Consider the following 115,343-nt stretch of genomic DNA (forward strand, 5'->3'; position numbering starts at 1 on the left):
GTTTACTGCCTAAAGCAGAATCGTTCACATATACCGTGATCAGTGACCGCTTAAAATCCAAGTTTTTAGCATAACGAAAATGAAGTCGAATCTTTGAACCATCGGCATTAGTTCGGTCCACAGGTAGGTTGACAAAGTACGTGCTTGACTGATGCTTGGCCCCAGTCAAATAATCATCGCTGGTCGTCAATTGCGTCTTACCACCATACTGTAGCTCAGAGGTGAATGTCTGGGTACTGTTGCTAATATATTTCGTATCTGCCGTCGTTTCCTGCATTAATTCTTGATTAGCAATAAATCGACTGGCCTTTTGCAATAATTTTGTATTTAACGCGCTCACAATCAAATAATATTTGCCACCATGCGTGTATGTCTTGATAACGCCATGTTCTTGTAATCGTTGACGATTAAGTTGTTGTCGAAACACTTTAGGTAGATGTTGGTACGTTGCCATTACTAGATGATAATCAGCCTGCTTAGCCGCTGTTGTATGCGTGGTCGTCACTGGGATTTGAGTATTCTCCGTGGTGATCGTTCTGGCTTCACCCGTTAATGCATACATCCCCGCCGTTAACTCTGCATTCGATGCTTGTTGTGGTAGTGTAATGACTGAATTCGCATTAGCGATAGTATCTGTCCCAGAAAAATGCGCATAAAATGATTTAATGGCTGGTGTTGGCGGTTGCAGCCGGTATTCAAAGTTAGCATTAGCACCACTATAAATTGTCAACCAATTTGCTGGTGTTTGGGCCAACTGGTAACTCTGATTCCCCTTTTCATTCAAAATTTGGCCGCTAATTTTCAGCTGATTTTCACCTTGAATTAGCCGCAGTGGGACCTCAATTGACTTAGTTTGCAAGCCGGTCTGATTTTTAGGCCGAAACGAATAAAACTTAATTCCATTAAGTGACAACGTGATATCCGATGTCGCTCGATTAGCTAATTGTGATACTTGAAAATTCAGATTGATCGTCACCTTTTTGACTCGCCAATAATCCATTTTAATAAAATACATATTAGCTTCAACTGAACCACCAGATAGCGTCGTTGTTGAATTTTGAAAAGGCTGTGTATAAGTTTGAAGTTTACTTGTAGCCTGACCAGTGACCGGGCAACCGGCATTAATGCCGATTCCACCTAATAATGCCAATACAGCTAATCCCCAGAATAACCAATTACTGATACCGTTTGGTTTTATACCATTTTGCTTGTTGATGAAAAACTTGTTCACGAACATACCCCACCATTCCATGTGCAGCCACTGCTAGCCACATCTGACTATAGACTAAATACATAAAAATAATAATCATTAGGTTAGCAACCGTCATTTCACCCTTTTCGGTTGTGATCGTCACAAACGTACTAATCACAAACGTCACGATGGCCATCACCCAGAGTGTATTGCTAAATCCCACTAGATTAGAGTGGGCGATTCCAGCCACTGAAAGGACAAACATACTATCTGACAAAATCAGTGAAGTCATTAATAAAAAATAAATCGATAGAAAATATAACAAATCAAATCGAATTGGTCGCCCGGTTTTAGTAAATAACAACCGCGCATTTTTTAAAATGACATAAATATTACCTTTGACCCAGCGCGTCCGTTGATGAAACCAAACATCCAAAGTTTGTGGTTCTTGCTCCCAAGTAATAGCTAACGGTTGAAAACGAATCCGATACCCCATTCGGTATACCCGAAAGCTAATTTCTGTATCCTCGGCTAATGCCTTAACATCCCAGCCACCAATTTTTTCAAGCATATCACGCCGAATAACATAATTAGTACCGGGAATCGTACATAATTTAAACAACTTTTCCCGTCCTGCCTGAGCCATCCATTGAAAGGATAAGGTCTCAATGTTAATAAAGCGCGTCAATAATGAAGCATCCTTATTTCGTGTACGGAACTTACCAATGACCGCCGCCAACCGTTGATCACTCATCAACTCGGCCACTAAGTATCGTAATGCCGTTCGTTGAGGCGTATTGTCTGCATCATAAATCGAAATCAATGAACCACGGGCCCGTTTAAGCCCAATGTTAAGTGCATTAGACTTACCCTTGCCACCATTCGTCTTATCAGTGTTGATCACCTTCAAGTTACGGTGTGGATATAATGCCTGAACCTCTGCTAACAACTCAGCAGAATTATCATCTGAATTATCGTTAATGATGATGATTTCATAACGGTCTTTAGGATAATCAAAGTTTAACAATGACTGTAACGTTTTTACAATCACAATTCCTTCATTGTGTGCCGGAACCATAATTGAAACAAAGGGAACTTTTTCAGGTAATTGTGGTGCTGGCCGCCGAACTTTTTGTAAATAATTCACATAGCCCGCAATTGTTAAGACAACGTTAACGACCAAAATACCCCAAATCGACAGTACGGCTAAAAACAAAAAATAATCTAAAACACTAATATCAATTCCTCCCTAATAAGATTTTTCAACCACAACTACTTAGGTTTAAACATATTCAAATAAACCCAACGACCGATAATAATAAATAGGACAAAAATTCCCAATGTCACTGAAAAAAAGACCAGTAGAACAACACCTTGGGTTTTAAAGAAACGATTCATCCAGCTCTCTTCCGGTTTAACAGCAGCCAAGGTCTGTGTCGTTGGCGTGCTAGCCGTTACTTGGGTAGCGGCACCATTAAGCAAATATGTTCCTCGCCGATAGCTAATCGTTGCCGTGCCACTTTTAATCATGGTCGTTGCCATTTGTTGTGCCGGATCAAACCATTGATAATTCATACGCCGAATTCGTCTAGTCAAATCATGTAAGCTAGTCTGACTATTAGGCATCGTCACCGTTAACGCGGTCGGAATGGCAAAATTTAGTGCCAATTTACTGAGCTGGTCGCCAGCTTTCATAGTTTCAAAGGAATCAGCACTTACCCCATAGAAAGCTTGGCCAAACACCGTTGCCTGATTGTCCTGATGAGCGTAGGTCGTTGTTTTCGGATTGGGTAACAAGAGAACCTGATTAGCCTTGACTAGTGCATTTTGTCGATAAACCCGATCTTGATTCCAATAAGCGGAAGTGCTGATACCAACTGGATAAACTTGATTTTGTGCAAACTGAATCACATAGCTATCCATCAATTTACTCAGTCCAGGACCACTACTAGCTGTAGCACCGCCAACAACAGGTGTTTTTAAGAAAACGACTCCGCCACGGTTCTCGATTAACCGTAATACCTTGGCAAAACGTTGATATGCTTTAAACTTCCCGTTCGTCCCAACAGTTGTTGTACTAATTGCAAACGGAATACCTTGCTGGTACAAAGTCTGACTAAGCTTATTCAGCAAATTAAGATCAGAATACGGGGTCACTTTAGTTATCGTTAACAGAGGTTGATAGTGACCACTAGTACCAAATAAAGTCGCAATCGTCTGCGTGGCTAACACTAAACTATACCCTCCAGTGGATAGGTAAGGTAAGTATCCATAGCGGCCAACAATTGTGCCATAGGGATATTCGTTTGTTAACAATGATTGTGCCTTCAAGTAACCAATTACCTTAGCCTTAGCGGGTAAATTCGTGAGTACCGTCATACTACTCGTAAATGGTAATAATTGCTGAATCTGGCGGTCACCACTCTGAAGGAATAACTGTTGCTGGTAGATTTTGAGACGCTGTACTTGCAACTGATGCGCTTCAGCGGCCGTCAAATTAGTTCCAATATGAAGTTGCACGCCCTTGAACTGATCACGATCCCTGATAAAAGCTGGGTTGTTAAGCCCGGTTTGTGGCCAATTAATCAATGTAATGACCCCTTGATAGTGTTTTAATTCACCAGCATGATAATCTTCAGCTGCTAATGTTCGCACCTTTATGTGTAGTCCAGTCATCATTCGTTGAACCGCAGCAATTTTTGCTTGATCATTATTAGCCACATTTTGTGAATCGTAAACTAGCATGACGCGCGTTGATTTCGTTGCCGCTTGGCCTTCTGTTGGCAGTAGCCAACCACCAATCATAACGGCACCCACGATTGCAAGCCACCATAGCCGCTTATGCATCTTGGTCCTCCTCTCGATAGGCATGCCACAAACGGTGGTTTAAAATATCTGAAATGAATAGTAAGAAGATCAGGTCAATACTAACCGGCACCATGAATAAATGTTTGGCTAAGTCAGCATCACCATCACCAATTAATGAAACAATGGGAACAAAAATGAAAATTGTTAAGAATCCCAGTACCAAGAAGAATCGTAAAACACCCTCAATTTGTCGCTGACGTAAATCATTGTAAAAACCAACCAAATAAACCATGGCTAACGCAACTACTAGTAAACAATTAAAAGCAAACTTTTGTGGAAAGAAGGCGCCAGCAAGCTGACTATATGTCGTAAAGAATGTCAATTGCTTTCCTGCTGGTGCTCCTGACGCTTTAGTATAATCACCAACGGCTTTAACCTGAGTAATCATGACATCCGCGGCTGCTAGATCCATCAGTTTGCCAAACTGCCTGAGGTGCGTTGCATAATACTTCAATACCCAGCCGACACCTAATTTCGAAACCAAATTCTTCTTCACGTATGAACCAGAGGCTTGAATGGTAGCAAATTGTTTTGCATAGTAATCCTGTGACTGCATTAAAGCATACTGCTCATCAATCCCATTCTTGGCTAAGGTCTTACTAGGATCATTAGTTTGTGTCAATACGCCATGCGAAAAAGTCTGGTAAGTATTAATATCCACAAAATCTTGACCAATCAACTTATACGTCAATCCACCCGTTATTAAAATAACGACCATTCCTGCAAGTAAATATACTCGCATTGCACTAAACCGCGGCAGGAACAGTAACCCAATCGTCACTACGACAAAACTTAAAGCTAATGGTGCATTTTGTGACTTACTCGTAATCAAGAGTAAAGTACTAATTAAATACAACCCAATTAGAGGCCATCGACGTCGGTAGCGTTGCCGTGCCAACAATAGAATTGCCGAAAATGAGATCAAAGTTAAGCTCAGCATTTGTGGTTCGGCAAAAAAAGAATTGAAATATAACGTGAACGAAGAATCACCAAAAAATATGACAACTAGTCCAGCAATCAGATAATTACGAAAGCGCTTAGCCGGATATGTCAAAGCATCCGTTAATAGATATATTCCACCCAAATAAGGAATGACGTTCACAATACCCATGAACCGAATGTCGAATACCGTTTTACTATAAAATAATTTATTAAGCCCGATAGCTAATTTTACAAATAAGGGCTGCGATGAAAAATTGACTGACTGGTAGTCATTGTAATATTTCATCAAGCCAAATTTCTGCGTCACAAAATCAAAATAATTATAGTGGGTTCCTAGTAGCTTGTAGATTCCATTGGTATACATAGCCCGATAAAAATCACCATTGTCGGCTAACCCATTAATTGGTGGTATAAATGCTACGTACAAGGCCAAACCAGCGCAAATTAACGTGGCTAGCAGTGGTGGCGGCATCAGTCGTTGACACAGCTGGCCCATGTGCTCAAATTGTTGCTTTAACTTAGTCACAAAGATTACCTCAATCTCTAATTAAACGCTGCGTTTAGAGCCGTCAAGTTGCTATACGAATACACCTGTCTCGTTTTAGCGTCACCAATACTGCCATTAATAACAGAATTCTTTTGCTGGACCTGTAATCGCCACACATTATTCATCGCTATTCGATAATGTCTTTGATCACGTAATGTCGCAAAAATCGATGCTACCAGTGCATAATTAGCAGCAGATTCACCACCAACACTCACCGTACCAGTCGTGGTGTAGCCATTTTCCAAGTCATGGTTGCTTACTCGCTGGACTAACCACCGCCGACTGGTCGCTTTTAATTGGCCAACTTCTGCCAAATGTAATAATGTTTCCAAGGCCTCTGAGGTATTTAAAGTGCCGTCACTATACTGTCCAGTCGTCCATTGATAGCTCTTAGCATATAGAGGAAAAACATCACCCAAATAACCCCCTCTAAGGACAACCAACTGCTTATGATACGCACTCCTTCCCTTTTTCGTGTCCTGTTCAAAATACTTGAGCGTTCGCAAGTCAAAATAAGCTAAGCTGCCAGTTGTCGTTGCTTTACGAGATCGGACATCATAATAATCAACTAAGTGTCCATCCTTGATCGCCGTATTGACCAAATTCTGGTAACGTTGAGTGGCTTCCTTGCGATAATGGTTTGTATGATGGGCTTGATCATAAGCAATCAACGCGCGAATAATCCGTAAATCATCCAACGTGGCATTAACTGCATACCGTTTCTGCGTACGCGGATCATATCGATAACTAAACAATCCCTTTTCATTAAAGGTCGTCTTCGTCTGGTGGTAAAACTGCCGAAACTTGGACCACTGTCGCGTCGTAACCAAATATTGTAACCACATTCCGGATGATTCACTGAGCATTTCGTGACCAGTAGCTTTTGCGCTTGTCCGCTTATGCGTGTCCAAATAGTTCGTGTAAAGGCCTTGCTTAGTCAAAAGACCACGCTTAATAAACGCGACCAGACTTGTCCGTCGCTTCTTGGACTCAGTAGTTGCATAATTCGTGGTAGTAACAAAACCAGTCGGTGCTTGTTGTGGAATTTTAACCGTAACTTGTTTCTGACAGCCACCCACAATCATCACCACTAATAGTGCGATCAGCCATTCCAGATAGCGAAGACACCCGGTGTACCTACTGCAAATCCTTGTCATTTTGCTTTGCCCAATCACCATAGGCCGTTATTCGTGGTTGATTACGACCCGCTTGACGTTCCTGTTCAATCGCCTGTTGCGCAACGATATTCAAATAATTGAATGGTTCATCAAAATTAGGTGAGAATAACATGTCAACAAATGCCAGGTCATCAATCGTATTACCATTTTGAATCGCAATAGATAACGCGTTAGCTGACTGTGCCACTTCATGCGCACTTAAGAACTGCGCACCCAAAATTTTACGATTTTCTGGATTATAAATTAATTCAATCGTGAGTTTAGCCGTACTTGGCATATAGGCAGGACGCCAATTGCCCTCATAGGTCACCCGTTCAGCTGGAATATGACTCAGTTTAGCCATGGACAGCGTCAACCCCGTCGTTGCTAGCGTATGGTCAAAGAGTTGCATCGCTGACGTTGCCTGTGTCCCCATATATCGTTGTTGATTACCAAACACATTGACCCCGGCTAATGCACCTTGCCGAACTGCATTGGTTGCTAGTGGTGTATAAGCAGACCGTCCAGTGGGATTAAAATTAACAACGCATGAATCACCTGCAGCGTAAATATCTGGATCAGAAGTTTGAACATAGTCGTTGATAATGATGGCACCGTGTTTATCCATTTCAACTTGACCGCGCAATAATTCCGTATTAGGCACAAAACCAGTCCCCACAATCGCTAAGTCAGCGGTGAAATCACCATGATTGGTCTCCATTACAAGTTCCCCATCATCATTACCCGTAAAAGCGGTAACTTGATGATTTAGAAGAACTTTAACACCATGTTCCTTCAGTAATTTTACTGCTCGGTCTGACATATCCTTACTAATATAATTATTCAAAATTTGATCATGTGATTGGAAAAGCGTTACCTCGTGGTTAGTATTGGCATAACTTTCAGATAATTCCGTTCCGATATATCCCGCACCAATAATCGCAATTCGCTGATTGTCTTGAGCCGTCTTATAGATTTCTTGAGCTTGACTGTATGTCTTGCACAACAAGACTTTCGATTCATCGATACCAAAAATTGGTGGAACCGCGACATTCGAACCAGTCGTCATTATCAATTTGTCATAAGTATCACCAAACACTTTTCCGGTTGCCATATCAACCACTTGTAAAGTTTTTGTCTGAACGTCAATTTTTAATACGTTATGCTTAGTTTTAACTTCTGCCCCTAACTTCGCCAAGGTTTCTGGTGATGAGTAGAACATATCCTCTAGATGATTGACTTTCCCTCCGAGGTAGAGATAGATCCCGCATGACAAGAATGAGATATTATCATCCCGTTCATAAATTGTGACCGTTGCTTCTGGATGATCCTTTAAAATTTGGGCAGCCGCAGCCGTACCAGCATGTGTACATCCGACAATGACAATCTTCATTTTATTTTTCTCCTAGTTATAATTTTATTTATTTAAACATAGGTTCATTATAACCGCTTTACGTCATAATATACATAACTGTAGTCAATATAAATACCAGTCACAGTAAATCAATTATAAAAAGCTGACGTCGATCCCCAGCCTACACAGTATGACAGCCACCAATCAGCTGTAATTTCATATAAGTCCCATCACCGTGTGACTTATACAGTTGCATCGTACTCTAAATAGTTTATTACAATTATTATTAACTTAATTAATAATAACTTTACTGCAAAAAAGGTGGTGTCAAACAGTTTCACTTAACCATTTTTTGGTATAGTATGTATTGGTGAGCATTGTTTGTGTTAATTCAAGTTAAGGAGTCCGTTTATGTATCGCTACTTTATTCAGCCCCAGTTAAATAAATTCAATAATTCTTTGATTGGCTACGAAATGTTAATTCGTTATCGTGAGACTGATCAAGATAGGTGGACATTGCCAGAGAGCTTCGATAATATTCCCATCGATGTACAAGTCAGCTTACTAAAGGCTTCGGCAAGTGAATTAGCATTAAAAATTGGATCGGTATCAATTAACTTTAACCGCAAACAATTTCTAAATGACGATATTGCGGCTGCGGTCATCGATGCCCAAAAGAAACTATTCCCGATAAACGTCATCGTTGAAGTCACCGAGGAACCAGGCGAAGAGTCATTCACGCTGGCAGCCATGCAACAACAAATTGATAAGTACAAGGCCAACGGATTACAATTCAGTATCGATGATGTTGGCACGGGTATTAATGTTTACGACCACATCAAGCCCTTACTCGAATCTGCTGAAGAAATCAAATTCGCTATGCAAAACTTTCGCGCCGAAGATCGAGAAAATGAAATTCCCATTCAATTAAAGTTTTGGCGTGATGTAGCCGTACAGCATGATATTCGATTAATTCTAGAGGGTGTTGAAAACGATACTGAAGATCAAATGGCCGACGATTTAAATATTTCGCTACGACAAGGCTATTATTACGGTAAACCCCATTTATTCAAGTTAAAAGTCGACCATCAATGAGGCACTCTGCTTGTTATTGAAAAGTCATTATTTACGCTCTAATTAAAATCAGCCGTGAAATCCTGATAGATTTCACGGCTGATTTATTTAATCATTATTATTTAGTTGTTTTTTTGGTTGCTTTAGGTGTTGCGTTATCTTCCTTAGACAACTTAACACCCAGGTCCTTAATGTAAGTCCGTAAATCGTCCTTAACATCCGGATGAGTTAACCCATATTCGATCGTTGTCTTCAAGTAACCAAACTTGTAGCCAACATCGTGCCGGGTTCCCTTAAATTCATGAGCAAAGACGCGTTGAGTCTTGTTTAACGTATCAATAGCATCCGTCAATTGAATCTCATCGCCCTTACCAGGTTTTTGATTTTCCAGGACATCAAAAATTTCTGGTGTTAACAAGTAACGACCAATGATGGCAAGATCACTAGGTGCATCTTCAGGGGATGGCTTTTCAACGAAGTTATTAACGTTATATAAGCCAGGTTCCTTTTCGCTTTCAGGATTAATGACACCATACTTAGAAACTTCCTCGTGAGGCACCTTCATCACAGCTAGCGTCGACGCATGCGTCTTATCATAGCTATTCATTAGTTGTTTCGTTAACGGAACTTTGTCCTCCATCAAATCATCACCAAGCATTACGACGAAAGGTTCATCGCCAACGAAAGCTTTAGCCGTTAACACGGCATCCCCTAAACCACGCGGATGTGATTGCCGAATAAAGTACAAGTTAATGTCCGTAGTTTCTTGAACCAACTTGAGCATTTCTTCCTTGTGCTTAGCCCGTAAGTTATCCTCTAATTCTGGGTTAGAATCATAGTAATCTTCAATACTACGCTTGCTCTTACCCGTTACAATAACAATGTCTTCGATGCCCGATTTACGAGCTTCGTCAACTATGAACTGAATCGTTGGTTTATCAACGATTGGTAACATTTCCTTAGGCATCGCCTTAGTAGCAGGCAAGAACCGTGTTCCTAATCCGGCCGCTGGGATAACGGCTTTTCTAACTTTTGACATGTGATAAATCCTCCTAAAAATAGTGAAATTAGTTTGGAAATTCCTACTGAATCTCAGGTTTCCCCTCGCGCTTCATTAATTGTGGAATGACTTCCTTAATATCAGCACTCTTATATAATACATCATAAATTGCTTCGGTGATGGGCATTTCGATATTTTGTTGCTGCGCTAATTCATAAGCCGCTTTAGTTGACGGAATACCTTCAATAACCATGCCCATCGTCTTAATGACCGTCTTGAGGTCCTGACCAGCACCTAACTCGTTACCAGCCCGCCAGTTACGAGAATGGACACTCGTAGCCGTGACAATCAAATCACCAACACCGGACAACCCAATAAACGTCAAGGGATTCGCGCCTAGCGCCACTCCGAGTCGACTAATTTCAGCCAATCCACGGGTCATTAACGCGGCCTTCGCATCATCACCATAACCCAGACCATGTAACGCACCAGCGCCCAAGGCAATAATATTTTTAAGTGCCGCTCCTAATTCAACGCCCACCACGTCGGTATTTGTATAAATGCGGAAATAATCATTCATAAAAAGCTGCTGCACTAACTCAGCCGCAGTTTCATCAGCACTGGCTGCCGTGATTAACGTAATATCTCGACGAGCCACTTCTTCAGCATGGCTAGGACCTGACAGGACCACGATTGCTTGCCGTAATTCAGCGGGGATTTCCTCCGCTAAAACTTGTGACAACCGCTTGTGAGTATCTTGTTCTAACCCCTTGCTAGCATGTACGATAATTGGTTGATCGTGCGTCTTTGCAAGCACGGCAGTCACTTGTTGAGCCACCTCACGAATCGCTTTAGTGGGAACGACAAACAAGATGACATCGGCACCAGTAATTGCCTGCGATAGGTCGGAATAGGCCGTCAATGTCTCTGAATAATGAAAATCAGGAACATAACGCTGATTCGTATGTTGTTCATTTAATTCCGTGACCTGGGCCGGCGAATACGACCACAAACGCACTGACTGACCATTTTCATCTAACAAATTTGCCAGTATACTACCCCATGAGCCAGCACCTAGAACGGCAACTTTTTTTATCATTCAAAAACCCTCTAATCTACTTATTTTCGGTGACAACTTTTTGACCAGAACCTGCTAAATACCAGCGATTATCCGGATTATGATACCGGCGCCACATTATTAAACCAATGCTACCAAAGAACAATACCACTGACAACGCTTGTGAGACCCGAATAACGTTAAATAGCATGAGAGAATCAGTACGCATGCCCTCCGTAAAGAAGCGACCAAAGGCGTACCAAGCAACATAAGTTAAGAAAACATCACCTTGCTTATACCAATGTGTACGGTGTCGCGTAACCATCAGTAAAACAAATCCTAATAAGTCCCAAACCGACTCATACAAGAATGTCGGTTGCCGATATGCACCGCGAATATACATCTGATTAATTAGCCATTCCGGCAAGTGCAACCCTTGCAAAAAACTCAAACTAGTCACCCGCCCAAAGGCTTCCTGGTTCATAAAGTTCCCCCAACGACCAATACCTTGACCCATAATCACTGTGGGCGCCGCAATATCAAGCATTAGCCAAGTGGGAATGAATCGTGACCGGCAGAACAAGATGACCACAATGCCCGCACCAATTAGCCCACCATAGATGGCAATCCCCCCATCCCAAATCCGGATGATTTCGCCAGGATTCTGACTATAGTACGACCACTGAAAAATCACATAATAAGCACGGGCAGCAATCAAAGTAAACGGAAGCGCCCATAAAATCATATCGTAAATGTCATCGGGCCGAACTCCTCGTTGCTGGCCTTCACGTACAGCTAGGGCCACCGCAATGACGACGGCACTTGCAATAATGACGCCGTACCAATGGACCTGAATAGGTCCTAACCGTAGTGCAATTGGGTTGAGTGCCCCTAAAACGGTATTCACGCTACTGCCATCTCCTTATTACTTGTGAGAATCGTGCACGGAATTAGACTTGATCAACTTATTCAAGTTATCGTCAAAGACCTTCGTCGCGTCGTACCCCATACTTTCAGCACGGAAGTTCATCGCCGCTGCTTCAATAATAATTGCTAGGTTACGCCCAGTTTTAACTGGAATCGAGATTTCAGGCACTTCAACATCAAAGAATTTCCGATTCTGTTCTCCATTTCCTAGTCTATCAAATTGCTTATCAGGCGTCCAATTCTCAAGGTGAACAATTAAATCAATATCCGTATCCTGTCGAACTGCACCAGCACCGAAGAGATTCATCACGTCAATAATACCGATACCACGAATCTCTAAGAGGTGATTTAAAATTGCAGGTGCTTCACCGACAAGGGTTTGTTCATCTTGTTGATAAACATCGACTCGGTCATCCGCAATCAGGCGGTGGCCCCGTTTAACTAATTCCAACGCCGTTTCACTCTTCCCAACACCAGAATCACCGGTAATTAGAACACCCAAGCCATAAATATCAACTAACACGCCATGAACAGACTGTCGTTCAGCCAACTTGCCTTCCAAGTAATTCGTCATATTACTTAGTATCCGAGATGACGTCATTTTCGTGCCCAAAATCGGCACGCTATTTTCCTCACCAGCCTGCACCAATTCTTCTGGAACGGGTAATCCGGTTGAGATGACAAACGCTGGTGTCGTCAGCTGACACATTTTTCGAAAAATCATCAACCGTTCGTCATGACTCATGTTTTTCGAATAAGCGGTTTCAGTTTTACCTAACAATTGCACCCGTTCACGTGGATAATAGTTGAAGTAACCGGTCAGTGCCAGCCCCGGACGTGAAATATCGCTAGTTGTAATATCCTTTTTCTCTAACAAGTCAGCGCCATGATAAACTTCCAGACGCGTATTTTTCACCAAATCGGCAACGGTTACACTTCCTGCCAAAAGAATCCCTCCTAATAATAAAAAAGTGTGGCCCGCGTTGTCCAGTCGCGCCATTACGCTACCCTTTCAAGCGGCCACACTTTTATGACTGAAAACGGATTATTTCTATCCTCTAATCTTAGCACTTTAAAGCGCTTTATTCACCATCAACGCCGTCTTTTGCGAAAAAGTTAGAGACAATCACGTTGGCAAGCGACATCAATATTGAAACGACCATCGCCATTCCAAAACTGGAAAAACCAAAATTGCCCTTACCAACAACGTAAGATGTCATTTGTAGCATAAAGCCATTAATGACAATACTAAACAACCCCAATGTTAGTAGCGTGATTGGCAACGACAATAACAGTAAGAACGGCTTAATCGCCGCATTAAGAATTGCAAGGACAAAACTGGCAATTAATGCCATCCAGACACTCGCAACGTGAAAGCTACTCTGAAAGAAGCCCGCAATCGCAATAAACAAGATCGTGTTAATTAAAATTCGTTTCCAAAAGCCCACTTTATAATCACTCCATTAATCTTAGTGCTGCGGATCATCCTCTTCATGAACATTATGAATTTCTTTACGTCCATGCGCTTGCGGCTTAGTTTGCTCACCCGTACTTTGCCGCATTTGTTCGAAGAAGCCCGTATTGTCTGGTTTACTTGGGATAATTGTCATTAATACTAAGTATACCAAAACACCAAAGCCATGGGTAATTAGAGTTAAAATGACGTAGAGTACACGTAATACCGTTGCATTCCAATTTAAATATTCAGCGATGCCACCAAGGACGCCGGCAAAAACTCGATTATTAGATTTGGTTAACTTTTGTTTTGTATTTGATTTCATAGTTAGACGCTCCTTATAAGTATTGTCTAACCATATCTTACTAATTGTAAAAGCCGGTTGCAAACTAGACGACCGGCTTTTAGTAATTATTTATGATTTGTTATACTAAATTGGAGCTTTCCGGATTCAATTCAATGATCTCACCGGTATTCAAATAAACGATCCATTCACCAATGTTAGTCACCAACGCCCCGATACGCATCAAATAGGTCGCGACATTGAGATAGTCGGTAGATCCAATGACAGTCTCAGGATGGCGTTCCATCTTGGAAATTCCCTTCTCATTGATTTGGTCGTACATTTCGCCAACTTTAGCATCCTTAGCAGCGACCCGGCGTGCTTCCTGATCATCACTCTTAACGTAAGCGGCCAGCATTTCCTCAACCATCTTACGGACGCGGTTCCCCATTTCTGATAAAGCCGCTTCAATTTCTGGCACGCGCACATTGCCTTTGACCCGAATCGTTGCGTGGGCAATGTTACGTGCGTAATCCGCCATACGTTCCAATTCAGAAACCGCCTTTAAAATGGTGACAATCTCCCGTAAGTCTGAAGTAACGGGTTGGTATAACGCAATCATTTCAAATGACTTTTGTTCTAGTTCAACTTCACGTTGGTTGATTTTAGCATCATTATCGATGATTTCTTGGGCTAAGTCGCGGTCATGATCAATAAATGCTTTGACCGCCTTTTCAATCGTTTCGCTGACCATCATTCCCATTTCAGTGAAGTTCGCATCAATATCGTTTAGTTCATCATCAAAAAGTCGTCGCATGGTTTTTTCCTCCTAACCAAATCGTCCCGAAATATAGTCATTGGTTTCTTGTTTAACCGGATTCATGAAAATCTGCTTCGTGTCGTTAACCTCAATCAGTTCACCATTCAAGAAAAACGCCGTTCGATCAGAAATTCGTGAAGCCTGCTGCATGTTATGCGTAACAGTTATGATAGTGTAATCTTGGCGCAAATTCAATAGGGTCTCTTCAATCATTCGACTTGAAATTGGATCTAACGCGCTGGTAGCCTCGTCTAAAAGAATAATATCAGGTTCCACGGCCAGTACCCGCGCGATACAAACCCGTTGTTGCTGCCCACCAGATAAGGACAACGCATTGGCGTGTAAGCGGTCCTTGACTTCATCCCAAATTGCCGCTTGTTTTAGACTTTTTTCAACCGCCGCATCTAACCGTTCTTTATCATGAACGCCGGCCAATCGTAGACCATAGACTACATTTTCATAAATTGAAAATGGAAACGGATTAGGCTGTTGGAACACCATGCCGATTTCTTTACGCAACTGCACGGTATCCGTCGTTGGCGCATAAATATTATGCCCGTTGAAATTAACTTCACCGGTAATCGTGACATTGGGAATCAAATCATTCATCCGATTCAAACAACGTAAAAATGTTGATTTGCCACAGCCGGAGGGACCAATCAAAGCTGTAATGCCTTTGTCATCAAAATCAATATTAATTCCTTTGAGGGCCTCTTTTTTACCATAAAATAATGATAAATTCTCAGTGGTTAAAATTGTACTCATGAACGGTCCTCCTATCCAAAATTCCCAGAAATATAGTCATTTGTCAGATCCACTTGCGGATTCGTAAAGATCTCACCAGTCTCTGAATATTCTAAAACTTTTCCGAGATTAAAGAACGCTGTATAATCACTTATCCGCGATGCTTGTTGCATATTATGGGTCACAATAATAATGGTATAATTTTGCTTTAATTCTAATAACGTGTCCTCAATTTGGCTTGTAGACACCGGATCTAGCGCACTAGCTGGTTCGTCAAGCAACAAAATATCTGGTTTAACTGCAATCGCTCGGGCAATACAGAGTCGTTGTTGCTGACCACCAGACAAGGCTAGGGCGCTCTTGTTTAAATCATCTTTAACTTGATCCCACATGGCGGCTTGTCGCAAAGATCGTTCAACAATTTCATCCAAGTCTTGTTTTTTATTCATCCCACGTTGACGAAGGGCGAAGGCAATATTTTCATAAATCGACTTTGCAAACGGATTAGGTCGTTGAAAAACCATGCCAATGTGGCGACGCATTTCATAAACATCGATATCATTACTATTGATATCCAAATCCCGATACATAATCTTACCCTTAACAGTCGCAATCCGATCGTTCATCCGGTTTAGCGAGCGTAAGTAAGTTGACTTACCTGAACCGGAGGGACCAATCAACGCACTGATCTTATACCGTTCAAACTGCAAATCCCCCTCTGAAATCGCCTCGGAATTACCGTAAAACACGTGCAAATCCTCGGTCGAAAGCGCAATTTCATGGTCTTTTGGATCAAACGTCATAATGTTACGTTGTGTCGTTGTCATTGTATTATCTGCCATCAAAACGGCCTCCTTTATTCAGCGGTTAAATGTTTGTACAAGCGTTTGCCAAGCCAACGAGCTAAGAAGTTAAAGAGTAGTACCGCAATAATTAAGACGGCTGAAGCACCCGCGGAGACAGCCTTGGCATCTGGCATAATCCCCTCCGAATTAATTTTCCAAATATGAACAGCTAGCGTTTCAGCGGGCCGTAACGGACTAAGTGGACTGCTAATATCAAATGGATTCCAATTAGTAAAATCTAAGGCCGGTGCGCTTTGACCTGCAGTATAAATTAAGGCGGCCGCTTCACCGAAAATTCGACCAGCACTCAAAACAACCCCCGTAATAATACTTGGTAATGCGGCCGGGACAACAATTTTCGTAACTGTCTCCCAACGCGATAATCCCAAGGCATAGCCGGCCTCTCGCTGATTGTCTGAAATGTTCGCTAGTGCTTCTTCAATACTTCGAGTCAAAATTGGCAAGTTAAAGACGGTGAGTGCAAACGCCCCTGACAGAATTGAGAACCCTAGTTTAAACTGAACAACAAAGAACAAATAACCAAATAAGCCGACGACCACGGACGGTAATGAACTCAAGATTTCAATAGTTGTTCGAATAAGCCCAGTCAATGTATTTTGTGGCGCATACTCATTGAGATAAATACCCGCACCAAGTGAAATAGGTAGCGAGATCAATAGTGCCAAAAATAATAAGTAGAAGGAATTGAACAATTGAATGCCAATCCCACCACCCGCCTCAAATGCTAGCGCTGGTGACGTTAAAAAATGCCACGAAATCTTAGGAACGCCTTGAATCAGAATATATCCCAACAGGGCAATTAAAATAATGACCACAAAGGCCGCGACACCATACAGAATTCCAGTCGCAAGTTTATCAATGCGTTTAGCGTTCATTGTTTAATTTCCCCTTTCGACCAATATAGCGAATAACTAAGTTAAAGACTAACGACATCAGTAACAGGATCATCGCTAACGACCACAGTGCATTGTTTTGTAATGAACCCATGACGGTATTTCCAATTCCCATCGTCAAGATACTAGTCAAAGTCGCCGCTGGTGAGACTAAGTTATGTGGTAATAACGTTGCGTTCCCAATCACCATTTGTACCGCGAGCGCTTCCCCAAAGGCGCGGGCCATCCCGAAAACCACGGCCGTCAGCATACCGGGAATTGCCGCCCGTAAGACCACTTTATAAATCGTTTGCCAGCGCGTAGCCCCTAATGCTAACGAGGCTTCCCGATAATATCGAGGAACTGCATTCAGCGCATCCGCGGTCATTGATGTCACAGTTGGTAAAATCATGACGAACAGAACAAAAGTCCCGGATAAGATCCCATAACCACTACCACCGAACGTATTCCGAACAAATGGTACAACCACTTGTAACCCGATAAACCCATATACAACCGAAGGAATGCCGACTAATAATTCGGTTACCGGCCGAAGAATTTTAGCCCCCCGGCGCGGCGAAATCTCAGTCATAAAAACGGCCGTCCCAATGGCAAACGGTGTTGCAATCAGGGCTGAAAGAATCGTAATTAAAAATGAACCAACAATCATTGGCAATGCGCCAACAGCGGGTTGTCCATTCGTGCCAACCGTGCCAGGATTCCACTGGGTGCCACTCAGAAATTGCCATAAATTAATATGATTCTGAAAGAAGGTTGCTAACCCCCGTGATGCAACAAAATAGAAAATTAAAAAGACTATGCCGACAATCAGCGCTAAACAAATTAGACTGATGGCCTTACCACGTCGCTCGATTTTACTGGCAACTGATTTTTTTAATAAACTTTCTCGAATTTTATCCATGCGCTCTCCCTCATTTCACGACAGAAACTTTACCGGCCGCATTCCGCTGTACTTGCATATCATGGACCGAAATATAACCTAACTGCTTGACTAATTTTTGCTGAACAGCGGTTGATAAAATATAATCAATAAATTTTTTAGTTAACTGGTTGGGGTGTTTACCCGTGTATAAATGTTCATAAGACCAGATATACCACCGATTATTGCGGACATTTTGCTCTGTTGGTCGCACCCCATCCACTTTAACTGTCTGTACCGACTGGTCTAAATAGGAGAATGCCACGTAGCTGATTGCACCAGGCGTACTAGCAACAATTGACCGTGCTAGTCCAGATGAATCTTGTTCCTGAGAATCCGTACTCTTATTCCCCTTTAAAGCATATCGCTCAAATGTTTTCCGGGTTCCAGAGCCTTGTGCCCGATTAATTAACGTAATCGGCAAATTGCGCCCACCGACCTCACGCCAGTTCGTCACCTTACCCGTAAAAATTTGAATGAGTTGACGTTGCGTTAAATTAGTAACACCGGCTTTTTTGTTAACGATGGGGGCGATGCCGACTACGGCGACCCGGTGATCAATTAACTTGCTAGCCGTAATACCACTTTGCTCTTCGGCAAAAATATCAGAATTACCGATGGCAACGGCGCCAGCCTGGATTTGACTAAGTCCCGTTCCAGAACCACCACCCTGAACATTAATGAACACACCGGTATGATTACTGCTGTACTGCTCACCGGCCGCTTCAACTAGTGGTTGTAAGGCCGTTGATCCAACTGCAGTAATTGATTCACTGGCACTAGTACGATCACGATGTGTGTATCCCAATCCAACTAGTCCAATAATCACGATCAACACGATTAATTGGATGACCCGACTTTTTTTCATAACTAATATACCTCCTACCCATTGCTCATAATCAATAATACAAAGTTTGTGTAAATGCTTGATATGAGTTTTGTAAAGATTGTGTAAACGTCGATATATTTTTAACTATTTTGCGTCTTAGCAACCACAGAATGAAAGAATCATTAGAATATTATACAAAAAAACGATTTTCACAGGTTACATTCACCGCAAAAATCGTTATAACTACGAATTATATCAGTTAGTTTGATCTAACATCTGTTTATAAGCCAGCTTTACAAGTCACCACAATACTTTCCTGTCACATTCTAGAAACCTCACCCGGCAGTCATTAACTGACTGTACTTAAAATCAGTCTGAAACAATTCAGCCAGCACTATCAGTCGCTATCATGTTCAACCACTGTTATCGGTAATGTGACCGTCATCGTTGTCCCCACACCCCGTTGACTAGCAACTTCGATCGTACCGTGCATCGCATTTACCAATTCCTGAACAATTGCCAGTCCCAGCCCAGTCCCACTCACTAGCTGTTGTGAGCGAGATGGACTTGCACGGTAAAATCGTTCAAAAATGCGCTGTTGATCATCCACACTGATGCCGATTCCCGTATCCTTAACAATTAACGACCAAGTCTGTTGACTGACCAGTGATGCAATCGTTACACTCCCACGGGGTCGGTTATACTTGATTGCATTTGTAAGCAAATTTTTGACAATCTGGTTCAACTTTTGTGGATCACTAGTTACCGTTAAATCTGCGTCAACTTGATTATTGATCGTTAAATGTTGTCGTTCAATCGCCTGTTGGACCACTACGAGTTCTTGTTCAATCAACGGTCGAACAGCTACTGGCACCAATGTTAACAGCGTCGTATTCTGCGCCCGGATTCGCGATAATGATAAAACATCTTGAATTAAATCAATTAACCGTTGACTCTCATCAGCAATAATATGCAAAAATTGATCTAAAGTTGCCGGATCGTCCTTAGCCCCACTTAGCAAGGTTTCGGTAAAACCAGAAATTGCCGTGATTGGCGTCTTCAACTCGTGACTCGCATTACTGACAAAATCATCCTGCATCTGTTCAATCATGTACACTTCAGTAATATCGTACAACATCAAGACGATTTGAAATTGCGACCGATTTCCTTGAATGTAAACAGTTGAAGCCTCAACCACCTGCGTATTCGGCGCCGGTGTCAAGGTAATCGTTGCCCGCTGATTATGGCTACTAGCAATCGTATCCTCAATTAATTTAGTCAACGCATATAATTGAATATCTTTCGTATAAACATGAGCCACCGTGTTAACAGAGACTTGTAACAGTTCACTCATTGCCGGATTTGATAGTTGAACTTGCCGTCGATGATCAATGACCATCACGCCCACGGGCAAGTATCGCATAATCATCATTAATTCTTTTTCTTGTAATTCCGCACGCCGTGTCTGGTGTTTCTGATAACTTTCTAACCGATTAACGGCCTGCGCCAAACTATACAATGGATCTGATTGTGGTAATAAAATATGCGGTGGAAACTGTTGGCTACTCATTTGACGGAGTTTAGCCTCCATGCGATCAATGGTCTTTTGACGTTCACTTTGTTGCCGCCAAACAATGATTCCTTCAATAACTGCCAGAACCAACCAGGCGCACCCTAAACTACCCGCTAATTGCCAAGTCCACTTAATTGGCGAAAAATGCTGCAACATAACCAACACGATCAAGATAGTCAATACATTTTCCATGAGCAATAATCGGGTGGTCTGTTGCCAGCGATTATGCATGGTCGTCACCAACAAATTCATAGCCAAACCCTCGTACTGTCCGAATTAATTGCGGCTGTTTGGGATCAACTTCAATTTTTTCACGTAAATGTGAAATGTGGATATCAACAATCCGAGTCTCACTAGCATAGTCGTATCCCCAAACATGATTTAAAATCGCATCACGGCTAAGTACTCGGCCTTCTCGTTCCACAAAATACACAAGTAACTCAAATTCCTTAGGCGTCAAACTAATATTGTGACCATTACGGGCAACCCGATACTTATTTTGATCAATTTGTAGATCCCCAACTATCATTACCGAACGATTGACAGGTATCCCCGGCGTCGGTGGTATCACTGATTCGTCTGGCGTTGCTCGCCGAATGACAGCTTTAATTCGAGCAAGCACCTCACGTGGTGAGAATGGCTTCGTAATATAGTCATCTGCACCTAATTCTAGGCCAAACACTTTATCAAATTCATCATTCTTAGCCGTCACAATAATGATTGGCGTCTGAACCTTCTCTTGCCGTAACTTTTTAGTAACTTCCATTCCATCAAGCTCAGGCAACATTAAATCTAATAAAATACAAGTAAATGATTGAGCTAAACCTAATGACAACGCGTCCGCACCATTCGTCGCTGTCACAACTTCATACCCCGCCTGCTTCAAGTTATATGATAATAACGTCACGATAGCCGGCTCATCGTCTACCACTAAAATCTTATCCATGGTCATTAATCCTCCAGATCAGTGAATAACACAATTCCTAACTCGTGTGGGGCGCCATTATAGATCGCCGTTTCGGTAATAATCAATTCCTGTTGCCGATTACGCACTTTTAAATGAACATATGTCGGACTTTTGAGTAAAGCCGCATAAAATTGGGCCTCCGTATTAACTGGTTGCCGATTACACTCCAAGATAATATCCCCTAAATCGAGGTTTAATTTATCAGCCGGTGTGTGTGGTCTCAAACCAATTACTCGCACCCCTTGCTCCGTATCCGCGTATCGAAACTGCTGATGACGATCATGATACCGGTGCTGTGCTAAGATTCCCCAAGTTAGCACCACAACCAACCCCATCAGTGCCAGGAGCCACTGCGGACTGAGTGCCGCAAAACGTGCAATAATTGCAACCAATACACTAACCACTGCAACCCAACTAAAGCGACTTGCTAATTGACGCCACGCAATTTGTGGCAACTGTTTATAAACTCGAACGCTTGTCCCAATTAACAAAGGTAACAATAAAATACTGAAGGACCGTTCACCAACCATAAAAACTGGCCACCAACTAAACACTGCGTGCAACCAATCGCCAGGAATCAATACCCCAACTGGTAAAACCACCAATTGCTGCCACCGATAGCGAACAAGCCGTTTACCACGTTGATCCGGTTGTAACTGTGGCGAACGACCATCCTGATCATGCCAACGTAACAATATCGCCGTAGTAGCTAAAACCATTGCCAGTAATATCAACCCGTTCACGACCAAGTTACCGCTCATGCTCGTTGTGGCAAGACCGTGTCGTTGTAAGGCACCACCAACCGTGGTTAGTTCCGGACTCATGGCCCAATAAATTAGCCAACTCAAACCAAAAGCCGTCACTGGTACCAATGCTCCTGGAATAATAATTAAACTGATTGCTGCCACCGCTTCGTAAATTACGACCCAGATGGGAGCCACCACTAATCCCAATGCCAAGCTAATAGCGGTCATTAGAATTCCTAACAAACAACCATCCATTAAAAAGTGACGGACTTCAACTAATTGTGGGTTGATGGCACTATGAAAATACTGACGCTCATTCTTGACTCGTCGTTTAGCGGTTAAATAGCTACGTAACAACCCTAACCAGACTAACGGTTGTAAAAGAAACAATTCAAAAATCTTTAATACCTGCATGTGCGTGACCCCTAACGTTAAACTCTGAAGTTAGTATAGCATTTTTGCCGAAGGAGACCAACGACGTTTCAATTCCGTTAGTCGTGCTATTACCACGTTAATATCTCTATATTATAAGACTAGTGGCTAAAAAAATACTAAGATGACCTACGCAACGATAGGTCACCTTAGTATATGTGCAAATCTATTGCGGATTGCGCTGGGCTAATTTCCATTGTAAATATGCATCCATAAACGGATCAAGGTCCCCGTCCATCACAGCCTGACCATCATGTGACTCATAATTAGTCCGATGATCTTTAACCATCGTGTACGGATGGAAGACGTAGGATCGAATTTGTGACCCCCAGCCAATATCCATCTGTTCACCTTGAATTGCAGCCCGTTCCTTGGCCTTTTTCTCTTCTTCGCGCTCGTATAGCTTCGCTCGTAACATATTCAACGCCGTTTGCCGGTTTTGTAATTGTGACCGCTGTGCCTGACTGGCAACCACAATTCCCGTTGGCACATGGGTAATGCGCACTGCTGAAGAAGTTTTATTGACATGTTGACCACCGGCACCACTGGCCCGATAAACATCAATTTTTAAATCTTCAGGCCGAATGTCAACATCAACCGTATCATCTAGTTCGGGCATCACATCAACACTAGCAAATGATGTATGCCGCCGTCCAGCTGCATCAAATGGTGAAATCCGAACTAACCGGTGGACACCTTTTTCAGAGCGCAAATATCCGTACGCATTGTGACCACTAATTAGTAAGGTTACGCTCTTAATACCAGCCTCATCACCAGCTTGATAGTCCACCGTTTCAACCTTAAAGTTATGGCTGGCCGCCCATCGAGTATACATCCGTAGTAACATGGCACCCCAGTCTTGAGATTCAGTCCCACCAGCTCCTGGATGAATTTCCAAAATGGCATTGTTGCGATCATAGGGCCCATCTAAAAGCAGATTGAGCCGGTACTGTTGTAAATCGTGTTCGGCGTGCTGGAAATCCGTTTCAAACTCAGCCTGCATCTCAGCATCTGGTTCCTCGTTTAATAATTCGTACGCGACCGCCAAATCCCCAACTTCATCAGCTAACTGTTTAAACGTCTCATACTTGCCTTTCAAGACATTATTATCATCAATAACCTTCTGTGCAGCTGCTTGATCGTCCCAAAAACCGGGCTCGGCCATGCGGGCTTCATTTTCTTGAATGCTTTCGTTCAAAGCATCTAAGTCAAAGCGACCCCCTAAAGTCGTCGACAGCACTTTGCATTTCTTCGATCAGGTGTTTATATTCACTTAATTCCACAAAGAACCCTTCTTTCAACTTATTTATTAATTATTTAATATCAATTAAAATTGTAAAACGAGCCTAAGACCTTGGTCTCAGACTCGCTAGCACTAACGTTAAATTTTAACGTTGAATATTTTGGCGAATTTCGGACTTCATGAAGAGACGGGTCGTATCGTAATCAATATCTGCAACCATTTCTTCAAACATCTGATAACCATCACGTTGGTATTCAACTAATGGATTCAACTGACCATAGCCCCGCAAACCGATCGATTGTCGTAATTGATCCATCGCATCAATATGGTCCGTCCAATGTGAATCGACCACTCGTAAAATAACGACTTTTTCAAATTCTAGCATCTGACCAGCATCATAAAGCTGTTTAGCCTTATCCGCATAAATCTTATCAACGCGGTCCATCAAGTAAGTCTCAACCTCCGCTGGTGACTTGCCCTTTAAATCAGCCACACTAATCGAGTCTTCCTTGACCATTGCTGCTTGAGCAAAATCAACGACCGCATCCAAATCCCAATCCTTGGAATCACCCTGCATGTGAAGTTGTACCGTCCGTTCGACAGTCCGCTTGATCATTGGCATAATGACCGGCTTCAAGGATTTTTCTTCCATAATGACTTGTTGGCGCTCACCGTAAATCACTTCACGTTGTGCCCGCATGACATCATCATATTGTAAAACGTTCTTCCGGGAATCATAGTTATTCCCTTCAACCCGTTTTTGAGCTGATTCAACTTGGCGAGTAATCATTCGTGATTGAATGACCGCATCATCATCTTCAACGTTCATCCGTTGTAAGAAGTTCTTGATCCGTTCTGAACCGAACCGTAGCATCAAATCATCTTCAAGTGAGAGGTAGAATTGTGACATACCAGGATCACCTTGACGACCAGCACGGCCCCGCAATTGGTTATCGATCCGTCGGGACTCATGCCGTTCAGTCCCAATGACAGCTAACCCGCCGACCTCTTTAACACCCGGTCCCAATTTAATATCAGTCCCACGACCAGCCATGTTGGTGGCAATTGTAACTGCACCGCGTTGACCAGCGTTCGCCACAATATCGGCTTCCTTCGCATGGTTCTTAGCGTTCAGAACCACGTGCGGAATATTTTCCTCATCCAAACGATGCGATAAGTACTCTGATGTTTCCACGGCAACGGTCCCAATTAACATTGGTTGCCCCTTTTCGTGGAGTTGTTTAATTTCTTTAACCACGGCGTTAAACTTACTTTGTAACGTTGGGTAAAGCAAATCTGAACGATCATCACGAATCATGGGCCGGTTGGTTGGAATCGTAATAACTTCCATGTTATAGATTTCGCGGAATTCTTCTTGTTCCGTCTTAGCCGTCCCAGTCATCCCAGATAACTTTTTGTACATCCGGAATAAGTTTTGGTACGTGATATTCGCCATTGTCTTGGTTTCTTCTTGAATCTCAACATGTTCTTTAGCTTCGATTGCTTGATGCAAACCATCAGAGAAACGCCGACCATCCATGATCCGTCCCGTAAAGGAATCAACAATCAATGCTTGACCATCGGAAATCACGTAGTCTTTATCCTTCAGCATGATGTAATTAGCACGTAAGGCTTCATCCAAGTAATGGTTCAGCGCCGTATTATCAGTATCATAAAGATTTTCCAAGCCAAAGTACTTTTCAGCCTTCCGAATTCCTTCGTCTAATAATGCAACAGTCTTAGATTCCAAGTCAACCTTGTAATCTTCATCCTTGGTTAACGTCTTGGCAAACCGATCAGCCCGCTTATACATCCCGGTCGTTCCTTCCGACTGACCAGAAATGATTAATGGTGTCCGCGCCTCATCGATTAAAATGGAGTCCACTTCATCAATAATTGCGAAATTCAGTGGCCGTTGGACCATATCTTCACGATAAACCACCATGTTATCACGTAAATAATCAAACCCAATTTCACCGTTCGTTGAGTAAGTAATATCGGCATTATAAGCTGCGCGCTTTTCTTCTGGTGACTTTTCAGCCCCATTAATACCGACACTCATTCCTAACCAGTTGTAAAGTTCGCCCATCTCAGTCGCGTCACGCGCTGATAAGTATTCATTAACCGTTACAACGTGGACACCCTTACCAGAGATCGCATTCAAATAAACTGGCATGGTGGCCGTTAAGGTCTTCCCTTCACCAGTCTTCATTTCAGCGATATCACCCTCGTGTAACACGATACCACCAAGAATTTGAACGTGGAATGGATATAATCCAAGTACCCGTTTTGCACCTTCACGCGCCGTTGCAAATGCTTCTGGCAACAAATCGTCTAACGATTCGCCCTCCTTGTACCGTTCACGAAATTCTGGGGTTTTCGCTTGCAAGTCAGCATCACTTAACTTGGCGTATTCGTCAGCATAAGCTTCAACTTTATTAGCAATCTTATCCAGACGCCGAATAATCCGCTTGTCGCTTTCAACCCAGCGTTTTAAAATGTTGGCCATTTACGTATCCTCTCCAAATAATTAATCTTAATTTTAATTTCAATTGTCCATTTCAAAATAAAATACCATCTGTCATTTTACCATTATTTACTAGTAATGAAAACCACAGGCCCCTATGTAACCGATACCGTTCAACGCTTTATTTACATCCTTAACTAAATATTAGTCTTTAACAACGTCGTCACAAGCACTAACCCCCTCTTTTTAATTCTGACGAGCCACGTTGGGCTGAATGACTCTCATGCATAATCACTGAACCGGGCTTACTCATCAAAAATAAAGAACTGGCCAACTGACCAGTTCTCATAAGTTGCACTTTTAAAATTAGTGATTATCGTCGGTTTCAATCAAACCATAACGACCATCGTTACGCCGATAGACGATGTTAATGGCATCCGTTTCCGCATCTTCGTAGATAAAGAAGTCATGGCCGAGCATATCCATTTGTAGAATCGCTTCTTCATTATCCATTGGCTTTAACGCCACTCGTTTGGTGCGTACAACGTCTAACTTATCGTCCTGATCATTGTCGACAGCGGCAACTGTTTCATCAGTCGCTGCAAAGTCAATCGCTTTATAACCCTTTTCACGGGATTTGCGGTTAACCTTAGTTTTATACTTGCGGATTTGGCGTTCCAACTTGTCAGTCACCAAATCAACACTCGCATACATATCAGGAGAAGTTTCTTCTGCCCGGAGAACTAAATAGGGAAGTGGAATAGTGACTTCGACTTTAGCCGTCTTGTCTGGGTGAACTTTTAAGTTGACATGGGCAATTGCGTCAACCTGTTTGTCAAAGTACTTCTGTAACTTACCCACCCGTTTTTGAACGTAGTCCCGAATTGCTTGGGTCACTTCGATATTTTCACCGCGAATATTAAAATTTAGCATAGATCTTCTCTCCCTTCACACACATTGCTGTGTACCCAAAGTAATTAAAGGACCACTCTTTAATTACTTTGCTTAAACTTATTATAATAGAAAGCGCTACAATAAACAATCCAAATGCCACTTTCCATTCAAATTAGCGGGCAAGGGTTAGCCCTGTCACGCTCTTGGCACCGTTTTCCAAAAGTAGTGCGGCCGCGTGGCGAATCGTCCGACCAGTCGTATAAATATCATCCACTAATAAAATATGCTGATTAGTCAGCGTGGTCTTCCCTACTATGCTGAATGGCTGAGAGGTCTGCAATCGTGCTTGCCGGCCCTTTTTCGACTGGGGGACCGATTTAGCGGTCGCTCGTGTCGTTATCACTGAGTCCGGTTCAGCAGCTAACCAGCCCGCAACTTGATTGAATCCCCGCGTTTGCATTGTGGTTGGTGTGACAGGAATTGCTAGACAAATATCAGCATCCCGCTCAGCTACGGCCTGCTGTACCACCGTTGCAAATACTCGGCGTAATTGATAATCCCCTTGAAACTTATAGCGCTGAAAATAGTCATGCATTGCGTCATTATAAGTGAAAAGTGCTTCGTTGTGGAACGATGCTAATTCAGGCCAACGTTGACAATCCAGACACCGCTGTAATTGTTTTTGAGCACGTCCACAACTTGGACACGCCGTTAACCGGTCAATAGGCACAAATCGCTGCCAGCAGTCTGAACAGACGACTGGAAACGATACCGGCTGCCAACTAAGTATCCATGGCAACGTGACCTTAGTTGACATATTGTTATGGCACAGTAGGCATTGTAGCACGTAATCGCCGTCCCTTTTGATTGATTGTTTGAATCTGACGCTGTGCGCGTTTGACATTCCGGCCGTGACTATGGCAAATAAACCAAACAAGACCAGTCGGCCGCTCACGACTTCGTCCCACTCGGCCCGCGATTTGAACGAGTGCTGCCGTGGAAAACATGTCATCATCCGCACCAAGAACAATCACATCAATGCCCGGAAAGGTCACTCCGCGTTCTAAAATCGTTGTCGTAATTAAGTATTGCAACTGTTGCGCCCGCATTTGTTGGACCTTGGTCAACCGTTCTGGATCTGCCGAATAAACTGTCTGCCCAACCATTTGTGGACAATAATGACGTAGTGCTGCATATACCGAAGCTAACTGTTGAATCCGGGGAACAAAGAGCAAAAAGCGCTGATGATTGTACTGATATTTTTGTAATTGTTGCACGAGACAACGTGGCAATTTCCCCTGAAGTAATAATTGGTGCCAGTTAGGTTGCAAACGGACCTTAATTGGTGGTAACAAGTGTTGATGAAACCGCAATGGCAAATAGCTGATGGCTAACTCTCCTCGTCGAACTTGCTTTAATAAAGCCCGACTCGGCGTCGCAGTTAAATAAAGAATGGCACCCTCCACCTTAGCAGCCTGATTCACCGCAAATGCTAAGCGTGGATTGGCTGCAAATGGAAACGCATCAACTTCATCAATAATCAAAACATCAAATGCTTGGCGAAAGCGCAGCAATTGATGCGTCGTACAAATCGTCAGTTGCGCATACCGATACGGCTCTGGATTATGCCCATGTAGAACGGCAATTTGAACATCGGCAAAGGCCGCTTGTAACCGCGGCGCTAACTCTAAACAAACATCCACTCGTGGTGACGCAATGGCAACGCGCCATCGATGCGCTAATGCCCATGCAATACCGGGAAATAACATTTCAGTTTTACCAGCACCCGTTACTGCCCATAACAATTGTCGCTTGTGAGCAATAAAATTAGCTTGAATCGACTGGGCACAGGCCGCTTGTTGAGTTGTCAGCGTTCCTTGCCATGTGCAGACCGGGAGCGTTGCAAAATCATTTGGTTCTGGCATATGATAGAGTTTAACAAGTGTACTCACCCGACCTAAATTCAAACATTGGTAGCAATAATATTGCTGCTTAGGCAACTGGGCCCGTAGTCGATCTAAATAACTGCCACAACGCCGACAAATAACGTTATGCTCATCAATTTGCATGGCCGGTAATACCTGAACACCAGCAGGTAATGTGGTTGCTTCAAGCGCAGATAACGCTAACTGACGGCCATATAATGCTTGTGCTTCCATCAAGTTCCCCCCTCTCAGCTATCAAATACGCGCTTTAGCGACTTATTCACGAAAGGAACCGATTAATTTGACTAATCCTTACTACACCATTACTCAAGACACAGTATTTGAACAAACTATCAAAAAATCCCGTTTTATTGCCCATCTATATCGCATTAGTGACGAAGCAGATGCTCAAACGAAAATTGCAGCCATCCGCACAGCTAATCCTAAAGCTAACCACAATTGCTTCGCTTACATGCTTGGTGATGATGACCATATTCAACGAATGAGTGACGATGGTGAGCCGGTGGGAACTGCCGGATCACCAATCTTAGAAGTTTTAAAAACTAATGAATTACATGATGTACTGGCGGTCGTGACTCGCTACTTTGGCGGCATTAAACTTGGTGCTGGTGGTCTTATTCGCGCCTACAATAGTACCCCAGCTGAAGCCATCGAAGTTAGCGGTAAGGTCCAGCGCGTCTTACAAACCCGCATCGCAATCACCCTTGATTACCGAAATGTTGATGCTTTAGCCTACTACTTGCAACAAAATCAACTGACAACACTCAAAACTGACTATGGTGTTCAAGTCACACAACTTATCGCAGTGGCCCAATCTGAAATGACTTCAGTTCAGCAAGCCATCACTAACTTACTGAGTGGCCAAGTTACCTTTGCTGAACAAGGTGAACAATATACAGAAGTCCCAGTCACGCGTACTTAGGGGTAGCTTGCGGGTACGCATATAATTGACGAACAGGAACCAAATTAGTGTACATGCTAACGTTGAAAAAGATTGGTCTTTTCGAATTTAATATAGAACAAGCGAATTTTGGACATTTATCTGATTCTTGGATAGTAACACTGGATTAGTTATTTCAAGTATTTATGATTAGCTTGTTTGATAACTGACTTTTCCGCTCGTCGGCATCTTTTTACTAGCTAGTCAGACGGATTCTTACGAGTCATTAATACCTCGCCTCCGCTTTAGCCGTGTTAACAAAAAAAGTCGAGCGTGTGCTCAACTTTTTAGCTACTATTTTTTATTTTAAATCAGTAATTGCACCTGACTGCCCACGATCAACCTTCATCGAAGTCAACGGAATGTATCCTAATTTCTTAACTAGGCTTCCTTGAACAGATTTCGAAGTCATGTATGTTAAGAAATTCTTCAATTCCCCGGTTGGTTGTCCCTTAGTATACATGTGTTCGTATGCCCAAATCTTCCATTTGTTTGTGGCAACATTAGCTTCCGTTGGTTTAACATTGTCGATTGAAAGCGCCTGAACATCACTCTTGACGTATGAAAAGGCCAAATAACTGATAGCACCTGGTGTAGTGCTAACAATTTTTTGAACTGTCCCATTAGAATCTTGTTCTTGACTAGTGGCCACCTTAGCATTGTCTAATCCCCATTTTTCAAACGTTGCACGGGTCCCGCTACCTTGTGCCCGGTTAACCACGGTAATTTTTTCATCCTTACCACCAACTTCTTTCCAGTTAGTGATCTTACCTTGGAAAATCTTGACTAGTTGTTCTTTAGAAACATTGGTGACATTAGCATCCTTGTTAATAACCGGGGCCATCCCCACAACAGCCACTTTATGATCAACTAACCCTTTGGCATCTAATCCTTTTTGATCTTGCGCAAATAAATCAGAGTTCCCAATATTGACTGAACCCTTAGCGACTTGACTCAAGCCTGCACCAGAGCCACCACCTTGAACGTTAATAGTGACATTGGTATGTTCATTCTGGTAGGCCTGACCAGCCTGTTCCACTAGTGGTTGTAGCGCTGTTGAACCAGTTGCAACAATCTTAGCGGTCTTAGAACTACCGCTACTACTGCTACTAGTATTCTTCGTACTCGTGGCTGAACTACTGCCGCAACCAGCTAGTAAAACGGTCATCGTTACTGCTAATGCGCCGAGTGTCAGTGTTTTTTTCATAATTGAAACTCCCCTTCTTCAATTGACTATCAAAATTAAACAACCAACTTGGCAACCCATCATAGCAAAACTGGGTAGGAGTGCTACGACAAGTGATGGAGCAGCATCACCGTCCGATGGGTGTACATCGTTGATTGCTTCGGAACAAGCTTAATTTTACTAATCGTTTGTAAATTGTGAATGACGATTACGTAAATTGCTTGTATAGTTTTGGTAAAGTCTAGCTAAGCGAACTTAACGATAATTAACCAAAAACAGGCATCCCCGTTCACCACCCGGTAGATGCCTGTAACATTTCAATAATTTTTAATTGTTAGTGGTTACTCTTGGACGTTAAGCGCGCCACGGTCCTTTTGATCCAATCTAATAACGGCTGACGATTATCGCCAGCTAATCCGATTGCTTCCACGAATAACTCTAAACCAAGTAATAATCCGATTGTTAGCAAAACGGAACCCCAGATTGACGAGATTGGATACAGTAATGAAATAAATGAAAAGATGAGCGCAATACCGTAAATCACCATCACGGTCTGGCGATGGGTTAATCCTAATTGCATCAAACGGTGGTGTAAATGATGCTTATCCGCCTGTGAGATTGGCTTCTTATTCAAGATACGCCGAATCATTGCGTAAACCGTATCCGTAATCGGAACGCCTAAAATCATGACTGGAATCCCCACTGAAATCAATGTCACATTCTTTAAACCAAACAACGAGAATACTGCGGTCATAAACCCAATAAACAGTGAACCGGTATCTCCCAGATAAATTCTAGCCGGGAAAAAATTATAGGGTAGAAAACCGATCATCGCGGCAACTAGAGTAAAGATTAATAACGAAACAAACATATTGGCATTTAGGAAAAACAAACCAATAATCCCCATCGTACTTAGTGAAATAATCGAAACGCCAGTCGCTAATCCATCTAAACCATCGATTAAGTTCACCGCGTTCGTGATTGCTAAGATCCATAATAAGGTTACGGGGAGACTCAACCATTGAAAGTGAATCAATCCCAACAATGGAAATGTGAAGGTCGTCATCCGAATACCACCAATAAAGTAAACCTCTAGGGCAGCTAACGTGATCCCTAACATTTTTTGACGCGGCTTTAATTCATAAATATCATCGATAACACCAGTCGCAATAATAATCAATTCACCACCGAGTAGTGCGAAAAAAATGCGACTGGGGAACTGGTGCATGAGATACAACACAGTCGTACCAACGGTATAAGCACTAAAAATTGCCAAGCCACCCATTGTCGGCATTGGAATTTTATTGACCCGTCGTACATTTGGTTTATCCACGGCCCCAATTTTAAATGCAAGTTTCCGCACAAACGGCGTCAAGATTGCAGAAAGTATCATGGTCGCCACTAGGCTTACTAAAATTTCAAATCTGATCATTTGTGCGTAACTCCCTTCTCACTCTATTATGATAATTATACAAATCCCAATGACACTTGACAACTTGCTTCACTAAAACTTAGTAAAGGCAACATAATTCATTCATATTTACTGCTACCTAGTTGGTTCAGCATCTAAATTATAACCTCAGTTACCCATATTATGACATAAAAATAAAAACCCGGCAGTTATGCCGAGTTTCAATATCAAGTTACTATTCTTTTAAATGGTAGTTATAAGTTGAAACAATAATATTTTCTCGTGAATTTAATACTGCCCGTAACCGCAAACTAGTCTGGTTATGCAAAATATTTTGCCAAGGTTTCTTCGGCACAAATTGTGGTACGAGCACCGTCGTTGAGAAATTCCGCTCTGCCGCGCGTTTTGCAATCACATCACAAAACCGTAACGTTGGGGTTGCGATTGAGCGATATGAGGAATGGATATCCACAAACCGTACGTCTGGGAAGGTTTCTTTAAATTCTGCCGCCGTCTTATGTTCCTTTTCAGGATTTTCATCAAAAGAAACATGCATGGCAATTACATAATCCCCGATCGACCGAGCGTAGTTGACCGCTTGGGCCGTTACCCGCGTCACATTCGAGACAAGGACGATTACCGTTGCACCGTCATAATCATGAATCGCCGCTTTTTCTTTCGCAACAACCCGTAACTGGGCCGCAACCCGGTCATAGTGCACGTGAATCCGGTAGAACATGTAGAGCAAAAGTGGCATCACAATCAAGTATGGCCAAACATTGCCAAAATGGAGCCAGAATAAAGTAACTACTAAACCTAGCGAAATCAAGGCCCCTAGCAAGTTAACAGCCGCTTTCATCCACCACCATTGACCACGCTCACGTAGCCAGTGAACAATCATACCAGATTGTGATAACGCAAATGGCACGAACACGCCCACTGCGTATAGCGGAATCAAGAGCGTCGTCTTTCCATGAAAAATAAAAATCAAGGCGATGGCCCCAACTGCTAATGAGATAATCCCATTGGAATAACCCAATCGATCCCCACGATCCATGTAAGCATGTGGTAGGAATTTATCCTTAGCCAAGTTGTACGCTAAGATTGGAAAAGCCGAAAAACCAGTATTGGCTGCAACTGCTAAAATCAGCGCCGTCGATAATTGTAGCAAGTAATAGAATAAGCCGTGACCAAAAACTGCCGTTGCAATTTGTGATAACACGGTATTGTCCGCCTGCGGTTTAATCCCGAGGTAATAACTTAGGTAGGTAATTCCACCAAAGAACGCTGCCAAGACTAACGACATGATAGCCAACGTATTCGCCGCATTTTTACGTTTTGGCCGTTTGAAGTTTGGAACCGCATTACTGATTGCCTCGACCCCGGTCAATGACGACGACCCAGACGAGAAAGCTCGTAAGAACAATACCAGCGTCATGCCCTGAACGGGAGCACCGACTGCTGCCGACGCATGATAAGTTAAGTTACCACTTGCAATATTCATAACGCCCCATAGAATCATGCCAATAATCATAATAATAAAAAAGTAGACAGGGAATGTTAAGAACGATGCGGACTCACGCATTCCGCGTAAATTTAACGCCATAACTGCAATGACAATTAACACTGCAATTAACACTTGGTAGTTAGCTAATGCCGGAATTGCCGATGTAATAGCCTCAGTACCAGAAGTCACAGAAACCGCGACAGTCAGCATATAGTCAACTAACAAAGAGCCACCAGCAACTAGCCCAGCTGGTCGTCCCCAGTTCGTACTTGCAACCACGTAGGCGCCCCCACCAGACGGATAGGCCCGGATAATTTGCCGGTACGACATTGTGATGGCAAACAGCAGAACTAATACAAGTGCCGCCGCGTACAATTGATACATTAAAGCGGCCGCTGAAAGTGTGATTAAGACAGTCGTAATCTGTTCAGTACCATAAGCCACCGATGATAGCGCATCTGACGACAGCAGCGCCAGTGCCTTGAACTTGGTGAGTGCCTGCCCACCCTCGTCCATGGTTTTTAACGGTTTTCCAATAACTAACCGTTTTAAATAACGCCACATGATAATAACTCCTTTATATCCAAAATAATTATCCCAAGTAAACTGAATCAAAATAGATTCTACTACTTTAAATTAATAAATACTACCAGTTGAACTACTGGGTACTTCATTGCACCCACATTTTGCGTTAACGACTAATCCTACCGCTCTGATATGGATAAATCAATACCTTTATTCTAGTCGATTCACACCCTAACAGCACTAAAAAAGCACTTACTCAGCTGAGTAAGTGCTTAATGTTACGATTTGTTTACATCATACCGCCCATACCTGGGTTTGGTGCAGCTGGAGCAGCTGGGGCGTTTTCATCTGGTTTTTCAGCAACAACGGCTTCAGTCGTTAAGAGTAAGGCTGAAACAGAAGCAGCATTTTGTAAAGCAGAACGCGTTACCTTAGTTGGGTCCACGATACCAGCTTCAATCATGTCAACCCATTCATCAGTTGCGGCGTTGAAACCAACACCTGGCTTTTGTTCCTTCATCTTTTCAACGATAACAGAGCCTTCCAAACCAGCATTTTCAGCGATTTGGCGAACTGGTTCTTCCAAAGCACGCTTAACAATGTTGATCCCAGTTTGAACGTCACCAGTTTCCTTCAATGCGGCAACATCTTTGATAACGTTAATCAAAGCAGTACCACCACCGGCAACAAAGCCTTCTTCAACGGCGGCCCGAGTTGCGTTCAAAGCATCTTCAATCCGGTATTTACGTTCCTTCAATTCAGTTTCAGTAGCGGCACCGACACGAACAACGGCAACCCCACCAGCTAATTTAGCTAAACGTTCTTGTAACTTTTCTTTGTCAAAGTCAGAAGTTGTTTCGCTGATTTGGTTACGGATAAATTCAACCCGTTCTGAGATAGCATCTTTGGCACCAGCGCCTTCAACAATGGTGGTGTTATCCTTAGTAACCGTAACTTTGTTGGCTTGACCTAATTGATCGATGGTCGTGTCCTTCAATTCAAGGCCAAGGTCGTCAGTGATAACCGTCCCGCCAGTTAAGATGGCGATATCTTGTAATTGTTCCTTACGCCGATCACCAAAACCGGGTGCCTTAACGGCGACAACGTTAAACGTCCCACGCATCTTGTTCAAGACCAAGGTTGGTAAAGCTTCACCAGAAATGTCATCAGCAATGATCAACAATGGCTTGCCTTGTTCAACGATAGATTGTAATAGTGGTAAGATATCTTGAATGTTTGAAATCTTCTTATCAGTAATTAAGATATATGGATTGTCGAGATCCGCTTCCATCTTATCATTATCAGTAACCATGTATTGTGATAAGTAGCCGCGGTCGAATTGCATCCCTTCAACAACGTCTAAACTCGTATCAACACCACGTGATTCTTCAATCGTGATCACACCATCATGACCAACTTTTTCCATGGCTTCGGCAATCAGCTTACCAGTTTCTTCACTTGCTGAAGATACAGAAGCGATTTGTGCAATATCTTCTTGCGTCTTAACTTCGTGTGCCATAGCATGTAATGAGTCAACCGCCGTCTTAGTAGCTTCTTCAATCCCACGACGAATACCAACAGGGTTAGCACCGGCCGTAACGTTCTTCATACCTTCATTAACAATCGATTGCGTTAAGACCGTTGCAGTAGTCGTCCCGTCACCAGCGATATCATTAGTCTTTGAAGCAACTTCAGAAACTAACTTAGCACCCATGTTTTCAAAATGATCGTCTAATTCGATCGCCTTAGCAATCGTTACACCATCATTAGTAATGGTTGGTGAACCATATGATTGTTCCAAAACAACGTTGCGACCCTTAGGACCTAACGTTGACTTAACTGTGTCAGCTAATTGATCGACACCTTTTAGCATCGCTGAACGTGCATCTTCAGAGAACTTTAATTCTTTAGCCATTATCTCTATTCACCTCATGAATTTAATTTATTTTAAGTTGCGCAATTTAAATGGATTAGTCTTCGATTGCAACGATATCTTTTTCGTGCAATACCAAGTACTTAGCACCTTGATACTTGACTTCGGTACCGGCATACTTATCGAATAATACTTGATCGCCGACCTTCACGCTGGGGTCAACTTTTGTCCCGTTATCTAAAACACGACCGTCATTGACGGCAACAACCTTCCCGCTTTGAGGCTTTTCCTTGGCGTTATTGGCAATGACAATCCCACCAATTGTTTGTTCTTCTTCTTCTTGTTGTTGCAAGATAACGCGATCTCCTAATGGTTTTAACACGTGAATCCCTCCATTTATTCTTTTTTAGCACTCCTTAGTTCCAAGTGCTAATTACATTGTCAACTATATCATTTTAATTCAAGATTGCAAGTAATTTGTCAATTATTAGTCAAAGAATGTCAAATCGACTATAATGAAATTTACAGTTATCGCTATGCAACTTAAATTAAACTTTTAAAAGGACGTGAGTTGATGGTCAATCGCCGCCAATCAATCTTTATTCTCATTATTTACTTTATTATTTATGCCCTACCAAGCGTTCTAGTTACCGCTTTTCATCAACTTGGTTCTCAAGTATTCGTTATTCAAACCGTTGATTACTTGGTCGGTGCCGTCCTGCTCATTTGGTTAACTAGCCGAATGAAAACTAAAAATGTGATTGAAAAGCATCCTAGTAATTGGATCAAAACCATTCTTTGGGGATTGATCGGACTCGGGCTCGTCATCGTCGGCCAATTGATTATTCTAAAAATCACTGCCTTGTTAGGCCAGTCAACTGCTTCAACCAATACCACCACACTCCTGACAGTTGGCCAGCAATACCCAGCCTTTTTCCTAGCCATCATTATCGGCGCTCCAATCATGGAAGAAATCGTCTTTCGCAAAGTTATCTTCGGTAATCTGAGCGCGGTCACTGGTAAGATTGGAGCTGCCTTAATTGCGAGTGTGTTATTTAGCTTCGCACATGCGGACGGTCACTTCATTCTGTATGCGTTTGTCGGCCTCTTATTCTGTTGGCTATACCAGCATACCGGTCGCATTCAAACTTCTATGACTGCCCACATCCTAATGAATGCATCGGTCGTATTACCAACATTGCTTGGATTGTTGCATTAATCAAGCCTAGTATGTCTCAATAACTGTAGCCGTCACTAAACACTTGTTTCACATAAAAAATTGACACAAAAAGGTGCCCTAGGACTGATTCCCAGGGCACCTTTCACTATCAATTTCTAGAACTAAGGCAATACCTTAGTCTTGAGCCTCATTCTGATCGTCATGACCAGATTCACCCAATTGCTGACCGTAATGCTCAATAAAGTAGATCAACGTTTGCAATTCATTAGTCAAGTCAACGTTTTGAACCCGGACTGTTTCTGGAACCGAAATTCGTAACGGCGTGAAGTTCATAATTCCCTTCACGTTAGCATCAACCAAATCATCCGTAATTTCCTGAACAACCGTCGTTGGAACTGTTAAAATTGCAATTTCAATCTGTTGTTCGATCAATTGCTTCTTCAACTCAGTCATTGGGTACACTGGCACCCCACTTTGAACCGTATTGGCAATCGCCTCGTTCACATCAAAGGCCGCTGAAATTCGAACATTACTATTTTTGTGAAAATTGAAGTTTAATAAAGCGTGACCTAAATTCCCGACCCCAATCAAGGCAACGTTCGTTAAGGTATCTTGGTTCAAAATTTTTTTAAAAAATGCAAGCAACGTTTCAACATCGTATCCATACCCTCGTTTACCGAGCGCCCCAAAATACGAAAAGTCTCGCCGAATCGTTGCTGAATCTACTTTAACCGCCTCGGACAACTCGGTTGATGATACCCGCTTCTTATCTGCATCTAGTAAGATATTCAAGTAGCGGTAATAAATTGGTAACCGTTTTGCCGTTGCCCGTGGAATTTTTGTTTCTGCCATTCGGACGCGTCCTCCTATATAAAAGTTTGTGAATTTGCTGACACTATTCTAGCATAACCTACAACTTTGTGAAATAATAATTACTTATTATTCCAAATAATTGGGCAAACCGTTGCAATATGCTACAATTATGTCACGAATCAAATGTGAAAGGAGCTTAATAAAGCGTGATTTTACTACAAGTACAGCAGGTAATGCGGCGTTTTGGTGCCGATGTCTTGTTCGATAACGTACAAATGGACATTCAAGAGCACGCCCGGGTGGCCCTCGTTGGTCGCAATGGCGCCGGCAAATCAACCTTACTTAAAATGATTGCTGGTGAAACGGTGCCTGACGAAGGCCAGATTTCGATGCGCAAGGGACTGACAATTGGTTACTTGGCCCAAGATCAAGGCCTAGACAGTCATAATACAATCTGGGAAGAGATGAGTAGTGTCTTCGCCGAACTACATGCAATTGAAAATCGAATGCATCAACTCGAAAATCAACTCAGTGATCCGGCTATTATGAACAATGAACAGGCCTACCAACAAACTTTAAAAACCTATGACCAAATTCAAACGGAATTTCAACAGAAAAACGGTTACGGGTACCAAGCTGAAATCCGGGGGGTTTTACACGGATTTCAATTTGACGCTGATGTCTATGATAAATCGGTCACTGAACTATCAGGTGGTCAAAAGACGCAGCTCGCACTCGCCAAGTTACTACTTGAAAAACGCGACTTACTTATTCTTGACGAACCAACTAACCACTTGGATGTTGAAACTTTAACTTGGCTAGAAAGTTATTTACAGTCATATGCAGGCGCATTGCTTATTGTCAGCCATGACCGTTACTTCCTAGACCGAGTCGTTAATGAAGTTTATGATCTGTCGCACCATGAAATGGTCCATTATACTGGCAATTACGATCAGTTTGTTCAAGAAAAAGCGGCACGCATTCAAGCTCAGTGGAAACACTATGAAAAACAACAAGCCGAGATTAGTAAACTTGAAGACTTTGTTAACCGTAATATTGTTCGAGCTTCTACGACAAAACGTGCCCAGGCCCGGCGCAAGCAATTAGCTAAGATGGAACGACTAGATCGTCCTGATAATGACGAGAAAACGGCCCACTTTGGCTTTCATGCCGCCAAGCAAAGTGGAAATATCGTTTTGACCATCAAAGACGCTGCCGTGGGTTACGGCGGTCGAATCCTTTCAGAACCAGATAATCTCAGTGTTAAAAAACATGAAGCAATTGCCATCGTCGGCCCAAACGGGATTGGTAAATCAACCTTCCTCAAGAGTATCTTGGGCCAAATTCCATTCATTAAGGGTAAGGCCGTGTTTGGCACTGGCGTCGTCACTGGTTATTATGACCAAGAACAACGCAACCTTAATGACAAGAAGACAGTATTGGGTGAATTATGGGATGAACATCCAACCACGCCGGAAAAAGATATCCGAACCATTCTAGGAAGCTTTCTCTTTACTGGAGAAGACGTTGATAAACCCGTCCACGCACTATCTGGTGGCGAGCGGGCCCGGTTACTACTGACTAAACTCGCCATGCAAAACGACAACTTCTTGATTCTTGATGAACCGACAAACCATTTAGATATTGACAGTCGTGAAGTATTAGAAGTAGCCCTCAACGATTTTGATGGTACCCTACTCTTCGTTTCACATGACCGTTATTTTATTAACCAAGTTGCAACCAGTGTCGTAGAAGTCTCACCAGAAGGAACTGAACTTTTCTTGGGTGACTACGACTATTACATTGACAAAAAACAGGAACAGGCTGAAATTGCAGCGGCGGCTGCCAGTCAAGCTGCTGAAGAAGCCGCCAGCGCTGGGACGACTGACCCAACTAGCGCAGCAACTGTCACTCCCCGTTCGACGGGCCAGCAAAATTATCAGGCTAGCAAGCAGCAGCAACGAGAAAAACGTAAACTTGAACGCACTGTCGCTGCTTTAGAAGAACAGATGACAACGCTTGATGCGCAGACGACTCAGATTCAGACAAAAATGGCCCAGCCAGAAGTTTCAGCTGATGTTGGTCAGTTGCAAGATCTACAGAAAGAACTTGACGCCATCACGACCCAACAAGAACAAGTTGAAATCGAATGGACTGAACAAGCTGAGGCCCTCGAGGAACTCAATTAATATATATTGACGAACAAATCAAAAAAATGGTCGCACTTTAACCTTATAGGTTATCGTGCGGCCATTTTTTTGATCATTATTTTAACATCCCGGGCATCCAATCAAACGCCAATCCCGGATCAGCATTAAGTGTTGCATCCCCAAATTGGTGGTGTTGATATTGGACGTAACCGGCAGCACCGATCATCGCACCGTTATCACCACATAACTTCAAAGGTGCAAGTAATAACTCGGTGTCGGGAAAAGCAGTCGGCAAATCTTGCTGTAATCGTTCACGTAATCCATGATTAGCAGCGACCCCACCGGCTAAAACAAGTTGTTTGACCGGATACTGCTTTAAAACGCGTAATGTCTTGCTCATCAGCACGTCGACCACGCTAGCTTGAAAACTTGCTGCCAAATCATTCTTATCAAGCGTTTCACCGATTTGATCTGCATGGTGGACCGTATTGATAAAAGCACTCTTCAGACCACTAAAACTAAAGTCATAATTATCTTCATCGATCATGGCTCGTGGAAAGTTAAACGTATCATGTCCTTGGTGCGCCATTTCATCAATGACCTTACCGGCTGGATAGGGCACACCCAAGACCCGACCGATTTTGTCATAAGCTTCACCAGCCGCATCATCGCGCGTCTCGCCAATAATTTCAAATTGCCCGTCCGCTTGCATATAAACTAGCTCAGTATGACCGCCAGAAACTAATAATGCCATTAGCGGAAATTCAAACGGTTTAACAAACCGGGCAGCATAAATATGTCCCGCCATGTGGTTAACCGGAATCAACGGCAGTTGGTGCGCATAGGCCACGACTTTAGCCGCGTTAACACCAACTAATAACGCTCCCACTAACCCTGGACCATACGTGACCGCAACGGCATCCAGGTCTTCATACGTGACTTGGGCCTCTTGTAAAGCAGCTTCAATACAAATCGTAATCTGTTCGATATGATGACGACTGGCAACTTCTGGAACAACACCGCCAAACCGTTTGTGACTATTAATTTGAGTTGCAATCACGTTTGATAAAATTTCGTGACCATTTTTAATCACGGCCACACTCGTCTCATCACAACTAGATTCAAACGCTAAAATCAAGTTTTGTTTTTCCACAGTTCCCATCCTTTTAATTGATAATTTTTCGCATGATCCACGCATCTTCCTCGGGATCATGATAATAAGCATGCCGTATCGCAATTCGTTTAAAACCACACCGCCGATACAACTGCTGGGCCGCTAAATTACTAGCACGAACTTCTAGAAAGACTGTTCCGGCTGTAAGTTGCGCAAGACACGATATTAATAACCAATAAGCATGCCCCTGATGCTGATACGTAGGCACAATGGCAATGTTAGTAATCTCGGTCTCATCTAAAACCGTTGAGCGACTGATAAAGCCAATTGGGTCATGCTGCCACCATAATAACTCATAATGAGTCGTTGTCAGTGCTAGGTCCGCCATAAATGTGGCTTGGCGCCACGGTGATCCGTTGGGGTACGCACGTGTGGCTAACTGGTAACAAATTTGAGCCATTTCTTGGACTGTTAACTGTTCAGCAGAGACTAGTTGGCGTTCAGTCATTGGTAGTCGCTGGAATACGGTAAGTCATATCAATGGCATCTTCATGATCACCAAAATAGTAGCGTTTCTTGATACCCGTCTTTTCAAAACCCAAATCCTGATATAATTGTTGCGCCGTCGTATTACTATAACGAACTTCAAGGGTCACCGTTTGGTAAGCCAACTTACGCGCCCGTTTAATCATGACTTGCATCATGAAATGACCAAGACCGCGGCCTTGAACATCAGGATGTACGGCAATATTAGTGATATGGGCATCCTGGCGCCGATCATCAAAGACACAACCACAAAAAGCAACTAGCCGGTCTTCGTGACGCATCACGATATAGAAGCGACCACTCTGGCGTCGCAGTTCCGTCTTAAAGGCGTTCTCATCCCATGGAGTTTGACCAGCATATACTGCCCGTTCGATGGCCAACATTTCGGGAACGTCGGTAATCAGGGCCCGCGAAACGTAATAGTTGGTTTCGCCGACCGTAACAATGTGATTCTGAATTGCTAACACACGTTGGCGATGCTGATTACCACCACCGGTAACTTTCTGAAAGTACTCCTTAAATTTTCTCAACATAGGGCGCATGTTCCTTTTCTGGGTGCTTGGCCTGCCACTCGCGTTCAGCTTGAGTCAGGCGTAAATAGTTCGGGACAAAGTTATGAATCTCAGCAACCGGCGTCATCGTTTGCCCAAGTAGCCCTAACACTGCCGCTTGCGGTAAATCAAGTTGCGGAGCAGCACGAACAAACTGATTCGGCAAGGCCGTTTGCAATATCGATGTGTACTGATCAACATCACTGCCAATAAAGGTAATCGGTTCATTATAACTGACTAATTGTTGGCCCCACTCAGCAACACTAATATGCCGATCAGTAATAACCGTCACCGGTCGATGATGCTCAATTCGATATAAGCCAGTAAAAACATTATCACGCCGGGCATCAAATAGTGGTGCAACCAGCTGTCCTTCCGCCACAATATTACCTGCCAATACAGCCAGACTGGAAACACCAACCAACGCTTTATTCAATGTAAACGCCAGCGTCTTAGCAGTCGTAACACCAATTCGTAACCCCGTGTAAGATCCGGGTCCCGCCGCCACAACGATGCGGTCCAAATCATTAGGTACAACCTGTGCTTGTGCCATAGCCTGTTCAATAATTGGTAATAATGTACTACTGTGATTCCGACCAACATTCGTGGTCGTGGTAGCCAAGATCTGGGTATCTTCTAATACTGCGACACTCAATGGCCGATTTGAAGTATCAATCGCCAACAACTTCATAATTTTAAAAAACTCCTCATTTTGAATTACTTCACATATCTTATCATAATTTACTTACTTTGAAAGCTTTCTGGTAGCAACCAACCAATTCAAATCGAAAACAACTGATGATTAATCCAGCTAGTCACCCTTCAGCCTTACCAATCATTAAATTACAAGCAAAATGTAAATATCATTTACATAACTTATACATATACTTCACTAATCCTTGTCCACACATTTACAATACCTTGTTATGCTACACAAGTAACTAAAATTACTTGGAGGTAATTGGAAACTATGTCAAAAGTTAGTAAGTCATTATTAGGTCTTTCATTCATTTCGGTTTTAGGTTTAGGACTCGCTGGTTGTGCCAGTGGTACCAGCGCTAAATCAGGTGGCGGCAGTACGGATAAGAGTAAAACCATTACGGTCGTCTTTTACCCTAATGAATCGGCCAAGAGTTTTGCTGGTTCGCGTACAGCCATTAAGCAAGCGGTTGAAAAAGCAACGGGTAAAACGGTCAAATTACAAACCACTACCGACTATAACGTTGCAATCCAAGCAATTGCATCAGGCAAAGCTCAAGTTGCCTACATGGGTGCTAACGGTTATATCCAAGCACACCACAAGAACAACGATGTTGTCCCTTTTGCAGCACAATCCGATGCTAAAGGGACATTAAAGGAAGCAACTTATAACTCCTACTTAATGGTACAACAAAAAGATGCCAAAAAGTATGAAGAAAACGGTAAGTACAGCATTAAGAATGTCAAAGGCAAGAAAATGTCTTATGTCTCCAACAGTTCAACTTCAGGATTCTTAGTACCAACAGCCGAAATCTCACGTGAGTTCGACATCAAAACGGCTGACCAAGATAAGTTAACCCAAAGCGGATCATTCTTTAGCAAAGTGCTTTACGGTGGCTCCCATCAAGGTTCCGCAGTCAACTTAATCAAGGGTGATGCCGATGTTGCCGCCTTTGATGATGCTGATTTAATGCCATACCTTAAAGTCACTAAGGGCTCATGGGATAAGGTCGGCTCGACTTTCACGGTTAAGGATAACGCTGACGCACCATTTACAAGCTTAGCTGGCAAGTCAGTCGTCAACATTGCCATGATGCCTGTTCAACAAGGCCCATGGGTATACAACACCAAAGCCCTCAGCAAAGATGATCAAAAGAAGATTGCCACTGAGTTCACGTCGAAGTCCTTTGCTCAAAACAAAAAGATCTTTTCTGAACCAAATGCGAAAACACCAATGATGTTCCCTAAGAAGTCTGAAAAGTCCAAATTAGTTAATGTTACCGACAAGTGGTACGCGCCAACGCATAAGTTAGTAGGTTACTAAACCACGTACCATTTGTTCACAATGAAAGGATTTGCCAATGCTCAAGGTTATTCAGCTAGATAAAACATATGGTTCCAATAAGCATTCACTCAAAGCAGTCAACTTCACAGCTAAACCGGGCGAAGTCACTGCCATTATCGGCCCCTCTGGTGCTGGTAAAACAACTATTTTGCGGAGTATCAATCAGTTGATCCGCGATGATAGTGGTCAAATCTTGCTCGATGACACTGACATTCGTCAAGCGAACAAAGCTGAATTACGCAAAGTTCGCCATCATATCGGCATGATTTTCCAAAACTATAATCTGATTAGTCCGTTAACGGCCCTTGAAAATGTCCTGCACGGCCGCTTAGGCGCTAAGTCAACGGTCGCGGGTATGCTAGGTCTTTACAGTAGCGCTGAAAAACAAGAAGCCCTACAACTACTGGACGAGGTGGGGCTAAAAGAATATGCCTACCAACGTTGTGACCAATTAAGTGGTGGTCAACAACAACGGGTCGGGATTGCAAGGGCACTAATGCAACATCCTAAGATGATTTTATGTGATGAACCGATTGCTTCACTAGATCCAAAATCGACGACCATTGTCATGGACATTCTACGGCGACTGGCAAAGGAAAAACAACTGATTATCCTCATCAATCTACATCAGGTCGATATCGCAATGGCGTACACCGACCATATCGTCGGCATTAACAGCGGGGCCATCGTTTTTGAAGGCGCCACTAATGAAGTTGACGACGCGGTCTTACAGCAAATTTATCGCCAATCTGATCAACCAACGGCGGTGGCTGCCCATGAAAATTAACCCAATGACACCGCAACGTTTTTTTCGGCAACGGCGGTTGCGACTATCAGTTGTTTTGCTCATTTTAATTGGCATCTATGTCTTATCCATGGTCCTCGTTAATTTTCAGGCGTGGGCTTCGATCAGTAAGATTCCAGCGGGCTTAATGTGGTTGTTTACCAACTTTATTCCGACAAGTCGTTCGATTTCTTATCTGGGACCGATTCTTTATCAGCTGTGGCGGACCTTGCTCGTGGCAATTTCATCAACCATGGTCGCTAGTCTCTTCGCCCTGATCTTTGCGATTCTCGGTGCTAAGACGACCACCCCAACGCCTGTCCTCCGCTGGATTATTCGTTTTGGTGCTTCACTCTTACGTAATATTCCGGTAGTCGCTTGGGCGATGATCCTTCTGTTTTCTTTTAAACAGAGTGATTTTACGGGCTTTTTGGCACTGTTCTTCATGACCTTGGGCTATCTAACACGGGCCTTTACTGAAACGATTGAGGATTTAGATGCCGAAAAACTCCAGGCACTGCAAGCTGTTGGCGCCAACTACTTCCAATGTGTCTTCTGTGGGGTGTTACCCGAAGCCGCTAGTACCTTGACTAGTTGGATTCTCTACATGATTGAAAATAACTTACGGGACGCAACTTTAGTTGGACTCTTGACGGGTACAGGTGTTGGTTTTCTCTTCGACTACTATTTTAAAGCGTTCCGTTATGACGCTGCTGGTCTGATTGTTTTGTTAATTGCGATTTTAGTCATTGTTTTAGAATTGACATCTAATCGAATTCGGAGGGCAATTGCATGATTGAAAATAGTCAACCAAAAACACAAGTACTTCAACCGTCAGCGTCGTCAACCCGGTCAATTTCGTTGGTGACTCGCCCCCGCAAAATCCTGCGGGCAGTTATGATTGGCCTAACGCTCATCAGTGTTTATTCATTAGTCACGCTCAACAATGCTAATCTGAACATCAGTGACGCACTCCATAGTTTAAGACTCAACCTGAACGCCATGTTCTTGCACCCTAGTATTGGTCAAGACACATGGGGGCAGCTCTTGCGGGCCCTGATAACGAGTGTGTCACTTGCTATGTTGACGACTTTGTTAGGTGCGTTAATCGCCTTCTTCATTGCCGTCGGTGCGGCCCGTAACTTAGCCCCCAGTTGGTTAGCAACTAGTATTAAAGCGGTCATGGCCTTTATCCGTGCCATTCCGACGATTTTATGGGTCTTAATTTACTCCGTAGTTATGGGGTTAGGTGCTAGTGCCGCTGTGGTCGGCTTGACCTTCCATAGCGTGGCGTACTTGGTTAAGGCTTATTCTGAAAGTATTGAAGAAACCTCACAAGATACAATTGAAGCGTTAAAAGCGAGTGGCGTGGGCTTTTGGCCGATTGTTTTTCAGGCCATTCTACCGTCAATCATTCCAGCACTTCTTAGCTGGACATTTATCCGGTTTGAAATTAACTTTGCCAATGCGGTCGCTGTTGGTGCTGCGGCTGGTGCTGATGATATCGGTTACTACCTCTTCATGGCCGGCAGTTTCTACTTCGATTTCCATGAAGTTGGTTTGATTGTCTACCTGCTCTTAGGTGTCGCAATCGTACTTGAACTGGTTTCTATGCGGTTACGTGGTCACTACTTAAAGAACAACTAAGTAAATTCAAAGGAGTTTTCACTAATGACAATTAAAGCAGTGATTTTTGACTGGGCTGGCACGACCATCGACTATGGTAGCCGGGCACCCATTGTGGCTTTTCAAAAAGCCTTCGCCAATGTTGGCATTCAAATTTCTGAAGCCGAGATTCGGCAAGATATGGGGCTAGATAAGTACACTCATATTCACAAAATCATGGATTTGCCAGCTGTTCAAAACGACTGGCAAGCGCGTTTCCAAGTCTTACCGACTGAAGACGATTGCAATCAAATCTTTAGCAACTTCAAGGCAATCCTACTTAGTTCCCTGACTGAATTCGGGCAATTAAAGCCCGGTATGTCAGCCGTAATTGATTACTTGGAGTCCCACGATATTAGCTATGGCACGACTACTGGCTATGATGCTGAAATGTTAGCCTTAGTCTTACCGTTCGCGGCTAAGCAAGGCTATCGACCCACTGTCAACATCACCTCAGAACAAACTGGCGGCATTGGTCGACCAGCACCGGCAATGCTAGCGTTAGCAGCTGAACAGCTCACAATCACCGATCCAACGACCATCATGAAAATTGGGGATTCCGTTAATGATATCTTGGAAGGTAACAACGCCAATGCAGTTTCTGTGGGAATTATTGATGGTAGCAACATCATGGGGCTCTCGGAGTTAGCCTTCAACGCCCTTAGTCCCGCCGAACAAGCTGAACGTCGGGAGCACGTCACTGCCGCTTACCGGCGCGCTGGTGCTGATTACATTTTACAATCGATGGCTGAATTGCCGGCATTGCTTGATCAAATCAATCAACCGGTTGCCACTGATCATTAGCAGACAAGGAGCCCGACTTTTATGAAACAACCTTATTTACTGTTAACACCCGGCCCACTCAGTACGACAGCCAGTGTTAAGGAAGCAATGCAAATTGATTATTGTACTTGGGATAGCGACTATCGGCATGTCACTGAAACCATTCGCCAACAAATCTTAACCCTGGCTCAAGCCAATCCCCAAAACTATACGACCATCCTACTACAAGGAAGCGGTAGTTTTGGTGTCGAGGCTACCATTGGCACAGCGTTACCGCGGACTGATGCGACCTTAATGATCGCCATTAATGGTGCGTACGGGCATCGAATCAGTCAAATCGCTGAGTATTACGGTATTCCACATATCGACGTTGTCTTTAACGAAGATGAAGCCGTCGATCCGGTTCGAATCGCAGCAACCTTGGCTGATCATCCGGAGATTACCCACTTCGCAACCGTTCATAGCGAAACGACGACTGGTATTCTCAACCCAATCGAAGCACTAATGCCCATCATGCATGACCATGGGATCGTAACAATCATCGATGCCATGTCCAGCTTAGGTGGCGTTCCAATCAATGTTGATGAATTGGATTGTGACTACTTGATTAGTAGTGCTAACAAATGTGTGCAAGGTGTGCCCGGTTTTGCATTCATCATTGCGAAACAAGTGACCTTGGAACACACTGCCGACAACGCCCGTTCACTGTGTCTGGATCTCTACGACCAATGGCAAGCCATGACCAAGCAACCAGGCAAATGGCGGTTTACTTCGCCAACCCACGTGGTACACGCCTTTGCGCAAGCACTCATTGAGTTACAAGCAGAAGGCGGCGTGACACCACGCTACCAGCGTTACCGTGCTAGTCAGCGACTTCTTAGCAACGGTTTGCAAGCGCTAGGTTTTGAATTAGTAATTGATCCGGCCATTCAAGGGCCCATCATTACCTCATTCAAATACCCGAACGCCGACTTTGATTTTGCTGACTTCTATCAGTTCATCAAACAACGTGGCTTCGTCATTTATCCTGGGAAGGTTTCGAATATCCCTAGCTTTAGAATTGGCACTATTGGTGATGTTGATACAACTGATATTCAACGGCTCTTAACGATTATCGGTGATTATCAACAACTCCACCGCTAACTGTATTGCTCAATCTAAAAGGTGCGCGCCAAGGATTCAATCCTGACGCGCACCTTTTTTGACGTCCACAAAAGCGGCTTTGAAATCTATTGACGAGACTTCAAAGCCGCTTTCAATTATCAGTTAAGCGATACTAGTCACGATCATCGTAGCCATTTGGATGCTTCTGCGTCCAAGCCCATGCCGTTTCAATAATATCGTTAACATTGTCATAGTTTGGTTGCCAGCCTAGCACGTCACGCGCCTTATCACTAGCCGCAACTAACGAATCTGGATCGCCAGGCCGCCGTGGCGCTAACTTAGCAGGAATTGGTTGCCCGGTTACTTCACGAGCGGCCGCTAACATCTGTTTGTTAGAGAAACCAGTTGAAGAGCCCAGGTTAAAGGCGTTACTGTCATTACCCGCAGCCAAGTACTTCAAAGCCAAGATGTGTGCATCAGCTAAGTCGATAACATGTACATAGTCACGCACATTCGTCCCATCCGGCGTATTATAGTCATCGCCGAATATTTTGAGTTCATCGCGCTTCCCTTGCGCCACTTGCAAAATAATTGGCACTAAGTGAGTCTCAGGACCATGGTCTTCACCAATACTACCATCGGGTTTTGCTCCCGCAACGTTAAAGTAACGCAGCGCGACAAACTTAATGCCATAGGCGACATCCGCCCAGTGCATAATCTGTTCCATCATTAACTTGCTAGCGCCATATGGGTTGATTGGTAATTGTGGATCAGTTTCCTTAATTGGAATCTGCTTAGGTGTCCCATAAGTAGCGGCCGTTGATGAGAAGACGATTTGCTTCACATCATGGGCCTGCATCGTTTCAAGTAACGTAATCATCCCACCAGTATTGTTATCGAAATACTTCAGTGGCTTACTCATCGATTCTGGTACGATTGAAAAGGCGGCAAAATGCACGACAGCTTCAATATCCTCAGTATCGAAAACGTGATTTAAAAAATCCGCATCCCGCAAATCACCCTGATAAAACTTGGCCGCCGAATTAACAGCAGCACGGTGTCCCGTGACCAAATTATCAACGACCACGACGTCCGTACCGTGTTCGACTAACCGATCGACCATGTGAGAACCAATGTAGCCAGCTCCCCCTAAAACTAAAATTGACATAATGAACCTCCCCTGTATGGATGTATTAATCATAGCATATTGAATCGCTAACGACTGCAATAAAAACGTGCATTCTAATCGACCAAATCACGTCTGACGCTTTCGTTAAAAAGCAGATTGACTAACCCTCGTTACTGAATCGGTTCTGGTAATGTATGCCACTGAATCGTAACTTCACAGCACTTCTCACCATCAACTTCAATTAAATGACTCGTCGTCACTTGATCAGTCATTTCGCTCGGTAAAATGTTCGCATGAGCAGTCACCGTTTGCCCGTACTTGACTTCATTTTCATAGCGAACGTCAACGTGAACTAAATCATGTTGAAGCAAGAACGTCGCGGGTAGCGTATCTACGAGCCAATCAAAATAGTGTGCATTATTAACGTGCCGATTGGGATCAATGTCAAAGAAGCGGACATGGTACGGCTTCGTAATCGTTGTATCGGTCGCTTCAAAACTAATCGGTCGTGGCAAGCGCGGAATGCGCTTGACGACTTCCGACTGATACGGCGCGACCAGTTCTGGTAAAATTTTTACGATTCGCCGGGTCGTTTGACTCATCATGACCCAGATACTCGTAATATAGGCCAACTGTTGGCCATCGGCATCGCGAATCCAAAATTCGCGGTAAGCAAAATATGGGTTATACGCACTGCCCCGAACGGCAATCGTAACGACTTCGTCTTGGCGGGGCATCCGTGTAATATCGATGGCATATTGTGTGACGACCCAACCGACACCATGACTTTGCACCATTTCCGTCGTTAAACCAAGGGCGTCGCTTTGATCCTCTGATGCCAGTACGGCAATATCAATTAATGTCGTTAAGGTTGCGCGACCAGTGCGGTCACATTCATAATACGTAATCCGGTGCTGTTCACTGTAAAGACTCGCATTTGCGCCTAAAGTTGCCATTCATCAAGACTCCTCATCGTTGGTATTTAGTTCATGAAACTGATTATAAACGCTTTGCCGGGGAATATTCCGTCGCTTCGCAATCGTCTTAATGGCCACGTTGGGCTTATCTCCGGCTGCAATCAACGCTTCGACTTGGGCTTTGACTGGCAACTGTGCCAATTCGTCCGTTGTTTCTGGTTCATCCGTATCCGGATTACCACCGATCAAAAGGACAAATTCGCCCTTTAACTGATGATCCTGCGCCCACGTCACCATTTCAGCCAAGGTTCCACGCGCGAATTCCTCGTAACGCTTAGTCAATTCCCGGCACGCCACAATTGGCCGCGTCCCTTCACAGACGGTCGCTAGGAGGGTCAAGGTCTTGGCAACACGGAATGGCGATTCGTACAAGACCACTGTTTCATGTCGCCGAGCCAATTTAGCTAAATCAGCTTTTTGTTCATTCTTCTTACGCGGTAAAAAGCCGTAGAAATAAAATGGTTGTGGCACTAGGCCAGAAGCAATCAGCGCAGTCAGGCCGGCATTGGCACCTGGTAGTGGCACGACTGGAATATTCGCAGCAATGCAGGCTGCCACAAGTTCTTTGCCGGGATCACTGATTGACGGCATCCCCGCATCGCTAACTTGTGCTAAGTTAACGCCCGTCTGTAATTTTTCAATTAACTGGGGAATCCGTTCTTGGGTGTTATGTTCATGAAAGCTAATTTGTTTCGTTGTAATTTCAAAATGATTCAATAACTTTTGGGTATTCCGGGTATCTTCTGCGGCAATTAGGTCAACCGTTTTAAGCGTTGCCACTGCCCGATAAGTCATATCCTGTAAGTTGCCAATTGGCGTCGGTACTAAGTACAAGGTCCCGATACCCGCATGATCTGCAAAACTTTGTTGTGTTTCCAAAACGTCCTCCTAACAATCCTCTCGACCGTGACTTGTTCCTATGAGTGACTCGTGGTGAAAAGCACAAAAAGTCTGGGACTACTCCCAGACTTTTTCGACTATGCGCGTTCACGTTCACCATAAATGACTTCCAAACAAAAAACGCAGGATTCGTCATCGTCACGCCGTTTGCCGTAAAACTGGTTGCAGACGTGGAAGCCCTCATCATAGAGTTTTTCCAAGTTTTGCCGTGACTTTGAGAGCGTGGTCGTGCTAGCCGCTTTTTTCGGCAATTCATTTTCAATTTCGACCATGTGTTCACGTAAATGTTCATTTTCAATGACCAATTCCGCGTTTTTCTCTAACACCGTTGTCATATCGGCGCGTAACTTGGCCATTTTGTCTAGCATTTGTTGCATCTGTTGTTCCATCTCACCGAAACTATCGTATAAATCACGCTTATCCACGCGCTCACCCTCGTTTTCCTTTATTTAAGCGTTTGTTTGAAAAATCGGCCATAACTTTAACGTTAAGCCTTCTAAGACATTTTGAAAACTAATATTGCTAGCTAGCTGGCGCTTGGCCGTTAAAGCTAGTTCTGTCGCCGCAATCAACTGCTCATCGCTGACTTCAGCCGTTAACCCGGCCAATTCTTTTTGGTACTGACCAAAGGTTAACGCTGTCGTTGCCACCTCAAAATGTAATTGCAATAAATCTTGGAACAAGGCCGCAATCAAATCCAACATAACCAGCTGATGATCAGCGTCCTTAGCCAAACCAACTAAATTGACCTGCACAGCCACAAAACTCCGTGGATCACCCTTAACAGCCTGGTCAAACCACCGCCACAATGCTTGCGCAGCTTGCGGTAACCAATCATCCGCTAGCAACGCCTGCGCCTGGGTCACGCTATTTGTCAGGCCCCGTAACATCTGTGCTTGGTTTGGCGCAATCCCCGCCTGCTCAAACGTCTGCTGCAACGCCTGCGCATTTAATGGTGGAAATTCGATCACCTGGGTTCGTGAAATAATCGTTGGTAGCATCAGTTGCTTATTAGTCGTTAATAGCAAGGCCGTGACGTTACCACTCGGCTCCTCAATAAACTTCAGTAAACTATTAGCCGCGCTCGCTGTCATCTTCTCCGCATCGTTAATGATGAACAGTTTCCGGTTACCTTCGACCGCACTCTTAGAGAATTCAGCTTTTAAGTAACGAACCTGATCAACGTGGATTCGCTGACCTTCGGGTGCCACTGTCACAATATCCGGATGCGACCCATTAGCAATCCGGACGCACTCCTCACAAGTGCCATCTGGTTCACCATCATTAATATGCAGGCAGAACAACCGTTGCGCAATCCAATGGGCTAATTCTGGTTGCCCAGCGCCTTCCATCCCCGCGAATAAGTACGCGTGGGCCAGATGGTTCTGGGCGATGATGTGTTTAAATGCCGCTAATAAGCGGGGCTGTTTCGCCGCTAACGTTTGCGCAAATGACTCGGTTGTTGCCATTAATAATCATCCTTCATTAAAATTGGTGAAATTGTTCAATTGGTAGAACAAAGACCGTGGCGCCACCGACTTGAACTTCAACTGGATAGGCAGCTGCGCCATCCATCGTCACGTCTAGATTGACTGGTGGTGTCATAAACTGTTCCCGCGCATGACTCGTTTCTTTAATCATGGCTAAAACTTCATCCACACGGTCATCATCAATACCGATCATAAAAGTGGTATTACCTGAACGTAGGAAGCCCCCCGTCGTTGAGAGCTTCGTGGCCCGAACATTGGCTTCAATGAACTGGCTGCTCAACCGGTTACTGTCCTTATCTTGAACGATTGCAATAATTAATTTCATTGGTCTTCCCCTCCCTTGGATGCCACATAAGTCGGTAACTGTGACGCCATAATCTCTAAGGCCTGCGTCACAACTTGGTCCAATGGCTGACTTGCATCGACGCGCTTGATACGGTCAGGATGATCAGCCAGTAATCTCAAATACGCTGCTTGCACCCGGTGATGAAAACTTAAGGCTTCCACGTCCAAGCGATTAATTTCATTTTGGCGATGTTGTTGAATGCGGTTTAATCCAACGGCAGCATCTACGTCAAAATACAACGTTAAATCTGCGGTTAACCCCGCGGTCGCGAACTGATTCATATCATAAACCGCTTGTTCCCCAATACCACGACCGGCCCCCTGATAAGCGACCGAGCTATCGATGTAGCGATCACACAAGACAAGTTGGTCGTTCTGCAATGCTGGTTGAATGGTTTGAACGATATGTTGTCGCCGTGCTGCCGCATAAAGTAACGCTTCCGTACGATCGTCCATCGCCGTATTATGACGGTCTAAAATAATTTTTCGAATTGCTTCTGAGATTTGATTCCCGCCCGGTTCACGCGTCACAACTAAGCGATCCCCTAATTGTGGCTGTAATTTGGCCACAATCGCGTTTAAAGCTGACGTTTTGCCGGCACCGTCTGGCCCTTCAAAAGTAACTAATTTTCCTGTCAACATTCCCAATCCCATCTATTTTCTTATATGTAGCAATTGTACTTGATTTTGGAAGGCCTGTCTAATCCGGTTGCCACTAGTGAGGGTATTTTTTGACCGATTTTAGGGACGATAGCTACTACCAATTGTGGTTTTGATAATTTATTCGGTGAATTGCTAAAAAGTTATTGTTGCGCGAGCGATTCTGGTTCACACTGCCTCCTCATTAACAAGCAATTAACTCGCACAAACATTGACTCAATGATCGCCATATGCTCAATAAAAGACGCATTCTGTTGGCTAGTTCCAACAAATTGCGCCTGATTGTCATTATTTCGTTAAGTTAACCTTGCCATACTCAGCATTTCTAGGATTTGGGGCTACCTACCCATGGCATTACTATCGTCCTTAACCTGGATATTAGCCACCGCCGCTCGCCCACCATTATCATTAACGTACTTCAATAACGTTTCAACCGGCACACCAACATCATTGCCTGCAATGGTATCACTCGCGAAGTCCTGATCCACCGTCTCATGTCCAAAGACAAATAAATCTGGTTTTCCTACCATGCTATTTTGCGGATCATAAGCAATCATACAACTGCTTGAATTTCCATTGTAACCAATAGTACTGGTACCACGATCTGGCGTCGCCTTAAAAACGGTACCATCCTTAATAAGCTGTGATAGTGCTTGCCAATTTTTGTCCACATCATGATGAATGCCATAATACATAATCACTTTGGTCATCATTGGTTCCTCATAGAATTCCTTAATGCTAATATGATTTTCGCCAAAATCTTTACGTAAGTTTTTGATTGTCATCTGCTGACCAAGCCGACTAATTTTCTTGGCTTGGCGCGTCTGATTTGCATATTGCACGACTTGATTAACGGAAACCGTGATTGACTTTCTCGGATTAGATTCTGGTTGATAAATATTGACCATCTGGTTATTTTCCAATGTATAACAAGGATAGCCACCTAACATATCTGATTCAACATCCTTATCACCACCTTGAAAGGTCGCGTAATATGCCACGCCAGTACCTGGTCGCTTTAACTCATCAACATGTGCTTTGGAGACAATAATCGTTCCTGGGTTAGTTAGATAGGCCTGATACATACTTTGCCAAGTATGCGCGCCAATTTGATCAAAATGATGACTCGCATAGTAAGTGATTGCCAGTGCTAACGTTCTCGGTCCGATATTGGTAGTCGTCAATCGTGTACTAATCTTTCGACGAGTTGTATGGCTTTGTTGTTTAAACTGTCCTTTTGTTCGATGCACTCGGCCTTTTTTATTGATGTCTGGTTTCGTAGTCGTATGCTGTACTTGTGACTGTGAGCGTTGCCTGATTAAAAGTCCACCGCTTACGACTAATGCTATGACAGCCACAACTAATGACCACCATACTATTTTATGTTTTCTCATAATTTTACTCCACTCCGCTTAGCGTCCAAAATAATAGCCAGCCAATATTCGGATATATCCAATACTGACTAGCTATTATTAGCTCGAATTAAAATATTAAACCACTCTTTTTAACGTACTTTGCGCCGTAAGCCACGGTAGCTCAAGCCTAACAGCCCAAGTAACACGATTCCCCAAAGATTGATTGGCATAGTGGTCGATTCATCAGTTTGTGGCAACTCTGCATGCTTCGATTGGTCATTGGAGTTCCCCATCGTGCGATTATCCCGTTGCCCTGATTTAATAGCTGGTAGCAACACGCTGACCGCTTTCTTGGGCGTATTCGTATGCAAATTGACTGCCACTGCATCCGCCTGCTCTGTCTGTACTGAATCAGTATCTACTCGGCCGCCATGTGTTGCAGTCGTCTGTAATTTAGCAGGAAGTGTATTTAATTCCTTAATTGTCTTATTGGTTGTCGTTTTAGGCGTTCCAGTTTGAATATGCGCTTGTTGATCCTGTTCCACTGCCGCTGGTTGTTTTTTAACCACTTGACTGGCTAAGAAGTCGGCCACTAGCTGATCCTGTTTAGCCTTGAAGCTGTTTAAATCAATCGCCTGTTTCGTCTTTAGCGTCGCCAATTTACTCGTTTCATTGGCCTCAAAAGCAGCTAATAACTTACCATGACGTGCAGCACGTTCAACGGGCGTCTCATCATGAGCGTTGGCATAAGCAGTTTCATACGTTTGTTGTGCCTGTTTAATTGTTGCATCATGAATTGCAGTGGCCTTAGCTACAGATGCATCATAAGTTGATTGAGCTTGTTTGATAGCAGACTCTTGAGTACTCTTATTACCAGCTAATGTATCAGCATAAGTCTTTTCAGCAGATGCAATTGCTTGTTTGTAAGTCGCTTCATTTTGAGCCAACTTAGATTGTAATGCATTTACATTGGCTTGCAATGACTTATTATATGTGTCATTGATTGCAGATAATTGACTTGCAATTGATTGATTTGCAGCATTAGTAGCATCTGTCAAGGCTTTTTGAGCATTAGCAAGCGTGACTTTATCATTTGCTACAGCTTGTAATTGTGCTTTAGTAGCACCACCAGTGGTACGTGAAGCTTCAATTATTTGAGCTGAAGTTGGAGTTAATACTGTTGGAGTAGTACCTTCATTATTTGAGTAGCCGTCAAATACTAATACATAAGAAAGAATGTTAGAAGTTGCAGAATCATTATTCTTTTGAGCTGCAAACCCCATGGTTTCCATATTAGCAAAATTATTCTTATGACCCCAATTTAAAGTGGCATCTTGATAAATCATTTGAGTAATAGTATTCGCTAATTGAGCTTTTAATAATGTCATGGTTACTTTATTATCAAAATTTTCAAGGAATGACATATTTTCTTGTTCGTAAGAAATTCCATTAGAATCCGCAATATTATTTAATTCTTTGTAAGAATTAGAATCCATTGCAGTATGCTTCATACCTAATTTATTACGTTCACGCATTTTAGCGACTTCAATAGTTGCGTCTTGAGCTTGCTTGGTCCATACAATGGGATTCATACCTTGAGCTTTACGCCATGAATTTACTAAAGTTACAGCATAATCAGCTAATTCATTTTGTTGTGAATCAGTTAAACTACCAGTAATTACAGCTGAATCATCATTTTTAAGAGTTTCACCATAATATCGAATTGCGTCAGCATCAGGATTATTGGTATCATTATCTGAAAGATTGGGGTTAACAATTGATGTTGGTAAATTCTTTTCACTTTGAATATCATGTTTTCCAGTTACTGAATCAGCAGTAGAAGATGCTGGAGTGGCAGTATAAGCAGTAGTTACGTCAGCATTAGCTTTATCAACCTTAGCTTGATCAGCATTTAATTGATTATTAGCATCTGTCACAGCATTTGCATATTTCCCATCAATTTTACCAGATTGAGCTTGTTTAATAGCAGAATCCTTATCACTAGCAGCTTGTTTATCAGCAGCTTGTTTGGAAGATAATGCATTAGCATCAGCTGTATTCTTGGCAGTCACAGCTTGACTTGTCGTCATACTCTTAGTAGTAGCGGCCTGCTGATCTGCCGTTGCTTGGTCAGTTTGAGCTGTCTTAACTGCCTGCGACTGAACTTGCTTAGCAGCACTAGTCGCATTAGTTAGTTGTTGGTTTGCAACCGATATTGCGGCAGTTTTAGTATCAGCCGCTACTTGACGAACTTGCGTTGCCGTCTGTGCCGGATCTTTGGCTAATTGTGCCGCATACGATTGGGTATCCGTAATCGATTGACTGGCTGCCTGTGAAGCCACTACTGCTTGACTAGTTGCATAACTAGTAACTGCTTGGCTTGCACTGGCTTGCACACTTTCTTGGGTCGCTGGTGCCTGTGACGTCGCTGCTTGTTTCGTCGCGGTCACACCAGCCTGTTCACCATTATCCGCACGTGCAATTGTCTGATTCCCCGTTGTTACCATTAATCCACCCAGTACTAACGCTGTTGTGGAAATCACCTTACTACTTTTCATATCCTTACAAACCCCTTTTCAACTTATTCTCCAAAATGATACTTATTGGGACAACTGGCAATCACGCGTGCTAGTTGCCTTTTTTTGCATTACGATAGAAAATGGATATTACCATCACCTTGCTAACCATTACTCAAACTAAGCTACTTGTTAAATAAACATAGTTCTAATAATTAGTTATTAGAATTATTATATAACGGATATCGTTAGTTTTAAACCTATAAATAAATAATTCCGTTACTTTAGTAACATTTACCGTTATATGCATTAGTATCTCTATAAAAACATGTAAAGGGGCCTATTCAGTGGCAAGTATCGGTGAAAGAATCAAAGAATTTCGTAAGTCCCGCCACTTCACTCAGGCTGGGCTTGGTCAGCACGTCGGTTTATCCGCTCAAGTTATCTCTAATTATGAACGTGGCTACTCCACTCCAAGTGCGGAAGACATTGCTAGTATCGCAGCAGTTCTCAAGATTCCCATCTCATCACTGTATGCCACAACTAACACAGAGTTGCACGCTACCAATCTCTCGCCTTGGGCCAGTACCACTAATCGTATTGATTTGGACCAGCTACTTCAATCTAATATTCCCATGGGCTATGGCATTATGGACTGGACACAAACTGATAAAGAACGCATCCGTCACGTTATCGAAGGTGTCTTTTGGGACCGTTTTGAAGAACTTAGTAATCATGACTCCAAATAAAACATTAAAAAAATCAAAAGACGCACGCCGTAGATTTACAAAAATCAACGACGTGCGTCTTTATTTTGAAACAAGTTATCGCTTAAATCACTAACAGTCTATTTATCAATCACCGAGCGCTGAATCGTCTGGCCATGAACTTGACGTAAACGTGCTTCACGATACAGATATAAATACTTAGCCCGCGCTAAGGCGGTCTGCGTAACTAGTTCACTCGTATTATTATCATAGACCGCTTCTTGGTTCTGCTTTGCACGGTCCCAGTCCAACTTAGCGGCATTCAGGGTCGACAATAACTGTTCATCAAAAACTTCCTTGGGATGCTTGATCTTCTGTTTACGTTTAAACATGGTGGCACCTCCAATTACATTTCTTGGCGACCTTCAACGGCTTTGAATAAGGTCATTTCATCCGCATATTGAATATCACTACCAACCGACAAGCCGTGCGCCAATCGGGTCACTTTGATTCCCGCCGGCTTAACTAACCGCGAGATGTACATCGCTGTTGCTTCACCTTCAGGCGTGGCGTTGGTGGCAATAATGACTTCCTTGATGGCTTCATTTTGCTGTAGTCGTTTCAATAAGCTGGCAATGTTGATATCCTCTGGGCCCTTACCGTCAATTGGTGACAGTACCCCGTGCAAGACGTGATACAACCCATTGTATTCCTTGATCTTTTCCATTGCCATAACATCCTTGGCCTCTTCAACCACGAGGACGGTACCCTGGTCACGTGACTTATCTTTACAAATGACACACGGGTCATCTTCGGTGATATTACCGCAAATACTACAAAAATGCAGGTCCCGTTTGGCCGCAATCAGCGACTTGGCAAACTCAGTGACGTCATCACCGTTCATATCAATTGTATAAAACGCCAGCCGCGTCGCAGTCTTGCCACCAATGCCGGGCAACTTCATATAACTATCAATCAACTTAGCAATTGGTTCTGGATACTGCATGTACTTACCTCGTTTTTACTGTAATCCCTTAGTATATTTTCCCATCGTACTTTGTGTCTGTTCATCGACCTTAGTCAACGCGTCGTTCACCGCAGCAACGACTAAGTCCTGTAACATATCCACATCATCAGGATCAACAGCATCAGGGTTAATCGTAATATCCTTCATCTTCTTATCACCAGTAAAAGTGACTTTGACCATGTCGTCTGGCGCCGCACCCGTGAAGGTTTGTTCATTTAAAGCCGCTTGTTCGGCTGTCATTTGCGCCTGCATCTTCTTCATTTGCTTCATCATACTTTGCATATTGCCCATTCCACGCATCATAATTATCAGTTCCTTTCGTCTTTAGTCCGGCTGTACTTCAACTAAATCACCGAACATATTCTTAGCTTCTTCAACGACCGGTTCTTTGGCCGGTGCTTGTTGCTCTGATGTTGCACCTCCTGGCTGGTGAGTGGCCAAATAATCCTTACGAATTTGTGGCCACTGTTCTTTAGGCACACAGACAATCTTGGGTGCCTGTCCCATCAGCCGATCCAAACCATTTCCGAGTGCATCAATCAAGGTCTGGTCATCAATCGCTTTTTGATAAACAAACGCATAGTCAAACGCAACCACAACACCTTCTGAACTGGCCGCAACTGGTTGGGCCACGTGCATTAGGGCCCGCTGCGTCACACTCAAAATGTTCATTAAATCAGTCCAAACATCGCGCACCTTAATGAGATCATTCTTCGTTGCCGCTCCCAGAATAGGATAAATCTGACTGACATTAACCTTCTTAACAACCGGGCCATTACTCGACCGCGGCTTAGCCGGTGCAGGTTTAATGACACTACTACCTTGAGAACGTAACGTTTTGACCTCGCTTTGCAACTGTTCAACTTGTTGTGCCAGTTTATGCACAGTGGGATCTTCAGGGTTGACCGTTGCCGCAGCTACCGGTTGGGCGGCCGCTTGACCATCCAACTGAGCTAGTTTGACCGTCAACACTTCTAAATAAACGTCCGGGTGCGTCGTGAACCGCATTTGTTGTTGAATATCGTTCAACGTCTTGACCATCTGGTACAGGACTTCAGCATCGATTTGCTTGGCAAACGCTTCAAATTGTTGATCATCCTCACCCATCGCCACACTATCAACCATTTCAGGGGCCTGTTGATAGAGTAACACGTCACGCGTATAACTGATCAAATCTTCAATAAACCGATTGGCATCTTTACCTTCTTGTAAGATTTGTCGCATCGTCTCTAGTGCCGGCTTCGTATCATGGTCGGTGACCTCACTGACATAGTTAGCCAGCAACTGCTTGGTCACACTTCCCGTCACCATTAACGCATCATCCAACGTAACCGTGTTATCCCCAAACGAAATTACTTGATCCAGAATACTTAAAGCATCCCGCATTCCACCTTCAGCAGCCGCTGCAATGACACGGAGCGCTTTTTCATCATAGGTCACATCCTTCTCATTGAGGATGTACACCATCCGATCATAGCTATCCTTAGCCGTAATCCGGCGAAAATCAAACCGTTGCGTCCGTGAAATAATCGTTAGTGGAATCTTATGGGGTTCCGTTGTCGCTAAGATGAAGATCACGTTAGCCGGAGGTTCTTCTAACGTTTTAAGCAACGCATTAAATGCGCCAGTTGATAACATATGAACTTCGTCAATAATATAGACTTTATAGTCCGCTTGCGTCGGGGCGTACTTTGCTTTGTCCCGAATATCACGAATCTCTTCCACGCCATTATTAGAAGCCGCATCAATTTCGATGACATCATTTAGTTGCCCCTTGGTAATCGCCGTACAAGTCTCACATTCATTGCAAGGTTCCCCATCAACAAGATGGTGACAGTTAATTGCCTTGGCAAAAATCTTCGCCGCCGACGTTTTCCCAGTTCCCCGGGGACCGGTAAACAGATACGCATGACTCGTCTGGTGGGTCATAATGGCATTTTTTAGTGTCTGGGTAATCATCTGTTGCCCGACAATCTCATCAAAGCGTTGGGGACGCCAAACCCGATATAGTGCCCGATACATGCGATTCTTCCTTTCTTACATCAGTCATACTTGGTTATCATTACTTATTATAAGCCATTGTTTAAATGTCCTGAATAGTTAGCTGCTGATTGTGACGCTTCCCCACTAACAGTCAGTGTCAGTTATGCAAACTAAGCATCTAAGTATACTTGTCAACGAGTCTAAACCCAGACCTGTAACCACCCTTGTTAAGTATTCTGGTTATTCCCTCAACAAGCGATGGTTTTGACTGTCAGTCTGAAAAGCATCATCCAAATAACGTATTACTACTATAATAATAGGTAAATAACAATTAACCAACCTATCAGCACGTCCAAAACTAACACTCAACATTTAATTTAAATAAAAAGCTCTCAACCGAATGGCTAAGAGCTGTTACATTTCATAAAAACAAAAGGCACAAGATGAAGCAAACTTAGTGCTGCTTCCTTCCGGACCTGACACGATTCGTAAATCCACCCTTGCCTTTTGGCCTTGCGGCAAATACTATAATACATGATTTGCGCCACAATTACCAGCCATCGGCCTAATTTTTTTCAGCAGCTTCGCGTCGTGCTTTTTTGGCCGCCTTTTTCCGTTTACGAATCCCGCGGAAAAAGTTTTCCAACATCTCGCCGGCCGGACGTGCCATAACACGTTCATGAACCGTTACTTGATGATTTAACCGGGTATCATCCATCACCTGATACAAACTACGAACGGCGCCAGCCTTGGGATCGCGAGCACCAAAGTAAAGTTCAGGTAGCCGTGCATTAATAATGGCCCCACTACACATCAAACATGGTTCCAAGGTGACATACAGCTGACAATCTTCCAATCGCCAGCTATGCAAATACTCACAAGCTTCTTGAATCGCAATAATTTCAGCATGCATCGTTGCATCCTGACCATGCTCCCGTAAATTGTGCCCACGGCCAATAATTTCACCCTGGTGAACGATCACAGCCCCAATCGGCACTTCGCCAATTAAGTAGGCCATTCGCGCTTCATGTAACGCTTCTTGCATCCAGTCTTCCGCTGTTGGTTCCGTCACGACTATCCCTCCTTTACACTTTGTAGGATGTAATACCCTCTGTCCTTCTTAATCACCTGACAATTACCAAAGGTCATTTGCATCAATTTCTTCGCAGATGGTGCGCCCTGTTTTTTCTGTAAAACGACGGTGAGTGTCCCACCAACGACTAGCCGTGAGACAGCCCCCGTTAACATTGCATCCACCACTGCCTTGCCTGCGCGCACCGGTGGATTGGTGACAATCGCCGCATAATTAGTCGCGGTTACTTGTTGATAGACATCAGACGTAAAAATATTGGTATTCGTAATTTGGTTCAAAGCAACATTTTTACGCGCTAAGCTTAGCGCTAACTCGTTCACATCGACCATATCAACCGTTCGTTCGGGTGATTGATACGCGAGCGCCATCCCAATGGGACCGTATCCGGTTCCCAAATCTAGCATTGGGCCCGCTGGCAAATCAGTCGGATCAAACGCTGCGAGTAGTGTTCGTGAGCCGTAATCCACGGTACGCTTGGAGAAGACACCGTTGTCCGTCGTAAATTTAAACGAGTGATTAAAAATTTCAAAATTCCATTGCTTTTCATCATGCACAATATCCGGATTGTGTGTATAATAATAGTTGGTCATATTTATTTTCCTCTAAATTTCTGGTCTATATCTATGATAACTGATTCAGCGAGTGAACCACAAATAATTTAAAAAACTTTTTAGTCGGTTAAAAGCTGACACTAACACAACATCTAGGGCTTGTGATTTTTACCACACCCTAGATGTTGTGTTTTTTGATTGTTTTTTTCACCACATGTTGTATACTAAATTTATCAGAAAAACGAGTTAGGATGATGAAAAATGAAAAAAGTTACTGTATTTACTAAAAACAACTGCATGCAATGCAAGATGACTAAGAAGTTCCTCACGGCGCACAACATTGCCTTTGAAGAGAAGAACATCAATACGAATCCTGAATACGTCGATTACTTGAAGGAGCAAGGTTTCCATGCCGTTCCGGTCGTTGAAATCAATGGCGAAGACAGCATTGCTGGCTTCCGTCCTGATGCTTTAAAACAATTAGCTGTTTAGTTTGCTCACGCTTTTTTGCGTGGTTACATAGCTAGTTTACCCTTTAAAATATGCTTAACGGCCCACAATCATCAACCTACTGATTGTGGGTCGTCGATTTTGCCAGCCACAATTATACTGATAGAAAGAGGATTCCTTATGACCTTAAAAGATTTAAAAGACGTCACGTATTACGACTTAAATAATGAGATCAATATTCCCGTTAACAATCAGATTCCGCTCAACAAGGATCAGGAGGCACTTGCCGCTTTCCTTGAACAAAATGTTGAACCGAACACGATGAAATTTGATAGTCTCAAGGCCCGCTTTGACTACCTGCGTGAACACGACTATTTGGAAACCCCTACCATTGATAAGTATGATTTTAGCTTTATCGAAAAACTTTACGATTACTTGCGGTCGCAAGACTTCCACTTCAAGACGTTTATGGCGGCTTACAAATTTTATGCCCAATACGCTTTAAAGACGGATGATGGCGACTATTACTTGGAAAACTTTATTGACCGTGTGGCAATGAACGCCCTCTACTTTGCTGATGGTAATGAAGACTTGGCGATGGACCTGGCCAATGAAATCGTCCACCAACGTTATCAACCAGCCACTCCTAGTTTTCTCAATGCTGGCCGGGCCCGGCGTGGTGAATTGATTTCTTGCTTCTTGATTCAATCGACCGATGATATGAACTCAATCGGCCGGACGATTAACTCCGCGTTACAACTTTCTCGGATCGGCGGCGGGGTCGGTATTAACCTCAGCAACTTACGGGGTGCCGGTGATCCAATCAAGCATATCGATGGCGCTGCTAGTGGGGTCGTCCCCGTCATGAAATTATTAGAAGATAGTTTCTCCTACTCTAACCAGTTAGGTCAACGTCAAGGTGCCGGGGTCGTTTACCTCAGTGTCTTCCATCCTGATATCATTGCCTTTCTTTCTGCTAAGAAGGAAAACGCCGACGAAAAGATTCGGCTCAAGACGCTTTCACTCGGGGTCACCGTACCCGACAAGTTTTACGAGTTGATCAAGGCCGACGCTGATATGTATCTCTTCAGCCCTTACGGTGTTGAACGCGAATACGGGGTACCGTTCTCATATGTCGATATCACCAAAGAATACGACAATATGGTCAAGAACCCGAACATCCGTAAGACTAAGATCAAGGCGCGTGACCTTGAAAATGAAATCAGCAAGTTACAACAAGAATCTGGCTACCCATACGTCGTCAACATTGATACCGCGAACCGCGAAAATCCTATCGATGGTAAAATCGTGATGAGTAACTTGTGCTCAGAAGTGATGCAAGTGCAAACCCCATCACTAATTGATGACCAACAACAGTATGAGAAGTTGGGAACTGATATTAGTTGTAACCTTGGTTCGACTAACATTGTTAACTTAATGACCTCTCCAGACTTTGGACATTCCGTTGAAGCCATGGTGCGCGCGTTAACTTTTGTTACTGACCACTCTAACGTCGACGTCGTCCCTTCAATCCAAAAAGGGAACCGTCAAGCCCATACCATTGGATTAGGTGCCATGGGGCTCCATGCCTTTTTCGCGAAGAATCAAATGGAATACGGCAGCAAAGAAGCCGTTGACTTTACCAATATCTACTTCTTACTCTTAAACTACTGGACCTTAAAAGCTTCTAACGAAATTGCGCGTGAACGTCACGAAACCTTCGTTAACTTTGAAAAATCCAAGTATGCCGATGGTTCTTACTTTGACAAGTACACCACCCAAGATTGGCAACCAAAATATGACAAGACCGCTGCACTGTTTGACAGTATCTTCATTCCAACCAAAGCTGATTGGGAAGCCCTCAAAGAAGCCGTTATGCGTGATGGTCTCTATCATCAAAACCGGATGGCTGTCGCCCCAAATGGATCAATTTCGTACATCAACGATACGACTGCCAGCCTACACCCAATCATCAACCGGGTCGAAGAACGACAAGAAAAGAAAATTGGTAAGATTTATTATCCCGCTCCTTACCTATCTAATGATACAATTAACTATTATAAGTCAGCATACGATACTGATATGCGTAAAGTTATCGATGTCTATGCGGCTGCTCAACAACACGTTGACCAAGGAATGAGCTTGACCCTCTTCATGCGGTCAACTATTCCAGCTGGCTTATACGAATGGAAAGATGGTCGCACTGATAAGATGACCACGCGGGACTTAAACATTTTACGGAACTACGCCTACCGCAAAGGAATCAAATCGATTTATTATATTCGGACCTTTACGGATGACGATGGCGAAGTCGGTGTTAACGAATGTGAAAGCTGCGTAATTTAGTATCTTAGATCTCTAGGAGGATAACAAATGGCAACAGACTTGGCTTACTACCAAAAACTGCTCAGTAATGGCAACTATAAGGCAATTAACTGGGATCGAGTTTCAGATGCAATTGATAAAAGTACTTGGGAAAAGTTAACCGAACAATTTTGGTTAGACACCCGGATTCCAGTTTCCAACGACATGGCAGACTGGCGTGAATTGGATGATGATCACCGGTGGGTCGTGGGACACGTCTTCGGTGGCTTAACGTTACTGGATACTCTACAATCACAAGACGGTCTGCAGGCACTCCGCCGACACGTCTTAACTTCACATGAAACGGCTGTACTAAATAACATCCAGTTCATGGAATCCGTTCATGCGAAGAGTTATTCAACAATTTTCGAGACGTTAAACACTCCGGACGAAATCAATGAAATTTTTGATTGGAGTGACAGCGAAGAGTTTCTTCAATCAAAGGCTCAATGGATCTATAAACTTTACGATAACATCGATGAAGATCCATTGAAGCAAAAAGTTGCGAACGTCTTCTTGGAAACTTTCTTGTTCTATTCAGGTTTCTACACCCCGTTATACTATTTGGGTCATAACCAATTACCAAACGTGGCGGAAATCATCAAACTTATCTTACGAGACGAAAGTGTCCATGGCACCTATATCGGTTACAAGTTCCAATTAGGCTTCAAAGAACGTTCTGAGAAACAACAAGCTGAATTTAAAGACTGGATGTTTGACTTCTTATACAAGCTCTACGAGAATGAAGAAAACTATATTCACTTAGTTTACGATCAAATCGGCTGGTCTGATGAAGTCTTAACCTTCAGTCGTTACAACGCCAACAAAGCGCTAATGAACTTAGGACAAGACGCACTCTTCCCAGACACGGCGGAAGACGTTAACCCAGTCGTCATGAACGGAATTTCAACGGGAACTTCTAACCATGATTTCTTCTCACAAGTTGGGAATGGCTACCGGTTAGGTCAAGTTGAAGCCATGCAAGACACCGACTACGATATTGGTGATCCAGACGATTAATCAATATGCTAGTTAGTAAAAATGCGGCGCCTATGTGGGCCGCATTTTTGATAGCAAATTTTATCTTGGGAGTAGTTTAGAATGGCAATTCATAATATCTGTGTTTTTTGTGGGTCGAACTCTGGTTTGAACCCCGCGTTTAGTGACAAGACGGTGGCCCTTGGGCAGTATTTGGCCACTAACGATTACCAACTCGTCTATGGCGGTGGCGACCATGGTTTAATGGGGAAAGTCGCCAAAGCAACTATGGATGCTGGTGGCCGCGTTATTGGGATCATCCCGCATTTTCTGGTCGCAAGAGAACTCGCTTTTAAAGACGTGACAACTTTTATCGAAACACGCACGATGACCGAACGTAAAGAAAAGATGCTTCACCTCGCTGACGCTTTTATCGTTTTACCTGGCGGGTTTGGCACCTTTGAAGAGTTCTTACAAATGTTATCTTGGAGTCAAATGGATATTCACCAAAAGCCGATTGCGCTCTACAACATCGACGGCTTCTACGACGACCTAGTCGCCATGCTACAAAAGACCGCCGACTTAGGGTTTGCCCCCGAGGCTAACCTCGACCTATTCATTAATGGACATGATCTTGACGAAATTTTCACTGGTTTCCATGATTTCAAACATGTATTACCACCTAAGTATACGAACTAATAATCTAGCCTACACAAAGCAGCTCTAGTGCTTCTGCCACAATTAATTCAGCCCTCATCATATTAGTCGGCTGAATTCTAAAATCATCATAAAATGCCCCATCATTGCTTCTCGCAGTGATGGGGCATTTTGCTATGTCATTAACGATACTTACTTTATGACATACTATTCAGTTATTTCAATCGTTTCAACAACCACACTGGCCGGTGCCGCTCAGACTTGTGCACCCGGGTATTAACAACTTGTAGCAATTGTAAAATGGTGAAAATTAGCGAATTACGCTTTCGGTACGCAATATACTTTGGTTCCCACTCGGTCACATACTTCTCCTTGTACGACCGTAATCCCTGAAAACCATATAACTGATAGCCATATTCGTAAATTAAATGAGCAATTTTTTCTTGAATAAAACTGTAGCGTGAAACCCCTACACCGGATAATGGTGCCATTCCCATATTGAAATAGGCATAGCCATCGTCACGCGCCTGTTCAAATAGGTGCACAAAGACCGTGTCCATAATGCCGGATGGCGCCGATTTGCTTGACCGCATTAAGTCAATTGAAGTCGTCTGATGATTTCCCTGCGGCATAATATTCGCAAACGCGACAATTCGGTGGTCAGGATCATAAACAACCGCTACGGGTGCCTGATTGAGATACTGCTCATCAAAAAATCCGAGCGAGAATCCTTTTTCCGTCTCACCTGCTAACCAACTATCCGAAACAGCTCGTAATTCAGCCATAACGTCGGCACTGAACGGTGGCTGCAAGATGGCAAACTCATAGTGATCCCGGGTAAACTTATTCATTAGGGCCCGCTCACCCCGTAGCCGTTTACCAGCCAAACTAAAGTCTGCCAATTTGACGTGCCCTTCTTCACCGGTTTTGATAAAGTCAAAGCCCATTTCGTGTAGGCGCATCGTCAGCATCTCACTAATTTCGTAAAAGACTAGCGAGCAACCGTCACTATCTGCGTCATCCAATAACTGTTCCAAGGCAGCTTGTAATACCGCTTGATTACCGAATGGCTCTCCCATAATAATCAGTTTATCGGCCTTCTGTTGGTATAAGAAAACCAGTTGATCGACCCCATCGACTTGATAGTAATATGCTAACTTATCATTTAAATAAGCCAAGTGTGAGATTTCATTGCCGCCATAAGTTTCAATCACTTGTTTGACCCGAGCCGCATCCATCTTTTGACGCAATCGGGCGTTATAGCCACTCGCAAAGTAGCGGTACATAATAATCAAAATCATTGCCGCTAAGACTAACCCAATCACTCCAAATAACCAGAGCTTTTGTGATGGGAAGAACAGAGCTTCAGGAACCGCATGCCGATGATGAATTTGGGGCGCGTTATAGACCCCCACAATCGTATACAAGATAAAGGTCACCACATACACGCAGCTAACCCACAACGTTTGCCCCCACGAAAAAGCCAACCGATCACGATAATAAGCATGCCGCGATAAAGCCACTAGCGCTAGAATCACAATCAAGAAAATCACAAATTTCATCGAAATTGCATCATAAACGACGAGCCAGCGAATCGTATTCAAAATGGCAATCAGCAGCACAATCACCGTTGGCCAAAAAGCTTTTTTGACTCGACCAGCAGTTCCCAATGCCACCCCAATCAGTAAGAAGGCCATAATAATACTGCTGGCCTGATTAATAAAGAAAAAGGTGTACGGATAAAACTGTAAGAAGAGTTTATTGTTATATGCAAAGTTAGGGACCGTTGACATCAACAACATCAGAAAACCAGAAAAGTAGAGAAAAACCGTCAGTACCATCTGAGCAACACGTTGTAATGCCTGCTTAGGAATACCCGCTAAGCGCACGTTTAAGCGATGGCCGGTGTCATGGATGAATAAGACCAACCCGATGGCAAACGGGATAATATAGTAGAATAACCGGTAAAATAAGAGCCATGCGACTGCGTCTGGTCGAGAAACTCCGACCGCACCGAGGCCAAAAATCATGAAAACGTCGAATGACCCAATACCACCGGGTACCATTGACACTTCACCGACAACCGAAGCAATCACGAATAACGGCACGACCGCTGCAAAATCAATGGGTAATCCCATAAAGTTTCCAATTAATAAGAAGAACAGCACACAGCCAGTCCATTCACCAAACGACCCACTCAATAACCGAACGACGTTGCCGAGCGTAAGGCCATCGAAGAATTCCGAATCGTTGACCCGTGTAAAAATAAAGATGGCTGGAAAATACAGTGCACCACCGACGAGCCAGATCCAGTAACTGCCATACATGTTCCCAATGCCAAAGCCATAGACTAGCACGAGTGAGATCATACAATATAATGACAATCCCGAAACTAAAAACAAAGCAATCTTGGAAATGGCAAACACGATTTGTTTCTTAGTGGCTTCGCGATTATAAAAGTTAGCACGCAGTGAGGCGCCCAGCACGCCCCCAAAACCACCGATATTCGTAAATGTATTGGTGATCCATCCAGCTTTTAAGATATAGCCAAGTGAATAGTGGTTGGGTAAAAACTTTGTAATCATGACGTCATACGTCAGCATTGGTGTCACTGCGATAATACCAATCACGACCATGCTCAACAGATGCCACCAGCTTTGCGAAGCAAGCGCATTCGCCAACTGCGCGCCACTGACTTCCTTCGCAATTTTGCCGACTTCCGTAATCACAAATAACAGGACAGAGAATACAAATAATGCTTTGATGATCCCCATGCGTTTATTGAGTGCCGTCCCGATTTTCTGTAACGTTGCCTTCAAAAAAATTCCCCCATTGGTGTGTTTGTTCTATTATCGCAATCTTAGCCCGTTTATACAACCGTTATAGGTCGTTAATAACCCCCACAGGGCTGATTTGTTGCCGTATTAAGCTATGAATATTTTAAATACCTGCTACTAAATCGTTCCGAATGGGTGTTAGTCGTTAGCGCTAATTATGATTAATCGTTGAAATTAATACCATCATAAAACAATATTAATTGATTTTTAGTTACCAAGCTCGCTTTACCAGCCTTTACCGTTTATATATAATTAAAGTGATACATAAACAAGGAGGAATCTCTTATGCATCATGCAAAAAGATTCGTCGTTACACTAACGAGTCTACTCATCTTAACCGGCTGTACCACTGGTAACCAACAAGCCGCCAACCATACCAGTGTCAAAACCAAGACGGTTCGGGTTGAGAAACGGACTGCCGCTAATAAAGCCGCCTGGGCAAAAGCAAAGGCCGCTAGTCGGGCTAACGCGGCCTCAGCCAAAGTCCTTAGTTCAAACACGACCCAACTCGCAATTGCAACCAGTCAGGCAAAGCGTCAATCCGAACAACTAAAAGAAAAACATGACGACGCAACGGCCGCATCAAAATCAGCGTCACAGGCCGTCACTAAATCAGCAGCTAGTGAAACAGCCGCACAATCACGTTCCCAGTTCGCTTCGGCCGTCGCGGCGGTTAGCCAATCTAAGCAAGAGGCCAAGGCCAGCAGTCAAGCAGCTGCTCAAAGTCAACAAACTCAAACTAGTACCGCAACCACGAGTCGGCAGAATAATTTTTCTGGCGATACCGATACCGCCCAAACTGGACGTATCGTAGGTAACCGCAATTCCAAAATTTATCACGTTGAAACGGGACAAAACTACCGGATGGCCGGTAAAAATGCCATTTACTTTAGTACGGAAGACGCGGCGCGTGCCGCTGGTTACCGTAAGTCACTTCGATAGGAGGAGCTCTTCATGGCATTAATCGGCACCATCTTATTTTTTGCAACCCTGTACTGGTTCTGGCACTTACATCGTCGCTATCGGGGACATCAATGGTGGCGGCATAGTTGGCCAGCCATTATCGCATTGCTTGTCAGCTTTAGTATTCTCGGCATATCTGATGAATCCACTCAGCCAACTGTGAAGATAAAGACTGTTACTAAGACACACTTAGTAACAGCTAAGAATGACAAGCAATTGACGGCACTTCAAGCTGCCAATCGTGCTTCTGCTAGCAGCTTAAAGCAGGCTGTGAAAAAACTTTCGAGTAGTCAACAACATATTGACAGACTCAAAGTTACGAACAAGCAAGCTGGTGCAACTTTGACAACAGCACCAACCAAGGTCAATTCCGACCATAACCCAAGTAACACTGCGTTGGCTAGTAAAACTTACAACGGTCAACAAACGATCACGATTAATCAGAATCAGCCCGCATTTACCACTAAGGAGCTCAGTCTGAGTCAGGGTGCCTGGCAACAATATGGCAATTTAGACTCACTTAACCGGGTGACGGCTGCTAATGCCCTCTTAAATCAGTCACTGATGCCCAAAACTGAACGTGAATCCCTGAACGTTCGACCAACTGGTTGGCATAATAAACGCATCAGTAGCGGTTGGCTTTACAACCGCAGTCATCTGATTGGCTATCAATTAACGGGGCAAAACAACAATATCAAGAACCTCATGACCGGCACTCGTTCTTTGAATGACCCTGAAATGACGACCTATGAAAACCAAGTTGCGGCCTATTTGAAAGAAAGTCCGAAAAACTACGTCCGCTATCAAGTGACCCCCATTTTCAAAGGTAACGAACTGTTAGCCCGCGGTGTTCAAATGCGTGGTCAGTCAGTTGGTAGCAATGCTGTTAGTTTTAATGTCTATATTTTCAATATCCAGCCCGGTATGACCTTGAACTATACTGATGGCACTAGTCAGGTCAGTCACTAACGATCATTGAGCATCGTATTCAGCCTATCACGCAGCAGCCACAAAAGTGATAGTGTCCTGTCGACCAGAAGTTCAACTCAAGTGAAATTTTAAAACAAGCCCAACAGAACGCCACATAGCGCGTCTGTTGAGCTTATTTTGACTTGCTTAATCCAATGCGGTTACGTTTCTAACGCCAAGTCACCGTAATCATACGGTGGTTGACATCAAGTTGCACTAAAACTTAGCCTAAGCACAAATTCTCAGTAATCGTTATATGCGTGGTCATGCATGTGATTCACGCCAAGGCCACATCCAGAGATAAAAAAAGACCACACCCCATAATAAGGTGTGGTCTGATGACGTTCCGTTAAGTAAATAATTACTTAAGGGTAACGACACCACCAACTTCTTCAAGCTTAGCTTTCATATCGTTGGCTTCGTCTTCTGAAACGCCTTCTTTGATGATTGAAGGTACGTTGTCAACAAGACCCTTGGCGTCTTTCAAGCCAAGACCAGTGATATCACGAACGGCCTTAATAGCCTTAACCTTTTGGTCACCGGATTCAGTTAATTCAACATCGTATGAATCCTTAGCAGCGGCAGCATCGCCACCAGCAGCACCGGCAACAGCAACTGGAGCTGAAGCTGAGACATCGAATTCTTCTTCGATAGCCTTAACTAAGTCGTTTAAATCTGAGATTGAAGCTTCTTTTAATGAGTCGATAATAGCATCTTTATCAAAAGCCATTTTTTGTTCCTCCATTTTATATGAACTTATATTTTAGTTTTTTTAACACACTGACAGCAAATTAAGCTGCGTCTTCGTCGCCTTTTTCAGCAACCGCCTTAACAGCGTATGCAACGTTACGAACAGGTGCTTGTAACAAGTTGGCGATCGTAGCCAATAATTCTTCACGTGATGGCATCGTAGCGTATTCTTGAACAGTTTCAAGATCAGCAACTTTACCTTCGATCACGCCACCCTTTAATTGAAGGGCATCAGCGGTCTTCGCGAAGTTAGCCAAGATCTTTGCAGGAGCAACTGGGTCTTCTTCAGAGAAGGCAACAGCAGTAGGACCAGCAAATACAGGTTTTAAGTCTTCAAATCCGGCCTTATCAGCGGCACGTACCATGATCTTGTTTTTGATAACGCGCATCTTAACACCGGCTTCACGTAATTGCTTACGTAAATCAGTTACTTGTTCAACCGTCAAACCACGGTAATCAACAACAATGGCTGATACTGAGTTCTTCAATTGTTCTGCAACTTCTTCGACTTCTTGTGCTTTAACAGCAATTGTTTCTTTACTCAACAGATTCACCTCCCAGAATTTTGGTTCAGGGATTTATAAAAAAATCCCTATGTCCACCAAGACATAGAGAAAAAACAATGTCCTCGGCAGGTAGATTAAGGCCGTTAAGCCGCCTGAGTCTTAGGTAGAGATATTACTTAACCTCTAGTAATCTATCACAGATCACCCACGGGGTCAATTGTTTTCAGAACTTAATCTTTAAAATGATGCTAAATCAACACGTACCGCTGGGGTAAAGGTTGAAGTAACAACCAAGTTTTCGATGAAAGTCCCACGTACTGAGGCTGGACGAGCTTTAACGATGGTGTCTTCAATAGTCTTGAAGTTACCAACTAACTTGTCAGTATCAAATGATACCTTGCCAACAGGAATATGAACGTTACCGTCACGGTCAGTCCGGTAAGTCACCTTACCAGCTTTTGAGTCGTTAACGGCTTTAGCAACGTCCATCGTAACCGTACCAGTCTTAGGGTTAGGCATTAAGCCTTTAGGTCCAAGAACCCGACCTAAACGACCAACTTGGGCCATCATGTCAGGGGTAGCGATTGCGACGTCAAAGTCTAACCAACCGTCTTGGATCTTCTGAACTAAATCAGTTTCACCAACAAAGTCAGCGCCGGCTGCTTCAGCTTCCTTAGCCTTGTCACCCTTAGCGAAAACGATAACGGTTTGATCTTTACCGGTACCATTAGGAAGGACAACCGCGCCACGAAGTTGTTGGTCGGCTTGCTTTGTATCAACGTTTAATTTGAAGGCAACTTCAACAGTTGCATCAAACTTTGCGAAATCCATTTTTTTAACCAAGTCTACCGCTTCAGTTACATCGTAAGCTTTGTCACGATCAACGAGCTTAGCGGCTTCTTGGTATTGTTTACTTTTCTTTGCCATCTAAGTGTTTTCCTCCTTGCAAATGTGGTTCAAACGGAGATTTCCTCCCACTTGACACATTCATTTTGATGAAGTGTCCGACATACTCAACAGTACTGAATTAGCCTTCGACGGTGAATCCCATACTCCGAGCAGTACCTTCGATCATGCGCATAGCTGCTTCAACATCAGCTGCGTTTAGATCTTGCATTTTAGTTTCGGCGATTTGCTTAACTTGATCTTTGGTTACAGTTGCAACCTTTTTCGTGTTAGGTTCACCGGAACCACTTTCAACACCGGCAGCTTTCTTTAATAGAACGGCAGCAGGTGGGGTCTTAGTGATGAAATCGAATGAACGATCTTCATACACCGTAATCACAACGGGGATGATCATACCTGCTTGATCAGCAGTACGAGCATTGAAATCCTTTGTGAAACCCATGATATTGATACCTGCTTGACCTAAAGCTGGGCCAACTGGCGGAGCAGGTGTTGCTTTGCCCGCAGGAATTTGTAATTTAACAACGTTAGCTACTTTTTTAGCCACGAGACATTCCTCCTTAGTCCGTGATGTGGTAAATGGAGCTGAGTTTTTGCTCCTCCCACGTAAACGTGCATACGTGACGCACAAATGTCATTGTAGCATATCTATTTTTCACCAGCAACCTTTTTTGTGGTATCTGGATACAAAAATTGGACGATTTGCCGATCAACTTCGTAGTTTTCATGTAGTCGTGAATGGCGAGCGTTCTTGCCATGCACGACAAATTCTTGATACTGGTCACGTGTTGGTCGCAGTAAAAAGCGCAATGACAACGCACTATTCAGAGCGACTGCACCATCACTTTGCGCCGCATCGCCAATATTCCCCGCAATATTTAAATACGAGATTGTATTTGGTAATCGTTGGAGCGTTCGCAAAAAATAATTATAAACGGGCGTCGTTTTGGTCGGGCCGGTTGCCGTCAATGGGTGATTTTCAATCGGATAAGTATTTTGCCCGACCTCGCTATCATTAAACGGCGCCCCAATGGTGACAACCTTACGGACTTCTGGCAAATTCACCAGTTTAGCTGCCGTTGTGAGGTATTGAAATAAAACAACCCCACCCATTGAATGGGCCACTAAATTAATCGTTTGAACATGTTCGTGCGCAATCAAATACTGAACGACCGCTAACACGCCAGCTGCTTGCTGTCGCACGGCAACTCGTGGCGTGGCAAAAATCAGTTGTACCATTGGTCGATAAGCGTCTAGCTCACCAGTCACATGGGGATGATTGTGCCGATCAATCATCACAACTAGTGACTTATTGGCAATGCCTCCCGCCGTAAACCGTTGCAACATACCACCAAATGAAAATCGATTACCAGCATAACCTGGAATAAACAACGTAACGGCACTATCATCCGCTGAATTAGCTGGTACCGTTTGCCGCAAATGCTGTGGCCGCCCATACTGCCAAAATTTAAACGTGATTCGACTCAAAATACCGAACACTAAGACGCCGATGATGACTAAAATTACTTCTGCCAAGATGGTCCACCAGCTTACTTAATTAAAATTAATTACCGAATCTGGTCAACTTGATCGAAGTCCAATTCAGTACTTGTTTCCCGACCGAACATATTGATATTAACCTTCAGCTTCATCTTTTCGTTATCAATTTCCGTGATTTCACCGGAAAGACCAGAAAAGGCCCCGTCAATGATTGTCACTTGCTCGCCAACTTCGACGTCCAATTCGGTATGACGAGCGCTCATCCCTAATTGATGTAAGATTTGTTCCGCTTCATCTGGTAACAATGGCGTTGGCTTACTACCTTGTCCATGTGAGCCTAAGAATCCCGTAACACCAGGCGTATTCCGAACGATGTACCAAGCTTGATCCGTCATGACCATTTCAACCAAGACATAACCAGGGAAGATTTTCTTCATTTCAACTTTATCTTTCCCATTCTTGACTTCGTGGGCTTCTTCTTCGGGTACAACGACACGGAAGATATTATCTTCCATTCCCATGGATTGAATACGGGATTCCAAGTTAGAACTAACCTTGTTTTCATAACCAGCATAGGTATGTAGGACATACCATCTTTTTTCAACAGACTCGACCATTATTTTTCTCCTTTAAAATGTCTTTTGGCAAAATAAAAAAACCTCGTTTGCACGAAGTTTTCTTTCAATACCATTATTATAACAAAATTTGATTCAAAAAGCCATTAATGCCAGCTTGTTAACATTTGTAATAATAATTGAATAATCCAATCAAACAAAGCGAAAAACGCCACGAAGAACAGTGATGTTGAGACAACTGTCCAAGAATCACGACGATTTTCACGCCAAGTCGGCCAGGTCACTTTTTTCATTTCGTGTCCAACTTGACCAAAAAATTTAAATAAGCGCATGTCTAATCCCCCTACCGCGTTTCACGATGAAGTGTGTGTTTACCACAATATTTACAAAATTTCTTAACTTCTAAGCGGTCAGTTCGATTCGGGTTAGCATCAATCGTGTAGTTTCGTGAACCACAAACGGTACATGCCAGTGCAACTTTTTTCTGTGCCATCGACAAAACCTCCATAATAAATCAGGTATAACATTAGCATGGAACTTTTCGAATGTCAATTTCAGGCAGCGGCTTGTAACAAGTCCCGCATCTTCTTACGACACCGATCTGTTGCATTGACAACTTGAGCAACTGCTACATGACGTTTCAACGCAATCTGTTCCGGTGAATACCCCGCTAACAAATCAGCAAAGACCAGCCCTTCAAATGTTGAGCAAATGGTCGGAAAAATTCGGACTTGCTCACGAACATGAACCACGTCTACAGTTGAAAGATTAGTTGTTTGCAGCTTACAAAGTGTATCTTCATCATCGACGTCAAGTGATAACAGCTCACCCTCTGGGCAGCGCTTGCGAGCTTGGGTCCGCCGAATATGATCGATAATCTGATTACTCAATAGTACCCGGTAATAAGCACCAAAACTGCATAAACGCAGTCGCTGATATTTCTTAGCAGCCCGATAAACCGCAATCCGGCCTTCTTGAAGCCAATCATCCTCATCGAAGTTCCGTACATAATATTGACGCCGCAACCGCCAAACAACTGGAGCATACTGCCGAGCCAGTGTGTCAATACTCATATCATCGCCGGCGGCAGCTAAGCAGATCAATTGTTGTTCATTCACGTGATATTCCTCGCTTCTGAGTTAGTTTCAGAAACCGCACCCCCGAGTATCTGTACAGCTAATATACCGGGTCAACACTGCCATCACAAGCGAACGAACGTTTTATTTTATCTACCGCAGTCCCACAGAAATTCCATTATGCGTCGTTATTAAAACCCACATAAATCTTCCATCTATAAACCTAATAGTGCCGTATTGCCCGAATTATTCATAGCGCTAAAAATCGTTAAATGATCTTAAAACCCAAAGTCACAAGCAACCAGCTAATTTAACAATAATCGCTACTAATTCAAGCGGCCTAACATCATACCACTACTTACGATGGTGCTTAACGTGATTACGCTCTAATTGTTGACGATACTGATCTAATGCTGACAGTTGATCATCATTCCATGGCGATTTGCGAACAGCCCCAAGGTCCTGAGTGCGGACAGCCGTGTGGCGTACCTCTTTCAAGGCAGTCTTAACCCGTTGGCGCAATTCCAAAGCAGGGACACGCAACGCCCCTTCCGAAAAAATCACCCACTGTTCTGCTTGATCACTAGTTGCAACTGTCACTTGGAGAACCCGTGATTGCTTTTCGCCCGCATACTTTTCAATGTAACTATCAGCAGTCTGATCCTTACTCGTCCAAATAATTTCAAGATCAGCTTGCCGATAACTCTTAGAATTACCTGGCACGTACATCGCATCAAACACCAAGCTAATATTAAGACCCGTAATTTTTTTATATTCCGTCAACATGCTAATTAGCTCATCACGAGCTTGGGGTAACCGGTCCGTTTGTTTTAAATGATTGAGTTCCGGCCAATTACCAATCATATTATAAGCATCGACAATTAATAATTGTTGTTTCATATTATTTTCCCAGTGGATGCCGAGACGTGTAGCCTTGATAAATTAATAGGCTGGCTGCCACACTCGCATTCAAACTTTGCACGTGTCCAATCATCGGAATCGTTAGCATTTCATCAACACTCTTTTTGAGTAACGGTGAGATTCCTTTGCCCTCATTGCCAATGATCAAGCCAACGGCACCAGAAGCATCCCACTGCCGATAATCCGTCCCGTTCATGTCGGTTCCAAAAATCCAGAGACCCGCTTCTTGTAATTGTTTAACGGTTTGAACTAAATTAGTGACCCGGGCAACTTTCACGTGCTCGATGGCCCCCGTAGAAGTCTTTGCCACTGTACTAGTCAATCCAACAGCCCGACGTTTTGGAATAATGATACCGTGAGCACCGGCCGCATCCGCAGTCCGCATAATCGAACCTAAATTATGCGGATCTTCGATATTATCTAAGATCAAGAAAAACGGCGCTTCATTCTTAGCCTTAGCAACCGCAAACAGATCATCAATCGTTGCATATTCAAAAGCAGCCACCCCGACGGCAACCCCTTGATGATTGGCATTATCGGTTAGTCGATCTAGCTTTTGTTTTGGCACGTACTGTACGATCAAATTGCGTTTTTTAGCAATCTTAGCGATGTCATTCAGCACATCCGCTTGTAATCCACTTTGGATAAAAACTTTGTTAATTTGCTGGTCACTTTTAATCGCCGCCATTGCGGGATGCCGACCAATCACAAAATCAGCTGCTGTCTGGTCCTGTTCGTTATTTGACATTGGAAACCCGCCCTTCATCAACTTGTTTAATGCACCACTGTGCCAGTTCTGCAATCCGGTCCGCCTGTTGGGTTAATTGTAAATATCCAAAAACAGCTTCAAAACCGGTTGAGATTCGATAAGTTACAACATCGGTGTGCTTGGCCGATGTATGACTTTTTGCATTGCGTCCGCGCTTAAAGACGTCCACTTCAGTTGGCGTCAAAACATCTTCGGCCTGCATCCGTTCAATCAAGGCTGCTTGCGCCTTAGCTGAAACATAGTGCGTCGCGTGATGGTGTAACTTGGTGGCCTTAGTAAAACCACTTTCAATCAAATGTTGTCGAATAAACGGTTCGTACACCGCGTCACCAAGGTACGCGAGCGCGATCCCGTTTAATTGCTGATAATCAACTTGCATATTATTCCTTTCTAAACCGCACACCCTGAGGCGTATCTTCTAAAATAATTCCCTGAGCTTTCAAGTCATCACGAATCTGATCAGCCTTGGCAAAATTCTTAGCTTGACGTGCTGCTTCTCGTTCGTCAATCAATGCTTGAATCGCATCATCGGCAAGTGCTTCACCGGTGGCTTCAAAGGTAACTCCGAACACGCCCGTCAAGTTAGCCAATGCAGTTTGTAGCGCAAGCAGGGTGTCCTTTTGAACCGTCGATTTCGCCGCATAGACATTTGCCAGCTTAGCCAGCTCATATACTGCAGCTACGCCGTTTTGAACATTGAAATCATCATCCATTGCGGTTCCAAAGTTAGCCGTAAGGGTCTGCAATTGCTCAGATACCGCGGCATCTGCCCCACTTGCGGCATCTTGCAAGCGGAAAGTGAGATTACGATAGGCATTACGTAACTTATCTAAGTTATTAGCCGCTTCATCTAAGTTGGTCTGCGTATATTGAATTGGTCGCCGGTACTGGGTCGTCGCCATGAAGAACCGTAGCACTTGTGGATCAACCGTTTTAATAATATCGTGGACCGTCACAAAGTTACCCAGTGACTTACTCATCTTTTCATTGTCGTCGCCAACCGTCACAAAGCCATTATGCAACCAATAGTTGGCAAATGTCTTGCCAGTCTTCGCTTCACTCTGGGCAATTTCATTTTCATGATGTGGAAACTCAAGATCTTGACCGCCACCGTGAATATCGAACGTATCACCCAAATATTTCGTGGACATGACGGAGCATTCGATATGCCAGCCAGGTCGGCCAGCACCCCATGGCGATTCCCACGAGATTTCACCGGGCTTAGCGGCTTTCCAGAGGGCAAAATCAATTGGATCTTCTTTGCGGTCGGTTTCTTCATCAGCGGTATGCTGACTAGCTCCTACCTCTAAATCATCAATTCGTTGGTCGGATAGTTGACCATACTTCTTAAATTTACGAGCGCGGTAATACACGTCGCCAGCTGATTCGTAAGCGTAGCCCTTTTCAATTAGTACTTGAACGAACGCAATAATTTCTGGAATATTTTCGGAAGCCCGTGGGTGCACCGTGGCAGGTTCAATATTGACTGCCGTCGTATCTTCCATAAAGGCTTTAATAAACCGATCAGCCACTGCCGGTACCGTCGTGTGATCCTCAGCCGCTCGTTTAATCAGCTTATCATCCACATCCGTGAAGTTGGAGACGTAGTCAACGTGGTAACCGCAATATTCAAAATACCGTCGAATGGTATCAAAGGCAATCGCGGAACGCGCATTACCGATATGAATGTAATTATAAACGGTCGGCCCACAGACATACATCTTCACAACTCCAGGGGTAATGGGTTTAAACGGTTCTTTTTGACGCGTTAACGTATTAAAAACACTTAACATATTGGCGACAACTCCTTTCAATTGACTCATTACTTTTGATGATAGTTTACCATGTTTGAATCACAAATAAAAAGCATCCTTCATACTGCGGAACTTAAACTCCGCCATACAAAAGATACTTTCATATGCAGTCATGCTCGCCTGAATGATTCTCATTACCCTCATGAGCATCAACAACCACACAGCAATCTTCATATTAACCGCACTTTTTATCAATAGTATTGTCCGTTTATGGCGACCACCATACCCGACAATCACCGATCAACTAATTATTATGAGCCAATCATTACTTCGCAAGTTCCGCGATCATCGCATCGAGATGCTTCTTAGTCGTTTCACGTCCTAATAATTCAATTGTCTCTGGCAATTCTGGTCCGTGCATTTCGTGGGAAACCGCGATTCGAATCGGCATGTACAATGCGCGGCCCTTGATCTTGGTATCCTTTTGAATGCTCTTGATTGTCTTTTGAATAGCCGTTGCTTCGAAGACATCAATATCTTCGATTCGTTGCCGGAATTCCTTTAAGACGGGGAGCGCCGTATCATTGTCAAGTTCCGCTTTGGCTTCATCATTAATATCAGCTGGGCCATTGAAGAAGAGGTCTGCCAAATCAACAATTTGACCGGTGTAGCTCATTTGGTTCTTGAATAGTGAAACCAGCGTCCGGGTCCATTCGATCTGACTCATATCGGGCCGTTGTGGTAACCGTCCGGCCTTGATCAACTGGCGAATTGACATTGCAAAGACTTCATTTTCGTCAGCCTTCTTAATGTATTGGTTGTTCACCCATTCCAACTTTTTACCATCAAAAGCGGCTGGTGACTTGCTCAACCGCTTCTCATCGTACATCTTGATGAATTCGCGTTTACTGAACAATTCGCTTTCGCCAACTGGTGACCATCCCAAAAGGATGATGAAGTTAAGCATCGCTTCTGGTAAATAACCCAATTCACGATATTGTTCGATGAATTGTAACACGGTTTCGTCACGCTTACTTAACTTCTTACCAGTTTCGGTATTAATAATTAAGCTCATGTGGCCGAACTTCGGTGGTTGCCAACCAAAAGCTTCGTAAATCATTAATTGCTTAGGTGTATTGGCAACGTGGTCATCACCACGGAAAACGTGGCTAATTTCCATCATATGATCATCAACGACCACCGCAAAGTTATACGTTGGCATTCCGTCACGCTTCTTAATGACAAAATCGCCGCCGACCGTCTTAGATTCAAACGAAACATTTCCTTTAACCATGTCATCCCAAGCATAAGTCGTGTTTTCTGGGACGTGGAACCGAACAACCGGTTGGATACCAGCTTCCTTAGCTGCTGCAATCTTCGCTTGTTTTTCATCTTCCGTCATGCCGGCAAATTCATAGACGTAGTGTGGCATTTCTTTGCGTGCTTTTTGAGCTTCGCGTTGTGCCGATAATTCATCTTCCGTCATGTAAGATTCGTAAGCTTTACCTTCATCAATTAATTGTTGAATCAACGGGTCATAGATTGATTTCCGTTCGGATTGACGGTAAGGACCAAAGTCGCCACCCTTATCCGGACCCTCGTCCCAATCAATTCCTAACCACGTTAAGTTATCCATCTGACTCTTTTCACCGTCTTTAACATTCCGCTTTAAATCGGTGTCTTCAATCCGAAGAATGAACTTTCCCTTATTATGCCGGGCAAATAAATAGTTAAACAATGCAGTCCGAGCATTACCAATGTGTAAATGGCCAGTTGGACTTGGTGCGTAACGCACACGAATCTTGCTCTTTGCCAATGTGATTAACGCCTCTTTCGTATTTTTTCATCTTAAATGTTACGCCGGAAGCTTTCTAACAACCAGAATATTCCGACTTTCACTTGCTTTTCCAGTTTACCATGTTTACCACTAAAAATTAAGGTTTCAGACTGAACCTGTTGTAAAAATGTCAAACTGATACGCAATCAGTCCGACCGACTGTGCGATTCACTAAAAGTGACTGTTCACCTTGCTAAGGGTAGCTTAGTCACCAGACCTAATTGGTCTATCTAGTTAAGACGAAAAAACGGCAGCGACTCATCAACTGAGTAACCACCGCCTAACCACTTAACCTAGTGCCGGTTATCGCGATTATTGTTCCGATTGCTATTATGATTATTGTTATGCTTATTACTATCTTCAGTATGGTCTGGGATACCACGATTAGCATGCGCTAGCCGAGCAAAAATCATTCGACCAGCATCTGTTTGTAAGGCACTCGTCACAACTACATCAACTTTTTCATTGATATAGAACTTCCCATCTTCCACTACGACCATCGTCCCATCGTCTAGATAGCCGACCCCCTGTTGGCGCTCACTACCATTTTTAACGACCATGACATTCATTTCTTCACCTGGAATAACTCGTGGCTTCAATGACTTGGCCAGCTGATTAATATTAAGAACTTGGACATTTTGGAATTCAATAACTTTGTTCAAGTTGTAATCATTCGTGACGATCACCCCGTTAACTTTTTTGGCTAATTGGATGAGCTTACTGTCAACTTCTGGAATATCTTCGAAGTCACCCTCGTACATTTCCACTGGGATAATATTTTCATTTTGTAACTTATTTAAAATATCTAACCCACGCCGCCCACGAACACGTTTGATACTGTCGGCCGAATCCGCAATGTACTGTAATTCATACAAGACAAAGTTCGGTACTAATAACGTACCTTCTAGAAAACCAGTCTTGACCAAGTCATAAATGCGCCCGTCAATCAAAATGTTTGTATCCAAGATCTTATAATGATGATAATTTTGATCTGGCTGAGCATCCGTAATTTCCGGACTCGCTTCCTTTTCACGACGACGGAAGTTAAACACTTTCCGCCATTCATCGATTCGGGTCGTGCCGACTCGAGCACCGATGTAACCAAAGAACAACATCAAAATAATTGGGACGACCGTGTTCAATAAGAATAATGGACTACGATTAAATAATTGCGAAATCAGAACCGCGATCAATAACCCAATAATAAACCCAATACTGCCAAATAAAAGTGTCATTGGATTTTGCTTGGACAAGTTCTTCTCAACCCGATCTACTAACCGTACAGCAGCGTTTGCTAAGAACAATGACAAAATCCATAAAAGCAGCGCTCCCAACAAAAAGTTGGTGAAAACGTTGTTCAACAACACATTGGGTTGCGACAAAATCATCGCCCATAAGAATGGCAGGTAGGTTAATCCCAGCGTGCCCCCCACAACGATAAATACTAGTCGCACCGTTAACTTCTTCATGGCGTCAGCCCCTTTTTTAATAATTTGGTTGTTGTAATGCTAATTGGAGTGCTTCTTTTAACGTTGCGACCCCAATCACTTCAATCCCGGTTGGTATATCCCAGCCCTGTAGATTATTCTTTGGAATAAAGACTCGCTTAAATCCAAGTTTGGCTGCTTCACCAACCCGTGACTCAATTCGGTTAACTCGACGAATTTCACCAGTCAAGCCCACTTCACCAACAAAACAGTCACTTGGGCGAGTTTGCTGGTCCCGATAACTAGAAGCCACACTGATGGCAATCGCCAAGTCAATTGCCGGTTCATCCAACTTAACACCACCAGCCGCTTTTAAGTACGCGTCTTGATTTTGTAACATCAGGCTAGCCCGTTTTTCCAGTACCGCCATAATTAGCGAAACCCGATTATGATCTAAGCCACTCGCCGTCCGCTTGGCATTACCAAAGACCGTTGGTGTGACCAGCGCTTGAACTTCTACTAAGATTGGTCGCGTCCCTTCCATTGAAACAACAATGGCGGAACCCGTGGCATCCTTCAGACGTTCTTCCAAGAAGATCTCTGACGGATTGGCCACTTCATATAAACCACCCGTACGCATTTCAAAGATCCCCAGTTCATTAGTTGAACCAAACCGGTTCTTGACTGCCCGTAAAATGCGGTACGTATGGTGTAAATCACCTTCAAAGTACAAGACCGTATCCACCATATGTTCTAAGATCTTGGGCCCAGCAATGGCCCCGCCCTTAGTCACATGCCCGACAATAAAAATAGTGATGCCATTAGTCTTTGCAATCTGAAGTAACTCGGCCGTAATTTCCCGAATTTGTGACACCGAGCCAATTGCCGAGTCCATATCAGGTTCTTGCATCGTTTGCACCGAATCAATGACCACAAATTCTGGATGCGTCGATTCAATCGTTGAACGAATATTCGACATATCAGTCTCAGGATAAAGATAAAAGTCTTCACTGCTAACAGCCAACCGGTCCGCCCGCATCTTCACTTGTGAGGCACTTTCTTCACCAGTCACGTACAGCACCGAACCGCCCGTCTCAGCCAATTGCCCAGAAACTTGCAGTAACAACGTTGACTTTCCAATTCCAGGATCACCACCGATTAAAACAAGTGACCCCGGTACGACCCCACCACCCAAGACCCGGTTAAATTCTTTTAACTTAGTCTTGACTCGGGGCGTCTTTGTCAACGAAACTTCTTTAAGTCGCTGTGGCTTAGCCGACTTACCCGCAAAACTCACGCGGGACTTGCGATCCGGCTTCGTATCAAAATGTTCTTCAGTTAATGTATTCCATTCGCCACAGTTCGGACACCGCCCTAAGTACCGTGGTGTCGAATAGCCGCAGTTGGAACAAACAAACTGCGTTTTAGCTTTGGCCACTCAAGTACGCCTCCATTCCATCGCCAACAACATCATGCGTGTCAGTTATTTTTATTATTAAAACAATTCCATCCGTACCGTGTTAATTAATCATTCATTGCCACCAGCTACCACCAGGTTTTTTACAAGAACAAGTGTCTGGTTAACTTGACTATGGCACAAAGCCCAAGGTATCGTGCCATAATTCTGATGCTGTAAACAATTACAATCCACGCGTTATGCTAGTTAATCTGTCATGATTCAGGCCAAACAGCAATTAGCATCATGCATAATACCTATTATAAGTTTATTTTACCATTATTAATCATTAAAGCCGTTAAATCACCTTAGCTTAACCGATTTTTTATTTATTGGTCGAGCCAAAGCCACCTGAACGGGTTGTTGTCACATCCGTTTCATCAGTGACGGTCAGATAAGGCGTAAAAATACCTTGCGCAATACGCTCACCTTTTTTGATGTGGATATCCCGAATCCCCATGTTAATTAATTGGACAAAAATTGCCCCCTCATTTTTAGGATTATTGTAATAATCCGCATCAATCACGCCAATCCCATTAGGTAGGATCAAGTTACGCTTTAAAGGGTTACTGGATCGGTTAGCTAATAACAAATACTCACCGTCATTCATGAATGCTTTGATTCCAGTTGGCACTAGCCATGGCTTAAGTACTTTAGCCGCTGCATCCAGATCAGTTGCCGAACTTGTTTCACCACGATGTAATTGCCAAAGTACTTTAACAAAATTCATTTTCCAAATTGATGGTAGTGTAAAATCTTCAGCTGCTTCAAAGTCATAGCCAGCCGCCTGCTTGGTCGTTCGGTACGGCACATGTAACCCCGCCTGTGCATATTGACTCACAATTTCAAATCCCCGTGCCATTTTAAATTCCTACTTTCTCAACATTAATTTAGTGTTCACATTTTACCATACTTTTATTATAGAAGTTTCGTTGACAAAACGGGCATTTACCGGTTTAATTACGGTAGATATAAAACCCTTTACAAGGTGGTGAAATCAATGGAATTCACGCGTGAAGCACACCGCTTTTATTTTAATGACGATCAAGGTAAACTGGCCGGTGAAATTACGTTTCCAGCCATCAATGATGATCAGACTTGGGTGATCGAGCACACTTTTGTTCGCGATGATTTTGGTCACCAAGGCTTAGCCGGTCAGCTGACCAAGGCTGTCATCGATGCTGCTCGGGTTGAACACAAACACATTCAACCACTCTGCACCTACGCTAAGGCTTACTTTGATCGGCACCCTGAAGCTGCCGATGTTTTAGTTACTAGTTCTCAATCAAAGGAGTAATTCATATTATGAATCAGGATCAGTTGAAACAACTTGTTGGTCAAAAGGCCGTTGAATACATTCATGACGGCATGCAGGTCGGCCTCGGAACCGGCTCAACCGTTAAATTCATGGTTGATGCCCTAGGTGAACGGGTTAAAAATGAACATTTGAATATTGTGGGCGTCTCAACGTCTGACCGCACGGCTGCTCAAGCCAAAGCATTAGGCATTCCAATGAAGTCCGTTGATGAAGTTGATCATCTCGACTTAACGATCGACGGGGCCGATGAAATCGCCGATGATTTCCAAGGCGTTAAGGGGGGCGGGGCCGCGCTACTCTTCGAAAAAATCGTGGCCATTAATTCCGATAAGGTGATGTGGATCGTTGATGAAAGTAAAATGGTCCATCAGTTGGGCGCTTTTGGCTTACCCGTTGAAGTGATCCCTTATGGTAGCCAGCACGTCTTTGAAAAAATGGCTGCTCGTGGCTACAATCCTGTTTTCCGTAAAGTTAATGACGAACTGGTTCGAACCGATTCTAATAATATTATCATTGACTTGCATATTGATCCGATTACCGATCCCCATGCTTTAGCTGAAGATTTAATTCACATGGTCGGTGTGGTCGAACACGGCCTATTTTTAGACATGGTCAACACTGTCATCATCGGCCATGCCAACGGTCCCGAGGTTATCGAAGCCCGCCCTTAGTTTTATGCAGCTCAATGCTTGCCCCGCTCGTCATAAACCGATACAATTAGAATTAGATTAAAGGAGAGTGATCTTTTGAGTAAAGCAATCAGTATGAACCAAATCGCCAACTTCCAAGACGACTTGGATCAACGTCCAGAAGCAAAAGTCATCGAACGTAGTGTTACTAAAAACGGTATCTTAGCAAGCAGTCAAGATATTCAAGCAATGAGCCAAACCACCCCTGTATTTTCAATTGATTTAGATACGGGCGATGTCGCCAATCAAAAACAAAGTGGTCGTTGCTGGATGTTTGCCGCTTTAAACACCATGCGGCACTCATTAGCTGAAAAATTTAACTTAAAACATTTTGAACTATCGCAGAATTACACCTTTTTCTGGGATAAGTTCGAAAAAGCCAATTACTTCTATGAAAACGTCTTAGCAACCGCAGACCAACCAACCAGTAGCCGAAAAGTCGCTTGGTTAATGACCACCCCACAACAAGATGGTGGTCAGTGGGACATGCTCGTTGCCATTATTCAGAAGTACGGGATCGTGCCCAAGAGTGTGATGCCTGAAACTTATAACAGCTCAAAATCCGCAGAAATCAACAGCACACTTAACTTAAAGTTACGTAAAGATGCCGTTGAACTACGTGAACTAGTCGCCGCTGGAACCAGCGACGCTGATATTCAGGCGCGGAAGGAAAAGATGTTAAACGAAGTCTACCGGATGTTGGCTTATGCCTTTGGTGAACCAGTTTCGCATTTTGACTGGGAATACCGTGATGATAAGAAACAATATCATATCGACCAAGACCTAACACCCCAAAGCTTCTTCGAAAAGTACGTTGGTTGGAACTTAGACGACTATGTTTCAATCATCAACGCGCCAACTGATGACAAACCTTATGACCATACTTACACGATCGAAATGCTAGGCAATGTTTTAGGTGGCCGCGAAGTTAAACATTTGAACGTCTCAATGGCCGACTTTAAGCAACTTGCTATTAAACAATTACAGGCTGGTCAAAGTGTCTGGTTTGGGTGTGATGTTGGTCAATCCTCTGATCGGCAAAAAGGTGTCATGGCAACCGATGTCTATAATAAGGATGAATTATTCGACGTTGACTTAGCAATGTCGAAAGCTGAACGTCTGGATTACGGTGAAAGTTTGATGACCCATGCCATGGTTATCACCGGTGTTGACTTGGTTGACGGCCAACCAACGAAGTGGAAGGTCGAAAATAGCTGGGGCGATAAAGTTGGGACTAAGGGCTTCTTCGTCATGAGCGATGCTTGGATGGATGAATATTGCTACCAAGTCGTCGTCAATAAAGAATTCTTATCTGATGATTTAAAAGCTGCTCAAGCTGAAGAACCAACTGTCTTAGCACCTTGGGATCCAATGGGCGCTTTAGCTTAATAATATCGTAACGTTAAATCTAAGTGTCGGTACAGCTTTTAAGTACCGGCACTTTTTATCGTCATTTTTAATGGCTCGACCGTTCGTTAATCAGCTTAGCAGTCTGCAAAAAAGCTAGTTAAAATCACGTTTTTTCGTGTGATTTTAACTAGCTTTTTCATTATTACATTTACTTATAGCATTTACTATTACAATTATTTATACATCTGCTTGAGCGTGCTAATTTCACGGGTCGTGATATGAGCAGCCCGGTGTGATTGATAATACATCACTGCACTTTTATTATCTTCGTGCTCCAATCCCAACGCGTGTCCAAGTTCATGTGTCGCAACCGACAACTTATACTCGACCGAATGATTGCTGTCCGGAAAACGATTCGTATAAATCACACACTTAGCACTATCCATCCAAGTTGTACTCTGAGAACCGCTATGATAGTAAGTACGCCACGTACGCCCAATCTCAGACCCGGTCGTCCCCGTCTCGTCTTCACTTTCGCCTAACGTAATTTGCGCCTTCGTTTGGCCTTTGACTTCAACCAACTTGACAGTATTCGTATTGTTCCACCGCTCCACGGCCCTTAACCAAATTGCTCGATAAACCTTGCTGTCACTCGTGATTCGATACGTAATGACCCGACTCTTAAAACGGGCCTTGTAGTTCAAGACTTTAGTTCCATTGTCTAAATAATTGTATTGATAATTATCCATTTGATCATTGTAATAGACTTGATCATGGATTGTGTCACGATTAGTCGTTTTGTCCGCTTCGACTTGCAGTGTATGCGTATTGATCCAAGTACTGATTTGAGGCTCCAACATTAACAATACGCCACAGAGGCCTAGGCTCATTATAATTAACAATAATAAATTTTTATGCTTCATCATCATCAACCTAGACCCCCTTATCAGATTTTAGCTATTAACTGCGCCGACCAGTCTGTTTGTTCACCTGATATATTACAGCGTTCAACATTTTATTACAAGTCATATATTACATTTATTTATGAAAAATCAGCATATTAGTTGCATTACAAATACTTATAGCGACTTGTATCCAGATAACTTTCGTTGTTATACCAGCGTTTCTCGTTAACAAAATTGGACTAATCTTTTATCGGCAATCATCGATTGTGATTACAATCAGTTATACAGACGATTTATTTGACCCTTTAACGACAAAAAAGAGCTTCAGCAGATGCTGAAGCTCTTTTTTGTCATAATTTTCATTGTACCAGGTTGATAAATGAGCTTAAACTAGCAACTATTTCCGTAAAAATCACATTTAATCTCGACTATTACTAAACTTAATACTCATCCTTACCGATAACGCTAAGCTGTGGATCAAGGTGGTAACAAATAGGCACCCCATTGGCCACTTCAACACCATCAATACCAGTATCGCTGATATGTTCCAAATATTTAATCATTGCTCGCAGCGTACTGCCATGTGCCACCACTAACTGATTCTGTCCAGCTAATAGTCGAGGGGCTATCTGATCAATCCAGTAGGGCATGATCCGATCGTAAGCCATCTTCAGACTTTCCCCCCGCGGTTCGACCGCTGCACCATACTTGGTATAGCGACGATCGTGGTCCAGCTCAGCTGGTGCCAATAACGGCGGGACTGTATTAAAGCTGCGCCGCCACTGTTGTACCTGGGTTTTACCATACTCTTGGCGCGTCGTATCCTTATTTTGACCACGTAAGGCACCATAATGCCGCTCATTCAAGCGCCACGTCTTGTACTCTGGCAACCACAACTGGTCAATTTCGGCCAACATAATATTTGCAGTAACGATGGCCCGTTTTAGGACCGAGGTGTGCACGGCGCCAAACTGTAGGCCCGTCGCTCGTAATCGCTTGCCAGCTTGATGGGCTTGTGCGATTCCCGCCGTCGTTAACGGCACATCACTCCAACCGGTATACGTATTATCCCGGTTAGCCGTGCTCTCACCATGGCGAACCAATACTAGTTCTGTCATTCTTCCACCTACCATCTTCAATACTTCCTATAATAATCGATTTGCCGTATTTTTCAAAGTCACAACATGGTTATTGACCCTCACCAGACACGACAAAAAAGAACGGTCAAGCTGATCTCCATCACCCTAACCGTCCATAATTAATTTTCTTGATTTGAAACTGTGTGGGCAGTTGCGGTGACGTGCTCGTCATCAGTAACGGTCGCTGTTGGCTGAGTCGCCCCCATCGTATCCCGTTCACGGAACCGATTACCAACAAAGGTCACAACCGACCCAATCAAAATGACAACAATTCCGACCACTGTCGTCCATAAGATTTGTTCATGTAAAATCAAAGCAGCTAAGATAGGTGCCAACCCTGGTTTGATGAAAAACACTAATGAAGCCGTTGACACATCAGTTTGTTCCATTGCTAAGAAATAAAACGCAAAGCCCCCACCAGTGACACAAACGCCAATGAAAAATAGCAACCAAAAATAATTAAGATTAACGTTTAACAAAACTGGAATTGCAGCGAATTGACGCAATCCAATTGTCGTCAATCCTTGAGCTACAGCCGGAATCTTAGTAATCCAAGCCAAAATTAAAAGTTCAAACGCACCAGCGAAAAAAGTAAAGCAAGTCATCGTCAGCCCATTCAAGCCACGTTTTACGGATCCATAACGAGAGATGATGCTGTATAATCCAAATGTCACAGCTGAGCCAATGGCGAGTAGCAACCCCAGACCGTTCGTTAAATGAGCTGGGTTAACAATAATCAGTAATCCAATCACAGAAATAACAACGGAAATCAAGTTAGCCCGGCCCAACCGTTCTCGCAGAATTAAATAGGAAAATAATAGTGCAAATACCGGATTACAACTAAACAACACAGCTACAGTCGAGGCTTGATCGACCGTAATCGCCAGTTGGTAAAGTGACATACTGACAATGACACACACTAGCCCGGTTAACGCAAATAGTCGCCAGTCAGCACTAACTAACTTTCGCCCAGTTTGCTTTAACGCTCGCAATGCAAATGGCAGTAACACGATCGCCCCAATAAAAAAACGAATGAGATTCAATTGAATTGGATTAAAGGCACTGCCGGCCATCTTTAGCGCAATTTCCATCGAACTAAACATTAAGGTCGAAATTGCAATGTAAAGATATGCTTTCTTCACGAAACGTTCGCTTCCTTCTTAATCAAAATTTAATACGCAACGTTTTCCAGTATAGCACCATTTTCACATATTTTTCAAACTCGCTTTGTTAACTACTATGTTAGTAATCCCAACAAACCGCCTTTTATAACAGATTTAGTTATCATTTGGACCAGTCTTCAATCAACTTTGAAAATAATTTTCACCCACTTGCAACTATTTAGCCGCATATGACCACGCTTCAATTCAAGCCGTCCTCAACCAACGGACAACATTGATTCGAATACCGTTCCGGTCGAAAGCCGTTTCTGCCGATACCGAGCACGCAAATATGTGCAATTCAAGTAGCTTAGATCTAAAGATGAGCCTAGCTAGGGCGTTAGACAAATTTCCAATTGTTATCTTAGCGTAACTAACTGTAATTTCCAGTCTGACCTGAACACGCTTTAAAAAATCAACAGTAACATCAGGAGAACAACGTATGCATCAACCGAACAAATCTACGCTAAATTGCATTTTTTTAAGGGACCATAGCTGGCTACTGGCATCGACAACTGGCACGTTTCAATGATGATACATATTAATTAAAGGGGACTAAACCTGTTAATAGTCGCGATCCACTAATGACAACTAACAAAAAAACAGCTGGATAATCACCGCCAATGGTGAACATCTAGCTACTTTCTTCTTCAAACATCATCATGTTAATAATCAACGAATAAAGCTCGATTGCACAATCACCATCAAAATCGGAATGACAATCAGGCTCAACAAAGTGGTCTCAGTCACCATAACTGCCGCATAATCGGCATCCGCACCATATAGCTTAGAGACGACCGGCGCGTTAGTCATGACTGGCATCGCTGACTGTAGGATAAAAACTTGTTTCATTTCTAATGGAATCGACATTGGAATAAGCATAAGTGTCATCAGTACGGGGGCTAGAATAAACCGCCCCAGTAAGATTCCAAAACTATCACGGTCAAAACGCATACTGCTTAACCCCGCATTGGCCATCGAGATTCCAATAAAAATCATTGAAAGTGGGATGGTTAATCCACCGATGTATGAGAAATCATCCATTAAAAAGTTAGGGACATGAATATTACCTAGCACTAATAAGACACCAATCATAAAGCCCAGTAACGGTGGTGAAAATATTTTAGTTAGCGTCTGCTTCAAATCAAACTTGGCGGTCCCAGTACCATCTCGTTGGATCAAATAAACACCCAGTGTCCAAAAAATAGTCGTATTCGCCATGTAATAGACTAGAACATAGGGTAAGGCACTATTGCCAAATAACGCTTGGTTGACAGGTAAGCCGATAAAAACCGTATTGGAATTTAAAAACATCGATGCAAATAGTCCCCGATGACTTTTTTTAATATTCAAGGCCCGCATCACACCGAATGAAATCCCAAACAAGATTGCCATATTCAGAACCGGAAACCGGAGCCCCGGTAACGTTGATAATAATTTTTGCGCCGTAAACTGCTTCGTAATCGTCGCAATCATGTATGCTGGCAAAGCAATTTGTGTGACTAGGCGGGCAATCAACTTAGTCGCACCTTCATTAAACCAACCCCAGCGTGCTAATAAGTACCCGACCGCAATCATCACGATAATCGTCATAACACCTTGAATACTCTGCACGAATGTCTCTAAAATTTGCACGCTCAGTCTTCCTCTCTCAAATAATGACTCATCGTTGAATATTACAAACAATCTATGTAAAATAATAATTCCATGAGAATTATTCAAGTATACCACTGTTTAGATATGGCTTGTAACGTATTTTGTAGATGAAAACGTTTGACGCCGGTCACAATATTAATTATAGTGTTCTATAATTGTGTAATCGCTGATGTTGGTATTTTTGTTTATTAAAATCTTTTTAAATTACCAATTTTAAGAACTAATGATTTGCCAAACGTCATAAAATGGCTATTGAGGGAAAAATTTAAAGTGATGAGGAACGAATATGTCAGAAAATAACAATGATAATGAAATGGGACCACGCCAACGCCGCTACCGTGAACAACAACAGCGTAACCCACATTTGAAACCACACAAAAAACGTCCTTGGTTAATTACTTTACTAATCGTCGTTGCCCTACTGATCATCAGTGGTGGCTGGTGGGGTTACAAGACCTGGAATGCTGCTAAGGACACCATGAATACGACTTACCAATCAACTGGTTCCGCCAAGCTCCGTAATGTCGACGCCGTCATCAAGAAAGGCAAGCCGTTCTCGATTTTATTACTCGGGACTGATACTGGTGCTCTTGGTCGTGGTAAAGATTTCTCGGCACGAACTGATACCATGATCGTTGCAACGATCAATCCTAAAAAAGAAAGTATGACGCTAACTAGTATTCCTCGCGATACGCAAGTCTTGATTGATGGTCAATCCCAGAAAATCAATGCTGCCTACACCATTGGTGGTGCTAGTGGTGCCGTTAAATCAGTCGAAAAGTTACTCGACGTCCCAATCGATTTTTACGTTCTACTAAACATGGGTGGACTAAAACAGATTATTACTGCAATGGGTGGCGTGACCGTCACACCTAAACTGACCTTCAAATATGGTAATGCCAATGTTAAGAAGGGCGTTAAGATTAAGCTCAACGGTGCTGCAGCGCTAGACTACTCGCGGATGCGTTACGACGATCCTCAAGGTGATTACGGCCGTCAAAAACGTCAACGTCAAGTCATCATGGCGATGGTTAGTCAATCTAACTCACTTGGTTCAATTGCTAATATTGAAAAAATCACGAAAAAGCTTGCTAAGAATATGCGGACCGACTTAACTTGGAACGATATGGTCGCACTCGATACGAAATACAAAAATGCTTCTCACCACGCAAAATCATACACGCTTCAGGGAACTGATGCGACGATTGATGGGCTATCCTATCAGGTTGCCTCTTCGTCGGAACGTTACAAGAATTCAAAACGGATTCGTAAGGCATTGGGGCTCTCCAACAGTAATATAACTGAGTCGCTCTTTGCAGAAACTGCATCGATCACCACTAGTAGTTCGAGCTCAAGCGCCAGCTCATCGAGCACCTCAACAACTGGCGACACAACCACTTATGGAACCAGCACCACCCAAGATACAACAACACAAGATCAAACCACAACTAATCAGTATTAAAAACCATATTAGAAAGGCCGCTTCAGAATCGTTAAAATTCTGAAGCGGCCTTTTTAATATGGTTAACCTAATTAAGTGGCCAGGACTGTAAAAAGCGCTGAAATTTTGCTTCTCGTTGCCCAATCAACACTGATGCTGGCGATGATACCAATGTAGCTAGTTGTGTCTCAATCGTCTGGTTGATGGTTAGAACTAGTTGCTGATCCTGATGATCAATCACTTGATCAACTAGTCCCCGGTCATACAAAGCCGTAGCCGTCATTGGCAATAGATCAATTGCCTCACTAATTGTTTGTTGGCCGTGTAAAATAGCGGTGACTGCTTCTGGTGAAGCAACATTGAAGAGTGCATCATCTAACATAATGATGCGATTAGCATTAGCGAACGCCAACGCACCACCACTATGCCCTTCACCGAGAAAGACAACCATGTTTGGTACGGGGAGCTGGCCCATCGCCGCAATTAAATCAGCAATTGCCTGACTTTGACCGTAGCGTTCCGATTGAGGACTAGCATCGGCCCCTGGCATATTAATCAAACTGACAACCGGCCAGCCAAACTTAGCCGCATGGGCCACTACTCGCAATGCGGTCCGATAACCTGGAACCGTCAACGCACCACCGTTTTTTTGTCGGCGACTCGCAATATCGATACCCCGATCAACACCTAAAACGGCCAATTGATGACCGGTAGCGGTTCGACCAAAGCCCGCTGTCAAGGCTAAATCTTGCCCCAACAATCGATCGCCACGCTGCTGAGTCATAGTTGGCAATAGCGCCTGAATAACGGTCGGCGCGTTAAGCCGATCAGCCGCCCGTAATCGCTGTAACCGTTTATCCATGTACTTGGCCCCCAATTCCATAATTCGATAGCGCCCGACCTAAATAGGCGCGCAATTGTGGCCGTTCAATGACCGCATCTACCATACCGTTTGCCAACAATTGTTCAGCCGTTTGAAAATCTGCCGGCAACTTGACGGGTAACGTCTGCTGAATCACCCGGGCACCCGCAAAACCAATCTTAGCACCCGCTTCAGCAACGATTAGGTCCCCTCGAAATGCAAAACTGGCCGAAACACCGCCCATCGTTGGATCAGTTAGCACCGTAATTAACGGTAACTGCGCAGTGGCTAACCGATCCAGCTCAGCTAAGAGCAAGTTCATGCCGACTAAGGCGTATACCCCCTCCTGCATGCGAGCGCCCCCCGAAGCCGTGACAATCACCAACGGCAAATGCCGGACCCGCGCTTGCTCACTGGCATGCAGTAAGCGACGGGTCACCACCGTATTTAAAGTTCCCATCATAAAATGACTATCCATCACTGCTAAGACACACGGTTGTTGCACAATTGTCGCCGTTCCACAGACGACGGCTTCGCTTAACCCCGTCTGCCGTTGGGCTCGCTGAATTTTTTCCGTGTAATCAGGGAACCCTAATTGATTAACCGGCCGTTCAGTCGTTTCAAAAGACTGAAACGTCGCCGTATCAACGAGCTGTTGCAGTCGCTGGGTGACGGTCAATCGTTGCCAGTAATGACAATAAGGGCATTGCTGATAAGTGCCCCATTGACGCTGATGAACGTGCCGGCCGCATTGAGGACAGGCACGCCAAGTACCTGAATTTGGATAATGACTCATTCGGACACCTCCCAACTCGCTAAGCTGTGAATCGTATAGCGATCATCAACATAGGCTGGCCGAGCCACCGTTTGCCGCAGAAAGTTCAAGTTGGTGGTCGGTCCAGTCAACGTCACTTGATTCAACGCACGTTGTAAATGATGTACTGCTTGCTGCCGGCCATTCCCTGTGACCATTAGCTTGGCAATCAGACCATCATACATGGTGACTAAGCGGTCCCCCTGATGATAATCCGTATCGATACGGACATTATCCGGCCAATTCAACGTTTCGATGATGGTTCGCTTCACTGGCAAACTCGCCGTTAAGCGGGCTTCAATTGCCGTACATTTCGGCTTCAAGCCCACATGTTCTGGAAAATCAATCGTGACACCAGCAGCCTGCTTGATTTGTTCAGCCACGATATCAATACCGGTTGTTAATTCAGTAACCCCATGTTCGACTTGCAAACGAGTATTCATTTCCATGAAATAAAATTGTCCATTCGCAAATAAGTATTCGATTGTGCCCAAGCTCTGATACTGCGTACCCGCTAATAATTGCCGTGACAAGTCATACAATGTTCGACGTTGTGTCGAAGTCAAAATACTAGCCGGACTTTCTTCGAGCACCTTTTGTTTATGCAATTGTAAACTACAGTCCCGATCACCTAAAATAAACAATTTGCGACCCGTCCCAAGTACTTGGACCTCAATGTGACGCGCAGTCGTCAAGAATTGTTCTAAGTACATGTCATCATTTAAGAAGGATGCCGCGGCTTCCTGGCGCGCTGCCCGCAACTGTTGATGGAGGTCATGGACATTGGTAAGCACTCGAATCCCTTTACCGCCACCACCATAACTTGCTTTTAAGACCAGCGGGAAACCAATATTAGCAGCCGCCCGTTTGATTTCAGGCCATGCTAATCCTTGCAACGACTGGCCTGCCAAGACCGGAACGTCTTGTTGGCGCGCAAAGACCTTGGCACGTGCTTTATCGCCCATCAACTTGATTTGCTCGGTTTGCGGGCCAATCCATGTGATACCACACTCCGCACACATGGCAGCAAAATCAGCATTTTCAGCTAAAAAGCCATACCCCGGATGAATCGCATCGGCGTGCGTATTAATTGCAGCCATGAGAATTGCTTCGGCATTCAAATACGATCCACTGGCAGCCGCTGGTCCAATACAGACCACTTCATCCGCTAATTGTGTATAACCCGCGCGCCGATCAGCCGTTGAGCAAACGGCGACCGTCTGAATGTTCAATTGTTGACAGGCCTTGATAATCCGTGCGGCAATTTCGCCGCGATTCGCGATTAACAGCTTGCGAAACATAGCTACCGATCCTTTCGCATTGTAAATAACGGTTGCTCGTACTCAACAGTGGCGTTATCGGCAACTAGTACGGCCGTTAACGTCCCATCAACCGGGCTGACCAACGGATTGAACAACTTCATACTCTCGATCTGACCAAGTTCTTGGCCAGCAGTCAGTGCTTGGCCGACCTTTAAATCTGGCGCTAAGTGAACCACCCCGACCATCGGACTAGGCAGGGTAACGACCTCATCCGCCACTGGTTCAGCAACGCTAGCAGGCGCTGTGGGAGTAGCTGAACTAGGCGTGGGTTTAGTAACTTCAATCTCTAAATCACCCGCTTTAACGCGAATGTGCTGATATCCTTGCCGCGCGTATTTCTCAACTAATCGATCCAAATCTTTTAATTCCATCTTCACACCCCTACTTCTTGATCACGACTGAACCGTACGCCAGTCCACCACCGAACGCTGTTAACAACACTGGTCCCGTTAACGATTCAAAGACACTGGCCAACGCCATCGCTACCCCAGCCGAAGAGGTATTGCCATAGTAATCAACATTATGGGGAAACTTCGTCATTGGTAATGTTAAGTTAGCCGCAATTTTTTCGATAATTCGCAAATTAGCTTGATGACAGATCACATATTGTAAATCAGTCGGCGCCAACTGTGCGTTCGTAATGATACCGCGCATTTGCTCTGGAACGACCGTCGTGGCAAACTGAAAAACATCGCGACCAGCTTGATAAAATGCGTCCGTTTGCGGATAGTTCGTTGCGGCCACTTCAGTAATCGGCCGAACCCGTCCAGAGTGGATGACCGTCGCATTGCCTTGCGACTGCAACTTTTCAGCAATTATACTATTTTCATCCGGATCGGTTGTGGCCTGTAATAGCGCCCCACCAGCACCATCACCAAAGAAAACGGCTGCTGTTCGGTCTTGAAAATCCATCATTTTAGAATTAACTTCCGCACTAATCACCATCACGTTTTGATATTGACCACTCCGAATAAACTTGTCAGCCGTGGCCAACCCAAACGTGAAACCCGCACAGGCCGCACTAAGATCGAACGCAAATGCATTATCAGCGCCAATATTCGCTTGCACTAAGCAGGCCGTGGCGGGTGTCAATGCATCGGGCGTAATCGTTGTCACCAAAATCAAATCAATGGCACGCGCGTCTAAACCACTTTTTTGTAGTAGCTGTTGCGCGACCTGCGTTGCCAAATCGGATGTATTTTCATCATTCATCGCATAATGCCGTGTCTTAATCCCGGTATGTGCTTGAATCCAGTCATCACTAGTATCCATAATGGCCGCTAATTCATCATTATCGACAATTCGTGCCGGAACGTATTGTCCCATGGCGGTTAATTTTGTATAAGTTGGCATTTTTAGACCCCCGCTACTTTCCGTTCCAATTAGTTTAATTCTATCAATAAAAGCATGCTGGTCAAAGTTTCCAGTCGGATTTTTGGTAAATCCTTAGAAACCTAGTCATACCGAAAGAACAGTGGTGCCTGCAACTAACACCACTGCTCCCAGTAACTCTGTTAATGCTTATCTGGTGCCATAAAACCATTCTTAGCCAACAATGGCATCACATCGACTTGCTTATCGGTGGGAACTTTCTGAGCAAAAACTTTTAGTCCCGCCGCTTGCAACGCGTACAGCGCCCGCGCTTCATCTCGGCCAATTGCGATGGCATTCGTGACCATGACCATTCCCGTTGAAAAGGCTAAACTGCCGATATCAACACCCGTTTGACTAAAATCAAGCCCACCATCAACTAAGCGTGCCATATTCTGTGGTGTATCCGTTAAGATTAGCGGTTTAACGCCATCAAATAACGGATCCTGATAGATTTCAATCATTTTATCAACTGTGATGACATTAGCTCTGACCCCCGGTGGTGCTGCTTGAACAATCAAAATTTTACGAAGTGCATCCTGTGCAACTTCATCTGAGACGACCAGAATGCGGTTAGGGCTAACACTCTTCGTCCACACCGTTGCAACTTGTCCGTGAAGTAACCGACTATCGATGCGAGCTAACCGAATCTCCATCGTCATACCGGGTCATCTTCCTCATCATCTTGCAATAACGTTAGGTGTTTGATTCCAATCTTACCTGTCTCTTCAAGATGATCAATAACTGCATCAATCGGCTTGTCACGAACGGTATAAGCCTCAATCAACATTGGTAAGTTCAATCCTGTAATCAGCCCCATGCGATCCGTATGCTCGGCAACGATGCGACTAGCTGCATTAAACGGTGACCCGCCCCATAGGTCAACTAAAAATAAAACTTGGTCATCCGCATCAAAATGAGCAACCGCGGCTGCCAGCTTATCCGTTAAATTATTCGGTTCTTCGTCTAACTGGAACGTGACGGTCTGAACCTTATTCTGTTTGCCAAAAATCATGTAAGATGAATCTACGACACCTTGCGCAAAGCTTCCATGACTGACAACAACAAATGCTAACATCTACTTTCCCTCCTCAGTCTATTAAACGAATCCAATAAAATACATGCAAGAAGCATGCCAAGTTAGTGTATCAATGCACCGCAACTTTAGCTTGATGGGTTTCCAACAATTGCACGATATAATAATTTTCGGCATCTGAGAAAGTTAACTGTAGTTGATTCGTCAACTGTTGATTCGCTTGTTGGACGACTGGGTACCACTTGGATGCCATAATATCTGGCATCTCTTCAGCTGGTGCTGAAATCTCATCTTTAATGGCAGTTCGTTCCAACGCACCCGCTAAGTGCATAATCAAATCAATGCGAAAGGCATTCGTCATTGCACCATCTAAATGTGTCGCAATCACTTCACTATATTGCCACAAAACACCCGTTAACTTCTTCGGATTTAGGAATGTAAAGTAATCACCTAGATAACGTTCGCAAAGTTCTGGTGTCAGTTGCTGGCTCCCTTCTGCCATGGTCTGGGGCGAGTCGATCCCCGTCGCTAATTGATCAATGAACTTTTCGCCGCCACCTTGAAGTAATTCTTCTAACGAGATAAACGGCACATCTAAGTCAGGTTTCGTGATTCCAGTTGCCGCAATAATTTGATAACTTTGGCTGATCTGCTGCAACCGTGTCTTCATTTCGACTACCGAGATCGGGAAAACTGTGATGCCCTCAATAAAGTTTTGTGCTAATAAACTATCCAGAATGGTCTTAATACGTTCCGCCGTCCCAACACCTGTCGCACAAATTGCGATAATGGCTCGCTGGGCCGTCTTATCCGTAGCCAGTGCGGGCTTAACCGTTGCGCGCTGATTATTCGTTGGTAAATTACGTGAAATCCGGGAATAACCTTTAAAACCAACAAGCTCCTGATACATTGAATCTAAATCACTATCCACCAGACTAGCTTTACGAACTGCTTCTAAAACGACCGGAGTCGTCACCATATCAATCGTCCGCGTTGCAATGCCAGTCTCTTGTTGGATACGGTCCCCAAAGGTCGTCAACGATCCCATATCAACTAATAATAAAATTCCTTTGCCAGAATCAAGCTTTTCAACCCGTTGTTTCACATGATCATAGGCAACACTGGGATCCATATCAAGTGGCATATCAAAGGCCTGAATATCATAATCGTCTAATAATTGACCCACGACCTGCGCCATTGAAGAGGCTGTGCTCATTCCATGTGCCGCCACGAGCACGCCAACTTTACCATTAAGTTGCATCGACTTTAGCGAAATCAATAAAATTGCTAGGTAGTACACTTCAGACTTGGGAATCGGCAAGTGATAACGCTCTTCTAATCCTTGTTTGAGCGTTTCGGCTGCTTTGATTTCAGCTGGATATTCGCGCACCATTGCTAACATATCTGAACTCATCTGTCGCATGGGTTTGCCTGCCTGAATCCGCTTGATAAAGGAACTGACGTGTAAACTCACGGCATAAATAAAATTATCTTTGAAATTATAACCCAGCATATCTTGAATCGTCATCTGGGCCGTTTTGGTAAAATCGATGACATCCTGATCAACGATTTCGGCCAACTTGTTTTCTGGCGAAACCGCTAACTGATTTTGTTTGTAAAACGATTTTAAATGTAAATTAATATCGGTCGTAATAAACCGATTAATGTGTTCTTTATCAAGACCTTCTCGTCGTAATAGCGAAGCTTTATCACCGATGATCTCATATAAATTATATGGTAATTCATAATTATCATTCTTATTACGAAGTGGTGTTGGTCCATCATTCGGCTTCACAATAAGTACCGGATCCAACAATTCAGAGATTGCGCCTAACTCATGGCGATTGGAAGCAACCGTCATGAGCCCACTACGAATGTTTTGTGGTAAATCATCCATCGTAATCGTAATTTCACTATCATTTTCAATACTATTGACAAAACCTTGAGCACATACCAGCTGAATATTTGATTTTAATTGACCAACGTTCCCAAATGTGACTGAACCAAGCAAAGCCTGAACCACGTCCTCGGTTAACCGAATCTGTTTATTAATCCGGTTAGCTTCTAGTGACAGTAACGCCTTCAATAATTCCAGACGTTCTTTAGCTGAGCGATGATTAAATGCCGGTAACTGAATCGTAATCGGAATCCGCCGAACGAATGTCTGTAGTAAGGTACTTTCCGGGTCCTCAGTCGTTGCACAGACTAAACGGACATTGGCGTGATGACTCTTAGCTGTCTCGCCCAGACGTGAATAAGTCCCATGATCCATAAAGTAAAAAATCATCTCTTGACCTTCTGGTGGTAACCGGTGGACCTCATCTAGGAATAACATGCCACCATCAGCTTCTTGTATCAAGCCATCCTTATCCTCATTAGCACCAGTAAAGGATCCTTTAACATAACCAAATAAATGCGACATCAGTAATTCTGGATTATGCGCATAGTCTGCACAGTTAAAGGTAATCAAGCCCTGCGGATTCGTCAACACTTGTTGTGTCTCCGCAAAACGATACATGGCGTTTGCAAAGTAGGTTTTACCAGAACCAGTTGGTCCAATAATCAGCGTATTCAGCCCCCGTGGTGGATAGAGGATGGCTGCTTTCGCCTGTTCTACCTGATTAGCAAGGCTTTCATGCGAACCAATCATGTTTATAAAAATATCATTGGCAGCCGGTTTGGGCGCCGTTGTCGTCGCAGCCATGGTCGCCGTTCGCTTTGGCATCGTTGCATTCGCTATGTCACTAGTGCTGGTTGCTGGCGTCGAGGTAGTAGCATCGGCTGGTACATAGTGGACAGGTCTTCCCATCAGTTTGTGTAATTGGCCTTCCCGAACCAGCGCATTTAATTCCTTACTAACATTTGAACGCGCTATCATTAAAGCGGTCGCTACCATTTCCGTCGTTAGTCCGTGTCGATCGCTATGTTGACGGACGTATTCACAAATCTTGGATTTTCTGGTCAACTTCGCCACTCCTTTTTCTGACAAACAACTGTATTAATACACTTTAATACTCTATATTTTATCACATAGTGTATTAAATCCATATTCAGTTTTCACTAAAACATTGGTTCATCCATTTTAATGAATTTAAGTACAATTATGACAATCAAGAAAAAACAAACCAACTATATGCAATGCTAACTACATTTGCAATTCCCCAAAAAAGGATTTGTCCCACTGGTGCTCCGAGCATACTGACCATATTCAATAGTCCATCAACAGCGGCCAATCTTTTCTCAGGTATTGATTGCAACACTATCGCACTGATTCGAGGATTTATTTTACCGATGAAGTATCCCATTACGAAAAGTAATGCAATACTTAAATACGCCGATTCGGGCCAAATAAAACTGATGCCACACAACCCTGAAAATGATAAGCTTATCGCAAATAAATACATCAACGGAAGGTTCCTAACTATTCCGTTTGTAACAAGAGAGCCAGTTATCATCCCAATTGAAATCATCATATTCATAATAGCAACACTGATTCCGTAATTAGCCAGCCACATTGTTTTAAACGATAATAAGGTTACATTAATTAATCCAGACATTGAAGCTCCAAATACATTAATGAAAAAAGTCAAAATAATCACACTGAACAAAAAATTATTACGATATAGATACCGTAAGGTCAGTCCTAGACTCCTTATCATAGGAACCTGCTTCCGCTCTACCATTTGCGGTTCTGCCACACACAGTACTCCAAAACGATACTTAACAAGTAATGCGGATAACAGGAAGGTTAGTGCATTAATCAATCCGACAACCATATAATTATGATTCAACATAACAATTATTACAGACCCAATCCCTTGGAAAACGACTTGTGCCATTAATGTCATTGCCACCATAAATCCCATTGACTGCTTAAGCTTGTTTTCAGGCAAAAGATGACGTAATAACGGCAGCGCTAGACCATTGCCATATGTTCCAAGCGTGTCTGAAACAATATTAATTGATAATAGCAAAAAAACAGCCAAATATTTCTCGGTAAAGTAATTAAAAAAGCCAAAATTAAGAACAGAACAAATTGTAAGTTTCTCGTAACTAGTATCGCTCTGACTTTATGTCTAGACTGATCAGCAAAGTACCCTGTAAGCATAGATAGTAATGATGGTACCGATGTTGCCATAGATGCCAATGATACAGCTAACGTACTAAATGATAATGAGCCTGCATATATAACAAAAACAATATTATATAGTCCGTCTCCTATCCCACTTAAAACAGCAACATTAATTAATGTCTGATAACCACGGTTACACATATATTCTTGCATTACTAATTCATCTTCTTTACCATCTAGTTTAGACAGTTTTCCCTAAAATCATTGACATATCAGCATCTCAAAACATAAAGAGCTAGAAAAGTACCTGCCTCAATACTTTTCTAGCTCTCAACCTATTTCAAATAATTATCTCTATTTTTCCCTTTAAAAGCACGTTTCAATACATCGAAGAATGTCAATGATCTGACAATTTTATCTGGGTCAACATGTTTCCTAATTGCACGCAAAACGCGTTTTGGATTTTTAGAGGAAAATGCGTACATTCCATTTTTTTTAGTCTTTAAAGCATAGCGTGGAATCCAACGTCCCTTAAACATGATTGAAACAACCACACTATCAACTTCTGCCCATGGAATCTGAATATAGTTTCGAACATTGCGTTCGTCATAAAATTCGAATCCTTTGTCTCCCACCATAATCTGACCATAATCCGTAAGTCCCAAATGTGAGTTACCTTTTATCACCAATTCTACTTTGGTGTTAAGCGATTCAACCATTTAAATTACTCCATTCTATTCCATTTACTACTTTTTTAATTATACGGTGTTTAACTAATTTTAGCAAAGGTCTCTCTACCCTAACATTAACAATGAAATCGGTTAATAAAACGTATCAGTTCATCATTATGAAGTCTCTCAAAATTACAAATATTTACATCTTCAGTTGCAACAGTTATAACACCTTCTAATAAATCAAAGACGTTATAATTCACAGTTTTATCATTCTGATCCTTCAATAAACCATGATGCAAATAATAATTAGTTTTTGGAATAGAGTAAAAGTCTTCATTTTTGAGCTTACTCACAGCCTCTTTAGCAGTCCAAAACACTGTATCCAACTCAGAAAAATTTACAAGTTCTCGCTGCTCATTCTCAGAATACACTTGCTTAATGATAGAAGCATCAATTGTTTGCCAGGGCTCCCCATCTATACCAATTGGCTTGTCAGAAACTGCCACAGCAACAAACTTGCTATTATGAGTAATCGATAGTTCCATATCCTGATTAGATTTAAAAAAAGGCTTATCATTAGCTCCTCTAACAAGTTCAATCCGTGGCTGACGGCACAGTATTGCTAACAAGGTATATGCAACTAAAGCATTGTATTGATCTTGTGGTCGATAAAAACTCATAGCATACTGATAACGCTCAGGAGCAAATGCCCTAACAAATTTTTCTAATTTTGAATACATGCTCTGATTATTCAAGTAATACAATAATTGTTTCACTTTTCTTTAACTACCTTTGCAGCTAATCCCAAAACATCCTGAATAAGGCTCCTACTTGACTCATGAACAAACAAATAATCATGACCATCATACACATTTTTAATCGTTACATGCTTAAATAATAGTTTGATTTGCTCATCTGTTAAAGGATTCTCTTCTACCATACTACGAACAAAGGTCGTTGCAACATTAACTTGCTTAGAATGATAATTAAAAAGATCCTCACACACTTGATGATTATTCGCAATTAAACGTTCCGTTGTGACATTCTTTTTATCCATTCCTTCAAAAATATGAGTCTCTGTAAAATATTTTGCATAAAATCCGTTAGCTTCTCGTTTACGAACTCTTTGTAAATCTTCTGAGCTAAGATAAAATGAAGAATCTAACACAGTCAACTGATTCACATGTAGTAAACTCGTTTCATGCTCTAGCTGATAACACATCTCACTAGCAACAACGCCACCATAACTCCATCCCATTAAATTAATTTCACGTTTTGAGCTTTCTGGCAAAAATTTGTTGATCATTTGAAGATAATATTTTGCCAGATTTTCAATACCATAAATTTGATCTTCAGGATTCAACAGATTATGTGGTTCAATGACATATATCGGAAAGCTTGGCCGCTTAATTCCCGTAAATAATGGTCGATACACATCACTCCCAGTATTACCAGAGTGAATTACAAAGAGAGCAGGCTTGTCACCCATATCATCCGTTCGTGGCACAAACGTATAAATAGCCTTAAAAACATTTCTTTGAGACAATAATGCGGCCATATCTGCCAGTACAGGATGATAGTATAAATCGACAAAGTTTAATTGTTTATGTCGCTCATCCAAGATTCTAACGCCCAATTCCATAATTTGTAGCGAGGTTGCCCCTAACATTCTAAAGTTACTCTGATAGTTAATTGTATCTGGATCAGCATCAAGCACTTCACTCCATGCATTAATCAGAAATTGTTCGTTTTCCCTTTGAGACTTTGACAAATGACGGTTATCTTTGGTTAGAGATTGTCGCGACCATTCCTTTATCATTCGTCGTTCATCAATTTTTCCATTAATATTTAATGGGAAACTTGTTAGTTGATGAATCCCAATGGGTATCATAACGCTTGGTAACCGACTAGCAAGTGCATTTAGTATTTGAGATTCATCAATCGCTTTTGCACTAGTTACCCAACAATAAATACAATTTGCTTTCACCGCTAAATAACACTGTTTAAGGTTCGGAATAATTTCTCGACATACGCTCCCCACTTCGCTCAAATCGATTCTCACACCATTAATCTTATATTGACTGTCTCGACGACCACGATATTCCAATTCACCGTTGGGTAGTACTTTTGCGTAATCTCCCGTTCGATAGCCCCATATGTTTTGATTTTGATAGCTAACACTGGTAAAAGCTTTATTTGTGGCCTTTTCGTTTAAAAAATACCCATTGGTTACTTGAACACCATAAATAAACAACTCTCCAACAGATCCATGCGGTAGCACACGTTGTTGATCATCTAAAATCAAAGCATGCATGTTGCGAATTGGTTTTCCAATTGTCACTGTCTCACCAGGTCTTACACGACAAATTGTTGCACACGCACATTCAGTATTACCATAAACATTCATAACTTGATAGTTTAATTGACCAATGTCTACATCTGGAAAACGCTGCCCCGCCAACGTTAATAAACGCATACTTGGTAACTTCATGGATCGCATAATGATTTCACCAATCATAGTTGAAGCATTCATAAAAGTGATCTTATTATCTTGTAAATACTTCTCTAATTTATTTAAATCATGCCGCTCAGTTTCTCCTAATACATACAATGTTGATCCAGAGTAAAGACTAGAAAAAAGATCATAGTAACTAACTACGAATGAGTATGGAGTAAAACTTGCTACTCTATCATCCGTCGTTAATTGATAATCTTCTTTTTGTGTTTCAACAGTATTTGCTACTGTTCGAAAAGGAATCTCAACGCCCTTAGGATTGCCAGTTGAACCAGAAGTAAAGTAAATTGCCCAGGCCGTAGAATGATTCTTACTACTATTTGGTACCGTACTAAAAGTGTAGTGATCATCTTTAAGTTCAATTAAAGTTTCTGCACCTGCAGTTTCAACCATTGCATCTAATCTTGCTAATGGTTGCGCAATGTCCTGAGGAATGAAGGTAATTTTCATCTTAGTTAGTGCTAAAACCATTACTGTAAATTTGACTCCTCGCGGCAAACGCAAGACAACAATTTGATCATTAAGCTGATTTTTTTGCAACAACTGGCTAGTCCTCTCAACAGCTACTCTCAACTCGCTATATGTTAACTCGTCAGAATTATCAACAACTGCAAGACTATTAGGTGTGATTTCCGCATGTGATAAAATCACATTTAAGACTTCTTCTCTATTCATCTTCCACCTCACATTTAATGCTTTTCTGGCATATCCAGCTCATCGCCACAACCCACAATAATGAATTATGGTTACTAGGTATCTGTGGAAAACTTTTCAGAGTTTTCAGCATTTCTAAACTTGTTATGCCATATTCATCACGTGCAAGTATACTCGTTAGCTGTGGCCTAATTGGAACCTGTACATTCAAATTTAAAACACTTGCTATTGTCTCCAGTTCATCATCTTTAATTGTATTGGTCATATTAACTAATGCGCTGGTTACATATGCCTCTTCAGTATTCACAGAATGTTTACTTGCTAACACACTTGCTAAATGTGCATGATAAAATGTCCTATGAAATTCCTGATAAATATCATGCAAATAATATTTTTTGACCAAATTTTCATTAAGGTTTCCCTGTAATACCGAAAAATCTTGCAAACTGATTGGGTTATATTGTTGCTGCCTTACATAGGCACCATAGCTTCGTGATAAGTACGGATGAACAATATACAAGTCAGAGTTCCATAGCCATTTCAAAAAATAAGAACAACCATCATCAAGTGAAATCTCCAACGCAGCTAATAGACCATTCAGATAAGGTGGAGTTCCGTTTCGATCCCATCTTATTTTATCTGCTAAAAATACGATTTTAACGAGATCACTTGCACGATCAATACACGTTGTATGGAATAAAATAGCATTCAACATATCTTCATCCGTAATATCAAATAAGGTTTGAGCAAAATACTTTCCTAACTTAGCATGTACTAGTAACGGTACTTCACGTTCCTCATCATTCAGGCTAATACCTATAGACTCAGCCACGGTCACCCTTTCATCAGCTGGAACAGCACCACCTAAATCATGAAGTGTCCCAGTCACAAACGCCTTGACGGAATCAACATGAAACTTACGTGCCAGCACATATGAGATGTAGCCTACCCCGTATGCATGCAGATAATTTTCTGTTACAGGTGTTAGATACCCTCGCCATTTCATAGTTCTTCTGCTAATAATCCATGCTTTTCATAACGTACTCGCTTCGTCAATCTATTTTCATCGTCGACAAGTACAACATACGGCTTTGCATGCTTGGCCTCTTCTGGCTCAAATTGCGCATAATTCATAATAATAACCTTATCGCCAACTGATGCACATCGAGCAGTAGCACCGTTCAAGCAAATCACGCCTGAGTCCCTTGGCCCCGCAATCACATAAGTTTCAAACCGCGCGCCATTATTTACATCCGCAATTTGAACTTTTTCGTATTCCAAGATTCCACTTGCTTCCATCAATGTTTCATCAATAGTAATACTACCAACATATTCCAAATCGGCCTGTGTAACGGTTGCCCGGTGAATCTTACCTTTTAACATATCAATTAACATTACTCTATACCTCCTCGGCTACTTAAATTTCACCATCTATATTTTCAATCATTTGTTTCAAAACATCTTTATAAACACCAGCAAACTTTTCCACTTTACTTCGTGTGAACAATGACTGCGCATAATTAATATCTATGGTTTGACCCCAGACAAAAATTGCAAGATCAGTAAATGCATCCTTCACAGTTTCTTGATTCATTTCTGGAATACTCGTAAACAGTGATGAGTGCTTAAGCGCTTCTCGCTTGAACCCTTGAATACCGAAATAAGCTCTGTTTCCTGTAACTGAAATATTCAATTTCTCCAATACAGTTGGCAGTGGAATATCTTGGTTGTTCTGAGCCGCTATCATCTTTTCATCTACTATTTTTAACAAATCACTAAATGTCTTGATACTATCTAAGTCAATCGTAATAAGAAACTGATTAATGAATAATCCAATAAGATTCTCTACTCCGGTAACATTTCGACCAACTGTTGGTACTGCAATCGAAATCGCATTGTTCCTAGTAACTCTGGACAGAAGCACAAAGTACACAGTTAGCAGTAGATTATGCATAGTTGTACCCTCGTTGACAACCAACACTTTCAATTCATGATATAACTCATCATCAAGTCGAATATACACATCATCACCAAGTTGATTACTTTCAATCTGTGTCTGGTCAACTGGTAATAACAAAGGTTGGTAGCAACTAAGTTCATGTTGCCAGTAATCAATTTGTCTTTTAGCCTGTGTACCATTCAGAAAATTCTGCTGACATTTAGCAAAATCTTTGTATTGATAAGGAAGTTCAGGCAAATCCTTCCCCCTATAGAATGCTTCAATCTCATCTAAGAAGATACTTGTAGACCACCCGTCAAATGCAATATGATCGATGACACAAGTAAACTCACCGTTATAAATATTGGCTTTAATCGGAATTTCCTGTTGAAGATTGAAAACATGACTAAAGTACCGATTGCGATCTATCTTTTCTTGTTTGACAGTAAACGGCGTATCATCAACAATCTGAAAACCATCATAAATTTTAGAACGCAATATTTGCTGCCGCTTAACCTCCTTTTCTATAGCAATTATCAGACGTTCAACATCAACATTTGGCTTTAATTTGAATGCAATCTTGACATTCGTATATGAATTAGTTGGCTCTTTTTGGTAAGACGCTTGTGCCGAAGATAAGCATTGCTCAATTACATCCTTAAAAGTCTGCTTTGTCACAGATAATGACTTTTCAGCATCGTTGATGTTCTTATTTGCTACCAACTCTGCAATATTTTTCAAGGTCTTAGCCTTAAAAATCTCTTTTATTGTGACTTGCTTTCCAAAATGATTTTTGAGAATGCTAATCAACTTGATAACTTTAATGGAATCACCACCAATGGTAAAAAAGTTCTCGAGCATGGACGTATTATCTAACTTCAACGTCAGCAAATCACAAACAATCTGTTTTACTTGTTCTTCTGTTGAATTCTGTGGCTCTACATAAATCACACCATTATCGTATGATATTTCAGGCAATGCCCTACGATCGATTTTTCCATTAATCGTGAGAGGAAACTCTGAAATATGTTGATAGCCAGAAGGCATCATATAATCTGTCAAATACTGTGAAATAACACGTTCGATGTCCTTACGTGCTATTTCTTGATTGCTAACATAATATACACCCAAATACTTACTGCCTTCTTTACCTAGCGCTAATGCCAATACTTGCTTAACACCAGGAACACGTAACATAGCACTTTCAATCTCTCCGAGTTCGATACGGAATCCTCGAATTTTGACCTGAAAATCATTACGACCAATCAGTTCAAATTCACCATTTGAAAGTACACGAACTATATCACCAGTCTTATAAATTCGACTGTACTCACTTAAGTGTTGATCGTTATATGGATTATTCAAGAAGGCGTGCTGTGTTAATTCTGGTTGACCATAATACCCTCGCGACAATTGCGGCCCAGAAATATACAACTCACCAACTGCACCTTGAGGCAATAAACGCTTTTTCCTGTCCAAAACTAAATGCGTATAGTTTGGAAATGGCTGGCCGACATTCGAATAGTTTGATTCAATACGTTTCATAGAAGTCCAAACTGTTCCTTCAGTAGGGCCGTAAATATTAATGAGATTGATATTATCGAATCGTTTAGCAAATGCAGCGTTCATTTTTTCGCCACCGACCATAATCGTTGTTAAGCTAGTGTTTAATATTTGTGAATCATTATCCTGGAAAAAGTAACTAATTCTTCCAGGCGTTGATTGCAATGTAGTGACATCATGGCTAGCCATAAACTGTGGGAAGTCTTCTGGCTCACCAGCAAATAAGTTAACTGTCTTCCCACGTAGTAACTGACCGAACACCTCTGTCCCAAAAATATCAAACACATATTCTGCAATACAACCAAATTCGATATTAGTCGTACCAGTCTTTTTAATTGCAGCCAAGATATTTGATAAGTAAATTATAAAGTTTCGATGTTCAACCATAACACCTTTAGGCTGACCAGTTGTGCCAGATGTAAAGATAATGTAGGCCAAATCATTTGGCTTAACTGCCAAATTAAGATTATTTTTTAGATTGCTAAATGATTGAGCCATGAACTCACTATCAATAACTAATTTTGCTTCAACCTTCTCAACGATATACTTTATGCGCTCCTTAGGAAATGTCACTGCCATCGGAACGTAAACTGCGCCCGCTTTCAAAATCGCCAAAATGGCAATAATGGTATTCTCACTTTTAGGCAGCAGTAACGGTACTCGATCACCTAGCTTAATATCATAATCTTCAACCAGCGTATGTGCCACCCTATTTGCTCTTTGATTTAACTCTTCAAAGGTATAACGGATATTCTTGAAATCAAGGGCAATATTATTAGGATGTTCACGGACCTGCTGCTCAAATTCTTCAGCGATAGTCTTCTCAGGATAATAAGCAGTACCAAAGTTTGGAGCCTTTTCAATAAAGGTAAAGCTATTGACTCCCTTTACAATCTGTGATACTAACCGCTGAACCATCGCAAATAGGTGATCAATTGTCGCTTCCGCAAAAATCTCACCAGCAAACATTAAACTAAAACTTAAACTATCTGATAACTCTGACAACATAACAGTTAAGGGATAATCTAGTTTTTCTTGTGCACGAAAATTGTGCACCTTTAGCATACTGCTCGAACTATCAGTAGATACCGGATAGTTTTCATAAACAAACAATGTGTCAAATAATCGCGTTCCATTTCTCTGTAAGCCAGCCAAACTGACATTGCTATGCATCATGCACTCATTATTAATATCCTGCAATTTATGCAATTGATAGTTAATCGACTTATCAGTGTGACTAAATTGAATTGGTAGCGTTCGAATATATAGTCCTACACTATCTTCAATCTTTTCAATTGGAATATTACGGCCAGCATTAACCACACCAACTGTCGTTGAACTAACCCCTCCATAAATGCTTAGTAATTTATGCCAAGCATATTGCAATACGATGCTTGTTGTAATGCCATTTTCCTTTGTAAAGCGTTTCAACTGACGATATAGCTCACCAGAAATTCGGTATAACTTAGTTTTGGGATCAGTAATACGTTTAACTTCTTCAAGCTTAACTTCATGTGCCTGCAATTTAAATAGACCATTCAAATCGGGATGAACAGGCTCCGAAAGATTTTTCTGCCAGTACTCATCATCTATATGTTCAGGCTGAGAAAGATATCGTTGTGCATTCACGTAGGCTGAGTCATCAGAAAATTCTGTCACCTTGTCTTGCATCAGATTGGCATACATAGTATGCACATAATTCAAAAGTACCGGATTGGACCATCCATCAGAGATTGCATGATGGTTGGTCAATACACAGGTATATTCATTAGCATCATTCTTAACCAAACAAACTCTGAGCAAGCTTCCCTTCTTCAAATCAAACCCCATAATCCGTTGATTATGGACAACGTTCTCAACTGACTCACCTGTTACGAAGTTAAAATCAAGGTACCCATGAATCGGAATCACTTGTAGAAGAGTTCCGTATTCCGAACTTAATGCTAATCTCAAACTCGGAAAATGATCCTGTGCCAATTTCCAAGCACGTCTATACATCTGAACATTAATCGGTTGATCATAATCAAAAATATATGAACAAACATAGGCATCATCATTAGTAT

General features: G+C 43.0%; 109 protein-coding genes, 1 other RNA gene and 1 other annotated feature (2 of these 111 running past the window's edge). Of the genes, 21 read left to right on the forward strand and 89 right to left on the reverse strand.

The genetic code is table 11. From position 1 onward, the window contains the following. The 6 genes in view from RXV91_RS01905 to RXV91_RS01930 are tightly spaced (at most 35 nt apart) and all read right to left on the reverse strand, a layout consistent with a single transcriptional unit that may run on beyond the window. A protein-coding gene (locus tag RXV91_RS01905; RefSeq protein ID WP_316438537.1) for a cellulose biosynthesis cyclic di-GMP-binding regulatory protein BcsB crosses the window boundary here: on the reverse strand, nucleotides 1–1,237 show its 5' portion. 908 nt of this gene lie to the left of the window's left edge; the window shows 1,237 of its 2,145 coding nt (coding positions 1–1,237); the start codon lies at nucleotides 1,235–1,237; the stop codon falls past the left edge of the window. Beyond that, complete coding sequence (locus RXV91_RS01910) at nucleotides 1,176–2,429, reverse strand: glycosyltransferase family 2 protein (RefSeq protein ID WP_316438538.1); 1,254 nt, start codon at nucleotides 2,427–2,429, stop codon at nucleotides 1,176–1,178. Before RXV91_RS01910 ends, RXV91_RS01905 begins: the two co-directional genes overlap by 62 nt. Nucleotides 2,430–2,464: 35 nt before the next feature. Further along, nucleotides 2,465–4,039: a hypothetical protein gene (locus tag RXV91_RS01915; RefSeq protein ID WP_316438439.1), complete on the reverse strand. Its 1,575-nt coding sequence runs from the start codon at nucleotides 4,037–4,039 to the stop codon at nucleotides 2,465–2,467. Continuing rightward, the gene (locus RXV91_RS01920) at nucleotides 4,032–5,528 is read right to left on the reverse strand and encodes a hypothetical protein (RefSeq protein ID WP_316438440.1); all 1,497 of its coding nucleotides are present in this window, start codon (nucleotides 5,526–5,528) and stop codon (nucleotides 4,032–4,034) included. Before RXV91_RS01920 ends, RXV91_RS01915 begins: the two co-directional genes overlap by 8 nt. A gap of 17 nt (nucleotides 5,529–5,545) precedes the next feature. Then, on the reverse strand, nucleotides 5,546–6,706 hold the full coding sequence (locus RXV91_RS01925) for a glycosyl hydrolase family 8 (RefSeq protein ID WP_316438441.1): 1,161 nt from the start codon (nucleotides 6,704–6,706) through the stop codon (nucleotides 5,546–5,548). Continuing rightward, nucleotides 6,687–8,099 carry an FAD-dependent oxidoreductase gene (locus RXV91_RS01930; protein ID WP_316438442.1) on the reverse strand — a complete coding sequence of 471 codons (1,413 nt, stop codon included), beginning with the start codon at nucleotides 8,097–8,099 and terminating at the stop codon, nucleotides 6,687–6,689. Before RXV91_RS01930 ends, RXV91_RS01925 begins: the two co-directional genes overlap by 20 nt. A gap of 372 nt (nucleotides 8,100–8,471) precedes the next feature. On the opposite strand from RXV91_RS01930, the gene RXV91_RS01935 reads away from it, so the two are divergent. Next, nucleotides 8,472–9,155, forward strand: a complete 684-nt coding sequence (locus RXV91_RS01935; protein ID WP_316438443.1) for an EAL domain-containing protein — start codon at nucleotides 8,472–8,474, stop codon at nucleotides 9,153–9,155. A 97-nt stretch (nucleotides 9,156–9,252) separates the two neighbouring features. On the opposite strand, the gene galU is transcribed toward RXV91_RS01935, so the two are convergent. From galU to RXV91_RS02035, 20 genes are all read right to left on the reverse strand, one after another. Beyond that, nucleotides 9,253–10,173 carry a UTP--glucose-1-phosphate uridylyltransferase GalU gene (galU, locus tag RXV91_RS01940; RefSeq protein ID WP_316438444.1) on the reverse strand — a complete coding sequence of 307 codons (921 nt, stop codon included), beginning with the start codon at nucleotides 10,171–10,173 and terminating at the stop codon, nucleotides 9,253–9,255. 43 nt (nucleotides 10,174–10,216) lie between these two features. After that, nucleotides 10,217–11,233: an NAD(P)H-dependent glycerol-3-phosphate dehydrogenase gene (locus RXV91_RS01945; protein ID WP_316438445.1), complete on the reverse strand. Its 1,017-nt coding sequence runs from the start codon at nucleotides 11,231–11,233 to the stop codon at nucleotides 10,217–10,219. 16 nt (nucleotides 11,234–11,249) lie between these two features. After that, the gene (gene lgt, locus RXV91_RS01950; RefSeq protein WP_316438446.1) at nucleotides 11,250–12,098 is read right to left on the reverse strand and encodes a prolipoprotein diacylglyceryl transferase; all 849 of its coding nucleotides are present in this window, start codon (nucleotides 12,096–12,098) and stop codon (nucleotides 11,250–11,252) included. Between the two features lie 18 nt (nucleotides 12,099–12,116). Beyond that, nucleotides 12,117–13,064 (reverse strand): HPr(Ser) kinase/phosphatase, encoded by a 948-nt coding sequence (hprK, locus tag RXV91_RS01955; RefSeq protein WP_316438447.1) that lies wholly within the window; start codon nucleotides 13,062–13,064, stop codon nucleotides 12,117–12,119. Between the two features lie 136 nt (nucleotides 13,065–13,200). Continuing rightward, nucleotides 13,201–13,566: a phage holin family protein gene (locus RXV91_RS01960; RefSeq protein ID WP_131509427.1), complete on the reverse strand. Its 366-nt coding sequence runs from the start codon at nucleotides 13,564–13,566 to the stop codon at nucleotides 13,201–13,203. A 21-nt stretch (nucleotides 13,567–13,587) separates the two neighbouring features. After that, nucleotides 13,588–13,899: a PspC domain-containing protein gene (locus RXV91_RS01965; protein WP_316438448.1), complete on the reverse strand. Its 312-nt coding sequence runs from the start codon at nucleotides 13,897–13,899 to the stop codon at nucleotides 13,588–13,590. Nucleotides 13,900–13,999: 100 nt separating this feature from the next. Next, a complete protein-coding gene (phoU, locus tag RXV91_RS01970; protein WP_316438449.1) occupies nucleotides 14,000–14,674 on the reverse strand; it encodes a phosphate signaling complex protein PhoU in 675 nt (224 codons plus the stop codon). 12 nt (nucleotides 14,675–14,686) lie between these two features. Next, nucleotides 14,687–15,442, reverse strand: a complete 756-nt coding sequence (gene pstB / locus RXV91_RS01975; RefSeq protein ID WP_021731196.1) for a phosphate ABC transporter ATP-binding protein PstB — start codon at nucleotides 15,440–15,442, stop codon at nucleotides 14,687–14,689. A gap of 11 nt (nucleotides 15,443–15,453) precedes the next feature. Further along, nucleotides 15,454–16,263 (reverse strand): phosphate ABC transporter ATP-binding protein PstB, encoded by an 810-nt coding sequence (pstB, locus tag RXV91_RS01980; RefSeq protein ID WP_021731197.1) that lies wholly within the window; start codon nucleotides 16,261–16,263, stop codon nucleotides 15,454–15,456. 14 nt (nucleotides 16,264–16,277) lie between these two features. Then, the gene (pstA, locus tag RXV91_RS01985) at nucleotides 16,278–17,162 is read right to left on the reverse strand and encodes a phosphate ABC transporter permease PstA (RefSeq protein ID WP_316438450.1); all 885 of its coding nucleotides are present in this window, start codon (nucleotides 17,160–17,162) and stop codon (nucleotides 16,278–16,280) included. Further along, nucleotides 17,152–18,081, reverse strand: a complete 930-nt coding sequence (gene pstC / locus RXV91_RS01990) for a phosphate ABC transporter permease subunit PstC (RefSeq protein WP_021731199.1) — start codon at nucleotides 18,079–18,081, stop codon at nucleotides 17,152–17,154. Before pstC ends, pstA begins: the two co-directional genes overlap by 11 nt. Before the next feature lie 10 nt (nucleotides 18,082–18,091). Then, nucleotides 18,092–18,967: a phosphate ABC transporter substrate-binding protein PstS family protein gene (locus RXV91_RS01995; RefSeq protein WP_064620865.1), complete on the reverse strand. Its 876-nt coding sequence runs from the start codon at nucleotides 18,965–18,967 to the stop codon at nucleotides 18,092–18,094. Nucleotides 18,968–19,325: 358 nt separating this feature from the next. Continuing rightward, on the reverse strand, nucleotides 19,326–20,732 hold the full coding sequence (gene pnpS / locus RXV91_RS02000; protein ID WP_316438539.1) for a two-component system histidine kinase PnpS: 1,407 nt from the start codon (nucleotides 20,730–20,732) through the stop codon (nucleotides 19,326–19,328). After that, nucleotides 20,725–21,453 carry a response regulator transcription factor gene (locus RXV91_RS02005; protein ID WP_316438451.1) on the reverse strand — a complete coding sequence of 243 codons (729 nt, stop codon included), beginning with the start codon at nucleotides 21,451–21,453 and terminating at the stop codon, nucleotides 20,725–20,727. Before RXV91_RS02005 ends, pnpS begins: the two co-directional genes overlap by 8 nt. Then, on the reverse strand, nucleotides 21,453–22,628 hold the full coding sequence (locus RXV91_RS02010) for a hypothetical protein (RefSeq protein ID WP_316438452.1): 1,176 nt from the start codon (nucleotides 22,626–22,628) through the stop codon (nucleotides 21,453–21,455). The genes RXV91_RS02005 and RXV91_RS02010 overlap by 1 nt, the downstream gene beginning before the upstream one ends. A 184-nt stretch (nucleotides 22,629–22,812) precedes the next feature. Continuing rightward, a protein-coding gene (gene prfB, locus RXV91_RS02015) for a peptide chain release factor 2 (RefSeq protein WP_114637679.1) occupies nucleotides 22,813–23,929 on the reverse strand; the annotation gives its coding sequence in 2 pieces (ribosomal slippage) (nucleotides 22,813–23,856 and nucleotides 23,858–23,929; 1,116 coding nt in all). A 105-nt stretch (nucleotides 23,930–24,034) separates the two neighbouring features. Then, nucleotides 24,035–26,398, reverse strand: a complete 2,364-nt coding sequence (gene secA / locus RXV91_RS02020; protein ID WP_316438453.1) for a preprotein translocase subunit SecA — start codon at nucleotides 26,396–26,398, stop codon at nucleotides 24,035–24,037. A 324-nt stretch (nucleotides 26,399–26,722) separates the two neighbouring features. Then, nucleotides 26,723–27,289, reverse strand: coding sequence for a ribosome hibernation-promoting factor, HPF/YfiA family (gene hpf, locus RXV91_RS02025; protein ID WP_316438454.1), 567 nt, complete (start codon nucleotides 27,287–27,289; stop codon nucleotides 26,723–26,725). A gap of 133 nt (nucleotides 27,290–27,422) precedes the next feature. Beyond that, entirely contained in the window at nucleotides 27,423–28,067 is a 645-nt protein-coding gene (locus tag RXV91_RS02030) for a ComF family protein (protein WP_316438455.1), read from the reverse strand. Nucleotides 28,068–28,071: 4 nt separating this feature from the next. Then, nucleotides 28,072–29,409, reverse strand: coding sequence for a helicase-related protein (locus tag RXV91_RS02035; protein WP_316438456.1), 1,338 nt, complete (start codon nucleotides 29,407–29,409; stop codon nucleotides 28,072–28,074). A gap of 67 nt (nucleotides 29,410–29,476) precedes the next feature. Here RXV91_RS02035 and RXV91_RS02040 point away from each other — a divergent pair, with 67 nt between their 5' ends. Continuing rightward, nucleotides 29,477–30,118, forward strand: coding sequence for a YigZ family protein (locus RXV91_RS02040; RefSeq protein ID WP_316438457.1), 642 nt, complete (start codon nucleotides 29,477–29,479; stop codon nucleotides 30,116–30,118). Nucleotides 30,119–30,437: 319 nt separating this feature from the next. Here the strand turns inward: RXV91_RS02040 and RXV91_RS02045 are convergent, their stop codons facing one another. The 5 genes from RXV91_RS02045 to groES form a co-directional block, all read right to left on the reverse strand. Next, nucleotides 30,438–31,343: a phosphate ABC transporter substrate-binding protein gene (locus RXV91_RS02045; protein ID WP_316438458.1), complete on the reverse strand. Its 906-nt coding sequence runs from the start codon at nucleotides 31,341–31,343 to the stop codon at nucleotides 30,438–30,440. 313 nt (nucleotides 31,344–31,656) lie between these two features. Continuing rightward, nucleotides 31,657–32,754, reverse strand: a complete 1,098-nt coding sequence (locus RXV91_RS02050; protein ID WP_316438459.1) for an MraY family glycosyltransferase — start codon at nucleotides 32,752–32,754, stop codon at nucleotides 31,657–31,659. A gap of 214 nt (nucleotides 32,755–32,968) precedes the next feature. Further along, nucleotides 32,969–34,804 carry an APC family permease gene (locus RXV91_RS02055; RefSeq protein ID WP_316438460.1) on the reverse strand — a complete coding sequence of 612 codons (1,836 nt, stop codon included), beginning with the start codon at nucleotides 34,802–34,804 and terminating at the stop codon, nucleotides 32,969–32,971. Nucleotides 34,805–35,054: 250 nt separating this feature from the next. Further along, nucleotides 35,055–36,680, reverse strand: a complete 1,626-nt coding sequence (gene groL / locus RXV91_RS02060) for a chaperonin GroEL (RefSeq protein ID WP_021731213.1) — start codon at nucleotides 36,678–36,680, stop codon at nucleotides 35,055–35,057. A 55-nt stretch (nucleotides 36,681–36,735) separates the two neighbouring features. Beyond that, entirely contained in the window at nucleotides 36,736–37,020 is a 285-nt protein-coding gene (gene groES, locus RXV91_RS02065; protein ID WP_003640985.1) for a co-chaperone GroES, read from the reverse strand. A 192-nt stretch (nucleotides 37,021–37,212) separates the two neighbouring features. Between groES and RXV91_RS02070 the strand changes: the two genes are divergently transcribed. Next, complete coding sequence (locus tag RXV91_RS02070) at nucleotides 37,213–37,857, forward strand: type II CAAX endopeptidase family protein (RefSeq protein ID WP_316438461.1); 645 nt, start codon at nucleotides 37,213–37,215, stop codon at nucleotides 37,855–37,857. Between the two features lie 135 nt (nucleotides 37,858–37,992). Here RXV91_RS02070 and RXV91_RS02075 read toward each other — a convergent pair whose 3' ends face one another. After that, a complete protein-coding gene (locus tag RXV91_RS02075; protein ID WP_316438462.1) occupies nucleotides 37,993–38,670 on the reverse strand; it encodes a redox-sensing transcriptional repressor Rex in 678 nt (225 codons plus the stop codon). A gap of 167 nt (nucleotides 38,671–38,837) precedes the next feature. Here RXV91_RS02075 and RXV91_RS02080 point away from each other — a divergent pair, with 167 nt between their 5' ends. Next, nucleotides 38,838–40,820: an ABC-F family ATP-binding cassette domain-containing protein gene (locus RXV91_RS02080; RefSeq protein WP_316438463.1), complete on the forward strand. Its 1,983-nt coding sequence runs from the start codon at nucleotides 38,838–38,840 to the stop codon at nucleotides 40,818–40,820. 76 nt (nucleotides 40,821–40,896) lie between these two features. Here RXV91_RS02080 and tsaD read toward each other — a convergent pair whose 3' ends face one another. The 4 genes from tsaD to tsaB are packed head-to-tail and all read right to left on the reverse strand — an operon-like array spanning nucleotide 40,897 to nucleotide 43,683. Next, complete coding sequence (gene tsaD / locus RXV91_RS02085; protein WP_033609419.1) at nucleotides 40,897–41,943, reverse strand: tRNA (adenosine(37)-N6)-threonylcarbamoyltransferase complex transferase subunit TsaD; 1,047 nt, start codon at nucleotides 41,941–41,943, stop codon at nucleotides 40,897–40,899. A 4-nt stretch (nucleotides 41,944–41,947) separates the two neighbouring features. Beyond that, a complete protein-coding gene (gene rimI, locus RXV91_RS02090; protein ID WP_316438464.1) occupies nucleotides 41,948–42,403 on the reverse strand; it encodes a ribosomal protein S18-alanine N-acetyltransferase in 456 nt (151 codons plus the stop codon). Beyond that, entirely contained in the window at nucleotides 42,396–42,974 is a 579-nt protein-coding gene (rimI, locus tag RXV91_RS02095; protein WP_021731219.1) for a ribosomal protein S18-alanine N-acetyltransferase, read from the reverse strand. Before rimI (RXV91_RS02095) ends, rimI (RXV91_RS02090) begins: the two co-directional genes overlap by 8 nt. Further along, entirely contained in the window at nucleotides 42,958–43,683 is a 726-nt protein-coding gene (gene tsaB / locus RXV91_RS02100) for a tRNA (adenosine(37)-N6)-threonylcarbamoyltransferase complex dimerization subunit type 1 TsaB (protein ID WP_316438465.1), read from the reverse strand. The genes rimI (RXV91_RS02095) and tsaB overlap by 17 nt, the downstream gene beginning before the upstream one ends. Before the next feature lie 279 nt (nucleotides 43,684–43,962). Between tsaB and RXV91_RS02105 the strand changes: the two genes are divergently transcribed. Genes RXV91_RS02105 through phnW form a run of 6 tightly spaced genes read left to right on the forward strand, consistent with a single transcriptional unit; the run spans nucleotide 43,963 to nucleotide 49,411 of the window. Next, complete coding sequence (locus tag RXV91_RS02105) at nucleotides 43,963–45,015, forward strand: phosphate/phosphite/phosphonate ABC transporter substrate-binding protein (RefSeq protein ID WP_316438466.1); 1,053 nt, start codon at nucleotides 43,963–43,965, stop codon at nucleotides 45,013–45,015. Nucleotides 45,016–45,052: 37 nt separating this feature from the next. Beyond that, nucleotides 45,053–45,823: a phosphonate ABC transporter ATP-binding protein gene (gene phnC, locus RXV91_RS02110; RefSeq protein ID WP_316438467.1), complete on the forward strand. Its 771-nt coding sequence runs from the start codon at nucleotides 45,053–45,055 to the stop codon at nucleotides 45,821–45,823. Beyond that, nucleotides 45,813–46,616 carry a phosphonate ABC transporter, permease protein PhnE gene (phnE, locus tag RXV91_RS02115; RefSeq protein ID WP_316438468.1) on the forward strand — a complete coding sequence of 268 codons (804 nt, stop codon included), beginning with the start codon at nucleotides 45,813–45,815 and terminating at the stop codon, nucleotides 46,614–46,616. Before phnC ends, phnE begins: the two co-directional genes overlap by 11 nt. After that, nucleotides 46,613–47,467, forward strand: a complete 855-nt coding sequence (locus tag RXV91_RS02120) for an ABC transporter permease subunit (protein WP_316438469.1) — start codon at nucleotides 46,613–46,615, stop codon at nucleotides 47,465–47,467. The genes phnE and RXV91_RS02120 overlap by 4 nt, the downstream gene beginning before the upstream one ends. Before the next feature lie 24 nt (nucleotides 47,468–47,491). After that, complete coding sequence (gene phnX, locus RXV91_RS02125) at nucleotides 47,492–48,289, forward strand: phosphonoacetaldehyde hydrolase (RefSeq protein ID WP_316438470.1); 798 nt, start codon at nucleotides 47,492–47,494, stop codon at nucleotides 48,287–48,289. A 21-nt stretch (nucleotides 48,290–48,310) separates the two neighbouring features. Further along, nucleotides 48,311–49,411 (forward strand): 2-aminoethylphosphonate--pyruvate transaminase, encoded by a 1,101-nt coding sequence (phnW, locus tag RXV91_RS02130; RefSeq protein ID WP_316438471.1) that lies wholly within the window; start codon nucleotides 48,311–48,313, stop codon nucleotides 49,409–49,411. A 133-nt stretch (nucleotides 49,412–49,544) separates the two neighbouring features. Here phnW and galE read toward each other — a convergent pair whose 3' ends face one another. From galE to RXV91_RS02175, 9 genes are all read right to left on the reverse strand, one after another. Continuing rightward, on the reverse strand, nucleotides 49,545–50,540 hold the full coding sequence (gene galE / locus RXV91_RS02135) for a UDP-glucose 4-epimerase GalE (protein WP_015379869.1): 996 nt from the start codon (nucleotides 50,538–50,540) through the stop codon (nucleotides 49,545–49,547). Between the two features lie 131 nt (nucleotides 50,541–50,671). Next, nucleotides 50,672–51,457 carry an acyl-ACP thioesterase domain-containing protein gene (locus RXV91_RS02140; protein ID WP_316438472.1) on the reverse strand — a complete coding sequence of 262 codons (786 nt, stop codon included), beginning with the start codon at nucleotides 51,455–51,457 and terminating at the stop codon, nucleotides 50,672–50,674. Nucleotides 51,458–51,460: 3 nt separating this feature from the next. Continuing rightward, a complete protein-coding gene (gene rsmI / locus RXV91_RS02145; RefSeq protein WP_316438473.1) occupies nucleotides 51,461–52,357 on the reverse strand; it encodes a 16S rRNA (cytidine(1402)-2'-O)-methyltransferase in 897 nt (298 codons plus the stop codon). 98 nt (nucleotides 52,358–52,455) lie between these two features. After that, nucleotides 52,456–52,803 carry a DNA replication initiation control protein YabA gene (locus RXV91_RS02150; RefSeq protein ID WP_003640967.1) on the reverse strand — a complete coding sequence of 116 codons (348 nt, stop codon included), beginning with the start codon at nucleotides 52,801–52,803 and terminating at the stop codon, nucleotides 52,456–52,458. A gap of 24 nt (nucleotides 52,804–52,827) precedes the next feature. Continuing rightward, the gene (holB, locus tag RXV91_RS02155) at nucleotides 52,828–53,847 is read right to left on the reverse strand and encodes a DNA polymerase III subunit delta' (protein WP_003640966.1); all 1,020 of its coding nucleotides are present in this window, start codon (nucleotides 53,845–53,847) and stop codon (nucleotides 52,828–52,830) included. Nucleotides 53,848–53,863: 16 nt separating this feature from the next. Next, nucleotides 53,864–54,193, reverse strand: a complete 330-nt coding sequence (locus tag RXV91_RS02160) for a cyclic-di-AMP receptor (RefSeq protein WP_003640965.1) — start codon at nucleotides 54,191–54,193, stop codon at nucleotides 53,864–53,866. After that, nucleotides 54,190–54,855 carry a dTMP kinase gene (tmk, locus tag RXV91_RS02165; protein WP_011101140.1) on the reverse strand — a complete coding sequence of 222 codons (666 nt, stop codon included), beginning with the start codon at nucleotides 54,853–54,855 and terminating at the stop codon, nucleotides 54,190–54,192. Before tmk ends, RXV91_RS02160 begins: the two co-directional genes overlap by 4 nt. A gap of 356 nt (nucleotides 54,856–55,211) precedes the next feature. Then, entirely contained in the window at nucleotides 55,212–56,267 is a 1,056-nt protein-coding gene (locus tag RXV91_RS02170) for a hypothetical protein (RefSeq protein ID WP_316438474.1), read from the reverse strand. Nucleotides 56,268–56,377: 110 nt separating this feature from the next. Next, entirely contained in the window at nucleotides 56,378–58,786 is a 2,409-nt protein-coding gene (locus RXV91_RS02175; RefSeq protein WP_316438475.1) for an SEC10/PgrA surface exclusion domain-containing protein, read from the reverse strand. A gap of 305 nt (nucleotides 58,787–59,091) precedes the next feature. On the opposite strand from RXV91_RS02175, the gene RXV91_RS02180 reads away from it, so the two are divergent. Then, entirely contained in the window at nucleotides 59,092–59,493 is a 402-nt protein-coding gene (locus tag RXV91_RS02180) for a helix-turn-helix transcriptional regulator (protein ID WP_316438476.1), read from the forward strand. Nucleotides 59,494–59,591: 98 nt separating this feature from the next. Here RXV91_RS02180 and RXV91_RS02185 read toward each other — a convergent pair whose 3' ends face one another. The 7 genes from RXV91_RS02185 to RXV91_RS02215 form a co-directional block, all read right to left on the reverse strand. Further along, on the reverse strand, nucleotides 59,592–59,843 hold the full coding sequence (locus RXV91_RS02185) for a YaaL family protein (RefSeq protein WP_003640957.1): 252 nt from the start codon (nucleotides 59,841–59,843) through the stop codon (nucleotides 59,592–59,594). Nucleotides 59,844–59,857: 14 nt separating this feature from the next. Next, complete coding sequence (gene recR / locus RXV91_RS02190; RefSeq protein ID WP_021731235.1) at nucleotides 59,858–60,457, reverse strand: recombination mediator RecR; 600 nt, start codon at nucleotides 60,455–60,457, stop codon at nucleotides 59,858–59,860. Between the two features lie 15 nt (nucleotides 60,458–60,472). Continuing rightward, nucleotides 60,473–60,781: a YbaB/EbfC family nucleoid-associated protein gene (locus RXV91_RS02195; protein ID WP_003640956.1), complete on the reverse strand. Its 309-nt coding sequence runs from the start codon at nucleotides 60,779–60,781 to the stop codon at nucleotides 60,473–60,475. 21 nt (nucleotides 60,782–60,802) lie between these two features. Then, nucleotides 60,803–62,500 (reverse strand): DNA polymerase III subunit gamma/tau, encoded by a 1,698-nt coding sequence (gene dnaX / locus RXV91_RS02200; protein WP_316438477.1) that lies wholly within the window; start codon nucleotides 62,498–62,500, stop codon nucleotides 60,803–60,805. A 381-nt stretch (nucleotides 62,501–62,881) separates the two neighbouring features. After that, an RNA gene (ffs, locus tag RXV91_RS02205) (signal recognition particle sRNA small type) lies at nucleotides 62,882–62,979 on the reverse strand. 47 nt (nucleotides 62,980–63,026) lie between these two features. Next, complete coding sequence (tadA, locus tag RXV91_RS02210; protein WP_316438478.1) at nucleotides 63,027–63,533, reverse strand: tRNA adenosine(34) deaminase TadA; 507 nt, start codon at nucleotides 63,531–63,533, stop codon at nucleotides 63,027–63,029. Nucleotides 63,534–63,535: 2 nt separating this feature from the next. Further along, nucleotides 63,536–64,144, reverse strand: a complete 609-nt coding sequence (locus RXV91_RS02215) for a class I SAM-dependent methyltransferase (RefSeq protein WP_316438479.1) — start codon at nucleotides 64,142–64,144, stop codon at nucleotides 63,536–63,538. A gap of 222 nt (nucleotides 64,145–64,366) precedes the next feature. Between RXV91_RS02215 and RXV91_RS02220 the strand changes: the two genes are divergently transcribed. The 4 genes from RXV91_RS02220 to RXV91_RS02235 all read left to right on the forward strand — a co-directional run bounded on the left by RXV91_RS02220 (nucleotide 64,367) and on the right by RXV91_RS02235 (nucleotide 68,596). Then, on the forward strand, nucleotides 64,367–64,597 hold the full coding sequence (locus tag RXV91_RS02220) for a redoxin NrdH (protein ID WP_316438480.1): 231 nt from the start codon (nucleotides 64,367–64,369) through the stop codon (nucleotides 64,595–64,597). Between the two features lie 138 nt (nucleotides 64,598–64,735). Further along, nucleotides 64,736–66,901 (forward strand): class 1b ribonucleoside-diphosphate reductase subunit alpha, encoded by a 2,166-nt coding sequence (gene nrdE, locus RXV91_RS02225; RefSeq protein WP_316438481.1) that lies wholly within the window; start codon nucleotides 64,736–64,738, stop codon nucleotides 66,899–66,901. Between the two features lie 27 nt (nucleotides 66,902–66,928). After that, a complete protein-coding gene (nrdF, locus tag RXV91_RS02230; RefSeq protein WP_316438482.1) occupies nucleotides 66,929–67,939 on the forward strand; it encodes a class 1b ribonucleoside-diphosphate reductase subunit beta in 1,011 nt (336 codons plus the stop codon). 81 nt (nucleotides 67,940–68,020) lie between these two features. Further along, nucleotides 68,021–68,596, forward strand: a complete 576-nt coding sequence (locus tag RXV91_RS02235; protein WP_316438483.1) for a TIGR00730 family Rossman fold protein — start codon at nucleotides 68,021–68,023, stop codon at nucleotides 68,594–68,596. Nucleotides 68,597–68,769: 173 nt separating this feature from the next. Here the strand turns inward: RXV91_RS02235 and mprF are convergent, their stop codons facing one another. Beyond that, nucleotides 68,770–71,373, reverse strand: a complete 2,604-nt coding sequence (mprF, locus tag RXV91_RS02240; protein ID WP_316438484.1) for a bifunctional lysylphosphatidylglycerol flippase/synthetase MprF — start codon at nucleotides 71,371–71,373, stop codon at nucleotides 68,770–68,772. 303 nt (nucleotides 71,374–71,676) lie between these two features. On the opposite strand from mprF, the gene RXV91_RS02245 reads away from it, so the two are divergent. Next, nucleotides 71,677–72,333: a cell surface protein gene (locus RXV91_RS02245; protein ID WP_316438485.1), complete on the forward strand. Its 657-nt coding sequence runs from the start codon at nucleotides 71,677–71,679 to the stop codon at nucleotides 72,331–72,333. A 12-nt stretch (nucleotides 72,334–72,345) separates the two neighbouring features. Then, nucleotides 72,346–73,323, forward strand: coding sequence for a DNA/RNA non-specific endonuclease (locus RXV91_RS02250; protein ID WP_316438486.1), 978 nt, complete (start codon nucleotides 72,346–72,348; stop codon nucleotides 73,321–73,323). 361 nt (nucleotides 73,324–73,684) lie between these two features. On the opposite strand, the gene rplL is transcribed toward RXV91_RS02250, so the two are convergent. The 17 genes from rplL to RXV91_RS02335 all read right to left on the reverse strand — a co-directional run bounded on the left by rplL (nucleotide 73,685) and on the right by RXV91_RS02335 (nucleotide 87,662). Next, a complete protein-coding gene (gene rplL / locus RXV91_RS02255) occupies nucleotides 73,685–74,053 on the reverse strand; it encodes a 50S ribosomal protein L7/L12 (RefSeq protein ID WP_003637775.1) in 369 nt (122 codons plus the stop codon). A gap of 61 nt (nucleotides 74,054–74,114) precedes the next feature. Continuing rightward, nucleotides 74,115–74,618 (reverse strand): 50S ribosomal protein L10, encoded by a 504-nt coding sequence (gene rplJ, locus RXV91_RS02260; protein WP_021731244.1) that lies wholly within the window; start codon nucleotides 74,616–74,618, stop codon nucleotides 74,115–74,117. Nucleotides 74,619–74,647: 29 nt separating this feature from the next. Further along, nucleotides 74,648–74,761, reverse strand: a sequence feature (ribosomal protein L10 leader region). Nucleotides 74,762–74,816: 55 nt separating this feature from the next. Then, complete coding sequence (rplA, locus tag RXV91_RS02265; protein ID WP_316438487.1) at nucleotides 74,817–75,506, reverse strand: 50S ribosomal protein L1; 690 nt, start codon at nucleotides 75,504–75,506, stop codon at nucleotides 74,817–74,819. A 100-nt stretch (nucleotides 75,507–75,606) separates the two neighbouring features. Continuing rightward, entirely contained in the window at nucleotides 75,607–76,032 is a 426-nt protein-coding gene (gene rplK, locus RXV91_RS02270) for a 50S ribosomal protein L11 (RefSeq protein WP_003640942.1), read from the reverse strand. A 101-nt stretch (nucleotides 76,033–76,133) separates the two neighbouring features. Then, nucleotides 76,134–77,021: an alpha/beta hydrolase gene (locus tag RXV91_RS02275; protein WP_316438488.1), complete on the reverse strand. Its 888-nt coding sequence runs from the start codon at nucleotides 77,019–77,021 to the stop codon at nucleotides 76,134–76,136. 32 nt (nucleotides 77,022–77,053) lie between these two features. Beyond that, the gene (nusG, locus tag RXV91_RS02280; protein WP_021731247.1) at nucleotides 77,054–77,602 is read right to left on the reverse strand and encodes a transcription termination/antitermination protein NusG; all 549 of its coding nucleotides are present in this window, start codon (nucleotides 77,600–77,602) and stop codon (nucleotides 77,054–77,056) included. 104 nt (nucleotides 77,603–77,706) lie between these two features. Further along, nucleotides 77,707–77,892 (reverse strand): preprotein translocase subunit SecE, encoded by a 186-nt coding sequence (gene secE, locus RXV91_RS02285; protein ID WP_003640939.1) that lies wholly within the window; start codon nucleotides 77,890–77,892, stop codon nucleotides 77,707–77,709. An 11-nt stretch (nucleotides 77,893–77,903) separates the two neighbouring features. Then, the gene (gene rpmG, locus RXV91_RS02290) at nucleotides 77,904–78,053 is read right to left on the reverse strand and encodes a 50S ribosomal protein L33 (RefSeq protein ID WP_003637768.1); all 150 of its coding nucleotides are present in this window, start codon (nucleotides 78,051–78,053) and stop codon (nucleotides 77,904–77,906) included. Nucleotides 78,054–78,114: 61 nt separating this feature from the next. After that, complete coding sequence (locus tag RXV91_RS02295; RefSeq protein WP_316438489.1) at nucleotides 78,115–78,678, reverse strand: sigma-70 family RNA polymerase sigma factor; 564 nt, start codon at nucleotides 78,676–78,678, stop codon at nucleotides 78,115–78,117. 312 nt (nucleotides 78,679–78,990) lie between these two features. Beyond that, nucleotides 78,991–79,536 carry an NYN domain-containing protein gene (locus RXV91_RS02300; RefSeq protein ID WP_021731249.1) on the reverse strand — a complete coding sequence of 182 codons (546 nt, stop codon included), beginning with the start codon at nucleotides 79,534–79,536 and terminating at the stop codon, nucleotides 78,991–78,993. A gap of 1 nt (nucleotide 79,537) precedes the next feature. Continuing rightward, complete coding sequence (gene rlmB / locus RXV91_RS02305) at nucleotides 79,538–80,305, reverse strand: 23S rRNA (guanosine(2251)-2'-O)-methyltransferase RlmB (protein ID WP_003643931.1); 768 nt, start codon at nucleotides 80,303–80,305, stop codon at nucleotides 79,538–79,540. Next, nucleotides 80,295–80,705 carry a Mini-ribonuclease 3 gene (locus RXV91_RS02310; RefSeq protein ID WP_316438490.1) on the reverse strand — a complete coding sequence of 137 codons (411 nt, stop codon included), beginning with the start codon at nucleotides 80,703–80,705 and terminating at the stop codon, nucleotides 80,295–80,297. The genes rlmB and RXV91_RS02310 overlap by 11 nt, the downstream gene beginning before the upstream one ends. Nucleotide 80,706: 1 nt before the next feature. Continuing rightward, nucleotides 80,707–82,119, reverse strand: coding sequence for a cysteine--tRNA ligase (cysS, locus tag RXV91_RS02315; protein ID WP_316438491.1), 1,413 nt, complete (start codon nucleotides 82,117–82,119; stop codon nucleotides 80,707–80,709). A 286-nt stretch (nucleotides 82,120–82,405) separates the two neighbouring features. Continuing rightward, the gene (gene gltX / locus RXV91_RS02320; RefSeq protein ID WP_021731252.1) at nucleotides 82,406–83,896 is read right to left on the reverse strand and encodes a glutamate--tRNA ligase; all 1,491 of its coding nucleotides are present in this window, start codon (nucleotides 83,894–83,896) and stop codon (nucleotides 82,406–82,408) included. Nucleotides 83,897–84,210: 314 nt separating this feature from the next. After that, a complete protein-coding gene (locus tag RXV91_RS02325) occupies nucleotides 84,211–85,386 on the reverse strand; it encodes a PIN/TRAM domain-containing protein (RefSeq protein ID WP_316438492.1) in 1,176 nt (391 codons plus the stop codon). Nucleotides 85,387–85,402: 16 nt separating this feature from the next. Then, nucleotides 85,403–86,782 carry a DNA repair protein RadA gene (gene radA, locus RXV91_RS02330; protein ID WP_021731255.1) on the reverse strand — a complete coding sequence of 460 codons (1,380 nt, stop codon included), beginning with the start codon at nucleotides 86,780–86,782 and terminating at the stop codon, nucleotides 85,403–85,405. A 343-nt stretch (nucleotides 86,783–87,125) separates the two neighbouring features. Continuing rightward, nucleotides 87,126–87,662, reverse strand: coding sequence for a dUTP diphosphatase (locus RXV91_RS02335; RefSeq protein WP_316438493.1), 537 nt, complete (start codon nucleotides 87,660–87,662; stop codon nucleotides 87,126–87,128). Nucleotides 87,663–87,800: 138 nt separating this feature from the next. Here RXV91_RS02335 and RXV91_RS02340 point away from each other — a divergent pair, with 138 nt between their 5' ends. From RXV91_RS02340 to RXV91_RS02350, 3 genes are all read left to right on the forward strand, one after another. Next, nucleotides 87,801–88,097 (forward strand): GNAT family N-acetyltransferase, encoded by a 297-nt coding sequence (locus RXV91_RS02340; protein ID WP_021731257.1) that lies wholly within the window; start codon nucleotides 87,801–87,803, stop codon nucleotides 88,095–88,097. Between the two features lie 8 nt (nucleotides 88,098–88,105). Further along, nucleotides 88,106–88,789, forward strand: a complete 684-nt coding sequence (gene rpiA / locus RXV91_RS02345; protein WP_033610287.1) for a ribose-5-phosphate isomerase RpiA — start codon at nucleotides 88,106–88,108, stop codon at nucleotides 88,787–88,789. A gap of 75 nt (nucleotides 88,790–88,864) precedes the next feature. Then, the gene (locus RXV91_RS02350; protein WP_316438494.1) at nucleotides 88,865–90,196 is read left to right on the forward strand and encodes a C1 family peptidase; all 1,332 of its coding nucleotides are present in this window, start codon (nucleotides 88,865–88,867) and stop codon (nucleotides 90,194–90,196) included. A gap of 194 nt (nucleotides 90,197–90,390) precedes the next feature. Here the strand turns inward: RXV91_RS02350 and RXV91_RS02355 are convergent, their stop codons facing one another. The 4 genes from RXV91_RS02355 to RXV91_RS02370 all read right to left on the reverse strand — a co-directional run bounded on the left by RXV91_RS02355 (nucleotide 90,391) and on the right by RXV91_RS02370 (nucleotide 94,996). Beyond that, nucleotides 90,391–91,083, reverse strand: a complete 693-nt coding sequence (locus RXV91_RS02355; protein WP_396426711.1) for a matrixin family metalloprotease — start codon at nucleotides 91,081–91,083, stop codon at nucleotides 90,391–90,393. 419 nt (nucleotides 91,084–91,502) lie between these two features. Then, nucleotides 91,503–92,180: a 2,3-diphosphoglycerate-dependent phosphoglycerate mutase gene (locus tag RXV91_RS02360; protein WP_316438496.1), complete on the reverse strand. Its 678-nt coding sequence runs from the start codon at nucleotides 92,178–92,180 to the stop codon at nucleotides 91,503–91,505. A 140-nt stretch (nucleotides 92,181–92,320) separates the two neighbouring features. Continuing rightward, nucleotides 92,321–93,343, reverse strand: coding sequence for a DMT family transporter (locus tag RXV91_RS02365; RefSeq protein WP_316438497.1), 1,023 nt, complete (start codon nucleotides 93,341–93,343; stop codon nucleotides 92,321–92,323). 690 nt (nucleotides 93,344–94,033) lie between these two features. Further along, nucleotides 94,034–94,996 (reverse strand): AEC family transporter, encoded by a 963-nt coding sequence (locus RXV91_RS02370; RefSeq protein ID WP_316438498.1) that lies wholly within the window; start codon nucleotides 94,994–94,996, stop codon nucleotides 94,034–94,036. 307 nt (nucleotides 94,997–95,303) lie between these two features. Here RXV91_RS02370 and RXV91_RS02375 point away from each other — a divergent pair, with 307 nt between their 5' ends. After that, nucleotides 95,304–96,479, forward strand: coding sequence for an LCP family protein (locus RXV91_RS02375; protein WP_316438499.1), 1,176 nt, complete (start codon nucleotides 95,304–95,306; stop codon nucleotides 96,477–96,479). Between the two features lie 67 nt (nucleotides 96,480–96,546). Here RXV91_RS02375 and RXV91_RS02380 read toward each other — a convergent pair whose 3' ends face one another. The 15 genes from RXV91_RS02380 to RXV91_RS02450 form a co-directional block, all read right to left on the reverse strand. Then, a complete protein-coding gene (locus tag RXV91_RS02380; RefSeq protein WP_316438500.1) occupies nucleotides 96,547–97,320 on the reverse strand; it encodes a carboxyl transferase domain-containing protein in 774 nt (257 codons plus the stop codon). Beyond that, nucleotides 97,313–98,116, reverse strand: coding sequence for an acetyl-CoA carboxylase carboxyltransferase subunit beta (locus RXV91_RS02385; RefSeq protein WP_316438501.1), 804 nt, complete (start codon nucleotides 98,114–98,116; stop codon nucleotides 97,313–97,315). The genes RXV91_RS02380 and RXV91_RS02385 overlap by 8 nt, the downstream gene beginning before the upstream one ends. Continuing rightward, on the reverse strand, nucleotides 98,113–99,435 hold the full coding sequence (locus RXV91_RS02390) for a biotin carboxylase N-terminal domain-containing protein (RefSeq protein WP_316438502.1): 1,323 nt from the start codon (nucleotides 99,433–99,435) through the stop codon (nucleotides 98,113–98,115). Before RXV91_RS02390 ends, RXV91_RS02385 begins: the two co-directional genes overlap by 4 nt. A gap of 2 nt (nucleotides 99,436–99,437) precedes the next feature. After that, on the reverse strand, nucleotides 99,438–99,827 hold the full coding sequence (locus RXV91_RS02395; RefSeq protein WP_316438503.1) for a biotin/lipoyl-containing protein: 390 nt from the start codon (nucleotides 99,825–99,827) through the stop codon (nucleotides 99,438–99,440). 10 nt (nucleotides 99,828–99,837) lie between these two features. Further along, on the reverse strand, nucleotides 99,838–100,809 hold the full coding sequence (locus tag RXV91_RS02400; RefSeq protein ID WP_033610294.1) for a ketoacyl-ACP synthase III: 972 nt from the start codon (nucleotides 100,807–100,809) through the stop codon (nucleotides 99,838–99,840). A gap of 161 nt (nucleotides 100,810–100,970) precedes the next feature. After that, nucleotides 100,971–101,489 carry a PTS sugar transporter subunit IIB gene (locus tag RXV91_RS02405; RefSeq protein WP_316438504.1) on the reverse strand — a complete coding sequence of 173 codons (519 nt, stop codon included), beginning with the start codon at nucleotides 101,487–101,489 and terminating at the stop codon, nucleotides 100,971–100,973. Beyond that, entirely contained in the window at nucleotides 101,486–101,905 is a 420-nt protein-coding gene (locus RXV91_RS02410) for a PTS sugar transporter subunit IIA (RefSeq protein WP_316438505.1), read from the reverse strand. Before RXV91_RS02410 ends, RXV91_RS02405 begins: the two co-directional genes overlap by 4 nt. Before the next feature lie 70 nt (nucleotides 101,906–101,975). Then, on the reverse strand, nucleotides 101,976–104,828 hold the full coding sequence (locus RXV91_RS02415; protein ID WP_316438506.1) for a sigma 54-interacting transcriptional regulator: 2,853 nt from the start codon (nucleotides 104,826–104,828) through the stop codon (nucleotides 101,976–101,978). Between the two features lie 145 nt (nucleotides 104,829–104,973). Then, complete coding sequence (locus tag RXV91_RS02420; RefSeq protein WP_316438507.1) at nucleotides 104,974–105,849, reverse strand: MFS transporter; 876 nt, start codon at nucleotides 105,847–105,849, stop codon at nucleotides 104,974–104,976. 421 nt (nucleotides 105,850–106,270) lie between these two features. Next, a complete protein-coding gene (locus RXV91_RS02425) occupies nucleotides 106,271–106,654 on the reverse strand; it encodes a DUF956 family protein (RefSeq protein WP_011101065.1) in 384 nt (127 codons plus the stop codon). Nucleotides 106,655–106,740: 86 nt separating this feature from the next. After that, entirely contained in the window at nucleotides 106,741–107,385 is a 645-nt protein-coding gene (locus RXV91_RS02430) for a 4'-phosphopantetheinyl transferase superfamily protein (protein ID WP_011101064.1), read from the reverse strand. After that, on the reverse strand, nucleotides 107,382–109,799 hold the full coding sequence (locus tag RXV91_RS02435) for an AMP-binding protein (RefSeq protein WP_316438508.1): 2,418 nt from the start codon (nucleotides 109,797–109,799) through the stop codon (nucleotides 107,382–107,384). Before RXV91_RS02435 ends, RXV91_RS02430 begins: the two co-directional genes overlap by 4 nt. Next, nucleotides 109,792–110,784, reverse strand: a complete 993-nt coding sequence (yqeK, locus tag RXV91_RS02440) for a bis(5'-nucleosyl)-tetraphosphatase (symmetrical) YqeK (RefSeq protein WP_108725531.1) — start codon at nucleotides 110,782–110,784, stop codon at nucleotides 109,792–109,794. The genes RXV91_RS02435 and yqeK overlap by 8 nt, the downstream gene beginning before the upstream one ends. Then, nucleotides 110,781–111,173, reverse strand: a complete 393-nt coding sequence (gene panD, locus RXV91_RS02445) for an aspartate 1-decarboxylase (RefSeq protein ID WP_011101061.1) — start codon at nucleotides 111,171–111,173, stop codon at nucleotides 110,781–110,783. Before panD ends, yqeK begins: the two co-directional genes overlap by 4 nt. A gap of 22 nt (nucleotides 111,174–111,195) precedes the next feature. Next, on the reverse strand, nucleotides 111,196–115,343 hold the 3' end of the coding sequence (locus RXV91_RS02450) for a non-ribosomal peptide synthetase (protein WP_316438509.1). 11,722 nt of this gene lie beyond the right edge of the window; 4,148 of the gene's 15,870 nt are visible here — the last part of the coding sequence; its start codon lies beyond the right edge, outside the window; its stop codon occupies nucleotides 111,196–111,198.

Source organism: Lactiplantibacillus sp. DA1 (genome assembly GCF_032681335.1).
Taxonomy (GTDB): Bacteria; Bacillota; Bacilli; order Lactobacillales; family Lactobacillaceae; genus Lactiplantibacillus.

What these genes read in the sequence shown, in the direction of transcription:
- RXV91_RS02245 (WP_316438485.1), top strand. Translation starts at nt 71,677, where the DNA reads ATGCATCATGCAAAAAGATTCGTCGTTACACTAACGAGTCTACTCATC.
- RXV91_RS02390 (WP_316438502.1), bottom strand. Translation starts at nt 99,435, where the DNA reads ATGTTTCGCAAGCTGTTAATCGCGAATCGCGGCGAAATTGCCGCACGG.
- yqeK (WP_108725531.1), bottom strand. Translation starts at nt 110,784, where the DNA reads ATGAAATGGCGAGGGTATCTAACACCTGTAACAGAAAATTATCTGCAT.
- RXV91_RS02035 (WP_316438456.1), bottom strand. Translation starts at nt 29,409, where the DNA reads ATGGAAGCACAAGCATTATATGGCCGTCAGTTAGCGTTATCTGCGCTT.
- phnC (WP_316438467.1), top strand. Translation starts at nt 45,053, where the DNA reads ATGCTCAAGGTTATTCAGCTAGATAAAACATATGGTTCCAATAAGCAT.
- RXV91_RS02175 (WP_316438475.1), bottom strand. Translation starts at nt 58,786, where the DNA reads ATGAAAAGTAGTAAGGTGATTTCCACAACAGCGTTAGTACTGGGTGGA.
- groL (WP_021731213.1), bottom strand. Translation starts at nt 36,680, where the DNA reads ATGGCTAAAGAATTAAAGTTCTCTGAAGATGCACGTTCAGCGATGCTA.
- RXV91_RS02425 (WP_011101065.1), bottom strand. Translation starts at nt 106,654, where the DNA reads ATGGTTGAATCGCTTAACACCAAAGTAGAATTGGTGATAAAAGGTAAC.
- rimI (WP_021731219.1), bottom strand. Translation starts at nt 42,974, where the DNA reads ATGTTGAGAAAATTTAAGGAGTACTTTCAGAAAGTTACCGGTGGTGGT.
- tmk (WP_011101140.1), bottom strand. Translation starts at nt 54,855, where the DNA reads ATGTTGACAGGAAAATTAGTTACTTTTGAAGGGCCAGACGGTGCCGGC.
- rimI (WP_316438464.1), bottom strand. Translation starts at nt 42,403, where the DNA reads ATGACTGAACGCCAACTAGTCTCTGCTGAACAGTTAACAGTCCAAGAA.
- RXV91_RS02385 (WP_316438501.1), bottom strand. Translation starts at nt 98,116, where the DNA reads ATGAGTCATTATCCAAATTCAGGTACTTGGCGTGCCTGTCCTCAATGC.
- cysS (WP_316438491.1), bottom strand. Translation starts at nt 82,119, where the DNA reads ATGTTAAGTGTTTTTAATACGTTAACGCGTCAAAAAGAACCGTTTAAA.
- RXV91_RS02380 (WP_316438500.1), bottom strand. Translation starts at nt 97,320, where the DNA reads ATGGATAAACGGTTACAGCGATTACGGGCGGCTGATCGGCTTAACGCG.
- recR (WP_021731235.1), bottom strand. Translation starts at nt 60,457, where the DNA reads ATGCAGTATCCAGAACCAATTGCTAAGTTGATTGATAGTTATATGAAG.
- RXV91_RS02010 (WP_316438452.1), bottom strand. Translation starts at nt 22,628, where the DNA reads ATGCAGGTATTAAAGATTTTTGAATTGTTTCTTTTACAACCGTTAGTC.
- pstC (WP_021731199.1), bottom strand. Translation starts at nt 18,081, where the DNA reads ATGGATAAAATTCGAGAAAGTTTATTAAAAAAATCAGTTGCCAGTAAA.
- RXV91_RS02120 (WP_316438469.1), top strand. Translation starts at nt 46,613, where the DNA reads ATGATTGAAAATAGTCAACCAAAAACACAAGTACTTCAACCGTCAGCG.
- pnpS (WP_316438539.1), bottom strand. Translation starts at nt 20,732, where the DNA reads ATGCATAATCGCTGGCAACAGACCACCCGATTATTGCTCATGGAAAAT.
- RXV91_RS02410 (WP_316438505.1), bottom strand. Translation starts at nt 101,905, where the DNA reads ATGTTAGCATTTGTTGTTGTCAGTCATGGAAGCTTTGCGCAAGGTGTC.
- secE (WP_003640939.1), bottom strand. Translation starts at nt 77,892, where the DNA reads ATGCGCTTATTTAAATTTTTTGGTCAAGTTGGACACGAAATGAAAAAA.
- pstA (WP_316438450.1), bottom strand. Translation starts at nt 17,162, where the DNA reads ATGAACGCTAAACGCATTGATAAACTTGCGACTGGAATTCTGTATGGT.
- RXV91_RS02220 (WP_316438480.1), top strand. Translation starts at nt 64,367, where the DNA reads ATGAAAAAAGTTACTGTATTTACTAAAAACAACTGCATGCAATGCAAG.
- RXV91_RS01930 (WP_316438442.1), bottom strand. Translation starts at nt 8,099, where the DNA reads ATGAAGATTGTCATTGTCGGATGTACACATGCTGGTACGGCTGCGGCT.
- RXV91_RS01915 (WP_316438439.1), bottom strand. Translation starts at nt 4,039, where the DNA reads ATGCATAAGCGGCTATGGTGGCTTGCAATCGTGGGTGCCGTTATGATT.
- RXV91_RS02250 (WP_316438486.1), top strand. Translation starts at nt 72,346, where the DNA reads ATGGCATTAATCGGCACCATCTTATTTTTTGCAACCCTGTACTGGTTC.
- pstB (WP_021731197.1), bottom strand. Translation starts at nt 16,263, where the DNA reads ATGGCAGATAATACAATGACAACGACACAACGTAACATTATGACGTTT.
- RXV91_RS02140 (WP_316438472.1), bottom strand. Translation starts at nt 51,457, where the DNA reads ATGGCAACTTTAGGCGCAAATGCGAGTCTTTACAGTGAACAGCACCGG.
- RXV91_RS02045 (WP_316438458.1), bottom strand. Translation starts at nt 31,343, where the DNA reads ATGAAAAAAACACTGACACTCGGCGCATTAGCAGTAACGATGACCGTT.
- RXV91_RS02395 (WP_316438503.1), bottom strand. Translation starts at nt 99,827, where the DNA reads ATGGAATTAAAAGATTTGGATCGATTAGTTGAGAAATACGCGCGGCAA.
- nrdF (WP_316438482.1), top strand. Translation starts at nt 66,929, where the DNA reads ATGGCAACAGACTTGGCTTACTACCAAAAACTGCTCAGTAATGGCAAC.
- hpf (WP_316438454.1), bottom strand. Translation starts at nt 27,289, where the DNA reads ATGCTAAATTTTAATATTCGCGGTGAAAATATCGAAGTGACCCAAGCA.
- galE (WP_015379869.1), bottom strand. Translation starts at nt 50,540, where the DNA reads ATGTCAATTTTAGTTTTAGGGGGAGCTGGCTACATTGGTTCTCACATG.
- tsaD (WP_033609419.1), bottom strand. Translation starts at nt 41,943, where the DNA reads ATGGGAACTGTGGAAAAACAAAACTTGATTTTAGCGTTTGAATCTAGT.
- rplL (WP_003637775.1), bottom strand. Translation starts at nt 74,053, where the DNA reads ATGGCTTTTGATAAAGATGCTATTATCGACTCATTAAAAGAAGCTTCA.
- panD (WP_011101061.1), bottom strand. Translation starts at nt 111,173, where the DNA reads ATGTTAATTGATATGTTAAAAGGTAAGATTCACCGGGCAACCGTTACA.
- RXV91_RS02300 (WP_021731249.1), bottom strand. Translation starts at nt 79,536, where the DNA reads ATGAAACAACAATTATTAATTGTCGATGCTTATAATATGATTGGTAAT.
- rlmB (WP_003643931.1), bottom strand. Translation starts at nt 80,305, where the DNA reads ATGTCAAATAACGAACAGGACCAGACAGCAGCTGATTTTGTGATTGGT.
- rplA (WP_316438487.1), bottom strand. Translation starts at nt 75,506, where the DNA reads ATGGCAAAGAAAAGTAAACAATACCAAGAAGCCGCTAAGCTCGTTGAT.
- holB (WP_003640966.1), bottom strand. Translation starts at nt 53,847, where the DNA reads ATGGCAACAACCGAGTCATTTGCGCAAACGTTAGCGGCGAAACAGCCC.
- RXV91_RS02335 (WP_316438493.1), bottom strand. Translation starts at nt 87,662, where the DNA reads ATGGCACGGGGATTTGAAATTGTGAGTCAATATGCACAGGCGGGGTTA.
- RXV91_RS02310 (WP_316438490.1), bottom strand. Translation starts at nt 80,705, where the DNA reads ATGCAAGTTGATTATCAGCAATTAAACGGGATCGCGCTCGCGTACCTT.
- RXV91_RS01945 (WP_316438445.1), bottom strand. Translation starts at nt 11,233, where the DNA reads ATGATAAAAAAAGTTGCCGTTCTAGGTGCTGGCTCATGGGGTAGTATA.
- RXV91_RS02235 (WP_316438483.1), top strand. Translation starts at nt 68,021, where the DNA reads ATGGCAATTCATAATATCTGTGTTTTTTGTGGGTCGAACTCTGGTTTG.
- RXV91_RS02105 (WP_316438466.1), top strand. Translation starts at nt 43,963, where the DNA reads ATGTCAAAAGTTAGTAAGTCATTATTAGGTCTTTCATTCATTTCGGTT.
- phnX (WP_316438470.1), top strand. Translation starts at nt 47,492, where the DNA reads ATGACAATTAAAGCAGTGATTTTTGACTGGGCTGGCACGACCATCGAC.
- RXV91_RS02355 (WP_396426711.1), bottom strand. Translation starts at nt 91,083, where the DNA reads ATGATGAAGCATAAAAATTTATTATTGTTAATTATAATGAGCCTAGGC.
- RXV91_RS02195 (WP_003640956.1), bottom strand. Translation starts at nt 60,781, where the DNA reads ATGATGCGTGGAATGGGCAATATGCAAAGTATGATGAAGCAAATGAAG.
- RXV91_RS02005 (WP_316438451.1), bottom strand. Translation starts at nt 21,453, where the DNA reads ATGACCATGGATAAGATTTTAGTGGTAGACGATGAGCCGGCTATCGTG.
- nrdE (WP_316438481.1), top strand. Translation starts at nt 64,736, where the DNA reads ATGACCTTAAAAGATTTAAAAGACGTCACGTATTACGACTTAAATAAT.
- nusG (WP_021731247.1), bottom strand. Translation starts at nt 77,602, where the DNA reads ATGGTCGAGTCTGTTGAAAAAAGATGGTATGTCCTACATACCTATGCT.
- RXV91_RS02340 (WP_021731257.1), top strand. Translation starts at nt 87,801, where the DNA reads ATGGAATTCACGCGTGAAGCACACCGCTTTTATTTTAATGACGATCAA.
- RXV91_RS01925 (WP_316438441.1), bottom strand. Translation starts at nt 6,706, where the DNA reads ATGACAAGGATTTGCAGTAGGTACACCGGGTGTCTTCGCTATCTGGAA.
- RXV91_RS01935 (WP_316438443.1), top strand. Translation starts at nt 8,472, where the DNA reads ATGTATCGCTACTTTATTCAGCCCCAGTTAAATAAATTCAATAATTCT.
- RXV91_RS02160 (WP_003640965.1), bottom strand. Translation starts at nt 54,193, where the DNA reads ATGAAATTAATTATTGCAATCGTTCAAGATAAGGACAGTAACCGGTTG.
- RXV91_RS02075 (WP_316438462.1), bottom strand. Translation starts at nt 38,670, where the DNA reads ATGGCAGAAACAAAAATTCCACGGGCAACGGCAAAACGGTTACCAATT.
- RXV91_RS01995 (WP_064620865.1), bottom strand. Translation starts at nt 18,967, where the DNA reads ATGAAAAAAAGTCGGGTCATCCAATTAATCGTGTTGATCGTGATTATT.
- RXV91_RS02170 (WP_316438474.1), bottom strand. Translation starts at nt 56,267, where the DNA reads ATGAGAAAACATAAAATAGTATGGTGGTCATTAGTTGTGGCTGTCATA.
- pstB (WP_021731196.1), bottom strand. Translation starts at nt 15,442, where the DNA reads ATGAGTACAATTTTAACCACTGAGAATTTATCATTATTTTATGGTAAA.
- RXV91_RS02400 (WP_033610294.1), bottom strand. Translation starts at nt 100,809, where the DNA reads ATGCCAACTTATACAAAATTAACCGCCATGGGACAATACGTTCCGGCA.
- dnaX (WP_316438477.1), bottom strand. Translation starts at nt 62,500, where the DNA reads ATGTATCGGGCACTATATCGGGTTTGGCGTCCCCAACGCTTTGATGAG.
- RXV91_RS02050 (WP_316438459.1), bottom strand. Translation starts at nt 32,754, where the DNA reads ATGATCAGATTTGAAATTTTAGTAAGCCTAGTGGCGACCATGATACTT.
- RXV91_RS02215 (WP_316438479.1), bottom strand. Translation starts at nt 64,144, where the DNA reads ATGACCAACTATTATTATACACACAATCCGGATATTGTGCATGATGAA.
- phnE (WP_316438468.1), top strand. Translation starts at nt 45,813, where the DNA reads ATGAAAATTAACCCAATGACACCGCAACGTTTTTTTCGGCAACGGCGG.
- RXV91_RS02435 (WP_316438508.1), bottom strand. Translation starts at nt 109,799, where the DNA reads ATGAATAGAGAAGAAGTCTTAAATGTGATTTTATCACATGCGGAAATC.
- RXV91_RS02375 (WP_316438499.1), top strand. Translation starts at nt 95,304, where the DNA reads ATGTCAGAAAATAACAATGATAATGAAATGGGACCACGCCAACGCCGC.
- phnW (WP_316438471.1), top strand. Translation starts at nt 48,311, where the DNA reads ATGAAACAACCTTATTTACTGTTAACACCCGGCCCACTCAGTACGACA.
- galU (WP_316438444.1), bottom strand. Translation starts at nt 10,173, where the DNA reads ATGTCAAAAGTTAGAAAAGCCGTTATCCCAGCGGCCGGATTAGGAACA.
- rpmG (WP_003637768.1), bottom strand. Translation starts at nt 78,053, where the DNA reads ATGGCACAGAAAAAAGTTGCACTGGCATGTACCGTTTGTGGTTCACGA.
- secA (WP_316438453.1), bottom strand. Translation starts at nt 26,398, where the DNA reads ATGGCCAACATTTTAAAACGCTGGGTTGAAAGCGACAAGCGGATTATT.
- RXV91_RS02325 (WP_316438492.1), bottom strand. Translation starts at nt 85,386, where the DNA reads ATGAAGAAGTTAACGGTGCGACTAGTATTTATCGTTGTGGGGGGCACG.
- RXV91_RS02030 (WP_316438455.1), bottom strand. Translation starts at nt 28,067, where the DNA reads ATGTCAACTAAGGTCACGTTGCCATGGATACTTAGTTGGCAGCCGGTA.
- RXV91_RS02405 (WP_316438504.1), bottom strand. Translation starts at nt 101,489, where the DNA reads ATGACGATGGAGATTCGGTTAGCTCGCATCGATAGTCGGTTACTTCAC.
- rpiA (WP_033610287.1), top strand. Translation starts at nt 88,106, where the DNA reads ATGAATCAGGATCAGTTGAAACAACTTGTTGGTCAAAAGGCCGTTGAA.
- RXV91_RS01965 (WP_316438448.1), bottom strand. Translation starts at nt 13,899, where the DNA reads ATGAAATCAAATACAAAACAAAAGTTAACCAAATCTAATAATCGAGTT.
- RXV91_RS02055 (WP_316438460.1), bottom strand. Translation starts at nt 34,804, where the DNA reads ATGTGGCGTTATTTAAAACGGTTAGTTATTGGAAAACCGTTAAAAACC.
- RXV91_RS02070 (WP_316438461.1), top strand. Translation starts at nt 37,213, where the DNA reads ATGGTCAATCGCCGCCAATCAATCTTTATTCTCATTATTTACTTTATT.
- tsaB (WP_316438465.1), bottom strand. Translation starts at nt 43,683, where the DNA reads ATGAAGTTGTTGGCGATTGATACTTCAAATCGGCCATTGAGTGTCGCA.
- RXV91_RS02185 (WP_003640957.1), bottom strand. Translation starts at nt 59,843, where the DNA reads ATGTTTAAACGTAAACAGAAGATCAAGCATCCCAAGGAAGTTTTTGAT.
- RXV91_RS02360 (WP_316438496.1), bottom strand. Translation starts at nt 92,180, where the DNA reads ATGACAGAACTAGTATTGGTTCGCCATGGTGAGAGCACGGCTAACCGG.
- phoU (WP_316438449.1), bottom strand. Translation starts at nt 14,674, where the DNA reads ATGCGACGACTTTTTGATGATGAACTAAACGATATTGATGCGAACTTC.